At 71.2% G+C, this 97,198-nt stretch carries 86 protein-coding genes and 2 pseudogenes; 33 read left to right on the top strand and 55 right to left on the bottom strand.

The annotated features are described in order from the left end of the window. Nucleotides 1-709: 709 nt before the first annotated feature. A complete protein-coding gene (locus ACIGXX_RS39240) occupies nucleotides 710-2,062 on the top strand; it encodes a hypothetical protein (RefSeq protein WP_399983215.1) in 1,353 nt (450 codons plus the stop codon). Nucleotides 2,063-2,119: 57 nt separating this feature from the next. Here the strand turns inward: ACIGXX_RS39240 and ACIGXX_RS39235 are convergent, their stop codons facing one another. The 3 genes and pseudogenes from ACIGXX_RS39235 to ACIGXX_RS39225 all read right to left on the bottom strand — a co-directional run bounded on the left by ACIGXX_RS39235 (nucleotide 2,120) and on the right by ACIGXX_RS39225 (nucleotide 4,714). After that, a complete protein-coding gene (locus ACIGXX_RS39235) occupies nucleotides 2,120-2,578 on the bottom strand; it encodes a hypothetical protein (RefSeq protein WP_361466684.1) in 459 nt (152 codons plus the stop codon). A gap of 260 nt (nucleotides 2,579-2,838) precedes the next feature. Beyond that, a pseudogene (locus ACIGXX_RS39230) lies at nucleotides 2,839-3,176 on the bottom strand (transposase family protein); the annotation flags it as partial. A 572-nt stretch (nucleotides 3,177-3,748) separates the two neighbouring features. Further along, nucleotides 3,749-4,714, bottom strand: coding sequence for a pirin family protein (locus ACIGXX_RS39225; protein WP_383821444.1), 966 nt, complete (start codon nucleotides 4,712-4,714; stop codon nucleotides 3,749-3,751). Nucleotides 4,715-4,852: 138 nt separating this feature from the next. Here ACIGXX_RS39225 and ACIGXX_RS39220 point away from each other — a divergent pair, with 138 nt between their 5' ends. After that, on the top strand, nucleotides 4,853-5,200 hold the full coding sequence (locus tag ACIGXX_RS39220) for a tetratricopeptide repeat protein (protein ID WP_351164204.1): 348 nt from the start codon (nucleotides 4,853-4,855) through the stop codon (nucleotides 5,198-5,200). A 52-nt stretch (nucleotides 5,201-5,252) separates the two neighbouring features. On the opposite strand, the gene crcB (ACIGXX_RS39215) is transcribed toward ACIGXX_RS39220, so the two are convergent. The 3 genes from crcB (ACIGXX_RS39215) to ACIGXX_RS39205 form a co-directional block, all read right to left on the bottom strand. Further along, entirely contained in the window at nucleotides 5,253-5,627 is a 375-nt protein-coding gene (crcB, locus tag ACIGXX_RS39215; RefSeq protein ID WP_351164203.1) for a fluoride efflux transporter CrcB, read from the bottom strand. Further along, a complete protein-coding gene (gene crcB / locus ACIGXX_RS39210) occupies nucleotides 5,624-6,097 on the bottom strand; it encodes a fluoride efflux transporter CrcB (RefSeq protein ID WP_366464389.1) in 474 nt (157 codons plus the stop codon). Before crcB (ACIGXX_RS39210) ends, crcB (ACIGXX_RS39215) begins: the two co-directional genes overlap by 4 nt. A gap of 76 nt (nucleotides 6,098-6,173) precedes the next feature. Then, nucleotides 6,174-6,539: a metalloregulator ArsR/SmtB family transcription factor gene (locus tag ACIGXX_RS39205; RefSeq protein ID WP_351164200.1), complete on the bottom strand. Its 366-nt coding sequence runs from the start codon at nucleotides 6,537-6,539 to the stop codon at nucleotides 6,174-6,176. 95 nt (nucleotides 6,540-6,634) lie between these two features. On the opposite strand from ACIGXX_RS39205, the gene ACIGXX_RS39200 reads away from it, so the two are divergent. Next, nucleotides 6,635-8,629: a heavy metal translocating P-type ATPase gene (locus ACIGXX_RS39200; RefSeq protein ID WP_399983208.1), complete on the top strand. Its 1,995-nt coding sequence runs from the start codon at nucleotides 6,635-6,637 to the stop codon at nucleotides 8,627-8,629. Between the two features lie 65 nt (nucleotides 8,630-8,694). On the opposite strand, the gene ACIGXX_RS39195 is transcribed toward ACIGXX_RS39200, so the two are convergent. Further along, nucleotides 8,695-10,119, bottom strand: coding sequence for a dihydrolipoyl dehydrogenase family protein (locus ACIGXX_RS39195; protein ID WP_399983205.1), 1,425 nt, complete (start codon nucleotides 10,117-10,119; stop codon nucleotides 8,695-8,697). Between the two features lie 150 nt (nucleotides 10,120-10,269). On the opposite strand from ACIGXX_RS39195, the gene trxA reads away from it, so the two are divergent. After that, nucleotides 10,270-10,659 carry a thioredoxin gene (gene trxA / locus ACIGXX_RS39190; protein ID WP_351164195.1) on the top strand — a complete coding sequence of 130 codons (390 nt, stop codon included), beginning with the start codon at nucleotides 10,270-10,272 and terminating at the stop codon, nucleotides 10,657-10,659. 48 nt (nucleotides 10,660-10,707) lie between these two features. Here trxA and ACIGXX_RS39185 read toward each other — a convergent pair whose 3' ends face one another. Then, nucleotides 10,708-11,748 (bottom strand): LacI family DNA-binding transcriptional regulator, encoded by a 1,041-nt coding sequence (locus ACIGXX_RS39185; RefSeq protein ID WP_399983200.1) that lies wholly within the window; start codon nucleotides 11,746-11,748, stop codon nucleotides 10,708-10,710. Between the two features lie 182 nt (nucleotides 11,749-11,930). Between ACIGXX_RS39185 and ACIGXX_RS39180 the strand changes: the two genes are divergently transcribed. Further along, nucleotides 11,931-13,334 (top strand): amidase, encoded by a 1,404-nt coding sequence (locus ACIGXX_RS39180; protein WP_366464385.1) that lies wholly within the window; start codon nucleotides 11,931-11,933, stop codon nucleotides 13,332-13,334. Here ACIGXX_RS39180 and ACIGXX_RS39175 read toward each other — a convergent pair. Further along, nucleotides 13,331-14,404 carry a glycosyl hydrolase family 18 protein gene (locus tag ACIGXX_RS39175; protein WP_351164191.1) on the bottom strand — a complete coding sequence of 358 codons (1,074 nt, stop codon included), beginning with the start codon at nucleotides 14,402-14,404 and terminating at the stop codon, nucleotides 13,331-13,333. The two genes, ACIGXX_RS39180 and ACIGXX_RS39175, sit on opposite strands and share 4 nt — an antisense overlap. A 72-nt stretch (nucleotides 14,405-14,476) precedes the next feature. Here ACIGXX_RS39175 and ACIGXX_RS39170 point away from each other — a divergent pair, with 72 nt between their 5' ends. Then, nucleotides 14,477-14,935 carry a type II toxin-antitoxin system PemK/MazF family toxin gene (locus ACIGXX_RS39170; RefSeq protein ID WP_399983195.1) on the top strand — a complete coding sequence of 153 codons (459 nt, stop codon included), beginning with the start codon at nucleotides 14,477-14,479 and terminating at the stop codon, nucleotides 14,933-14,935. Here ACIGXX_RS39170 and ACIGXX_RS39165 read toward each other — a convergent pair. Next, nucleotides 14,920-15,819, bottom strand: coding sequence for a TIGR02452 family protein (locus tag ACIGXX_RS39165; RefSeq protein WP_366464382.1), 900 nt, complete (start codon nucleotides 15,817-15,819; stop codon nucleotides 14,920-14,922). The genes ACIGXX_RS39170 and ACIGXX_RS39165 overlap by 16 nt on opposite strands. Nucleotides 15,820-16,074: 255 nt before the next feature. Between ACIGXX_RS39165 and egtA the strand changes: the two genes are divergently transcribed. From egtA to egtD, 4 genes are read left to right on the top strand one after another with little or no spacing between them, the layout of a single operon-like run. After that, the gene (egtA, locus tag ACIGXX_RS39160) at nucleotides 16,075-17,406 is read left to right on the top strand and encodes an ergothioneine biosynthesis glutamate--cysteine ligase EgtA (RefSeq protein WP_399983191.1); all 1,332 of its coding nucleotides are present in this window, start codon (nucleotides 16,075-16,077) and stop codon (nucleotides 17,404-17,406) included. After that, nucleotides 17,403-18,740 carry an ergothioneine biosynthesis protein EgtB gene (gene egtB, locus ACIGXX_RS39155; protein WP_366464381.1) on the top strand — a complete coding sequence of 446 codons (1,338 nt, stop codon included), beginning with the start codon at nucleotides 17,403-17,405 and terminating at the stop codon, nucleotides 18,738-18,740. The genes egtA and egtB overlap by 4 nt, the downstream gene beginning before the upstream one ends. Next, nucleotides 18,740-19,495: an ergothioneine biosynthesis protein EgtC gene (gene egtC, locus ACIGXX_RS39150; protein WP_351164186.1), complete on the top strand. Its 756-nt coding sequence runs from the start codon at nucleotides 18,740-18,742 to the stop codon at nucleotides 19,493-19,495. The genes egtB and egtC overlap by 1 nt, the downstream gene beginning before the upstream one ends. Next, complete coding sequence (gene egtD / locus ACIGXX_RS39145; protein ID WP_399983186.1) at nucleotides 19,492-20,454, top strand: L-histidine N(alpha)-methyltransferase; 963 nt, start codon at nucleotides 19,492-19,494, stop codon at nucleotides 20,452-20,454. The genes egtC and egtD overlap by 4 nt, the downstream gene beginning before the upstream one ends. Nucleotides 20,455-20,504: 50 nt before the next feature. Here the strand turns inward: egtD and ACIGXX_RS39140 are convergent, their stop codons facing one another. Then, on the bottom strand, nucleotides 20,505-21,785 hold the full coding sequence (locus ACIGXX_RS39140; protein WP_399983183.1) for an extracellular solute-binding protein: 1,281 nt from the start codon (nucleotides 21,783-21,785) through the stop codon (nucleotides 20,505-20,507). A 150-nt stretch (nucleotides 21,786-21,935) separates the two neighbouring features. Further along, nucleotides 21,936-22,739: pseudogene (locus ACIGXX_RS39135) on the bottom strand (glycoside hydrolase family 16 protein); the annotation flags it as partial. Nucleotides 22,740-23,089: 350 nt separating this feature from the next. On the opposite strand from ACIGXX_RS39135, the gene ACIGXX_RS39130 reads away from it, so the two are divergent. Both ACIGXX_RS39130 and ACIGXX_RS39125 read left to right on the top strand, forming a co-directional pair. Continuing rightward, nucleotides 23,090-23,875 carry a GntR family transcriptional regulator gene (locus ACIGXX_RS39130; RefSeq protein WP_399983241.1) on the top strand — a complete coding sequence of 262 codons (786 nt, stop codon included), beginning with the start codon at nucleotides 23,090-23,092 and terminating at the stop codon, nucleotides 23,873-23,875. Between the two features lie 49 nt (nucleotides 23,876-23,924). Continuing rightward, nucleotides 23,925-24,146, top strand: coding sequence for a dodecin (locus ACIGXX_RS39125; protein WP_361831529.1), 222 nt, complete (start codon nucleotides 23,925-23,927; stop codon nucleotides 24,144-24,146). Nucleotides 24,147-24,163: 17 nt separating this feature from the next. Here ACIGXX_RS39125 and ACIGXX_RS39120 read toward each other — a convergent pair whose 3' ends face one another. From ACIGXX_RS39120 to ACIGXX_RS39105, 4 genes are read right to left on the bottom strand one after another with little or no spacing between them, the layout of a single operon-like run. Beyond that, nucleotides 24,164-24,652, bottom strand: a complete 489-nt coding sequence (locus ACIGXX_RS39120; RefSeq protein WP_399983178.1) for a hypothetical protein — start codon at nucleotides 24,650-24,652, stop codon at nucleotides 24,164-24,166. A gap of 36 nt (nucleotides 24,653-24,688) precedes the next feature. Then, nucleotides 24,689-26,158 carry a helix-turn-helix domain-containing protein gene (locus tag ACIGXX_RS39115; RefSeq protein ID WP_399983175.1) on the bottom strand — a complete coding sequence of 490 codons (1,470 nt, stop codon included), beginning with the start codon at nucleotides 26,156-26,158 and terminating at the stop codon, nucleotides 24,689-24,691. Beyond that, nucleotides 26,155-26,952, bottom strand: coding sequence for an SAM-dependent methyltransferase (locus ACIGXX_RS39110; RefSeq protein WP_351164182.1), 798 nt, complete (start codon nucleotides 26,950-26,952; stop codon nucleotides 26,155-26,157). The genes ACIGXX_RS39115 and ACIGXX_RS39110 overlap by 4 nt, the downstream gene beginning before the upstream one ends. Continuing rightward, nucleotides 26,949-27,794, bottom strand: coding sequence for a helix-turn-helix domain-containing protein (locus ACIGXX_RS39105; RefSeq protein WP_399983171.1), 846 nt, complete (start codon nucleotides 27,792-27,794; stop codon nucleotides 26,949-26,951). The genes ACIGXX_RS39110 and ACIGXX_RS39105 overlap by 4 nt, the downstream gene beginning before the upstream one ends. Between ACIGXX_RS39105 and ACIGXX_RS39100 the strand changes: the two genes are divergently transcribed. The 4 genes from ACIGXX_RS39100 to ACIGXX_RS39085 all read left to right on the top strand — a co-directional run bounded on the left by ACIGXX_RS39100 (nucleotide 27,759) and on the right by ACIGXX_RS39085 (nucleotide 32,989). Then, nucleotides 27,759-28,400, top strand: coding sequence for a winged helix-turn-helix transcriptional regulator (locus tag ACIGXX_RS39100; protein WP_399983168.1), 642 nt, complete (start codon nucleotides 27,759-27,761; stop codon nucleotides 28,398-28,400). The two genes, ACIGXX_RS39105 and ACIGXX_RS39100, sit on opposite strands and share 36 nt — an antisense overlap. Before the next feature lie 115 nt (nucleotides 28,401-28,515). Further along, complete coding sequence (locus ACIGXX_RS39095; RefSeq protein WP_361473571.1) at nucleotides 28,516-29,517, top strand: LLM class flavin-dependent oxidoreductase; 1,002 nt, start codon at nucleotides 28,516-28,518, stop codon at nucleotides 29,515-29,517. 39 nt (nucleotides 29,518-29,556) lie between these two features. Next, complete coding sequence (locus tag ACIGXX_RS39090; RefSeq protein WP_361473574.1) at nucleotides 29,557-31,902, top strand: excinuclease ABC subunit UvrA; 2,346 nt, start codon at nucleotides 29,557-29,559, stop codon at nucleotides 31,900-31,902. 214 nt (nucleotides 31,903-32,116) lie between these two features. Then, entirely contained in the window at nucleotides 32,117-32,989 is an 873-nt protein-coding gene (locus ACIGXX_RS39085; protein ID WP_351164174.1) for a glycoside hydrolase family 16 protein, read from the top strand. Between the two features lie 29 nt (nucleotides 32,990-33,018). Here ACIGXX_RS39085 and ACIGXX_RS39080 read toward each other — a convergent pair whose 3' ends face one another. The 3 genes from ACIGXX_RS39080 to ACIGXX_RS39070 form a co-directional block, all read right to left on the bottom strand. Next, nucleotides 33,019-34,551: an FGGY-family carbohydrate kinase gene (locus ACIGXX_RS39080; RefSeq protein ID WP_399983162.1), complete on the bottom strand. Its 1,533-nt coding sequence runs from the start codon at nucleotides 34,549-34,551 to the stop codon at nucleotides 33,019-33,021. A 2-nt stretch (nucleotides 34,552-34,553) separates the two neighbouring features. Then, complete coding sequence (locus ACIGXX_RS39075) at nucleotides 34,554-35,348, bottom strand: SDR family oxidoreductase (protein WP_351164170.1); 795 nt, start codon at nucleotides 35,346-35,348, stop codon at nucleotides 34,554-34,556. Nucleotides 35,349-35,480: 132 nt separating this feature from the next. Continuing rightward, a complete protein-coding gene (locus ACIGXX_RS39070; RefSeq protein WP_361473584.1) occupies nucleotides 35,481-36,383 on the bottom strand; it encodes a helix-turn-helix domain-containing protein in 903 nt (300 codons plus the stop codon). A 113-nt stretch (nucleotides 36,384-36,496) separates the two neighbouring features. Between ACIGXX_RS39070 and ACIGXX_RS39065 the strand changes: the two genes are divergently transcribed. Continuing rightward, on the top strand, nucleotides 36,497-36,928 hold the full coding sequence (locus ACIGXX_RS39065; protein ID WP_351164169.1) for a Rid family hydrolase: 432 nt from the start codon (nucleotides 36,497-36,499) through the stop codon (nucleotides 36,926-36,928). 48 nt (nucleotides 36,929-36,976) lie between these two features. Here the strand turns inward: ACIGXX_RS39065 and ACIGXX_RS39060 are convergent, their stop codons facing one another. Both ACIGXX_RS39060 and ACIGXX_RS39055 read right to left on the bottom strand, forming a co-directional pair. After that, entirely contained in the window at nucleotides 36,977-37,393 is a 417-nt protein-coding gene (locus tag ACIGXX_RS39060) for an SRPBCC family protein (RefSeq protein ID WP_399983153.1), read from the bottom strand. A gap of 93 nt (nucleotides 37,394-37,486) precedes the next feature. Beyond that, nucleotides 37,487-38,497, bottom strand: a complete 1,011-nt coding sequence (locus tag ACIGXX_RS39055; RefSeq protein ID WP_399983150.1) for an aldo/keto reductase — start codon at nucleotides 38,495-38,497, stop codon at nucleotides 37,487-37,489. Nucleotides 38,498-38,637: 140 nt separating this feature from the next. Here ACIGXX_RS39055 and ACIGXX_RS39050 point away from each other — a divergent pair, with 140 nt between their 5' ends. After that, complete coding sequence (locus tag ACIGXX_RS39050; RefSeq protein WP_399983147.1) at nucleotides 38,638-39,549, top strand: LysR substrate-binding domain-containing protein; 912 nt, start codon at nucleotides 38,638-38,640, stop codon at nucleotides 39,547-39,549. Nucleotides 39,550-39,557: 8 nt separating this feature from the next. Here ACIGXX_RS39050 and ACIGXX_RS39045 read toward each other — a convergent pair whose 3' ends face one another. The 4 genes from ACIGXX_RS39045 to ACIGXX_RS39030 all read right to left on the bottom strand — a co-directional run bounded on the left by ACIGXX_RS39045 (nucleotide 39,558) and on the right by ACIGXX_RS39030 (nucleotide 44,546). After that, entirely contained in the window at nucleotides 39,558-41,069 is a 1,512-nt protein-coding gene (locus ACIGXX_RS39045) for an acyl-CoA synthetase (RefSeq protein ID WP_399983144.1), read from the bottom strand. Between the two features lie 88 nt (nucleotides 41,070-41,157). Beyond that, nucleotides 41,158-41,904 (bottom strand): succinate dehydrogenase/fumarate reductase iron-sulfur subunit, encoded by a 747-nt coding sequence (locus ACIGXX_RS39040; protein ID WP_351164163.1) that lies wholly within the window; start codon nucleotides 41,902-41,904, stop codon nucleotides 41,158-41,160. Further along, nucleotides 41,901-43,874, bottom strand: coding sequence for a fumarate reductase/succinate dehydrogenase flavoprotein subunit (locus tag ACIGXX_RS39035; RefSeq protein WP_351164162.1), 1,974 nt, complete (start codon nucleotides 43,872-43,874; stop codon nucleotides 41,901-41,903). Before ACIGXX_RS39035 ends, ACIGXX_RS39040 begins: the two co-directional genes overlap by 4 nt. Then, on the bottom strand, nucleotides 43,875-44,546 hold the full coding sequence (locus ACIGXX_RS39030) for a succinate dehydrogenase (protein ID WP_351164466.1): 672 nt from the start codon (nucleotides 44,544-44,546) through the stop codon (nucleotides 43,875-43,877). A gap of 135 nt (nucleotides 44,547-44,681) precedes the next feature. Between ACIGXX_RS39030 and ACIGXX_RS39025 the strand changes: the two genes are divergently transcribed. Next, nucleotides 44,682-45,560 (top strand): LysR substrate-binding domain-containing protein, encoded by an 879-nt coding sequence (locus tag ACIGXX_RS39025; protein WP_351164161.1) that lies wholly within the window; start codon nucleotides 44,682-44,684, stop codon nucleotides 45,558-45,560. A gap of 147 nt (nucleotides 45,561-45,707) precedes the next feature. On the opposite strand, the gene ACIGXX_RS39020 is transcribed toward ACIGXX_RS39025, so the two are convergent. The 4 genes from ACIGXX_RS39020 to ACIGXX_RS39005 all read right to left on the bottom strand — a co-directional run bounded on the left by ACIGXX_RS39020 (nucleotide 45,708) and on the right by ACIGXX_RS39005 (nucleotide 50,725). After that, nucleotides 45,708-46,466, bottom strand: a complete 759-nt coding sequence (locus ACIGXX_RS39020) for a VOC family protein (RefSeq protein WP_361473597.1) — start codon at nucleotides 46,464-46,466, stop codon at nucleotides 45,708-45,710. A gap of 9 nt (nucleotides 46,467-46,475) precedes the next feature. Next, nucleotides 46,476-48,611 carry an EAL domain-containing protein gene (locus ACIGXX_RS39015; protein WP_351164159.1) on the bottom strand — a complete coding sequence of 712 codons (2,136 nt, stop codon included), beginning with the start codon at nucleotides 48,609-48,611 and terminating at the stop codon, nucleotides 46,476-46,478. Beyond that, a complete protein-coding gene (locus ACIGXX_RS39010; RefSeq protein ID WP_351164157.1) occupies nucleotides 48,608-49,420 on the bottom strand; it encodes an SAM-dependent methyltransferase in 813 nt (270 codons plus the stop codon). The genes ACIGXX_RS39015 and ACIGXX_RS39010 overlap by 4 nt, the downstream gene beginning before the upstream one ends. 306 nt (nucleotides 49,421-49,726) lie before the next feature. Beyond that, nucleotides 49,727-50,725 carry an SCO0930 family lipoprotein gene (locus tag ACIGXX_RS39005; RefSeq protein WP_361473603.1) on the bottom strand — a complete coding sequence of 333 codons (999 nt, stop codon included), beginning with the start codon at nucleotides 50,723-50,725 and terminating at the stop codon, nucleotides 49,727-49,729. Nucleotides 50,726-51,388: 663 nt separating this feature from the next. Here ACIGXX_RS39005 and ACIGXX_RS39000 point away from each other — a divergent pair. Continuing rightward, entirely contained in the window at nucleotides 51,389-51,517 is a 129-nt protein-coding gene (locus tag ACIGXX_RS39000; protein ID WP_351164155.1) for a hypothetical protein, read from the top strand. Nucleotides 51,518-51,531: 14 nt separating this feature from the next. Next, nucleotides 51,532-52,296, top strand: a complete 765-nt coding sequence (locus ACIGXX_RS38995) for a hypothetical protein (RefSeq protein ID WP_351164154.1) — start codon at nucleotides 51,532-51,534, stop codon at nucleotides 52,294-52,296. Nucleotides 52,297-52,350: 54 nt separating this feature from the next. On the opposite strand, the gene ACIGXX_RS38990 is transcribed toward ACIGXX_RS38995, so the two are convergent. Continuing rightward, nucleotides 52,351-52,992 (bottom strand): HAD family hydrolase, encoded by a 642-nt coding sequence (locus ACIGXX_RS38990; protein WP_399983133.1) that lies wholly within the window; start codon nucleotides 52,990-52,992, stop codon nucleotides 52,351-52,353. 104 nt (nucleotides 52,993-53,096) lie between these two features. Continuing rightward, nucleotides 53,097-53,810, bottom strand: coding sequence for an SDR family oxidoreductase (locus ACIGXX_RS38985; RefSeq protein ID WP_361474606.1), 714 nt, complete (start codon nucleotides 53,808-53,810; stop codon nucleotides 53,097-53,099). A 160-nt stretch (nucleotides 53,811-53,970) separates the two neighbouring features. Between ACIGXX_RS38985 and ACIGXX_RS38980 the strand changes: the two genes are divergently transcribed. Continuing rightward, the gene (locus ACIGXX_RS38980; RefSeq protein ID WP_351164150.1) at nucleotides 53,971-54,300 is read left to right on the top strand and encodes a helix-turn-helix domain-containing protein; all 330 of its coding nucleotides are present in this window, start codon (nucleotides 53,971-53,973) and stop codon (nucleotides 54,298-54,300) included. Between the two features lie 275 nt (nucleotides 54,301-54,575). Beyond that, entirely contained in the window at nucleotides 54,576-54,794 is a 219-nt protein-coding gene (locus ACIGXX_RS38975; RefSeq protein ID WP_351164149.1) for a hypothetical protein, read from the top strand. Nucleotides 54,795-54,831: 37 nt separating this feature from the next. On the opposite strand, the gene ACIGXX_RS38970 is transcribed toward ACIGXX_RS38975, so the two are convergent. Both ACIGXX_RS38970 and ACIGXX_RS38965 read right to left on the bottom strand, forming a co-directional pair. Then, a complete protein-coding gene (locus tag ACIGXX_RS38970; protein ID WP_366465213.1) occupies nucleotides 54,832-55,497 on the bottom strand; it encodes a response regulator transcription factor in 666 nt (221 codons plus the stop codon). After that, the gene (locus ACIGXX_RS38965) at nucleotides 55,494-56,618 is read right to left on the bottom strand and encodes a sensor histidine kinase (protein WP_383821503.1); all 1,125 of its coding nucleotides are present in this window, start codon (nucleotides 56,616-56,618) and stop codon (nucleotides 55,494-55,496) included. Before ACIGXX_RS38965 ends, ACIGXX_RS38970 begins: the two co-directional genes overlap by 4 nt. 271 nt (nucleotides 56,619-56,889) lie before the next feature. Here ACIGXX_RS38965 and ACIGXX_RS38960 point away from each other — a divergent pair, with 271 nt between their 5' ends. Further along, nucleotides 56,890-57,261 carry a DUF6223 family protein gene (locus ACIGXX_RS38960; RefSeq protein WP_351164144.1) on the top strand — a complete coding sequence of 124 codons (372 nt, stop codon included), beginning with the start codon at nucleotides 56,890-56,892 and terminating at the stop codon, nucleotides 57,259-57,261. A gap of 255 nt (nucleotides 57,262-57,516) precedes the next feature. Then, nucleotides 57,517-58,071, top strand: a complete 555-nt coding sequence (locus ACIGXX_RS38955) for a hypothetical protein (protein ID WP_399983125.1) — start codon at nucleotides 57,517-57,519, stop codon at nucleotides 58,069-58,071. Between the two features lie 286 nt (nucleotides 58,072-58,357). On the opposite strand, the gene ACIGXX_RS38950 is transcribed toward ACIGXX_RS38955, so the two are convergent. Next, entirely contained in the window at nucleotides 58,358-58,861 is a 504-nt protein-coding gene (locus ACIGXX_RS38950) for a hypothetical protein (protein WP_351164141.1), read from the bottom strand. A gap of 350 nt (nucleotides 58,862-59,211) precedes the next feature. On the opposite strand from ACIGXX_RS38950, the gene ACIGXX_RS38945 reads away from it, so the two are divergent. After that, the gene (locus ACIGXX_RS38945; protein ID WP_351164140.1) at nucleotides 59,212-59,868 is read left to right on the top strand and encodes a class F sortase; all 657 of its coding nucleotides are present in this window, start codon (nucleotides 59,212-59,214) and stop codon (nucleotides 59,866-59,868) included. Nucleotides 59,869-59,936: 68 nt separating this feature from the next. Here the strand turns inward: ACIGXX_RS38945 and ACIGXX_RS38940 are convergent, their stop codons facing one another. Further along, nucleotides 59,937-60,782, bottom strand: a complete 846-nt coding sequence (locus tag ACIGXX_RS38940; protein ID WP_351164139.1) for a polysaccharide deacetylase family protein — start codon at nucleotides 60,780-60,782, stop codon at nucleotides 59,937-59,939. 93 nt (nucleotides 60,783-60,875) lie between these two features. Beyond that, entirely contained in the window at nucleotides 60,876-64,178 is a 3,303-nt protein-coding gene (gene lysX, locus ACIGXX_RS38935; protein WP_399983119.1) for a bifunctional lysylphosphatidylglycerol synthetase/lysine--tRNA ligase LysX, read from the bottom strand. A 147-nt stretch (nucleotides 64,179-64,325) separates the two neighbouring features. On the opposite strand from lysX, the gene ACIGXX_RS38930 reads away from it, so the two are divergent. Both ACIGXX_RS38930 and ACIGXX_RS38925 read left to right on the top strand, forming a co-directional pair. Then, the gene (locus ACIGXX_RS38930) at nucleotides 64,326-64,787 is read left to right on the top strand and encodes a universal stress protein (RefSeq protein WP_351164136.1); all 462 of its coding nucleotides are present in this window, start codon (nucleotides 64,326-64,328) and stop codon (nucleotides 64,785-64,787) included. 123 nt (nucleotides 64,788-64,910) lie between these two features. Then, nucleotides 64,911-66,335 (top strand): amino acid permease, encoded by a 1,425-nt coding sequence (locus ACIGXX_RS38925; protein WP_351164134.1) that lies wholly within the window; start codon nucleotides 64,911-64,913, stop codon nucleotides 66,333-66,335. Between the two features lie 20 nt (nucleotides 66,336-66,355). Here the strand turns inward: ACIGXX_RS38925 and ACIGXX_RS38920 are convergent, their stop codons facing one another. The 4 genes from ACIGXX_RS38920 to ACIGXX_RS38905 form a co-directional block, all read right to left on the bottom strand. Next, complete coding sequence (locus ACIGXX_RS38920; RefSeq protein WP_399983114.1) at nucleotides 66,356-67,987, bottom strand: extracellular solute-binding protein; 1,632 nt, start codon at nucleotides 67,985-67,987, stop codon at nucleotides 66,356-66,358. Nucleotides 67,988-68,079: 92 nt separating this feature from the next. Beyond that, nucleotides 68,080-69,003, bottom strand: coding sequence for a carbohydrate ABC transporter permease (locus ACIGXX_RS38915; protein ID WP_351164132.1), 924 nt, complete (start codon nucleotides 69,001-69,003; stop codon nucleotides 68,080-68,082). Then, a complete protein-coding gene (locus tag ACIGXX_RS38910) occupies nucleotides 69,000-70,001 on the bottom strand; it encodes an ABC transporter permease subunit (RefSeq protein WP_351164131.1) in 1,002 nt (333 codons plus the stop codon). The genes ACIGXX_RS38915 and ACIGXX_RS38910 overlap by 4 nt, the downstream gene beginning before the upstream one ends. 152 nt (nucleotides 70,002-70,153) lie before the next feature. After that, the gene (locus tag ACIGXX_RS38905; protein WP_399983109.1) at nucleotides 70,154-71,284 is read right to left on the bottom strand and encodes an ROK family protein; all 1,131 of its coding nucleotides are present in this window, start codon (nucleotides 71,282-71,284) and stop codon (nucleotides 70,154-70,156) included. Between the two features lie 95 nt (nucleotides 71,285-71,379). Between ACIGXX_RS38905 and ACIGXX_RS38900 the strand changes: the two genes are divergently transcribed. Continuing rightward, the gene (locus ACIGXX_RS38900; RefSeq protein ID WP_399983106.1) at nucleotides 71,380-74,331 is read left to right on the top strand and encodes a glycoside hydrolase domain-containing protein; all 2,952 of its coding nucleotides are present in this window, start codon (nucleotides 71,380-71,382) and stop codon (nucleotides 74,329-74,331) included. A 750-nt stretch (nucleotides 74,332-75,081) separates the two neighbouring features. On the opposite strand, the gene ACIGXX_RS38895 is transcribed toward ACIGXX_RS38900, so the two are convergent. From ACIGXX_RS38895 to ACIGXX_RS38885, 3 genes are all read right to left on the bottom strand, one after another. After that, nucleotides 75,082-76,014 carry an RNA polymerase sigma-70 factor gene (locus ACIGXX_RS38895; RefSeq protein WP_361473378.1) on the bottom strand — a complete coding sequence of 311 codons (933 nt, stop codon included), beginning with the start codon at nucleotides 76,012-76,014 and terminating at the stop codon, nucleotides 75,082-75,084. Continuing rightward, on the bottom strand, nucleotides 76,011-76,151 hold the full coding sequence (locus ACIGXX_RS38890) for a hypothetical protein (RefSeq protein WP_399983102.1): 141 nt from the start codon (nucleotides 76,149-76,151) through the stop codon (nucleotides 76,011-76,013). The genes ACIGXX_RS38895 and ACIGXX_RS38890 overlap by 4 nt, the downstream gene beginning before the upstream one ends. Nucleotides 76,152-76,277: 126 nt before the next feature. Further along, nucleotides 76,278-77,522 (bottom strand): CapA family protein, encoded by a 1,245-nt coding sequence (locus ACIGXX_RS38885; protein WP_399983099.1) that lies wholly within the window; start codon nucleotides 77,520-77,522, stop codon nucleotides 76,278-76,280. Between the two features lie 289 nt (nucleotides 77,523-77,811). Between ACIGXX_RS38885 and ACIGXX_RS38880 the strand changes: the two genes are divergently transcribed. Further along, on the top strand, nucleotides 77,812-78,327 hold the full coding sequence (locus tag ACIGXX_RS38880; protein ID WP_351164122.1) for a hypothetical protein: 516 nt from the start codon (nucleotides 77,812-77,814) through the stop codon (nucleotides 78,325-78,327). A gap of 124 nt (nucleotides 78,328-78,451) precedes the next feature. Next, complete coding sequence (locus ACIGXX_RS38875) at nucleotides 78,452-79,120, top strand: hypothetical protein (RefSeq protein WP_399983095.1); 669 nt, start codon at nucleotides 78,452-78,454, stop codon at nucleotides 79,118-79,120. Nucleotides 79,121-79,170: 50 nt separating this feature from the next. On the opposite strand, the gene ACIGXX_RS38870 is transcribed toward ACIGXX_RS38875, so the two are convergent. Genes ACIGXX_RS38870 through ACIGXX_RS38860 form a run of 3 tightly spaced genes read right to left on the bottom strand, consistent with a single transcriptional unit; the run spans nucleotide 79,171 to nucleotide 83,401 of the window. Beyond that, on the bottom strand, nucleotides 79,171-80,031 hold the full coding sequence (locus tag ACIGXX_RS38870) for a DNA-formamidopyrimidine glycosylase family protein (RefSeq protein WP_351164119.1): 861 nt from the start codon (nucleotides 80,029-80,031) through the stop codon (nucleotides 79,171-79,173). A 4-nt stretch (nucleotides 80,032-80,035) separates the two neighbouring features. Further along, nucleotides 80,036-82,186 carry a SpoIIE family protein phosphatase gene (locus ACIGXX_RS38865; protein ID WP_383821533.1) on the bottom strand — a complete coding sequence of 717 codons (2,151 nt, stop codon included), beginning with the start codon at nucleotides 82,184-82,186 and terminating at the stop codon, nucleotides 80,036-80,038. A 42-nt stretch (nucleotides 82,187-82,228) separates the two neighbouring features. Continuing rightward, a complete protein-coding gene (locus ACIGXX_RS38860) occupies nucleotides 82,229-83,401 on the bottom strand; it encodes a DUF6777 domain-containing protein (protein WP_399983091.1) in 1,173 nt (390 codons plus the stop codon). Nucleotides 83,402-83,510: 109 nt separating this feature from the next. On the opposite strand from ACIGXX_RS38860, the gene ACIGXX_RS38855 reads away from it, so the two are divergent. Beyond that, nucleotides 83,511-84,929 (top strand): lipase maturation factor family protein, encoded by a 1,419-nt coding sequence (locus ACIGXX_RS38855; protein ID WP_399983237.1) that lies wholly within the window; start codon nucleotides 83,511-83,513, stop codon nucleotides 84,927-84,929. Here ACIGXX_RS38855 and ACIGXX_RS38850 read toward each other — a convergent pair. From ACIGXX_RS38850 to ACIGXX_RS38815, 8 genes are read right to left on the bottom strand one after another with little or no spacing between them, the layout of a single operon-like run. Next, nucleotides 84,913-85,791, bottom strand: a complete 879-nt coding sequence (locus tag ACIGXX_RS38850) for an amidohydrolase family protein (protein ID WP_399983088.1) — start codon at nucleotides 85,789-85,791, stop codon at nucleotides 84,913-84,915. The two genes, ACIGXX_RS38855 and ACIGXX_RS38850, sit on opposite strands and share 17 nt — an antisense overlap. Further along, nucleotides 85,776-86,090 carry an L-rhamnose mutarotase gene (locus ACIGXX_RS38845; protein WP_351164115.1) on the bottom strand — a complete coding sequence of 105 codons (315 nt, stop codon included), beginning with the start codon at nucleotides 86,088-86,090 and terminating at the stop codon, nucleotides 85,776-85,778. Before ACIGXX_RS38845 ends, ACIGXX_RS38850 begins: the two co-directional genes overlap by 16 nt. Beyond that, on the bottom strand, nucleotides 86,087-87,124 hold the full coding sequence (locus ACIGXX_RS38840) for an aldo/keto reductase (RefSeq protein ID WP_399983084.1): 1,038 nt from the start codon (nucleotides 87,122-87,124) through the stop codon (nucleotides 86,087-86,089). The genes ACIGXX_RS38845 and ACIGXX_RS38840 overlap by 4 nt, the downstream gene beginning before the upstream one ends. 5 nt (nucleotides 87,125-87,129) lie before the next feature. Next, complete coding sequence (locus ACIGXX_RS38835; protein ID WP_399983081.1) at nucleotides 87,130-87,894, bottom strand: SDR family NAD(P)-dependent oxidoreductase; 765 nt, start codon at nucleotides 87,892-87,894, stop codon at nucleotides 87,130-87,132. Further along, nucleotides 87,891-89,231, bottom strand: a complete 1,341-nt coding sequence (locus ACIGXX_RS38830; RefSeq protein WP_383821548.1) for an L-fuconate dehydratase — start codon at nucleotides 89,229-89,231, stop codon at nucleotides 87,891-87,893. The genes ACIGXX_RS38835 and ACIGXX_RS38830 overlap by 4 nt, the downstream gene beginning before the upstream one ends. A gap of 49 nt (nucleotides 89,232-89,280) precedes the next feature. Continuing rightward, nucleotides 89,281-90,321, bottom strand: coding sequence for an ABC transporter permease (locus ACIGXX_RS38825; protein WP_351164110.1), 1,041 nt, complete (start codon nucleotides 90,319-90,321; stop codon nucleotides 89,281-89,283). Further along, nucleotides 90,314-91,957 carry a sugar ABC transporter ATP-binding protein gene (locus ACIGXX_RS38820; RefSeq protein ID WP_361473350.1) on the bottom strand — a complete coding sequence of 548 codons (1,644 nt, stop codon included), beginning with the start codon at nucleotides 91,955-91,957 and terminating at the stop codon, nucleotides 90,314-90,316. The genes ACIGXX_RS38825 and ACIGXX_RS38820 overlap by 8 nt, the downstream gene beginning before the upstream one ends. Nucleotides 91,958-91,965: 8 nt before the next feature. Then, the gene (locus ACIGXX_RS38815; RefSeq protein WP_399983076.1) at nucleotides 91,966-93,051 is read right to left on the bottom strand and encodes a sugar ABC transporter substrate-binding protein; all 1,086 of its coding nucleotides are present in this window, start codon (nucleotides 93,049-93,051) and stop codon (nucleotides 91,966-91,968) included. A gap of 234 nt (nucleotides 93,052-93,285) precedes the next feature. Between ACIGXX_RS38815 and ACIGXX_RS38810 the strand changes: the two genes are divergently transcribed. Continuing rightward, nucleotides 93,286-93,987 carry a FadR/GntR family transcriptional regulator gene (locus tag ACIGXX_RS38810; RefSeq protein ID WP_351164106.1) on the top strand — a complete coding sequence of 234 codons (702 nt, stop codon included), beginning with the start codon at nucleotides 93,286-93,288 and terminating at the stop codon, nucleotides 93,985-93,987. A 152-nt stretch (nucleotides 93,988-94,139) separates the two neighbouring features. On the opposite strand, the gene ACIGXX_RS38805 is transcribed toward ACIGXX_RS38810, so the two are convergent. Further along, on the bottom strand, nucleotides 94,140-97,163 hold the full coding sequence (locus tag ACIGXX_RS38805; RefSeq protein ID WP_399983072.1) for an alpha-mannosidase: 3,024 nt from the start codon (nucleotides 97,161-97,163) through the stop codon (nucleotides 94,140-94,142). Nucleotides 97,164-97,198: the final 35 nt, after the last annotated feature.

Below are 97,198 nucleotides of genomic sequence, written 5' to 3'. Positions count from 1 at the left end.
CCTCTGCCTCGCCAGACGCCGAGCAGACGTCCTCTTCGCCATGCTCCGCGACGGCACCTTCTATCAACCACCAACCCCGACTACCCCTTGACCAAAGTCATAGGGGCACCCCCCAGGGCTCCATTACCTCCGCCCATCACCGAACCATTAATAAGCCATCAGCTCGAACGCCTAACCCGATCACTCAGGGTGCCGCCGCCGAACGACGGACAACAGCGCCGAACGAACTCCGAATGCTGCTCCCAGGCAGACCGCCGGACTGGTCATGGACTCGACCAACGAACCCGCCGACCGGGCCAGTCCAGCAGTCACCGTCGCAGAGGGCCACTTACGCCCCGCCAGCAGCCTCCAGAGCGCCCTGTTCAGGCGGCCGGGCCGTCGACGTGTTCTTGGAGTGCTCTCGTTGCTGGGCAGCTGGAGTCTGCGGCTACCGGCTGCCGCTGGGCGAGAGCGGGCAACAGCGATCAGGCAGCCCGCGTGCGGGAAATCCCGGACGCCCGGCTCATAGATCGGCGCTTGCCCGGGTCGCACACCGCGGCCGGCGTTCTTCGCCATCTTTTGATTTGGATCACGCCAATCTGTACGTCTTGCCCCCCTCTGCAATTGAGTCGCCTGTTAAACGTGGTGCTCCCGTGCCCCACTAGGAGGGTGCGGCGGAGCATCGAGGGGGAAAGTGCAGAGAACTCGAATATCGCGTCTACGCGTTTCCATGGTGCTGCTTCCGGCGGTGCTGGCTGCATTGGTCGTGCCGCTCGGTAGCGCCCAGGCAGATGAGGCCGCCTCAGAGATCATCACCACCAGCGGGCCCATCGGGGCCAAGACTCCGGATCTCGCTGAGCTGAGGAAGCCCGGAGCCTGGGACAGGTACCTCAAGAAAGCCGCGGCTGCCGAGGCGCAGCCCATGGTGCCGCACGAAACGGTCGGGCCCGCGCGCTCTGGCGCACCCCGGTCGCCCGAGGAATCGGCGGTGCCCCCTGCGCGGCAGGACCCTGTATCCGCGCCACAGGTATCGCTGCCTGAGCCCTCTCACACCATGTCTAAGGTTGAGTGTCTCGAAGGTCTGGGGAGCAAGGAGTTCTTCATCAAGAGCCGCTTTGCCGTGTGCTCAGGACGCGAGTTCACCAACACGTGGTTCACGAACCGGGAACCGCTGGGGGTGAGCCATTTCACGGTACTGGCCATCGGGACCATTGCGAAGAACAGTCGCACCATGACCGTCACCTACCACTTCGTCGGCTTCAATGCTACGGGGCGGCAGAATGCGGCTGGTCTGGGTATCACGACGAGGGCGAAGATCGCGCAGAGCTGGCCGAGCACCGCGAAGTACAAGCTCGGCGGAACTGCCTTGCCCCTGAAGAAGACGTGGTCACAGCTCGTTGCTCTGGGCAGCTTCAAGCACACGGTTTACGCGGCCGCCGATCAGGGATCCAGCGGGTCCACGGACACCATATTTGCCGCCTACCAGCCCAACATCAAGTTGTCGCCCCCGCCAGGCTGGACCATCGGCCTGCCCAGCGACAGCGACATCTTCATGCTGCCGCCCCGCTGGGACAAGGCCACCTACCTGCCGAACAGAGCAAAGGGAGCAGCGGTCTTCAGCATGGTGACAGCGCTGAAGCTGAGCACAAAGCCGAGTGCTCCGGAGTGGGATGTGGCCAAGCACATCAAGCTGGCCTACACCAACCCGGGCGCGACTAAGCCCCCCTACAGCGGTAAGGAGCTCCCCGGAAATAGCGCAAATGCGCCGCTGACACGCCTACACAAAGATGCAACTCGCAGGAAAGAGAATCGCAACAGAGCAATCTACAACTGCAAGAAGTATTACGGGGCGGACTACACCGAGGGCGGCAGGAAAGAGTGCGATGAATTCCCCATGGCCACGGCGTACGAAGGTGCAGCCATGTCCAAGTATGATCCTCGGGCGCACCCGAAGAACTTCAGCGCAAAGCCCGTGGATGAGAAGGCGAACGGAGCAGCCGGAAATCTTTCCGCACAGTACTACGACAAGAACAGGATCCTGGACGGTCCGGATGACGGGTTCCTGGTGAAGATCACGTCCTGACGCGGCTATGAAGCCAGGGGTGAAGCTAGGCTACCCCCACCCCTGGCTTTCCGTATTTCAACTGTGCGGCCAGAACTGCAGGACGTAACGCTCCACCCCTTCCGGGACTCCGAGGCGCGCCGCCGCCTCCACCTCTCCGCGTCCACTGCAAAACGCCCTGATCTGCCACGTTTCGGAGCCATCTGACAACGTGATCGGTTCTGGCATCGGACCGCTGGCAACGCCTCGGGCTTCGAGTTTTCCCGACATGCAAGCAATCTTCGCGAGGGCAGTCTCCTCCCAGTCGCCAACCGGCTCCAACGGCTCTGAGTCCCACACTTCGATGACCAGCGTGGCGGTGTGCGTGTGGCCACCGCTGGTGAAATCGAGGCGGCCCGGACGCGACGTCAGGAAGGGACCACGCTCCCACCCTTCGGGAAACCCCACGGGAACTTGCCCGTCATCGAAATCTTGGAGGGCGAACCCGTAGAAGTCCACTTCCACCGGCGCCTCTTCGCGACTGAGCAGCTCAGGCATGCGTGAACCTCCGTGGCCCCTAGATGTCGCTCTCAACCTACCGGGCGACGCTGCCGGGAGATCGCTTGCGAGGAGCCGCTCCGTACCGTGCGACGATGCCGGCCGAAGAAGCACACGACGTATCTGCCCTCCGGACGGCGGACAACGGCGCGAGCTCCCGCCTCACCGCGGCAGCATCCTGAGGGACCCCACTTGCCGACCCTCCGCCCGTACAGGGATGCACTGTTGCTGATCTGCGGGTCCGCCCGCCGGGGTGCCGGACCGTCGCCCTTTCGGCGCCAGTCGCGGAGGATCTTCCCAGGTCTTCATTCGGGCGAAGACGTGCTCGACGCGTGCCCGAACTCGATTGTGTGTCCTGTTGTGCTCTCGTTTCCAGTCGGGCAACTCCCTGCCCGGGGCGCGACGGTAGGGCGTAAGGAGCCCGGTGCCGGGATAGCCACCGTCGGGCCATGGCCAGAGTCGTCCCGACAGCAGCCCTCGCTCTGGACTCCGCCCATGCCTTGCAGTCGATTCGGTTGCCGGACAGAGATGCTCCGACCACGACCACCGGACGGGTATCGGCGTCGATGACGAGATGGTGGTTGGTCGAGTACCGGTGAGCCGATCGATATAGTCCTCGACCTTCGACACGGGCGTCTTTGCGCACCAACTCTCAGTCACCGCACCCCTCTCAGAGAGCCGTCCCCTCTCAGCAGAGTAGCGCGCCTGTCTGACAACGCCGGGCGAACTGCATGGCGAAGGAGCCTCCCTGGCTTGGGAGGGGCCTCTCTGCCGTCCGCAGCACAGCCGCCAGCGGGATCCACAGGCCCACTCGACAAGGTCCCGATAGCCACTCGCCGTGGTAGGGAAGCGCTCAGCAGCCAGAGCTTGCCCCAGCATCGACACCACTGCCGCCACATGGACGTCACGATGCGAGTCGACCCCGAGCACCACCGGCGGGGGCAACTAGGTGCGTCCAACCTGCAAGCCAACAGACATGACGGCCTATCAGGAAGGTCAGCATTGAGTCAGCATTAGGTCTGCCAAGCTCTGCCACAGAAGGTCAAACCCTGGACGGCGAAACCCCTCTGCAGCACCCTGATCCAGGGGCTGCACAACATCGTGATCCCCTAGTCGCCACCCTGAGCCAATATCCGCTCGAATCTCGAGCCGGGCAGACATTCGCCCAGCTCAGCGCACACGGCCCCGCGGTTTCAGCGGTCCCGTCGGCAGCTCCGGGGCGGGCAGCGGATCTCCGTCATACCCCTTCACCTCACCGAACCGGGCCCCGGTCATCCAGTCCGAACGGGCCTGTGCGATATCCTCGTTGGACCGCCCGATGAAGTTCCACCACATGATCAGTTCCTCGTCGAACGGCTCGCCGCCCAGCAGCATCAGGTCCGCATCCGACTGGGCGTGCAGGGGCAGTTCGGTGCGGCCGCAGCCGAGGTAGAGCATCGAACCCGGCAGGACGGGGACGCCGTCGACCCGGGTCTCGCCGGACATGCACAGGACCGCGTACTCGAAGTCGGGGTCCAGGGGCAGGCGTACGTCCGCGTCGCGGGTCAGGGCGAGGTCGGCGCCGACGATCGGGGTGTAGGTCGTGCCGGGGGACGTGGTGCCGTCGACCGTGCCCAGGATCAGGGTCGCCGACAGGCCGGGGGCCGTGACCAGGGGCAGCTCCGGGTGGTGCTCGAAGCGCGGGTCGGTGTTGCGGTGGGCGTCGGGCAGTGCCACCCACAGCTGGGCGCCGTGCAGGAGGCGGGCGTGTTTCCTGGGGCTCTCCTCGGAGTGCGAGATCGCCTTGCCCGAGGTCATCAGGCCCAGTTCGCGGGGGCGGATCGTCTGGAGGCTGCCGGTGGAGTCGCGGTGCAGGACCTCGCCCTCGTGCAGCCAGCTGACCGTCTGCAGGCCCATGTGCGGGTGGGGGCCCACCTGCATGCCGGGCTCGTCGGCGATGTCGTCCGGGCCGTAGTGGTCCACGAAGCACCAGGCGCCGACCATGCGGCGGCCCAGGTTGGGCAGCAGGCGGCGGACCTCCGTGGATTCACCGAGCTTGACCTTGCGGGGGCTGAGGAGTTCCCGGACCGGTTCGGCTACGACGAACCCGCGCCCGCCGCACTGGGACGGAACCGCCTCACGATCAAGATTGCTCATGCCGGACAACCTAGACCCGTGGAGCACCGGACGTCAGGCTCGCGCTCCGGTCATTCCGGAGGAACCGCCGTCCCGGAGGAACCACTCTGTGGAATTTTCAACCACCTGGGGCGGTTGGAGGGCTCGAAGGAGGCAACAGTGGACACGATGTACTACGACCACGGAACCGCGGCGGAGCGCTGGGAGCGCGCGCGGCAGTTCTTCGACGCCAAGGAGTACGCCACGGCGGCGCGCATCCTCGGCACCCTGGCCGACGAGGTGCCGGAGCAGGTCGCCCCGCGTCTGCTCCTTGCCCGCGCCTACTACCACTCGGCGCAACTGCGGCGCGCGGAGACCGAGTTGCGCACGGTCGTCGAGCTCGACCCCGTCGAGCAGTACGCCCGGCTGCTCCTCGGCCGCACGCTCGAACGCCAGGGACGCGACGCGGACGCGGCCCCGCACCTGCGAATGGCCGCGGCCCTCTCCGGGGATTTCGCGGAGGCCTGAGCCCGGCAGCGCCCGGGGGGGGTGAGGCGGATGGTCCGGCACGCCCGGGCCGTCACGCCCACAGCGCCTCAGCGAGCGCGACACCCACGTAGACCGCACCGAGCGCCGCGACCACGCTGCTCACGACGTTGACGGCCGCGTAGAACCGGGCTCCGTCCTCGGAGAGCCGCAGCGTGTCGTACGAGAAGGTCGAGTATGTCGTCAGGGCGCCGCACAGGCCCGTGCCCAGGAACAGCTGGGTGTGGGAGGAGGCGGCGCCCGCGACGGTCGCGCCGGTGAGCACGCCGAGGATCAGGCTGCCCGCCACGTTGACCACGAACGTTCCCCACGGAAAGGCCGTGCCGTGCCTGGCCTGCACGGCGCGGTCGGTGAGGAACCGCAGGGGGGCGCCGATCATCGCGCCCGCCACCACGCAGAGCCAGTTCATCGGCCCACCCCTGGGCCCGCCCCGCGGCCCGCCCCGGCCAGGCCCGCGAGGCGGCGCGTCGCCCACGCGGCGCTCCACACCGCCGCGAGGGCGGCGAGCAGCGTCAACGCGAGGTAGGCCAGGCCCGTGCGGGCGTGGCCGCCCTCCACCAGGCGTTCGATGTCGACCGCGTAGGTGGAGAAGGTGGTGAAGCCGCCGAGCACGCCGGTGCCGAAGAAGGGCCGCAGCAGGCGGTGCGGCGACGCGCGCACCTCGGTGAGGACCACCATGAGGACGCCCATGAGCGCGCAGCCGACGACGTTCACCAGCAGCGTCGTCGCGGGGAAGGCGCCGGGGGCGGTGGGCCAGATCAGGGACGCGCCGTAGCGGGCCGACGCGCCGATCGCACCGCCGACGGCCACGACCGCCACCACGGGCCACACGCCGTACTCCCTCACCTGTGCGGAATCGACAGCCCCTCCCGGGATCACGGGACCAAGGGGCCACGGGATCACGGGATCACGGGATCACGGGATCACGGGAAGACCGTCGAAGATCGCTCTCAGGCTAGCTGCCCGAGGGTGTGTCCCGCAGACCGAGGCGCAGGTGCTCGACGTGGAAGAGCGCCTGGTCGAGGAGTTCGGCGACGTGGTGGTCGTAGAGGGCGTAGATGACGGAGCGGCCGTGCCGTTCGCCGGTGATCAGGCCGAGATTGCGCAGCAGCCGCAACTGGTGGGAGCAGGCCGACTGCTCCATGCCGACCGCCTCGGCCAGGTCCCCGGCCGCGCAGGGGCCCTCCTGCAGACGGGCGAGGATCAGCAGCCGTGAGGGCGTCGCCAGGGCCTGGAGGGTGGCGGCGACGTCGGCGGCCCCCACGCTGTCCAGGCGTTCCCGCGTGGTGGTGGTGCTCTTGTCGTCGACTCCGTGGCCCATGGAGTCATCCTATCGATGACACATGAAAAGCTGTTCATTCGTTCCTGTACGGTGAGGGCGTTGCCGTTCCCCAGCCCGTGAAGGGTTCCTTCGCCATGCCCACTGCCCTGCTCCCCCGCTCCGACCAGGGGCCTTCCGCCGGTCCGACCGCGGCTCCGCGCCGTCGGACCCGCGTCCTCGCCCTCGCCGAGGCCCGCTGGGCGGCGGCAGCGACGGCGGCGTTCCTGATCGCGCTGCCGCTCCAGTTGACGGGGGCCGTCGCGTGGACGTGGGGCGCGCTGTACGCCGTCGCGTACGTCGCCGGGGGCTGGGAGCCCGCCCTTGCCGGGCTGCGGGCGCTGCGCGAGAAGACCCTGGACGTGGACCTGCTGATGATCGTCGCGGCCCTCGGGGCGGCCTCGATCGGGCAGGTGATGGACGGGGCGCTGCTCATCGTCATCTTCGCCACGTCCGGCGCGCTGGAGGCCATCGCCACCGCGCGCACCGCGGACTCGGTGCGCAGCCTGCTCGACCTCGCGCCCACCACGGCCACGCGGCTGACCGACGGAGGCGGTGAAGAGACGGTCGACACGGCCGAGTTGAAGGTCGGCGACGTCGTCCTCGTACGCCCCGGTGAGCGGGTCGGCGCGGACGGCGAGGTGCTCGACGGCGCCGGCGACGTCGATCAGGCGACGATCACCGGGGAGCCGCTGCCGGTCGCCAAGGAGCCCGGGGACGAGGTGTTCGCGGGGACCCTGAACAGGGCGGGCGCGCTGCGGGTGCGGGTCGGCCGCGACGCGTCGGACTCGGTGATCGCGCGGATCGTGGCGATGGTCGAGGAGGCGTCGGAGACCAAGGCGCCCACGCAGCTGTTCATCGAGAAGGTCGAGCAGCGCTACTCGCTGGGCATGGTCGTGGCCACGCTCGCCGTGTTCACCGTGCCGCTGGCCTTCGGCGACGACCTGACCGGGGCCCTGCTGCGGGCCATGACCTTCATGATCGTGGCGTCGCCGTGCGCGGTGGTGCTCGCCACCATGCCGCCGCTGCTCTCGGCGATCGCGAACGCGGGCCGGCACGGCGTCCTGGTCAAGTCCGCCGTCGTGATGGAGCGGTTGGGGCAGGTCGACGCGGTCGCCCTGGACAAGACGGGCACGCTGACCGAGGGAACTCCCCGGGTGACCGCTGTCCACGCGCTCCCCGGCAGCGGCCTCACGGAGGACACTCTCCTCGCGCTCGCGGCGGCGGCGGAACACCGCAGCGAACACCCCCTGGCCCGCGCCGTGGTGGGCGCTGCGCGCGCTCGCGGCCTGGACCTTCCGGCGGTGACGGACTTCGCGTCCGCGCCCGGCGTCGGAGTGAGCGCCACGGTGGAGGGCGCCACCGTCGAGGTCGGCGCACCGGCGCGGCTGCTCGGCACCGGAGAGATCGGCGCGGCCCAGGACGCGGCGAGCACCATCAACACCCTCGACCGGGCACGGCAGTTGGGCGAGGACGGCCAGACCGCCGTCCTCGTCCTGCGCGACGGAACCCCCGTGGGCGTGCTCGGCATCGCCGACCGCCTGCGCCCGGACGCGGCGGCCACCGTCACCGCCCTCACGTCCCTGACCGGCACGGCCCCGATGCTGCTCACCGGCGACAACGCGCAGGCAGCCGCCCGGCTCGCGGCGGAGGTCGGCATCGATGATGTACGGGCCGGACTGCTCCCGCAGGACAAGGTCGCGGCGGTGCGCGCTGCGGAGGGTGCGGGACGCAAGGTCCTCGTCATCGGGGACGGCGTCAACGACGCGCCCGCGCTCGCCGCCGCGCACACCGGCATCGCGATGGGCCGGGCCGGCTCCGACCTCGCCCTGGAGACCGCGGACGCCGTCATCGTGCGGGACGAACTCGCCACCGTGCCCAAGGTGATCGCCCTGTCCCGGCGGGCCCGCGGGCTCGTGGTGCAGAACCTGGTGATCGCCGGCGCGTTCATCGCCGTCCTGGTCACCTGGGACCTGGTCGGCACCCTGCCCCTCCCCCTCGGCGTACTCGGCCATGAGGGCTCGACCGTGATCGTGGGGCTCAACGGGCTGCGGCTGCTGCGGGACGCGGCGTGGCGGGACGCGGGCGACTGAGCGGGGGCCCGTCGCCGCAGTGTGTGCGACGGGCCCCCGACCAGGCGGCACGGATGCCGCGTCGGCTATCCGCGGTAGGTCTCCAGCAACCGCAGCCACACCTCGCTGACCGTCGGATACGCCGGAACCGCATGCCACAGCCGGTCGATCGGCACCTCTCCCGCGATCGCCACCGTCGCCGAGTGGATGAGTTCGCCGACGCCGGGGCCCACGAAGGTCACGCCGAGCAGGACCTCGCGGTCGAGGTCGACGATCATGCGGGCGCGGCCTTCGTAGCCGTCCGCGTAGAGCCCGGCGCCCGCCACGCCCGCCATGTCGTAGTCCACGGCCCGCACGCGGTGGCCCGCGGCTTCCGCCTCCGCGAGGGTGAGGCCCGCCGATGCCGCCTCGGGGTCGGTGAAGACCACCTGGGGTACGGCGGCGCGGTCGGCGGTGGCCGAGTGCGCGCCCCAGGGGTCGGTCTCCAGGAGCGGGACGCCCTGGGCCCGGGCGGTGATCGCGGCGCCGGCGACACGGGCCTGGTACTTGCCCTGGTGGGTGAGGAGCGCACGGTGGTTGGCGTCGCCCACCGCGTACAGCCAGCTGCTGCCCTGCACCCGCAGGCTCTCGTCGACCGGCATCCAGGAGCCGGGGTCCATGCCGATCGTCTCCAGGCCGAGGTCGTCGGTGCGCGGGGCGCGGCCCGTGGCGAAGAGGATCTCGTCGGCCTCGATCGAGCCTCCGTCGCCGAGGGTCGCGGTGATCGTGCCGTTGTCCCTGCGCACGGCCGTGACGGAGACGCCGGTGCGGACCTCCGCGCCCGCCTCCGTCAGCGCCTTGGCGACCAGCTCCCCGGCGAACGGCTCCATGCGGGGCAGCAGCCCTTCGCCGCGCACCAGCATCGTGACCCGCGAGCCCAGCGCCTGCCAGGCGGTGGCCATCTCCACGGCGACGACGCCGCCGCCGACCACCGCGAGGCGGCCGGGCACCCTATCGGCGCTGGTGGCCTCGCGGCTCGTCCACGGCTTGATGTCGGCGAGGCCCGGCAGGTCGGGCAGCGCGGCGCGGGTGCCGGTGCACACCGCCACCGCGTGGCGGGCGGTGAGGGTCTGCTCGCTCCCGTCGGAGCCCGTGACGGTCACCTGGCGGGTGCCCGCGATGCGGCCGTGGCCGCGGAAGAGCTCCACGCCGATCGACTCCAGCCAGCCGACCTGGCCGTCGTCCTTCCAGTGCGAGGTGTAGTCGTCACGGTGCGCGAGCACGGCTGCCGCGTCCAGGGGGCCCTGCACCGACTGGCGCAGTCCCGGCACCTTGCGGGCGTCCGCGCGGGCGATGACCGGGCGCAGCAGCGCCTTGCTCGGCATGCACGCCCAGTAGGAGCATTCGCCCCCGACGAGTTCGCTCTCCACGATCGCCACGCTCAGGCCGCCCGCGCGGGCCCGGTCCGCGACGTTCTCCCCCACGGGACCCGCACCCAGGACCACTACGTCGTATGTCTTCGAATCCGTCATGGAAGCCAGTGTGGTCGCAGGTGTGCGACGTGGCCACATGGGTACGCGCGCGGAACGAGCACGGGTGAGCGCGAGGAATACGTCCGACGCCCGGGCCGTTGTGCACAGCGGCTTCGACCGACAGCAGTAACAGCAGGAAGAGGGAACACCATGAGCAGCACGACCGTGGAGCTCACCAAGGAAAACTTCGACCAGACGGTCACGGACAACGAATTCGTCCTGATCGACTTCTGGGCGGAGTGGTGCGGTCCGTGCAAGTCGTTCGCGCCCGTCTACGACAAGGTCGCCGAGGCCAATCCCGACATGATCTTCGGCAAGGTGGACACGGAGGCGCAGCCTGAGCTCGCTCAGGCCTTCGGCATCCAGTCGATCCCGACGCTGATGATCGTCCGCGACCAGGTGGCCGTGTTCGCACAGCCCGGCGCGCTGCCGCAGGAGGCCCTGGAGGACGTCATCGGCCAGGCCAGGAAGCTGGACATGGACGAGGTCCGCAAGTCCGTCGCCGAGGAGCAGGCCAAGGCGGAGGCGCAGGAGCAGTAGGAAGCCCCTCGAACGGACTCTTGCAGCGAACGGCCTCGAACAACAGGGTCAGCTGGACTCGCGGTGCACCGCCGTCGCACCGAGCACGTCGTGCACCTCGGGCTCCATGCCCGGGTCGCGCACGACCCGGTCGACAAGCTGTGCGAGCTTCTGCCCTGACGGCAGCTCGATGCGGACCGTGCTGAGCCGCGGCCGCAGGAGCCTGCCGAGCATCAAGTCGTCGGCGCCGATCATCGCCGTCTCCTCGGGGACGGCGATGCCTTCGTCCTGCAGCGCCCGCATCAGGAGCATCGCGTACTCGTCGTTGTACGTGAACACCCCGTCGATGCCCAGCGTGCGCCAGCGGGCCGCGAGCCGGGCCGCCGACTCCTCGTCGTAGGCCAGCGGCAGCTCGCTCATGGCGGTGTCCGTGCCGTGCCGGGCGAGGGCGGCGCGGACGCCTTCGGCGCGCGGGCGCGCGAAGGGTTCGAGGCCCGGTTCCTCGGGGATCACGACGCCGATGTGCCGGCTGCCGCGCGCCAGGAGGTGGGTGGCGGCGCACTGGCCCACCAGGCGCTGGTCCATGAGCAGGGCGTGGGCGCCCTCGGCCCGCTGCGGGCCGATCGTGAAGACCGCCTTGGCGCCCGAGCGCTTCAGGACGCTCACACCGCGCGCGCCGAGCCCCGAGGCGTCGGGGGCCAGGACCGCGACCGGGCGCAGCTCGGCCCAGGCGCGGGCCGCCTCCTCGCCGGTCAGACCGAGGCTGCCGTACTGCACGACGGTGTAGTCGAACCGGCTCAGCGCCCACTGCAGCTCGTTGAAGAACTCGCTGAAGAGCGGGCCCGCCGGGATCTGCGGCGTGGGCATCAGGACGACGCGGGTGTGCCCGGCGCGCAGGCTGCGGGCCGCGGCGTGCGGGACGTACCCCAGCTCCTTGGCGGCCTCGTGGACGCGGCGGCGGGTGGGCTCGCTGATGCGGACGGCGCTCGTGTTGTTCAGGACGTACGAGACGGTCGCGCGCGAGACCCCCGCCAGACGCGCCACGTCGGCGCTGGTCGGCACGGAGTACTGCGCGGGCTGCTGTGCGGTCTTGTTCGGTATCTGCACCATGACGGGGCTCATCTTTCCAGACGGCGCGGGGGCGCTCCCAGGCGGGCGTCGGGGCGCCACCGGCCTGTTCCGGAGCGCTCTCGGCGTGCCGTGCGCGGCACGAACTGCCCTGCCCTCGTACCGCGTTCCCGGCGCGCCCGTTAACGTGCGTGCACCTGCCCGTCGATCAAAGGTGCCCCCACATGACTGCCGACCGTGCCGACGGACTCGCGCGCACCGCCCGCGCGCTGGCCGCGGGAGAAGTGTCCTCGCGTGCGCTGACGGAGCGGACGCTGGCACGGATCGAGGCCTCGCAGCCCGTGCTCAACGCCTTCAAGCTGGTGCGGGCCGAGGCCGCGCTCGCCGAAGCGGACGCCGCCGACCGGGAGTTGGCCTCCGGCCAGACGGGGCGGCCGCTGCTCGGCGTGCCGCTCGCCGTGAAGGACGACACCGACATAGCGGGTGAACCGACCGCTTTCGGCTGCCGGGGCGACTTCCCGCCGAAGGAGGAGGACGCCGAGTCCGTGCGCCGGCTGCGGGCGGCCGGAGCGGTGATCGTCGGCAAGACCAACACCTGCGAGCTGGGCCAGTGGCCCTTCACGGAGGGGCCCGGCTTCGGGGACACCCGCAACCCCTGGCACCCGGCGTACACCCCCGGTGGCTCGTCGGGCGGCTCCGCGGCCGCGGTCGCCGCCGGGCTGGTGCCCGCGGCGCTCGGCTCGGACGGCGCGGGCTCGGTGCGCATCCCCGCGGCCTGGACCCATCTCGTCGGGATCAAGCCGCAGCGCGGCCGCATCTCCACCTGGCCCTGGCCCGAGTCCTTCAACGGCATCACGGTCAACGGCCCGCTCGCCAGGACCGTCGCCGACGCGGCCCTGCTGCTGGACGCGGCGAGCGGCAACCACGGCGGTGACCTGCACAAACCGCCCGCCATCAGGGCCGCGGAGGCGGCCACCCGCGAACCGGGGCGGCTGCGCGTCGCCCTCTCCCTGCGCATGCCGTTCACCGCGACCCCCAAGCGCCTGCACCCCGTGGTGCGCCGCAAGGTCATCGTCCTGGCGGACCGGCTCGCCGCGCTCGGCCACGACGTCGTGGAGGACGACCCGCGCTACGGCCAGATCGGCCTCGACTTCGTGCCGCGCGCCACGGCCGGCATCACCGAGTGGGCCCGCGAGCTCCCCGATCCGCACCTGCTCGACCGGCGGACCAAGGAAGCGGCCCGCCTGGGCCGCCTGCTCGGCGGCGCCCCGCTGCGCCTGGCCCGCCGCGCCGAGGCCGCCCTGCACCGCCGGGTCGGCGCGATCTTCTCGACGTACGACGTGGTCCTCACGCCCACCACCGCCACTCCCCCGCCCCGGATCGGCACCATGGCCGCCCTCAGCGGCTGGCGCACCGACCAGGCCATGATCGCCGCCTGCCCCTACGCGTGGACGTGGAACGTCCTGGGCTGGCCCGGCGTCAACGTGCCCGCGGGCCGGGTGGGCGACGGTCTGCCGGTCGGCGCCCAGCTGCTCGGACCGGCGGGCAGCGAGCCGCTGCTGATCTCCCTCGCCGCGCAACTGGAGGCGGACCAGCGCTGGTACGAACAGTGGCCGGCCGCGGCCTAGCCCGCCGCCAGCGTCCGCCACAGCGCCGGGTCCTCGAAGCCGATGGCCCACAGGACGGTGTGGCGCACGCCGTACTTGCGCAGGACCGGCAGATGCGCCGCCGTGCCGCGCGCGTCCTGGTACCAGACCGTGCGGCGCTCGCCGCCTTCGCTGTACGTGAAGTGCGGCGTCTTCGACTCGGGGTCGATGCGGTAGGGCGCGCCGACCCGGCGGCGCAGCGCCTCCGCCTCCTTCCACGTGACGTGCTTGGCGCGGGCCTTGCTGCCGACCGCCCAGTCCCAGCCGTAGCCGGGCAGCCCCATCTCCAGCTTCCCGGCCGGGACTTCGGCGGTGGCGTTGCGCAGGATCTCCTCGTACCAGGCGGGGGACGACAGGGGGCCCGGCGGCCCCATGGACCAGTGCTGGTCGTAGGCCATGATGCGCAACCGGTCGGCGGCGGCGCCCAGTCGGCGGTAGTCCCAGACGCGCCCGCTGATCCGCGTCTTCGGCGACACCGTGATCACGCACTGCTTGCGCAGCGCGTGCAGCCGCGCGCACAGGTCGGTGACCATCGTCGCGTAGCCCGCCCCCACCTTCTTGTAGGCGGCGTCGCCGGTGGGCGCGATGGACTCGTAGTCCAGGTCGATGCCGTCGTACGAGCGGCTGCGGACGATCCGCAGGAGCGCGTCGACGTGCTGCGCGCGGCGGGCCTTGTCGGTGACGACGGCCGCGAGCGCTCCGGGCCGCATGCGCTCCATGACGGTCGGCACGACCTTGATGCCCGCCTTGTGCAGCCCGTCGATGACGCGCCGCGATCCGGCGCCGGTGTGGCCCGCCACCGTGGTGGCCGTCTTCGCCTCGTACCAGAAGGGGCTGACGGTGTGCAGCTGGTCCGCGTGGCGCAGGGCGTCCTGGTACGCGGCTTCCTGGTCCCAGTAGGGAAGCCACCCCGAGACGGTGCGCGGCGGCGGTGCGAACCGGTCGGTGGGCTGCGGGAGCGTGGGCTGCGGGAGCGTGGGGGCAAGTGCCGTGCCGCAGAGGGCGAGGACCGCGGTGAGCCGGGCCCGGCTGAGGTGTCGTCGTGGCGCCATGGACCCGAGCCTGCGGGCCATCGGGCGGACCCGCCCTGCGGGTTGGGCCAGAGGGGTTCTACGGTGGCCCGCGTGACAGCCAACACCGATGACCCGCAGATGTCCGCACACCCGGGCCGCACGGGCCGCACCGCGACCACCGAGGCCGAGCCGCGCGAGGTCGGCCAGGTGCAGACGACGTACGCCCCCGCGCACGACGGCGATCCCGACCCCGGCGAGATCGTCTGGACGTGGGTTCCCTACGAGGAGAACGACGGGCGCGGCAAGGACCGTCCCGTCCTGGTCGTGGCCCGCGAGGCGCGCGGCACGCTGCTCGCCGTGCAGTTGTCCAGCAAGCAGCACGCGAGCGATTCGGACTGGGTGCCGATCGGCAGCGGGCCGTGGGACCGTGAGGGCCGTGAGTCCTGGGTCGGCATCGACCGGGTGCTGCGGGTGCACGACGCGGGCATGCGCCGCGAGGCGTGCGCCCTTGACCGGATGCGGTTCAATCTTGTCGTCCGGCGGCTCCAGGAGCGCTACGGCTGGCGGTAGTTTCCCGAGGCGGCCCGAGCCGCCCCCTTGAACCCCGCGCCGAACGCCTTCTCGAAGGCGGCCCGTGTCACCGCGCCGCGCGTGCGGTCGAGCACCCCGAAGACGATGTGCTCGAAGTACCCGCGGAACCGGCCGCCTTCGTCGAGCAGCGTCCGGAAGGCGTCGGCCACCTGCGCGGGGTCGTTCTGGAAGACCCCGCAGCCCCACGCGCCCAGTACCAGCCGCCGGTAGCCATGGGTGGCAGCGGTCTCCAGGACCCGCTCCGCGCGCCCGGCCAGGGCGGCCGGCAGCTCCCCGGCGCGCTCGGGGGTCTGGCGCAGGACGACGCCCGCGTTCGGCGCCGCCGAGGTCAGGAAGCCGACCGGGTACGGCGCGTCGAGGAGCCGGCCCCGGTCGTCGCGGAAGACCGGCACGGCCGGGGAGTGGATCACGCGGTCGCTGTAGAAGGGGTCGCGGTCGGCGCGGTGGTGGTCGTAGAACTCCCTCGCCTGCCGCACGCACGTGTACAGCGCAGAGGCCCGGCACAGCGCCTCTTCCTGGGCCTGGGCCCCGTTCAGATAGCCGCCGCCGGGATTGCGCGCGGAGGAGAAGTTCAGGGCGGCCACCGGGCCGCTGTCCTCCGCGCTCTCCGTGGCCTCCGCACCCGTCAGGCGGTGCGCGGCCTCCAAGCTGCTCTCCCCGGTCACCTCGACTACCGTGGAGGTCAGCTCGGGCGGCGTCACGGGAGTCACGTCCAGGGCCGCAGGTCCGAACATCCGCGTGCCGGAGCGCGCGGCGTCCACCGCATCCGCGATCCACACCTCGCGGCCACCAGGAGCGGCGTACCACCCCGCCGCCACGATCTCCTCGGTCTGCTGCGCGATGCCCCGCAGCCGCGCGCTCATCCTCGCTCCCCCGACCCGAACCCTGACCTGTCCCCCGACTCACACATGAACGCATCGTGAGCTCCGCGCATCGCCCGCCGCAACAGAATTACCCGGCACGGGTTGGCCCCAAGGGCACTCTTGTGCGAACGGCCGACAAGGTCTTGGGTGGTACGAGCGCTGCCGACCCAGATCAGCTCAACCCATCCCACATCGAGTTGACCGGGTGGTCCGAAACCGCTGGACCAGGCAGAACTTGAACAGGAGGACCCCTGCATGCCCGAGGGTGACTGTACGACGTACCGCGCGAAGTACGGCACCGCGGTATCCGAGTCCGAGGCGGAGGCGCTGGTCACCGGCATCTGCTTCAAGACAGGACCGCCGCGTATCACCGGTGTCGAACTCGAATGGCTGATCCATGAGCCGCACCGGCTCCACCTGCCCGTGTCCCCCGCCCGCCTCGAAGCGGCCTACGCCGCACTGCGGGCCCTGCCCCTGCACTCCCTGATCACCGTCGAACCAGGCGGCCAGCTGGAGCTCAGCTCGCTCCCCGCCGCCTCGCTCATGGAGTGCGTATCCGCCGTATCGGCCGATCTCTCCCTCGTACGTGATCGACTCGCCGCCCTGGACCTGACGCTCACCGGCCTGGGTGCCGATCCCTGGCGCCCGCCGTCCCGCATCCTGCACCGGCCGCGCTATGACGCGATGGAGCGCTATCTCGACCGCGCGGGCCCCGCCGGCCGCCGCATGATGTGCTCCACGGCCTCCGTGCAGATCTGCCTGGACGCCGGGCACGAGGAGCCGGGCCCGCTCGGCTACGGCCGGCGCTGGCGGCTCGCGCATCTGCTGGGCCCCGTACTGGTCGCCGCGTTCGCCAACTCACCGGTCCAGGACGGGCGTTCCACCGGCTGGCGCTCCACGCGGCAGGCGGTGTGGGCGTCGATCGATCCGGGCACGTCCGGCGCGCCTTCGCTGGACGCCGAGCCGCGGACGGCCTGGGCGCGGCACGCCCTCGACGCACCGGTGATGTTCATCAGAGCCGGGGCCGACGAGGAAGCGCCCTGGACCGTGCCGGAAGGGCTGACCTTCCGCACCTGGGCGCGCTCGGGCGGGCCGCGCCCGCCGACCCGCGACGACCTCGACTACCACCTGACCACGCTCTTCCCGCCCGTACGCCCGCGCGGCCATCTGGAGCTGCGGATGGTCGACGCCCAGCCCGGCGAGCACGGCTGGATCGTGCCGCTGGCCGTGACGAGCGCGCTGTTCGACGACCCGCAGGCGGCCGAGACCGCCTACCGCGCCCTGAAGCCGCTGGCCGAGCGCGCCTGCCCGCCCGGCGCACCCGCGGCGCCGCGCAGCCCGCTGTGGCTGGACGCGGCGCGGCACGGGCTCGCCGACCCGGAGCTGCGCGAGGCCGCGGCCGCCTGCTTCGCGGCGGCCGCCGAGGCGCTGCCCCGGACGGGCGCGAGCACCGAGGTCCAAGAAGCCGTCGCCGCCTACGCCGAGCGGTATGTCGCGCGGGGCCGCTGCCCGGCGGACGACCTGCTCGACGGGCACCGGGACGGCCACCCCTACGACCACGAGCACGAGAAGGGCATCCTGCGATGACTCCGACGACCGGAACCGTCAGCGACCCCGATGCGCTTCGGCGGCGCGCCCTGGCGGCGCTCCTCACCGCCCGGGACCGCACCTCGCTCCTCACCACGTGCGTCGAAGAGCCCGAACTGACCGCACAGCACTCGCCGTTGATGTCGCCGCTGGTCTGGGACCTGGCGCACATCGGCAACCAGGAAGAGATGTGGCTGCTGCGCGCGGTGGCGGGACGTGACGCCATGCGTCCCGAGATCGACGGCCTGTACGACGCCTTCGAGCACCCCCGCTCCGAGCGGCCGAGCCTGCCGCTGCTCGCGCCCGCCGAGGCCCGCCGGTACGCGGCCGAGGTGCGGGGGCGCGCCCTGGACGTACTGGAGAGCACGCCCTTCCGCGGATCACCGCTGACCGACGCGGGCTTCGCCTTTGGCATGATCGCGCAGCACGAACAGCAGCACGACGAGACGATGCTGATCACCCATCAGCTGCGCTCGGGCCCCACGGCGCTCACGGCCCCGGACCCCGCGCCCGCACCGCCGTTCAAGGGCCCTGCCGAAGTCCTCGTACCGGGCGGCCCGTTCACGATGGGCACGTCCACCGAGCCGTGGGCACTGGACAACGAACGTCCCGCGCACCACCGGCTGGTCCCGCCCTTCTACATCGACACGACGCCGGTGACCAACGCCGAATACCAGCGCTTCATCGCCGACGGCGGCTATGCCCGGCAGCAGTGGTGGACCCCGGCGGGCTGGGACATGGTCCGCGGCAACAACCTCTCGGCGCCGCTGTTCTGGCGCCAGGAGGGCGGCCGGTGGCTGCGCCGCCACTTCGGGACCGTCGAGGCCGTGCCGCCCGACGAGCCGGTGCTGCACGTCAGTTGGTACGAGGCGGACGCGTACGCCCGCTGGGCGGGCCGTCGGCTGCCCAGCGAGGAGGAGTGGGAGAAGGCCGCCCGGCACGACCCGGCCACCGACCGCTCGATGCGCTACCCGTGGGGCGACGCGGACCCCACGCCCGAGCGCGCGAACCTGGGCCAGCGGCATCTGCGCCCGGCTCCGGCCGGCAGCTATCCGGCCGGTGAGTCCCCGCTCGGCGTACGCCAGTTGATCGGCGACGTGTGGGAGTGGACGTCGAGCGACTTCCTGCCCTACCCGGGATTCGCCGCCTTCCCCTACCGCGAGTACTCGGACGTCTTCTTCGGCGGCGACTACAAGGTGCTGCGCGGCGGGGCGTTCTCCGTGGACGAGGTGGCGTGCCGTGGCACGTTCCGCAACTGGGACCACCCGGTGCGGCGGCAGATCTTCTCCGGGTTCCGCACCGCGCGCGACGCAGATCCGACGGAGACCGTCTGATGTGCCGTCATCTGGCCTTCCTGGGCCCCGAAGAGCCGCTGGGCAAGCTCCTGGTGGACCCCGCGCACAGCCTGTTCCGGCAGTCCTGGGCGCCGCGGCAGCAGCGCTACGGCACGGTCAACGCCGATGGATTCGGGGTGGGCTGGTACGCCGAAGGCGATCCGGTGCCCGCGCGCTACCGCCGCTCCGGGCCGATCTGGGGCGACCGGTCCTTCGCGGATCTGGCCCGGGTCGTCCGGTCCGGGGCCCTGCTCGCCGCGGTGCGCGACGCGACCGAGGCGGGCGCGGACGGGGAAGCGGCGGCGGCGCCGTTCTCCGCCGGGACCTGGCTGTTCAGCCACAACGGCGCGGTCACCGGCTGGCCGCACTCGCTGGCCCCGGTGTCCCGGCTGCTGCCGTCCGCCGACCTCCTGTCCATGGAGGCGCGGTGCGACTCCGCCCTCGTGTGGGCGCTCGTCCTGCACCGCCTGCGCAGCGGCGACGACGAGGGCCAGGCCCTCGCGGACACCGTGACCGAGGTCGCGGAGGCGGCCCCCGGATCGCGCCTCAACCTCCTGCTCACCAACGGCGAGACGATCGCCGCGACCGCCTGGGGGGACACCCTCTGGTATCTCACCGAACCGGGCCGCCGCACCGTCGTGGCCTCCGAGCCCTACGACGACGATCCGCACTGGCGCCAGGTGCCCGACCGCACGCTGCTCGCCGCCAGCCGAACCGATGTCCTGCTGACCCCGCTCAAGGAGCCCACCGCGTGAGCCCGTTCCAGCTGACCCGCACCCTGCCCCTGGACGCCACCGACGCCGCCCTGCGCGCCGACGTCCTGCACGGCCTCACCCACACGCCCAAGACGCTGCCGCCCAAGTGGTTCTACGACGCGCGGGGCAGCGCGCTCTTCGACGAGATCACCACGCTCCCCGAGTACTACCCCACGCGCGCCGAGCGCGAGATCCTGCAGACGCGCGCCACGGAGATCGCCGGCGTGACGGGCGCGCGCACACTGATCGAGCTGGGCTCGGGCTCCTCGGAGAAGACCCGCCACCTGATCGACGCGCTCGATGACCTGCACACGTACGTCCCCGTGGACGTGAGCGAGAGCGCGCTCACCGGCGCCGCCAACGCCCTGATCGCCTCGCGCCCCGCCCTGAACGTGCACGCCCTGATCGCCGACTTCACCCGCGGCCTCGCCCTGCCGGGCACCCCGGGCCCGCGCCTGGTCGCCTTCCTGGGCGGCACGATCGGCAATCTGCTGCCCGCCGAGCGCACCGCGTTCCTCACGTCGGTGCGCACCCTGCTCTCCCCCGGTGACGCGCTGCTGCTCGGCACGGACCTGGTGAAGGAGGAGGCCGTACTCGTCTCGGCGTACGACGACGGGTCGGGCGTCACGGCCTCCTTCAACAAGAACGTCCTGACCGTGATCAACCGCGAGCTGGGCGCGGACTTCGACCCCGACGCGTTCTCGCACGTGGCCGTCTGGGACCGCGAGCACGAGTGGATCGAGATGCGCCTGCGCTCCCGCGCCGCCCAGACGGTGAAGATCCCGGCCCTTGACCTGGCGGTCGACTTCGACCGCCACGAGGAGATGCGCACCGAGATCTCGGCGAAGTTCCGGGAGGAGGGGGTGCGGTCCGAACTGGCCGCGGCGGACCTGAAGCTGACCCACTGGTGGACGGACGAGAGGGCACGCTTCGCGCTGTCGCTGAGCGTGGCGCGCTAGGGGCTCCCGGCGCCCGGCGGGCCCTCTCCGGCCCGCCGGGCGCCCCCGCCTCACGACCCGCTGACGTCCAGCTCCCGGGTGATCCGGCGCGAGGCCGCCTTCGCCTCCGTCGTCGGGTCGCTCCCGGCCAGCACCTTGGACATGTACGCCTTGATGGGGTTGTCCGCCTCCACCGCCGCCCACTTCGGCGAGGCCGGGGTCGCCCGGCCCCGTGCGGCGCCCGCGGCCATCGCGGCGACCCCCTCCTCGCCCGAGACGGCGGAGGCCAGCGTCGTCTTGTTGGGCACGTAGTTCATGGTCCTGGCCAGGTCCTTCTGCCACTTCTTGCCCGCGAGGGCCTCGATCACGGCGACCGCGCCCCTGCGGTCGTCCGTCTTCCCGCGCACGACGAGGTCGGACCCGCCGGTGAAGACCGCCCCCGGTTTCGCCGCCGTCTTGCCCGGGATGGGGAAGTAGCCGAGCTTCCCCTTCAGTTCGGGGTTCTTCTCCTCGATGGCCCGCGCCGTGCCCGGCACGGCGACGATCTGCGCCACGTTTCCCTCGGCGAAAACGCCGGCCTGCGGCGGGTGCTCCTCGTCCGCGTCCCGGGGGCCCTGGCCCAGTGCCTGCAGCTGCCGGTAGAACTCCATGCCCCGCAGCGCCGCGGGCGTGTGCAGGCTGCCCTCCCACACGCCTCGTGACCCCTTGGCCTCCGTGGCCAGTTCGCCGCCCTCGTCCCAGATGAAGCCGGCCAGGGTGTACCAGTCCTGGCCCGCCAGGTAGATCCCCTGGTCTCCGCCGGAGTTGAGCTTCTTGGTGTCGGCGATCCACTGCGCGCGCGTCTTCGGGGGCTCCTCGATCCCGGCCCGCGCGAAGAGGTCCTTGTTGTAGATGACGACGCGGTTGGCCGCGTACCAAGGGATGCCGTACTGGCTGCCGTTGTACCGGCCCGGCTCGGCCAGGCCGGGCAGCCACTGCTTCATGCCGAGGTCGCGCGCGGACTCCAGGGTGAGGTCGTAGAGCCCTCCCTCGTCGACGTACTGGGCGACCTGGGTGTTGCCGACCTCGATGACGTCGGGCCCGTCCTCGGCCTTGAGCGCGGCCTTGACCTTGTCGCCGACGCCGGTCCACTCCTGGAGGCGTATCCGGAGGTCGATGTCGCCGTGGCGCTCCTCGAAGTCCGTGGTGAACCTCTTGATGAACTCCGCCGACGCACTGCCCCGCATGAGCCACACGGTGACGGTCCGCTTCTCCTCTTCCCCGCCCGGCAGGACGCCGCATCCGGGGAGCAGCACGGTGGCGGCAAGGACGAGGGACAGGGCGACGCGGCGGTGCGGTTTCACGTGGGTCACTTTCTTCCTGCGGACAGGGGAAGGTCGGCCCGACGTGGGGGTGAGCTGGTGGCTCGAACGGGTACGGCTGGATTTTGGTCTGTACCAATGGGTCGGTCAAGGGGGAACGGCACCGGGATCGCAGATTCCGGTGCCGTTCCCGGGGTCGGATCAGCTGCCGGGGACGGTGTCCTCGAACGCCGTACCCGCACTGCGGTAGGAGCTGACCTGCGCCTTCACCTGCTCCGGGGTGAGGACCTGGTCCTTGACGTGCAGGACGTAGTCGACCTGCTGGTCGTAGGCGCGCGGGGCGGTGCCCGACTGGCCCGCCAGGTCGATGAGCCACTGGTTGAAGTTGATGGACATGGGACGCTCCGGCAGGTACTTGGCGTCGTGCGTGCCGAACAGCCGCCCGTCGACGTAGTACTTGATGGTGCTGTCGTCGATGGTGAACACCACGTCGTGCCAGCCCGCGTAGCTCTGCCGCACCTCGGTGTGCTGGTTGACGGCCTCCCACGGCTCGGGGTTGAACGTCTCCCAGGACGTGGTGTAGAGGATGTTGGCCGGCTCGCCCCAGCCTCCGTTGGGCAGGTACTCGAAGTCGTACTCGGAGTAGTCGTCCGCCATCGGGGCCTTGAGGTCGTTGATGGCGAAGAAGGCCTGCACGAGGTGGTCCCCGTCGGGGCCGGACCTGGGCGCGTCGGCGTACTTCACGCGGGCCGCGTAGGTGCCGTTCCTGAACTTGACCGCCTTGGTGAGGATCTCGGTCTGCTCGGTCGAGGCGCCCGTGCCCGCGGTCGACGTCTCCAGGTTCATGACGGAGTTGCCGTCGGCGGCGGAGAAGGTGACGTTCTCGGGCACCCAGGACGCTCCGGGGACGCCGGGGCCGCCCGCGTTGGAGCGGATGTTCCAGCCGTGCGCGGAGATCTTCGGGTCGCCGTGCCCGGTGTAGTCGAAGTCGTCGAAGAGCGCGGGGGCGGCGACGGCCGCCGCGCCACCGGCGTCGGGCGCGGCGGACGCGGGCAGTGCGGCAGGACCGGCGAGGCCGAGCCCTGCCGCCGCCGCGACCGCGACGGCCGTACGGACCCGGAGTCTCACGCTGGAGCGGTGTCGGTTCATCGACCTGATTCCTTTCGGAATGCCGGGAGCGCTCACCGCTCCCGGCGTGGGGGGAGGTGCGGTACAACGACACACCGTGGCCTTACCAATTGGTAAGCTGACCACTCGCGAGGACTGAAGGTGGCATAGACCACTGGGGGCGTCAAGTCCCCTTGCGCGAAAGGGCGTTGCGCGGCGTGGACGGCTCGGGAAGGGCGGCGGCATCGATGGACCAGCGGGGCACATCCGGCGGCGTACTCAAGCGCGAGCGGGTGCGCGAGGTCCTGCTCGATCTGATCGAGGCCCGCCGCCCCGGCGATGCGATCCCCTCGGAGCGCACGCTCTGCACCGAACTGGGTGTCTCCCGGCCGACGTTGCGCGCCGCCGTCGACACGCTGGTCGCCTCGGGTCTGCTGGTGCGCGAGCACGGCCGCGGCATGTTCGTGGCCCGCGCCAAGGTGACGCAGGAGCTGGCGCCTGGCAGCCGCCCGCTGACCGCACCACGGGCCGCCGGCGACTGGACGAGCCGCGTCCTCGACTTCAGCACGGTCCGGGCCGGGGCGCGGGTCGGCCGCAAGCTGCGCATCTCGCCCGCCGCCGAGCTCGTGTACGCGGTGCGGCTGCGCCTGGTCGACGGCGAGCCCATCGCCCTGGAGCATCTGCACGTCCCGGCCGCTCTCGCCCCGGGGCTCACCCCCGCGCAGGTGGAGTCCGGCTTCTACGCCCACCTCCGCGCGGCCCGCCGCATCCGCCCCGCGCACGCCGCGCAGTCCATCGAGCCCACGGTCCTGACGGAGGACGAGGCGGCGCTGCTCGGCGTGCCCGTACTCTCCCCCGCGCTGCTCTTCGACCGTATCACCACGGACAGCGAGGACCGCCCGGTGGAGTACGTGCGCTCCCTCTACCGAGGCGACCGCTACCGCATCGTCTCGCGGCTCGAACTGGACGGTGCCGAAGAGCACCCCGCGCCCACCGCCTCGCGCACCGCGGCGTGGTGGGGCACGGTGGAGTGACCTCACCCCACGGCGGTGAGGTCACCACACGGCGGAGAGGAACATCCTGATGTCCGACCACACCTACCGGGTCACCGAGATCGTCGGCACCTCGCACGAGGGCGTCGACCAGGCCATCCGCAACGGCATCGCCCGCGCCTCGCAGACGCTGCGCTCGCTGGACTGGTTCGAGGTCACCCAGGTGCGCGGCCACATCGAGAACGGCGAGATCGAGCACTACCAGGTGGGCCTGAAGGTCGGTTTCCGCCTGGACGACGGCGACAGCGCCTGACCCTCACCGCCGAGCGGTCACGTCCGCCCCTCGCGCTCCTGCGCGTCCTTCAGCGCGGCGGACGTGCTCGCCCATCGCGCCCGTACGACCGTGAAACCCGCCCGCTCGGCCTCGTCGCACACCAGCTCGTCGTCGTCCACCAGCATCCGGACCTCGCGTGACCCGGAGATCTTCTTCAGGATCTCCAGCTTGGTGCGGCGGGCGGGGCGCCGGTCGTCGTTGCGGCGCATCCAGATCCGCCCCTCGGGAAGCCCCTGCGCCGCGAGCCACGCCACGGTGTCCCTGCGGCACCGCTCCGGCCTGCCTGTGAGGTAGACGACCTCGCACGCCCGCGTGCTCTCCAGGGCGAGCGCCACGCCCTGCTCCAGCGGCGGGTCGTCCGGTGCCGCCGCGAAGAAGGCGGCCCAGTCGCGCGGCTTGCGCTCCAGGAAGCCCTGGCGGTGCCCGGTGTCCGCGAGGGTGCCGTCCAGGTCGAATACGGCCAGAGGCCTGCTGTCGTCCGTCACGCGCCCAGCGTAGGCAATCCCCGCGGGCCCCCGGAGCTAGGCCCGCGCCCCTCGGTAGGTCCTGCCCCCACGACGCGGCAGAGCGGCCGGCCCGTCCCCCGGAGGCGCGATCGTCTCGGCGGCCAGATGCAGCTCGGCCCTCACAGTCGCGGACGACAGGTCCAGCCCCAGGAGCCGGCCGCACTTGTCCAGCCAGGCGGTGAGGGTGGTCCGGTGCAGTCCCAGCTCGGCGGCGGCGGGAGCGGTCCGGCCGCGCTGCCCGAGCCAGCACCGCAGTGCGGTGCGCAGCCGCGCGTCCAGCGGTTCGAGCAGGGCGGACGCCCAGCGGTCGGCCTGCCCGGGGCCGATCAGCTCAGGGGGCAGCGGCGCGGCGGGAAGGCGTACGTACGTGGTGGCGGGCTCGGGCGGTGCCGGGGCGCGCAGGGCCAGCAGCAGCTGCGCCTGCACGGTGGGGTCGTCGAGGTCGGCCGCGAGCAGGGCGCCGATGCCGCGCAGCCGTGAGCGGACCGTGCCCTCGGACACCCCGAGGGCCGGCACCGCGGCCTGGGCCGAGCCCGACCGCAGCCAGGCCTCCAGGGTCCGGCGCCGCTCACGGTCCAAGGGCTGAAGGACGGCCGCGGACCAGGCGGCGAGCCGGTCCGCGGGCAGGACACGCAGCAGCCCGTGCGCCCCGAGGCCGGCCGCGGGGATGAGGCAGCCGACGGCGGCGCTGTTGCGCGCGGTCCCGGCCTCGGCCCACGCGGTGGGAACCATGTCCAGGGGCGCGGGGTCGGCCGCCCCGCCGGTCAGCCGGTACCGCTCGGCGATCCGGGCCAGGAGCGGGAGCGCCGGGCTGTGGCTCTCCTGGGCGCCGTGCAGGGCGACGACCACCAGTTCCGGCCCGTCCAGGCCGACGAGCATCCGGGTGTCGCCGAAGGACACCCCGGACTGCGCCGCTCGCCACAGGGCCTGGTGTGCGGTGTGGGCGGTGCTCCCGGCCAGCCGGTACACCGTGGCGTGCGTGACGTGGGCGGCGGCGCCGGTGCCGAGCACGTCGACGGCCAGGCGGTGCCGGCCGTGCAGCAGGAGGTGCAGCGCGGCGGCGTGCAGCCGCTGCTCGGCGCCGCGCGTCTCCTCGGCCTGCCGGGCCCGCACCAGCAGCAGGTCGGCGGTGATCTGCGCGATCAGGGCGGCCCGGGGTGCGGGCGTCGCTCTGCCGGGGCCGATGACCAAGGCGGCATCGGCCACCTGCTGGACGGTGAGGTGCGGGTGGGCCTTGGGGTGCGCCGCGGCGCGCACGGCCGCGGGCCCGGCGCTGTGCGGGTGGCAGTGGACGGCGCCTGCCACCGGGTGCACCACGGCGGCCCAGCCGTCGGCCAGGGCGGCGGCCTCGGCGATCAGCATGTCGCCGGAGCGGCCCGCCGCACGCGTGAGCCGTCGCGCCGCTTCGTACGGCGTGTCCTCGACGGGTGAGGCGGGCGCGGGCCCCGCGCGGTGCTGCGCGCGGCCCGCCCTGCTCGTCGTCACGGAATGCGCGCGACGGCGCCCCAGCCCGCCCGCTCGGTGGTCCGGTCCGTGGTGGGGTCGGGCCGCCAGTTGGGCCAGGAGACGAAGCCGGGTTCGACCAGTTCGAGGCCGTCGAAGAAGGCGACGGTGACCTCCGGCTCGCGGAAGATGTAGGGAATCGCCCCGGAGTTGTTGTACTCCTCCTGCACCTTGCGGTGTTCCTCGTCCGATGCGGTGGAGTGGCTCAGGGCCAGATAGCTGCCCGAGGGAAGTCTCTCCACCAGGCGGCGCACGAGCGACAGGGCGTCGTCCCAGTCCACGATGTGGCCGAGCACGTCATTGATCACCAGGGCGACGGGCCGGGTCAGGTCCAGGGTCTCGGTCGCACCCCGCAGGACCGTGTCCGTGTCGCGCATGTCCGCAAGCACATAGGCGGTGGCGCCCTCAGGGGTACTGGTGCGCATCGCGTGCACGTGCAGCAGGACGAGCGGGTCGTGGTCCACATAGACCACGCGGGATTCGGGGGCGATGCGCTGGGCGACCTCGTGGGTGTTGTTGGCGGTCGGTAATCCGGCGCCCAGGTCGAGGAACTGGCGGATGCCGGCGTCCCGTGCGAGATAGCTGACCGTGCGCCGCAGGAAGTCCCGTGACTCACGGGCGAATTGCTCGATCATCGGGTACTTGTCGCGATAGGCGTCCCCGGCCTGCTGGTCGGCGGGGAAGTTGTCCTTGCCGCCCAGCCAGTAGTTCCAGACCCGCGCGCTGTGGGCGACGGTCGTGTCTATCTCCGGGGGCAGCTTCGTCGGTTCGGTCACACCAGTTCCTCTTTCGATTTGTGGGGGTGGGACGCGGCGGTGCAGGAGTAGTCGAGGAGCATGAGGTAGGCCGTCACGGTCTCGTGCGCGTCCCAGACGTCGGCCGTGCCGGGCAGGCCTCCCTCGCGGACCACGTGGTCGGAGATCTCCGGTACTTCGACCCGGTAGACGGTGAGCGGCGGATTGCCGGTCATGGCGTGCACCGGCCCGTCCAGCGGGTGGATCTGCAAGGTCACCTCGGGTCGCTCGGCGGCGGCCCGGAGCGACTTCCGCTGCCCGGCCATGATCTCCGCGTCCCCTACGCGCGTGTGCAGGGAAGCGGCCGACATCAGGGCCCAAAGACGCGTCTGCTGGGCGCGCAACCGGTCTTGACGCTCCATCAGGAACTCGGTGCGCCGGTCCTTGTCCGCAGGGGACAGGTCCGGGCGCAGGACGTCGTCGACGGCACGGGCGTAGGCCGGGGTGCGCAGCAGGGCGGGGACGAGCGAGGGGTGCCAGGTCCGGACGATGCTGGCCGCGGACTCCACGCTCATCAGGTCCAGCTCCCAGGCGTCCATGACGGCGCGCCACGGATGCCACCACCCGGGGCGGTTGGCGGCCGCCAGCTTCCCGAGGAATTCCCCGGTCTCCGCCGGGCCCGCCCCGTACAGCGCAAGGAGCGTGGAGACCTGACCCGCGTCCAGGGACGTCTGGGCCTGCTCGATGCGGCGGACGGTCGCCGGGTGGGCGCCGAGAGCTTCGGCCGCCTGCTGGAAACTGAGCCCCGCCGACTCGCGCAGGGTCTTCAGCCGGGTGGCCAGAACGAGATGCGCGACGGTCCGGCCGGATCGTTCGCGAGCCACAAACACCCCCCTGCGCCCGCAGTTACCGCACTTACCGCAACTTGTGGATCGTGCACACTCTGTACCTTGCAATCGTTGCGCGCAACCCTTTGTATGGCCTCATTCCCCAGGGCGAGAGAAGCGGACCGAACCAGGCGAAGGGATGATCAACTATCCGTGAGAACACGTAAGTTGAAATCAAAAACAGAAAGAACTCCCGGTCTTCCGCCGAGCGACGAGCGATACCTTCAGCGAATCCATGACTTCTTCCGATTGTTGAACGGCGAATGGCATTGGGACGTCCTCGTGGCCCTCAATGACGGACCGCTGAAGTACACGGAACTGCTGAATACGGTTCGCGCGCAGACCCCCGTCAGCAACTGGCCCGGAACCGCCCACCATTACCTCGAGGAGGCCATGCTGAGCCGGACCCTGCAGCGCCTCACGCAGGGAGAGCTCGTCGAGCGCGAGCGGGCGATGGGCTACCCGTACGCCACGACGTACCGTCTCGCCCAGCCGGCCCGGGAGCTCCTGACGGTCATGGCGCCCGCCGCCGAGTGGACGGAAGCACACTCCGCCCTTGTGGTCCGGGTCCAGGGGATGCGGCAGAGAGTGCCCGAGGAGTAGCGGGCCCCATCCTTCACGGCGATCGAAATCACTTTGCCCGCTTCCCGCACCTGACGGATCATGGAGACCACGGAGGAGATCAGAACGCGATCCCCGCCCGGCGAAGGGATCTCGTGTGGAAGCGACCCGGTTCTCCGTCCTCGACCGTTCCCGCACCCGCGAGGGGCACGACGGCGCCGAGGCCCTGCGCGACACCGTGCGCCTGGCCAAGGAGCTCGAAGACCTCGGCTACCACCGTTTCTGGGTGTCCGAGCACCACGCGGTGCCGGGTGTCGCGGGCTCCGCGCCGACCGTCCTCGCCTCCGCCGTCGCCGCCGCGACGCGCACCATCCGGGTCGGCACCGGCGGCGTGATGCTGCCGAACCACCAACCCCTCGTCGTCGCCGAGCAGTTCGGGGTGCTCGAAGCCCTCTTCCCCGGGCGCATCGACATGGGCCTCGGCCGGTCGGTGGGCTTCACCGACGGGGTGCGCAAGGCGCTGGGCCGGGACAAGCACGACGCCGACGACTTCGCGGCGCAGCTCACCGAGCTCCTGGGCTGGTTCCGCGGCACATCGGACACCGGGGCGCACGCCCGCCCCGCCGAGGGTCTGCGCGTCCCGCCGTTCGTCCTGGCCATCGGCGAGGGCGCCACCATCGCGGCCCGGGCCGGGCTCCCGATGGTCATCGGCGACATCAAGAGCCGCGAGAAGATGCTCCGCGGCATCGAGCACTACCGCACCTCCTTCCGGCCCTCGGAGTGGTCCAGCGAGCCGTACGTCGTCGTCTCGGGCACCGTCGCCGTCGCCGGGACGCCCGAGGAGGCCCGCCGCCTGCTGATCCCGGAGGCCTGGTCGATGGCGTACTCGCGCACCCACGGCACGTTCCCGCCCCTGCCCCCGGCCGAGCGCATCGAGTCGCCGCAGATGCGGATGACCGAGAAGGAGCGCGGTTTCTACGAATCCGGGCTCCTCGGCCAGATCCACGGCACGGAGGACCAGGTGGCCGACGAGATCGAGACACTGATCAAGGAGACCGGGGCGCAAGAAGTGCTGGTCACGACCAGTACGTACGACCGCGAGGGCCTCCTCGACTCCTTCCGGCGGCTGGCTCGGGTCGCGGGTCTGGCCGCCACCTAGAATCGTGGGGTTTGCCCCCGAGCCGCGTACGGAGTCCCCATGCACAGCCCCCACGATCCGTTCGTACGTGTCCGGGGTGCCCGCGAGCACAATCTGCGGGACGTCGACGTGGACGTCCCGCGCGACGTCCTGGCGGTCTTCACCGGTGTCTCCGGCTCGGGGAAGTCCTCGCTCGCCTTCGGGACGATCTACGCGGAGGCCCAGCGGCGCTACTTCGAGTCCGTCGCACCGTACGCCAGACGCCTGATCCACCAGGTGGGGGCGCCGAAGGTCGGAGAGATCACCGGCCTGCCCCCCGCGGTCTCGCTCCAGCAGCGGCGCTCGGCACCCACGTCCCGCTCCTCGGTGGGCACGGTCACCAACCTCTCGAACTCGCTGCGCATGCTCTTCTCGCGCGCCGGCACCTACCCCGAGGGTGCCGAGCGGCTCGATTCGGACTCCTTCTCGCCGAACACGGCCGCCGGGGCCTGCCCGGAGTGCCACGGCCTGGGCCGCGTGCACCGCACGACCGAGGACCTGCTCGTCCCCGACCCGTCCCTCTCCATCCGGGAGGGCGCGATCGCCGCCTGGCCCGGCGCCTGGCAGGGCAAGAACCTCCGGGACGTGCTCGACGCCCTCGGGCATGACGTCGACCGCCCGTGGCGCGAGCTGCCGCGGGCGGACCGGGACTGGATCCTGTTCACGGACGAGCAGCCGGTGGTGACGGTGCACCCGGTGCGGGACGCGGGCCGCATCCAACGCCCGTACCAGGGCACGTACATGAGCGCCCGGCGCTATGTGATGAAGACGTTCTCGGACTCCAAGAGCCAGACGCTGCGCGCCAAGGCCGAGCGCTTCCTGGCAAGTGCCGACTGCCCGGCGTGCGGCGGCAGCAGGCTGCGCCCGGAGGCGATGGCGGTCACGTTCGCGGGCCGTACGATCGCCGATCTCGCCGCGCTGCCCCTCTCGGAGCTGGCCAAGTCCCTGGAGGGCGAAGGGGGTTCGGAAGCGGCCCGCGTCCTGTCCGACGATCTCCTCGCCCGCATCGCCACCATCACCGAACTGGGCCTGGGCTATCTGAGCCCGGACCGCGCCACGCCCACCCTCTCCGCGGGCGAGCTCCAACGACTGCGCCTGGCCACCCAGTTGCGCTCCGGTCTCTTCGGCGTGGTGTACGTCCTGGACGAGCCGTCGGCCGGTCTGCACCCGGCGGACACCGAGTCCCTGCTCACCGTCCTCGACCGGCTCAAGGCCGCGGGCAACTCGGTCTTCGTCGTGGAGCACCATCTCGACGTCATGCGCCATGCGGACTGGCTCGTCGACGTGGGCCCGGACGCCGGTGAGCACGGCGGGCAGGTCCTGCACAGCGGCCCGGTGGCGGACCTGGAGAGCGTGCCGCGGTCCGCCACGGCCCGCTTCCTCTTCGACCGCGAGCCCGCTCCGGAGCGCCGGGTGCGCACCCCGCGCGGCTGGCTGAAGGTCGGCCCCGTGAGCCGGCACAACCTGCGCGACGTGACGGCCGAGTTCCCGCTCGGCGCCTTCACCGCCGTCACCGGCGTCTCCGGTTCGGGCAAGTCCACGCTCATCGGCGAGGTCACCGAGGACCTGGACGGCGTGGGACGTCTGGTGTGCGTCGACCAGAAGCCGATCGGCCGCACACCGCGCTCCAATCTGGCCACCTACACCGGCCTCTTCGATGTCGTGCGCAAGGCCTTCGCGGCCACGGACGCGGCACGGACACGGGGTTTCGGCGTGGGGCGCTTCTCGTTCAACGTCGCGGGCGGGCGGTGCGAGACCTGTCAGGGCGAGGGGTTCGTGAGCGTGGAGCTGCTCTTCCTGCCCAGCACGTACGCGCCGTGCCCCGACTGCGGGGGCGCGCGCTACAACCCCGGGACCCTCGAAGTGACGTACCACGGACGGAACATCGCGGAGGTGCTCGACCTGACGGTGGAGTCGGCAGCGGAGTTCTTCGCGGACACCCCGGCCGTCGCCCGCAGCCTGCGGACCCTCCTCGACGTGGGGCTGGGCTATCTGCGCCTCGGCCAGCCGGCGACGGAGCTCTCGGGCGGCGAGGCCCAGCGCATCAAGCTGGCCAGCGAGTTGCAGCGGGTGCGGCGCGGCCACACGCTCTACCTCCTGGACGAACCGACGACCGGACTGCACCCGGCCGACGTCGAGGTCCTGATGCGGCAGCTGCACGGCCTGGTCGACGCGGGCCACTCGGTGGTGGTCGTCGAGCACGACATGGCGGTGGTGGCGGGCGCGGACTGGGTGATCGACCTGGGTCCCGGCGGCGGCGACGAGGGCGGTCGCGTGGTCGCATCGGGGCCGCCCGCCGCGGTGGCGGGTGCCGAGGGGAGCCGGACGGCGCCGTATCTGGCGCGGGCGACGGGTGGGGACCGGTGAGGCAGGCACACACCCGGTGAGGTCGTGAACACCGGGCGAGGTTGGTACACACCAACTCCTTGACGGGGCTCGCGAGTCTGCCTTAAATCAAGTACTGAACAAAGCGGTGGGGTTGATCGCTCGCCGCGTTCAGTTCTCGATGTCCGGTTGTCATGCGCATGGCTTGGGAGTTCGCACCCCCCACTCTCTCGCCACCCCCACGTGAAGCGATGTGATGACAGTGCACACCTCTTGGCGCCGCCGTGCGGCGCTCTCCACGGCCGCCCTGGCCTGCTGCGCCTCGGCCCTGGCCGGGCTGCCCTCCGGAGCGTCCGCGGCCCCCTCCCCCACCCGGCCCGCCGCGGCGGCCGCCACCTTCACCGACGACTTCAACGGCGCCGCGGGCTCCGCGGTCGACGGCGGCAAGTGGCAGATCGAGACCGGCGACAACGTCAACAACCACGAGCGGCAGTACTACACCTCGGGCAACAAGAACGCCGCCCTGGACGGCCAGGGCAACCTGGTCATCACCGCCCGCAAGGAGAACCCGGGCAACTACCAGTGCTGGTACGGCCGTTGCGAGTACACATCGGCCCGCCTGAACACCTCGGGCAAGTTCACGCAGACGTACGGCCACGTCGAGGCCCGGATGAAGGTGCCGCGCGGGCAGGGCATGTGGCCCGCGTTCTGGATGCTCGGCGCCGACATCGGCACCGTGGGCTGGCCCCAGAGCGGTGAGATCGACGTGATGGAGAACGTCGGCTTCGAGCCCGGCACGGTCCACGGCACCCTGCACGGCCCCGGCTACTCGGGCTCGGGCGGCATCGGCGCGGGCTACACCCTGCCCGGCGGCGAGGCGTTCGCGGACAAGTTCCACACCTTCGCGGTGGACTGGTCACCGAACAAGGTCACCTGGTCCGTGGACGGCAACGTCTACCAGACCCGCACCCCGGCCGACCTAGGCGGCAAGCAGTGGGTCTTCGACAAGCCCTTCTTCCTGATCCTCAACCTCGCGGTCGGCGGCTACTGGCCCGGCGACCCGGACGGCAGCACGGCCTTCCCGCAACAGCTCGTCGTCGACTACGTCCGCGTGAGCACCAACAACTAGCGTGATCTCCAACAGCCGACCAGTACACGCTAGTTGAGCCGCGCCAGCTGGTGCGCGGCCTCGCGGGTCGCCGGATACAGGTCCAGGTAGATCCCGTACAGCCGGTCGTAGACGGTCGAGGTGGTGTCATCGGGGGCCACCACCTCGACCGTCGGATTCCAGTGCGCGATGTCGGCCGGCTCGGCGAGCCCGGCGCCCACCGCCGCGAGGAACGCGTCGCCGTACGCCGCTCCGATGGTGTGGCGCGGCAGATGCTGCTCGCGCCTGGTCACGTCGGAGACGATCCGGGTCCACAGCGCACGCGCGCCGCCGCCGACCGCGACCAGGCGCTCGGCGGTGGCACCCGCATCGGCCATGGCGGCGAGATTGTGCCGGACGCCGTACGCGGTGGCCTCCAGGGCGGCCCGGTAGAGATGTCCGCGGCCGTGCCGCAGCGTGAGCCCGTGGACCAGTCCCCGGGCGTCGGGGTCGAAGAGCGGGGTGCGCTCCCCCGCGAAGTACGGCAGCATCAGCAGCCCCTCGGCGCCGGGCGGCAACGCCCCTGCCTCCGCCGTCAGTTGCTCGTACGAAGCGCCCGTGAGGTCACGCAGCCACCCGGTGACGGCGCCCGACGTGGCCATCCCGGCGGCCAGGCAGTACGTGCCGGGGAACGCCCCCGCCGTGCCCCACAGATGCGGGCTGGTCAGCGGCTGCGGCACGATGCCGACCAGGAACATCGTCGTGCCGTACATGAGCATGAGGTCGCCCGGCGCGGCCACGCCGACACCGGCCGCCTCCGCCCAGGCGTCGACCGTGCCCGCGACGACAGGAGTGCCCGCGGGGATGCCGGTGCGGGCCTCGGCCTGCGGCGTCACGGCGCCGACGACGTCGGAGGGCCAGACCAGCTCGGGCCACTGGAGGCCCGGAGCGACCTCCTCGCAGCGGTCCGCCATCCAGGTCCGGGCGGCCAGGTCGTAGAGCGGGGTGCACTGGCTCGCCGAGTGGTGGTCGAGGACGTACCGGCCGGTGAGGCGGTGCACGAGGTACGAACTGGCCATGTACCAGCGGCGGGTGATGCCATAGGCCGCCGGTTCGTGGCGGCGCAGCCACGCGAGCTTGGGGCCGATCGCCTGACTGGTCAGGGGTGAGCCGCAGCGGCTGATGATCTCCTCGGGGCCGTAGCGCTCGTTCTGCTCGGCGATCTCGGCACCGGCCCGGGTGTCCACGCCGTACAGGATGGCCGGACGCACCGGCGCGCCCTTCTCGTCGACGGGGAGCAGACAGGGGCCGATGCCGCTGACGCCGACCGCGGCGAGCGTCTCGCCCGCGGGCAGTTCGGCCAGCAACTCCCGGGCCAGATCCCGGAATTCGGCCCACCACACGCCGTCCGCGTCGTGCTCGAACCAGCCGGGGTGCGGCGTGGACGTCACGTGCTCGCGCTGCGCCCGGGCGACGAGCGTGCCGTCGGGGCGGACCAGGACGCCCTTGGAGGAGGACGTCCCGATGTCGACGCCGAGCAGCAGTCCGGTGCGGGGCGCGGTGGCGGAGGTCGTGGCCGCGGAGGGGACGGTCGCGGAGGCCATGGCTACGGGAGGATCGAGTCCACGTAGCCGCCGTCGACGCGGATCGCGCCGCCGGTCGTGGCGGAGGCCAGCGGGGAGCTGAGGTAGACGACCATGTGCGCGATCTCCTGCGGCTCGATGAGCCGCTGGATCAGGGACTGCGGGCGGTGCTTGATCATGAACTCCCGCTGCGCCTCGTCCCAGGGCAGCGCGGAGTCGACCAGCTCGTACACGAAGTCCTCCACGCCGCCGGTGTGCGTGGGGCCCGCGATCACGGAGTTGACGGTCACGCCCGACCCGGCGGCCTCCTTGGCGAAGCCTCGGGAGACCGCGAGGAGCGCCGTCTTCGACATGCCGTAGTGGATCATCTCGGCGGGGACGACGACCGCGGAGTCGCTGGCGATGTTCTGGATGCGCCCCCAGGCGCGGTCCTTCATCCCGGGCAGGTAGTGGCGGATCATGCGGACGGCGGTCAGGACGTTCACCTCGAAGTAGCGGCGCCATTCGTCGTCGCTGATGTCGAGGGCCGGCTCCGCGCCGAAGATGCCGAGGTTGTTGATGAGGATGTCCACCTGGGGGACGGCCGCGAAGACCTGGGCGGCGCCTTCGTCGGTGGAGATGTCACCGGGGGCCCGGAGGAATTCGGCTGCGCCGTGCTCCCCCTTCAGCCGGTCGACGGCCTTGTCGACGGAGGCCGCGGTCCGTCCGTTGACGGCCACCCGGGCACCGGCCTTGGCCAGGCCGACCGCGATGGCTGCCCCGATTCCCTGGGTCGATCCGGTGACGAGGGCGGTCTTGCCGGAGAGATCTACGAGCATGGTGCGTTCCTCCTGCTGCGGTGCGACTGGACGGGTCCGGTGCGTGGACCCCGCCTTGCCCCCGATGCCCAGTAGATCATTCCGGCGGGCTCGGCGGGCCTTTTTGAGGGCTTGCTGCGGGCTTTGTGCGGGTCAACCATGCTGCTTTCTGTAGGCGCTCGGGGTCACTCCCACCTCTCTTCGGAAGATCGTCCGGAAATTCGCGGCCGAACCGAATCCCACCTCTCCCGCGATTCTCTCGACGGACCAGTCGGAGGCCTCAAGGAGTCGGCGCGCGCCGAGAATCCGCTGGAGGGCGACCCACTGCATGGGCGGCATTCCCGTCTCGCGCACGAAACGCCGGATCAGCGTTCTGCGCGAAAGCAGGCTGCGGTCGGCCAGTTGCTGCACGGTGATCGAGGCGCCCAGGTTCTCGCTCACCCATTCCCGCGTCGCCCGCAGGCTGTCGCGACGAGGGGTGGGGACGTCCGCGTACTGCGGCTCGCTCGCGCCACGGACAGAAGAGAAGACGACGTCCTTCGCCACTCCGTCCGCGACCGTGGTGCCGAAATCGCTCTGGACCACATGAAGACACGCGTCAATGGCCGCGCCCCCGCCCGCTGACGTCAAAATCGCCCCGTCCTCGACGAACAGCCGATTCTCGATGACGTCGACGCGCGGGTACGCCAGGCGGAGTTCGTCGGTATGGCGCCAGTGCGTCGTGGCCGACTTGCCGTTCAGAATGCCGCCGGCCGCGAGCGCGAACACCCCCGTACAGACGCCTACGACACGCGCGCCCCGGTCGACCGCGATCCGCAGCGCTCTGAGGTATTTCTCCGGGACCGGCAGATGCGGGGCTTCGTAACCCGGGACCACGACGATATCGGCGTGCTCCACGTCGGCGAGCGACGACGATCCGTCGCCGGCATCCCCGCACACCCGGACGCGATATCCCAGATGCCGCCCAAAAACATGTTCAGGGATGCTGACGTCCAGCGCGTAGAAGCGCGGCATCGCCAGGACCGCGACAACCGTCCCGCCCTCCGTGGATCGCAAGTGCGCCCCCTCATACCTTCGCGTACCCGTCGCCCGGACCTGGCACGATCCTTGCCTCACGTGGCACAGCCGAGCCTGTTCCACCCCGGAACCGGCCTCATATCGTCGACACCATGAGCAGCACACAGCAAGTCGAGAACTTCGGGGTCCCGTGGGAAGAGACGTACGGGTACGTGCAGGCGGTCAGACGCGGCGACACCATCTACCTCTCCGGCCAAGTGGCCCACAGCGGGACGGAAGTTGTCGCCCCCGCTCCCGTCAATGATGCAGGACTGGTCACGGACTTCTCCCGCATGGGCGATCAGCTGCGCCAGTGCTACGCCAACGCGGCGCAGCTGCTCCGGCGCTTCGGCGCGTCGCTGGACGACGTCGTCGAAGAAGTCATCTACGCACTCGACGTCGACGCGGCCGACGCCGCGGCGGGACCGGTGCGCAAGGAGGCCTACGGCCGGCCGGACCCGCAGGTGGCGAGCACCATGGTCGGAACCCCGCGGCTGGCCTTCCCGGAACTCCTGGTCGAGGTCAAGTTCACCGCCCGGGTCTGACGGGCCCCGGGCCGGGCCCCGGACGAACGGTCCCGGGGCCCTTGGCTCTCAAGCGGAAAGGGTCTGCTTCAGGGCGGCGAGACCGTCGCTGAAGATGCCGTGGAACAGGGCGACGACCTCCTCGTCACCGACACCCACCGGTGTGAAGGCGCCGGACCACTCCACGCGGGACGCGTCCTGTCCTGGCACCTCGTGCACCGTGAGGGTGGCCACGTAGTCGGTGGCGGGGAACGGCGCCTGGAGGATGGAGTAGCTGTACGTGCGCGCCTTCTCGTCGAAGGTCAGCAGGCGCTCGATGATGACGCCCCCGTCCTCGCTCTTGAGGGTGCGCACGCGACCGCCCTCGCTGGATTCGCTGGAGGGGATGAACGGAAGCCAGTCGGGCAGCGAGTCGAAGCCGCCGATGAGCTGCCAGACGCGGTCGGCCGGTACGGGGATCTCGATGGACGCGGAGGTGGAAGCCACGGGTTCTCCTTGAAGGGTTCCTTGAGGGGCGTACGAGGTGTGCGGGGGTGTGCGGCGGGACGTACGGGCTTGCGAGTCAAGGCAGTTCGCCGGTCAGGCGGTGGGCACCGGTGCGTCCGCCGCGATCAGCTTCTCCTGGCGCAGGTCCGTCCAGAAAGCGGCCGGGACCTGCTCGCCGAGCGCGGCGACGTCCTCGGCGATGCGGCTCGGCCTGGTGGCGCCGGGGATGGCCGCCACCGTCGCCGGGTGCGCGAGGGAGAACTGCAGGGCGACGGCCTTGATGCCGACGCCGTGCCGCTCGGCGAGCGCCTTGATGCGCTCGACCTTGGCGATGATGTCCGCGGGCGCCTTCTGGTACTCGAAGTGCTGACCGCCCGCGAGGATGCCCGAGCTGTAGGGGCCGCCCACGACGATGTCGACGCCCTGGGCCTCGGCGGCCGGCAGCAGTCGCTGCAGGGCGCGGTCGTGGTCGAGGAGGGTGTAGCGGCCCGCGAGGAGGAAGGCGTCGGGCTTCGGCTCGTCCAGGTCGAGGGTGAGCTCGAGCGGCTCCACGCGGTTGACGCCCAGGCCCCAGCCCTTGATGACACCCTCGTCGCGCAGCCGGTCCAGGGTGCGGAAAGCGCCCGTACGGGCCTGCTCATAGGCGGCCAGCCATTCGTCGCCGTAGAAGTCCTGCGCGACATCATGCACCCACACGACGTCGAGCCGGTCCGTCCGCAGCCGCTTCAGGCTGTCCTCGACGGAGCGCAGGGTGGCGTCGGCCGTGTAGTCGTTGACCATCTTGTTCGGGCGGCCGTGCTCGAAGAGGCCGCCCTTCTCGCCGAGGTCGCGCGCGGCGGGGTCCTCGACCTCGTCCAGGATGACGCGGCCGACCTTCGTGCTCAGGACGTAGTCGTCGCGGGGGTGGCCCGACAGGACGTCGCCGAGGCGGATCTCGGAGAGGCCCGCGCCGTAGAAGGGTGCGGTGTCGAAGTAGCGGATGCCCTGGTCCCAGGCGGCCTCGACGGTGGCCGCGGCCTCCTCGTCGGGGATGGCCCGGAACATGTTGCCGAGCGGGGCGGTGCCGAAGCCGAGCGCTCCGGGGAGGAGGGAGGTGATGCTCATGAGGGGTCCTCGCGGTGGTGGATTTCCGATGGTTCCCTGGGGTTCGGGTGATCCGTCGGCCTTGCGAGTTCGAGGTTAGGATCGATGCTTGAGACTGTCCAAGACTCGCTTGGACACACTTGAGTCCTCCGAGGTCTTACATGCTTGACCTGCGACAACTCCGCTATTTCGTGGCCGTCGCCGAGACGGAACACGTCGGCCGGGCGGCGGAAGCGCTGCACATCTCCCAGTCGCCGCTCAGCCGCCAGATCGCCCAGCTGGAGAAACAGCTCGGCCTCGCCCTGTTCGAGCGCAGCCAGCAGCGCATCCGCCTCACCCCCGACGGCAAGGTCTTCCTGAGCGAGGCCCGCGCCCTGCTGCGGCACGCGGACCGCCTGGAGAACCTCGGCCGCAGGCTCGGCCGCGGCGAGGAGGGCGGGCTGTGCATCGGATACGTGGGCGACGCCATGCACACCGGCGTCCTGCCGGGCGCGCTGCGCACCCTTCAGGAGGAGCGCCCCGGCATCCATGTCGCCCTCTACAGCCTCTCCACGGCCGAGCAGTTCGAGGGCCTGCGCCAGCGCAGCCTCGACATCGCCCTCGTCCAGGATCCGCCGCCGCAAGGCGACCCGGACCTCCTGGCCGCACCCTTGCTCGAAGACCCGCTGCTGCTCGCACTGCCCGCCTCCCATCCGCTGGCCGCGCAGGCGGAGTTGACGCCGGGCGACCTGGACGGCCAGGCGTGGATCGCGGTGGAGAACTCCCAGGACCCGGCCTGGCGCGACGCCTTCCTCGCCTCGTGCGTGGCCTCCGGCTTCACCCCGGACATCCGTCTGGACGCCGCCGAGCCGCTCACCGCGCTCGGCCTCGTCGCCTCCGGCCTCGGTCTCGCGCTCATCCAGCGGAGCATGGTGCGCGGCACGACGGACGGTGTCGCCGTACGCGAACTGCCCTGGCACAAGGCGTCCGTTCACCTGTGGGCGGCCTGGCACGCCGTCGATCTGCGGCCGGTGGTGGCGTCCTTCCGCGAGACGGTCCTGGCGAGCGGCGAGATCGACGGCGCCACCGACTGACTCCGCGCTCAGTTCCAGTACGACCTGCGCAGCGAGGACTTGGCCAGCTTCCCGGTCGGCGTGCGGGGCAGCGAGTCCGCGAAGTCCACGGAGCGGGGCGCCTTGTAGTGGGCGAGCCTCTCCCGTACGAACGCGACCAGCTCACGCTCCAGTTCGGGCCCCGCCGTCACCCCGTCGGCCGGCTGCACCACCGCCTTGACCGCCTCGCCCATCTCCGCGTCCGGCACCCCGATGACCGCGACGTCCGCGACCGCCGGATGCAGCACGAGACAGTCCTCGGCCTCCTGCGGATAGACGTTCACCCCACCCGAGATGATCATGAATGCCTTGCGGTCGGTGAGGAAGAGATAGCCGTCCTCGTCGACGTGGCCGATGTCCCCCGTGGTGGTCCAGTTGGGGTGCTCGGGGTGCTGGGCCTCGCGGGTGCGGACGTCGTCGTTGTGGTAGCGGAAGGAGAGTTCCTCGCGCTCGAAGTAGACGGTGCCGGTCTCGCCGGTCGGCAGCAGTTTGCCCGCGTCGTCGCAGATCCGCAGCTCGCCGAGGAGCCCGTCCTTGCCGACCGAGCCGGGCTTGCGCAGCCACTCCTCGGGCGAGATGAACGTGATGCCGTTGCCCTCGGTCGAGGAGTAGTACTCGTACAGGACCGGCCCCCACCACTCCAGCATCCGCTGCTTGACCTCGACGGGGCAGGGCGCGGCCGCGTGGATGGCGGTCTTCATCGACGACAGGTCGTAGCGCTCGCGCACCTCGGCGGGCAGCTTCAGCATCCGTACGAACATGGTCGGCACCCACTGGCTGTGCGTGACGCGGTGCCGCTCGACGGCCGCGAGGGCGCCTTCCGCGTCGAAGGCGTCCATGAGCACGACGGTGCCGCCGAGCGCCGTGACGACGCCGCAGAAGCGCAGGGGCGCTGCGTGGTAGATCGGGGCGGGCGAGAGATAGACGGTGTCCTCGCCGAAGCCGTACATGGCCTGGAAGATCAGGACGTAGGTGCTCGGCTCGTCACGCACGTCGCCCTCGGGCAGCGCGGGCTTGATGCCCTTGGGTCGGCCCGTGGTGCCGGAGGAGTACAGCATGTCGGTGCCGCGCGGCTGGTGGGCGGGCGGCTGCGCGGACGCGGCCGCCAGGGCCTTCTCGTACGTTCCGTCGTCGAGCCCGAGCAGGATCGGCGGGCCACCCGCCGACTCCACGACGGCCGCTCCCAGTTCGGCGAGTGATCCGGAGACGATCAGCGCCTTGGCCCCGCAGTCGCGGACGATGTACGCGGCCTCGTCCGTCGAGAGGTGGTGGTTGACGGCGGTGAGATACAGGCCCGAGCGCAGCGCCGCCCAGTAGACCTCCAGGGCGCGCGGATCGTTGTCGCTGAGCAGGGCGAAGTGGTCGCCCCTGCGCAGGCCTGCGGCCCGCAGATGATCCGCGAGCCGCAGGGAGCGTTCTTCGAGTTGTCCGTAGGTGAGGGTCCGTGTGCCGTCGGCGGTGACGACGGCCGTCCTGGCGGGGTCGTACGCTCCCGGATGCATGCGCAGACGCTACGCGCCCCGCAGGGGCGCGGGGAACTGCGCGACCAGCCACAACGGACCCGCAGATCCCAACGGCCCCACGCAGTACCTAGCGGCTGACCTTCCGCGTGGCCCGCAACCACTCCTTGTTCATCGCAGAGATGGAAGGCAAGGGGATCCCCTTGGGACAGGCAGAGGCGCAGGCGCCAGTAAGCGTGCAGCCGCCGAAGCCCTCCTCGTCCATCTGCGCCACCATGTCGAGCACACGCGTCTCGCGCTCGGGAGCGCCCTGTGGCAGCACGCCCAGGTGGTTGACCTTCGCCGAGGTGAACAGCATCGCCGAGCCGTTGGGGCAGGCGGCGACGCATGCCCCGCAGCCGATGCACTCCGCGTGCTCGAACGCGAAGTCCGCGTCCGGCTTGGGCACGGGGGCCGCGTGGGCTTCGGGTGCGGCGCCGGTCGGGGCGCTGATGTAGCCGCCGGACTGGATGATCCGGTCGAAGGAGGAGCGGTCCACGACCAGGTCCTTGACGACCGGGAAGGCGGAGGCGCGCCACGGTTCGACGTCGATCGTGTCGCCGTCCTTGAAGGACCGCATGTGCAGCTGACAGGTGGTGGTGCGCTCGGGGCCGTGCGCGTCGCCGTTGATGACGAGCGAGCACGCGCCGCAGATGCCCTCGCGGCAGTCGTGGTCGAAGGCGACCGGGTCGTCGCCCTTGACGATGAGTTCTTCGTTGAGGGTGTCCAGCATCTCCAGGAAGGACATGTCGGAGGAGATGCCGTCCACCTCGTAGGTGGACATGGCGCCGTCGGCGTCGGCGTTCTGCTGGCGCCAGACGCGCAGGGTGAGCTTCATGCGTAGCTCCGCTGAGTGGGGTGGACGTACTCGAAGACGAGGTCTTCCTTGTGAAGGGTGGGAGCCTCACCCGTGGCCGTGAACTCCCAGGCGGCGGCGTACGAGAACTCCTCGTCCACGCGGGCCGCCTCGCCGTCCGGCGTCTGCGACTCCTCGCGGAAGTGGCCGCCGCAGGACTCGGCGCGGTGCAGGGCGTCGAGGCACATCAGCTCGGCGAGCTCCAGATAGTCGACGATGCGGTTCGCCTTCTCCAGGGACTGGTTGAACTCCTCGCCGGTGCCGGGCACTTTGAGCCGGCGCCAGAACTCCTCGCGGATCTGCGGGATGCGCTCAAGGGCCTTGCGAAGACCCGTCTCCGTTCGGGCCATGCCGCAGAACTCCCACATGAGCTCGCCGAGTTCGCGGTGGAAGGAGTCGGGGGTGCGGTCGCCGTCGACGGCGAGCAGCCGGGTGACACGGTCCGTGGTCTCGTCCAACACCTCGCGTACGACGGGGTGTTCGTCGGAGATCTCGTCGTGGTGCGGGTTGCGGGCGAGGTAGTCGTTGATCGTGGACGGCAGGACGAAGTAGCCGTCGGCGAGGCCCTGCATGAGGGCCGAGGCGCCGAGCCGGTTCGCGCCGTGGTCGGAGAAGTTGGCCTCGCCGACCGCGAAGAGGCCGGGGACGGTGGTCTGCAGGTCGTAGTCGACCCACAGTCCGCCCATCGTGTAGTGCACGGCGGGGTAGATCCGCATCGGCGTCTTGTACGGGTCCTCGTCGGTGATCCGCGCGTACATGTCGAAGAGGTTGCCGTACTTGGCCTCGACCGCCTTCTTGCCCATGCGCTGGATGGCGTCGGCGAAGTCGAGGTAGACGCCCTGGCCGCCGGGACCCACTCCCCTGCCCTCGTCGCAGACGTTCTTCGCCGCGCGCGAGGCGATGTCGCGGGGCACGAGGTTGCCGAAGGAGGGGTAGATACGCTCCAGGTAGTAGTCGCGCTCATCCTCGGGGATCTTGTTGGCCGGGCGGTCGTCGCCCTTGGCCTTGGGGACCCAGATGCGGCCGTCGTTGCGCAGCGACTCGCTCATCAGCGTCAGCTTGGACTGGTGGTCGCCGGTGCGCGGGATGCACGTCGGGTGGATCTGCGTGAAGCAGGGGTTGGCGAAGTAGGCGCCGCGCCGGTGGGCCCGCCAGATGGCCGTGGCGTTGGAGTTCATGGCGTTGGTCGACAGGTAGAAGACGTTGCCGTAGCCGCCGGACGCGAGGACGACCGCGTCGGCGAAGTACGTCTCGATCTTGCCGGTGATCAGGTCGCGGGCGACGATGCCGCGGGCGCGCCCGTCCACCACGATGACGTCGAGCATCTCCGTGCGCGGGTGCATCTCGACGTTCCCGGCCGCGATCTGCCGCGAAAGGGCCTGGTAGGCGCCGAGCAGGAGCTGCTGCCCCGTCTGGCCGCGCGCGTAGAACGTCCGGGAGACCTGTACGCCACCGAAGGAGCGGGTGTCGAGGAGCCCTCCGTACTCGCGCGCGAACGGAACGCCCTGCGCGACGCACTGGTCGATGATCTCCACCGAGATCTGCGCGAGGCGGTGCACGTTGGACTCGCGGGCGCGGAAGTCGCCGCCCTTGACGGTGTCGTAGAACAGGCGGTGGACGGAGTCGCCGTCGTTGCGGTAGTTCTTCGCGGCGTTGATGCCGCCCTGCGCGGCGATGGAGTGGGCGCGGCGCGGCGAGTCCTGGTAGCAGAACTGCACGACGTGGTAGCCCTGTTCGGCGAGCGTGGCGCCCGCGGAGCCGCCCGCGAGGCCGGTGCCGACGACGATCACGGTGTGCTTGCGGCGGTTGGCGGGGTTGACCAGCTTGGCCTCGAAGCGGCGGGTGTCCCAGCGCTCGGCGACCGGTCCTGCCGGGGCCTTGGTGTCGACGACCGGCTCCCCGGTCGCGTACTCGGCGTACTCACGAGAGGAGTGCTCACGGGAGGAATTCATCTAGCTCACCACTCCGGTCATGACGGCGACAGGTACGACCACGAAGCCCGCCGTCAGGACCAGCGCGAGGCCATTGGCGATGATCTTGAGGGCGCGGTCGCGGGTCGCCTTGCCCGCGCCGAGGGTCTGCGCGGCGCTCCACAGCCCGTGGCGGACGTGGAAGCCGAGGGCCACGACGGCGACGATGTAGATGACGTTGCCGTACCACGTGGAGAACGTGTCGATGATGTTCTGGTACGGGTGCAGGTGTTCGTAGCCGCCCGGGTGCACGGTGCCGGTCGTCAGGTCCAGGATGTGCCAGACGATGAAGAGGGCGAGGATGATCCCGCCCCAGCGCATCGTGCGCGTCGCGAAGCTCTTGCCCGCCTTCTTGTTCACGTACTTGGTGGGGCGCGCCTTGATGTCGCGGCGGCTCAGTTGGAAGGCGGAGACGGCGTGCGCGACCACGGCGGCCACGAGCACGACGCGGATCAGCCAGAGCGTCCACTCGTAGTGCATGAAGGGCTCGCCGACCGTGCGCAGCCAGTGGGCGTAGTGGTTGAGCTCCGCGGGCCCGAAGAAGATCTTCAGGTTCCCGATCATGTGGGCGACCAGATAGAGCAGCATGATCAGGCCGCTCACGGCCATCACTGTCTTCTTGCCGACGGACGAGTCCCAGATCGTGCGCGTCATCGACGACCGTTTTCGGTCCGTCCGCGTTGCCAGAGCCATGGAACCGACGCTAAGGCCGAAAGTCCCGATCGGTCCAAGAGATGGATCAGCTCATCTCGATAGCGAATGGCTATCATCGGCCGTACCCTGCCCTGTATGCAGTTCCAACAGCTCCTCTACTTCGTCGCGGTGGCCGAGACCAGGCACTTCACCCGGGCCGCCGAGCAGGTGCACGTCTCGCAGCCCTCGCTCTCCCAGCAGGTCCGCGCCCTGGAGAAGGAGCTGGGCGCCGAGCTGTTCAGCAGGGCCCGCGGCAACATCGCGCTGACCGACGCGGGCGAGGCGCTGCTCCCGCTGGCCCGCAGAATCCTCGCGGACGCCGACACCGCGCGCATCGAGGTCCAGGAGCTGGCCCAGCTGCGCCGCGGCCGGATCCGCCTGGGGGCCACCCCCAGCGTCTGCACGGGCCTGCTGCCCGAGGTCCTTCGCGCCTTCCACGACCGGCACCCCGGCATCCAGCTCCTCCTGGAGGAGGGCGGCTCCCACGACCTCGTACGGGAACTGGCGCGCGGCGCCCTCGACCTGGCGATCGTCGTGCTGCCGCTGCCGTCGCCGTCCCCGGCGCTGACGACCGTCGAGCTGCTGCGCGAGGACCTGGTCGTGGTGTCGTCACCGGACGCGCGCAAGTTCGGCGGCAGGTCGGTGCGGGTCGCCGATCTCCAGCGCGAGCGCCTTGTGATGTTCCGGCACGGCTACGACCTGCGGGAGCTGACCGTCGCCGCCTGCCGGGCCGAGGGGTTCGAGCCGGAGTTCGCGGTCGAGGGCGGCGAGATGGACGCGGTGCTCGGCTTCGTGCGGGCGGGGCTCGGGGTGGCGGTCGTGCCGCGCATGGTGGCCGAGCGCGCGGGGAGCGGCCTGCGGATGACTCCGCTGGCCCGGCCGGCCCTGCACCGCACGATCGCGCTCGCCCACCGCAGCGATGTGGCTCCGCCACGGGCCGCGCGGGAACTGCAGCGGATGTTGTTGGAGCGGTGAGGGTTGTGTGTCACCGCGGGCCCGGTGGGGGCTGGCCGCGCAGTTCCCCGCGCCCCTACGGGCGCTCACCTTGCAGGCGCCGGGTTCCCAGCGCCCCGTAAGGGGCGCCGGGAGCTGCGCGCTCAGCACCCACCGGCCCGCAGGTGCCTAACGGGCGGAAGGCAGACCGCCCGTCTCGGGGTTCCTGATCGTCAGGCAGTACGTGCCGCCCGCCGGGTCCCGCATCACGATCCAGTGCGGGCCCCGCCACACGCTCTCGGCACCCTGCCCCTCGTGCCGGACGCGGTCCGCGTCCGGGTCGGAGCAGGAGAAGTCCAGGTGGGCCCCGGCGGGCCCGTCCGAGTCGAGGCGCTGGAGCAGGATCCGGACCGGCAGGTGCGGGGTCGGGTCGACGAGGTGGAACTCGGGGCGTGAACCCGGGCGGTCGGACCACCCCGTGAAAGCGGGCCAGAACCTCTTCTCCGCCTCCCACACCGCCGGCGGCACATCGAGGCACACCTGGTCCAGACGGCTCGTGGTCCCGTCGGGCGCGACGAGCGGCTCGGGGCGGACCCGCTCGCCCTGCCACTCCACCACGCAGAACAGCTGCCCGCCCGGGGAGCGCAGGACCTCAAGGCCCTCCTCCGCGTGGACCGGGGTCGCCCCGAGCGCGCGGGCCTCGCGCGCCTTGGCGGGTACGTCCGCCACGGAGAAGTCGAGGTGCGCGCCCCCGGGGCCGTCGACCGCCTGCGCCTTCAGGAAGGCGTCGGCGCCCTCCGGCAGGAGGGTCACGAACTGCGCCTCGTCGCCGCGGAACGCGGAGAGCCGTGTCCCGGTGACCGCCGTCCAGAAGGCGTGCGCCCGCGCGAACCGGTCCTTGGGCCGGTCCACGAAGGCGTACACCCACTGGATCTCTCCGGAGGACATCCGTGCTCCTCAGCTCGTCGCGTCGGCCAGCGCCAGTTCGTGCAGCTGGTCCGGCGGGCCGGGCCGTGCGTAGTACCAGCCCTGCGCCGTGTCGCAGCCCAACTCTCGCAGCTGGTCCGCCTGGGCGCCCGTCTCGACGCCCTCGACGGTGACCGCGAGGTCCAGGCTGTGGGCGAGCGCGACGATCCCCTCGACGATCTTCAGGTCGACGGGGTCGGCCGGGAAGTGCTGCATGCCCTGCGTGAAGGAGCGGTCGAGCTTGAGGATGCTCACCGGCAGGCGGCGCAGGTTGGCGAGGTTCGAGTAGCCGGTGCCGAAGTCGTCGAGCGCGATGTCCACGCCCATCTCGGCGAGCCGCCGCAGCGGCTTGAGCAGGTCGTCGTCGGCGCCGATCAGCGCGGACTCGGTCACCTCCAGGCACAGGGCGCCCGGTTCGAGCCCGGCACGCTCCAGGATCTCCACCGTGTCCGAGACCAGGCCGGGGTGGGTCAGCTGCATGGGCGAGAGGTTCACGTTCACGCGCAGCGGCCCGGCGTCCTTGTGCCGTGCCTCCCAGGTGCGGGCCTGGCGGACCGATTCCTCCAGGACCCAGCGGCCGAGCGGCACGATCAGACCGGTGTGCTCGGCGAGCGGGATGAAGCGGTCCGGGCCGATGACGCCGTGCTGCGGATGCAGCCAGCGCACCAGCGCCTCGGCGCCGCGCACGCTGCCGTCGCCGAGGTGCACGAGGGGCTGGTACTCGATGAAGAACTCGCCGCGCTCCAGGGCCGCGGGCAGCGCGGTGGTCAGCCCGTGCCGGGTGATGGCGCGGGCGTCGGCCTCGGGGTCGGCGAGCTCGAAGCGGTTGCCGCCCGCGGACTTCGCGCGGTACATCGTGATGTCCGCGCTGCGCAGCACCTCCGCCGCGCCGCGCTCCCCGGCCGGGCCCTCGACGATGCCGATGCTGCCGCGCACGGTCAGCTCGCGGCCCTCCACGCGGATGGGCGTGGACAGCGCGTGCATGATGCGCCCGGCGAGGTCGTCGACCTCGACCTCGGTGTGCCGGCCCGTGGTCAGCGCCACGAACTCGTCGCCGCCGAGCCTGGCGACCATCTCGCCGGGCGCGGTGGCGCAGGACTGGAGCCGGTCGGCGACCTCGACGAGGAGCCGGTCGCCCGCCGCGTGCCCGAGGCTGTCGTTGACGGTCTTGAAGCCGTCCAGGTCGAGATAGCAGAGCCCGAACCGTGCGCCGTCGCCCGCCGCGAGGGCCTTCTCCAGGCGCTCGAAGAACAGGGTGCGGTTCGGCAGGCCGGTGAGCGCGTCGTGCGTGGCCTCGTAGCGCAGGCGCAGATTGAGCAGCCGGCGCTCGGTGGTGTCCTCCATCAACGCCAGCTGGTACTGCGGGACTCCGTCGGCGTCACGCAGCAGCGAGACGGTCAGGTTGGTCCACAGGACGGTGCCGTCGGGCCGGTAGAAGGCCTTCTCCACGCGGTAGTGCTCGCGCTCCCCGCGCACCAGCTCTTCGTAGAGCTTCCATACGTGGGGCGAGTCGTCGGGGTGGGTCCACTCCGCGACGTTGCGTCCGCGCACCTGGTTCTCCAGGCCGCCGAACATGCGCACCAGCGCGTCGTTCACCTCCAGGACCGTGCCCGTGAGGTCGGCTATGCCGATGCCGATCGCCGCGCCGTGGAAGACGGCACGGAAGCGTGCCTCGCTCGCGTGCAGGGCTTCGGCCACGGCACTGCGGGCGTCCAGGGCGGCGCGGGATATCGCCTCCTGCTCGGCGAGGGTCCGCTCCCTGAGGGCGGCCGCGAAGCCGGCGGCCAGGGCGTGCTGCAGGCGCGCGGACCGGGCCCGCAACTCCTCCTGGGGGCCGTCGTCACCGCAGTACAGGACGAGATAGGCGTCCACGCAGTCGAGCGTGCGGCTCAGTGCCTCGGGGTCGGTGCAGTGCGTGCCCACGAGCGCGGCGCCGATCGCCTGGCCCTCGGCCGCCTCGAAGATCCGCTCGTGCAGCGCGGCACGCAACCTCCGCGCCAACGGCACCAGTTGCTGCTCGAACTCGGGACGGGTAAGCGATGTCGCCGTCACCGGGAAGATGGCGCGGCTCCAGATGGTGGCGAACCTGCGCACTCTGCCCTCGGGCCCGTCCGGTTCCCCGCTCATGCCCTGCGCCCCACGCCGGCGAGCCCGGAGAAGGCGTACGGATCCTCCTCCTCGGGCGCGGTGTCGGGCCGCCAGCGCGGCATCGGCACGAGGCCGGGTTCCACCATGTCGTATCCCTCGAAGAACCGCGCGATCTCTTCGCGCGAGCGCATGATCAGTGGATTGCGGATGTCCTTGTAGACGCCGACCGTCTGGCCGGCCTGCTCGGCGGGGATCGGCATCCCTTCGTACGCGGCGTGCGTGAGGACGATCATGCTGCCGGGCGCGAGTGCGTCCCGCAGCTCGGCGACCGCTGTGTAGGGATCGTACGCGTCCTCCACGAAATGCAGGACGGCGACGAGGAGAAGGGCGACCGGCCGGTCGAGGTCGAGGAGTCCGTTGACCTCCGAACTGCCCAGAATGTCCAGCGGTTTGCGCAGATCCGCGGCGAGGACCGTCGCTTTCTCGTCACCGTCGAGCACGGCCCGGCTGTGCGCGACGGCCACCGCGTCGTGGTCGACGTACACCACGCGGGCCTCGGGGTGCGCCTGCCGCGCGACCTCGTGGACGTTGCCGAACGTGGGAATGCCCGAACCGATGTCGAGGAACTGCGTGATGCCCTCGGCCACGGCGAAACGCACTGCTCGGCGCATGAAGGCACGATTCGCCTGCATGATCTTGGGCAGCCCCGGCATGAACTCCATGGCCCGGCGGGCTGCGTCCCGGTCGACCTCGAAGTTGTGCGAACCGCCCAGGTAATAGTCGTAGATGCGGGACACGCTGGGCATCGTGATGTCGATGCCCTGCGGTGCCCAGGCGGGACGCTCCATCAGGACTCCAAGACGTAGGCGAGGCGAGCCGGTGTTCGAAGTGAGGCTACTGATCGTCCGCCAAGGGAGCGAGTCAAAACGGAAATTGGTCGTCCGTTCTCGGTCACTGCCTGTGGCAAGTGCCGAATATCAACCCAAAGAACCGGTCCGTTCCTTCCCCGGGGAGGGGAAAAGAACGGACCGGTAGACCGTACGCGAGGTAGTTCTGACAGGACCCCCTTCTTGGCCGGACTTCCTCTTCTGAACTCGTGCTTCGGCAAGGCTCCTTCTGTACGCCTATTTCCCGTACGTCTGCTTCCCGTACGTCTACTTCGGTGCGCCGACGGCCTTTCCGTCCGGGCCGGCCGCGAACCAAGTGCCGCCCACTCCCTGACCGTTGGTGTCGCCGGGCTTCTTGTCGCCGGAGAACGTGTACATCGGCCAGCAGTCGATCGTCTGCTGCCGCTGCCCGTCGGGGCGGTCGAAGACGACGAAGCCCTTCTTCAGGATTCCCTTGGTGTCGTTCTTCTCGACGGGCGGAACCACCGGCCACTTCTCCAGGCAGGCGCCGGTGCAGGCGGACTTCATCGGCCAGGCGGAGTCCTTCGTGAAGCGGTAGACGGTCATGCCGTTCTTGTCGACGACGATCTCCCCGAGCTTGGGGTCCTTGCGGGTGGAGAGTCCTGCCGGGTCGACGGGGGCCGTCTCGGCGGGGGGCTCGGCCTCCTCGGCGGCGGGCGCGGCCTTCTTGCCGTCGGGGGCCGCCGCGTACCAAGTGCCGCCCACACCCTGACCCTTGGCGTCACCGGCCTTGGTGTCCTTGGCGTACCGGTACATCGGCCAGCCGTCGATGGTCAGCTGCTTGCTGCCGTCGGTCCGGGTGACCTCGCCGAGCAGGGACTTGTCCACTCCGGGCGGGGCGGCCGCTCCCTCGGGGGACGCGACGGGCCAGGTCGTGGCACAGGCGCCGTCACAGTTCGACTTGGGGGGCTCGGCGGTGTCCTTGTCGAAGCGGTAGAGCGTGCGGCCCTCGCTGTCGGTGACGACCTTGCCGAGCTTCTTGCTGTCCCAGACGGCGAGTTGACCGGCGGCCTTCGCCTTCCCCGCGCCCTCCTTCGCGTCGCCGGTGTCGGCGCCGTATCCGTCGCTCCCCGCCCCGTACCCGTCTCCCTTGGCCGGGGCCTGGTTGCCGACGTTCTGTCCGTTCGGCGACTGGTCCCCCTTCTCCTGACCGCACGCCGTCGTCAGCGCCAGCATGGCCGCAGCTGTCGCCACGAGCGAGGCGCTCCGCCAGGCCCGGAAGGAACTCCCTGATGGATGCCGCATTTCTAACTCCCGCTGTCGCTTGGGTGTCGCGCCGCTGAGTGCGTCACGCATGGCCCTAGGTACGGGTGGGAACAGCTGATGCGTTCAACCCGCGTTCAAGATTCTTTTGTTCGTCAATCCCGCGCCCGGCGTCTCCTCCCTTCGGGTATGAGGAGGGTGGCGGCAGCGTGGCAGGGCGACGCGCTGCCGATGATCCTTGTCGTGCATGGATCCTCTAGGGCCTCATCCGGCCTGGTCACACGCTTAACCGCGCTGATGGTGCTGGCCTGGCTGTTCGGTTCACCGGCGGCCTCCGCGGTCTCGGCCACCGCCCCCTTCGACAGTTGCGCCTACGCCTCGATCGGTGACGCTCCCGGCGGCGACGCGGTGGCGGTCGCGGGCGACGGAGTGACCTGCAGGGCGGGCCCCACACACCGCCCCAAGCCTCCTCCGCCTCCTCCGCCACCACCGCCCGCTCCGGCCCCACCGCCGCGTCCGGAGCCGCCGGCACCGGCGCCGGAGCCCCCTCCCCCGCCGCCCCCGCTCGCGCGCCCGGCCCCGGCCAAGCCCGCGCCGCCTCCGCCACCCCCGCCGCCACCACCCCCGAGCGCGACCCCGAGCCCGGAGCCGAAACCGAAACCGACCCCCACGCCTGCCCCCGCCCCCAAGATCTCGCCGAAGCCGGTGAGTTACCCCAAGTACCGCATCACTCCACGCAAACCGCCGCCCCGCAGCGGCCCGTCCCTGGTCTCGCTCACCCTGCTCGTCACCGCACCCGCGGTGCTCGCCGTCGCCGCCCTGCGGCCTCGCTGACCGTCGGAGGTCCCATGTCGGAATGGCTTGTTCTCACCCTCGCGATGGCCGCCGCGTGCGGCGTCGTCCTCGTCGTCACCGTTCTGCGGCACCGCAGGACGAGCCCGGACTACGACGCCTCGGAGACTCCTGACGTCATCGAGTACATGACGATGATGATCGGCGTGGTGTACGCCATCGTCCTCGGCCTGGCCATCGCCGGCGTCTGGGAGGCGCGCAGCGTCGCCCAGGACCATGTGCACGCCGAGGCCCAGGCGTTGCACGAGGTGTCCGAGCGGGCGCGGGTCTATCCGGCCGACGTCCGCGACCGCATCCGCACGGACGTGCACGCCTATGTCAGCCATGTCGTCACCACCGAGTGGGACTCCATGGCCGACCACGGTGAACTCACCGACCGCGGTGCCGAGCTCCTCACCCGCGTACGCCACGACGTCACCGACTACCAGCCCAAGTCCGACTTCGAGGCCCAGGCCTACCAGCCGCTCGTCGACGCGGTCGCGGCCGCGTCCGACGCGCGCAACCAGCGCGGCGACAGTGCCGGGGCCACCATGCCCGGCGTCGTCTGGTTCGGTCTGATCACCGGCGGTCTGGTCACCGTCGGCATGATCTTCGCCCTGCAGATCCGCCGCACGCCGCGCGAACTCATCCTCGCGGGGCTGTTCTCGGCCTTGATCGCCTTCTTGCTCTTCCTCATCTGGGACTTCGACGCCCCCTACAGCCGCGGCGTCGCGGCCACCCCGGAGCCGTTCCGCGCGCTCTTCGACAACCTCGGAAAATGAGGGAAGGGCGGCTCCACCGGCCTCAAAGGCACGGTGGAGCCGCCCTGCTGACACTCATTCAGCGATGATCGAGGCGACCTGGGTGAGGGAGTCGATCCGCCAGTCCGCGGCCTCGACCACGGCCGGGTCGTCGGCCCACCAGTGCCCCCAGGGCCCGCGCCGGATGTGCGCCGTGCGCAGCCCGGCCGCTTTCGCCGGGTAGATGTCGTTCGCGGGATGGTCGCCGACGTACAGCGTCTGCTCCGGCGCGCTCTGCGCCGCCTCGACCACCCGGGCGAAGAACGACGGATCCGGCTTCGCCACACCCCACTCGCCCGAGGTGGCCACGAGATCGGCGGGCAGATCCAGGCCGCGCAGCAGCTCGCCCACCCGATGCGTCTGGTTCCCCGCGATGACGACGCGCAGCCCCTGTTTGCGCAGCCCGCCGAGGGCGGGACGCACATCGGGGTAGAGGTCGGTCTCGGCCAGGTGCTCACCGCGCCCCGCGACCTCCCGGGCACTGTAGGCGGCGGCGACGTCTATGTCCGGGCTCAGCAGCCGCAGCGCTTCGGCATTGTCGCGGCCCCGCGTGACGACACCTCCCACGAGCGCGGAGACGGTGTGACGGGGCACGCCGAGCCAGTCGGCCCAGGACGCCCAGTAGCGGTCATCTTTGGTGAGGGTCTCCCCCACGTCGAACACGACGGTCTCAATCATCGGGCCCAGCCTATGGCGCCACCGGGCCCGACCGGCCGTGCGAGCCCGCGACCCGCAGGGAGTTCACATGTACGCCACGGTGATCGGCCTGGTCGGCGGGCCCCTCACAGGGAGCGGGCGGCGCCGCCGTCGATGCGGATGGATTCGCCGTTGACGTACGCGGCGTCGTCCGCGACCAGGAAGCGGGCGAGCTTTCCGATCTCCCGGGTGGTGGCGTAGCGGCCCGCGGGAATCCTGGCGAGGAAGTCGGGGTCCTCGGGCCAGCTGTCGACATAGCCGGGCATGAGGCTGTTCATGCGGATGCCCTTGGCCGCGTACTGGTCGGCGTACAGCTTGGTGAAGCTGGTCAGGGCCGAGCGCAGGGCGGAGTTGACCGGGATGATCCCCATCGGCTCGAAGGCCGTGTACGAGGAGAGGTTGACGAAGGCGCCCTTGCCCGCCGCCTCCATGTGCGGGGTGACGAGCCGGGCCATGCGCACGACGCTCAGGAGCAGCATGTCCAGGCCGTCGTGCCAGTCCTGGTCGGTGACCGCGAGCAGTGCGTCGTTCCTGGCGTGGCCTGCGCCGTTGACGACGGCGTCGATCCGGCCGTAGCTCCCGAGGGTGGTGTCCACCAGGCGGGCCAGGTCGTCGGGGGCGGTGAGGGAGCCCACCGTGGCGATGGCGCCGAGCTCGCGGGCGAAGTCCCCGATCGCGGGGTCGATGTCGAGGAGCGAGAGGCGATAGCCCGCTTCGGCGAGTTCGGTGGCGATACCCCGGCCTATGCCGGAACCGGCGGCGGTGACGATGGCTGTGGGGGCGGCGGGGGCGGTGCTCACGGCGGTTCTCCAGGTGCGGGAAGAGGGGCGCAGGTCCGTACGTCGGTACGTCAGTACTCGATACGTCAGTACGTCGGTACGACATTCAACGTACAGTAGGCCGATGAAACGGACAAGTGGGGCAATCGCCCTAGTACGAGATACGCCGTACAGTCGAAGCATGGCGACGTACCACCCGCACCGTGACCAGCTGCTCGTCGAGGACGTCCTGGCCGCGCTCGGCCACCCCGTCCGGCTCGGCATCCTGCGCGAGCTGGCCGCGTCCGACGGCGAGCGCACCTGCGGCAGCCTGCCCATGGAGGTCACCAAGGCGACCGCCACCTTCCACTGGCGCGTGCTGCGCGAATCGGGGATCACCCGGGAACACAAGGTGGGCCGCTACAAGGCCGTGGCCCTGCGCCGCGCCGACCTCGACGCCCGCTTCCCCGGCCTCCTCGACGCGGTACTCGCCGCCACGGCCCCCACACTCACGGACGCGACGGCCGATTGACGGGCGGTGCGGCCCCGTTGGGCCACCAGTCGGCGGTGGTTCGTCCGCCAGGCGATTCCGGGACGGGCTCGGCGCCCGACTGAGGGACGAGGCGAGGGAGTTGCCCGGGCCGGGCCGCCCGGCTGTGCGCAGGCCGGTGGGGTGCCCGCGCCGTCAGGCGGGCGCGTCTGGGAGGGGTATCGGCGCGGCGGTTACCCCGGCTCCCGGACACCGGCTTCGCACACGGGTCCGTAAACCGTGCTGCGCCGCGGCCCCGCGCGGCGCACTCTGGTGGCATGACCTGGCAGACACCCATCATCGTTCACCCGCCCGCTCCCGACGGCGGACGGCGGATCACCGTGCGCGGCCAGCCCGTCGGCGTCGCGCACGACGACCGCGACCTGGTGGAATTCCTCCGCCGCGCGGGCCTCGGCGACGCCGACATGTCCCTGGACGACCCGCACCTCGTGGAGTGGCGCGGCAGCGGGGCGCACGTGTGGGCGACGGGTTCCTGACCCGCCAGGGCGCACCCGGGGCCGCGGGCGGCCGGTCTCAGCGGCCGGGCGGGGCCACAAGGCCGGATTCGTAGGCGAAGACCACGAGTTGGGCGCGGTCGCGGGCATGGAGCTTGGCCATGGCGCGGTTGATGTGGGTCTTCGCGGTCATCGGGCTGATCACCATGCGGTCCGCGATCTGGTCGTTGGACAGCCCGTGCGCGACCAGTACGACGGCCTCGCGCTCGCGATGGGTGAGCCCTTTCAGCTCCGTGTCGCCCCGGACGGTGTGAGGCGGCTGGGCGACGTACCGGTCGATCAGCTTGCGGGTGATCGACGGTGCGAGCAGGGCGTCGCCCCGCGCCGCGACGCGGACGGCGTGCAGCAGGTCCTCCGGCACGATGTCCTTGACGAGGAACCCCGCTGCGCCGGCGCGCAGCGCGTCGAAGACGTACTCGTCGAAGCCGTAGTTGGTCAGGATGACGACGTGCACCCCGGCCAGGGCCGGGTCCGCGGCGATGAGCCGGGTCGCCTCGATGCCGTCGACGACCGGCATCTGGATGTCGACGAGGGCGATGTCGGGCAGGTGCAGCCGGGCGAGGGCCAGGCCCTCCTGACCGTCGGCGGCCTCGGCCACCACCTCGATGTCGTCCTCGATGTCCAGGAGCGCGCGGAAGCCGCTGCGCAGGAGCGGCTGGTCGTCGACCAGCAGGACGCGGATCACGACACCCGGTCCACGGGGAGTTCGGCGTGGACGCTGAAGCCGCCCTCGACGCGCGGTTCCGCGCGCAGGCTGCCGCCGAGGGCACTCACCCGTTCGCGCATCCCCAGCAGCCCGACGCCGGGCACCGGGGCGGCCTCCCGGGTGGCTCTGCCGTCGTCGTCGATCCGTATGCCCAGGGCGTGAGGGAGGTAGTCGATCCGCACCGACGCCGTGGCGGCCGACGCGTGCCTGGCGATGTTGGTGAGCGACTCCTGAACGATCCGGTAGGCGGTCCTGGCCACCGCGGTCGGCACGTCGTGCCGCTCCCCCTCGATCGTCAGGGCCGCGTCCAGGCCGTTGCCGCGCGCCCGTTCCACCAGTTCCGGTACGTCGTCGAGCCCTCGCGGCGGGGCCTTGCCGTCGTCACGCAGCGCCTCCAGGGTCGCCCGCAGCTCCCGGGTCGCCTCACGGCCCGCGTCCCGGATCGCGAGGAGGGCTTCCGGCACCTCCTCGCCGCGCTTGCGGGCCACGTGGACGGCCGCTTCCGACTGCACCTTGATGACCGAGATCTGGTGGGTGAGCGAGTCGTGCAGCTCCCGCGCGATGTGGAGCCGCTCCTCGTCGGCACGGCGCCGCGCGGTCTCCTCCCGGGTGCGCTCGGCCTCGTCCGCCCGCCGCTCGGCCTGCCGCAGCGCTTCGCCCGCTGCCCCGGCCGCGACCAGCCAGGCCACCTCCAGGGCGCCGCGGGCCTGCGCGAACGCCGCGCCCACGTCGTGCAGCGAGACCAGGGCCGCGAGCGGGAGAGCGGCCAGCATGGTCACGCTCGCCGCCACCGTGACGATGCGGTGCCCCGCCCGCATCGCGGCGTACACCGCGAACAGATACGCGACGGCGGGCACGTCGAAACCGGCCGCCTGGTATCCCACCGCGCACAGCCCGGTGACGACCAGGACGGGAACCGGAGCCCGGCGGCCCGCGGCCAGCGCCAGGCCACCGGCCGCCAGCAGCACCTGGCCGAGCACGTCGAGATCCGCGCCGCCCTGATGTGCGGACCGCCCGGCGATCAACAGCACCGCCGCCACGCAGACCGCGACCACCCGGTCTCTGACCTCGGCCCGCACGCCCCACCGTCCTGAACCCATGGGCGCACCTTAGCCAGAGGCCGGCGCGGGGGAGTCCGGCCCACGGATGACCAACCGCCTACCGCGCACGCGGTACTTCGGCGCCTCCTGCGGCATCCGCGGCAGCAGGACGCCCCGTCTGCGGCAGCACGAAGTGTCCGCGCCTGCTGGACGACCGGCACGGGAGCCGGCGGCCATGCTCGGTCCGCAGCCACACATCGACGCCATCCACACATCGACGCCATCCGCACATCCACGCGTCGGAAACGAGAGCACGGAAGAGGAGCAGGACATGAGCGCATCAGCAGCCCTGATGATGGCCGCCGCCGGGGATCTCGGCACCGGCAACGGACGGGCCGGGGCCGTCCTCGCCGCGGTGGTGGCGCTGGCCGGCGTGGCCGTCGGCGGCCTTGCCCTCGCCCGTTCCGCCGGTCGCATCAGCATCGGAGACGGACGGAGGTGGGCCATGGCGGCCATGGCGGCCATGGCGATGGGACTGATCGGCGTGGCCCTCGGAGGCCTGCATCTGGCCACCACGACCGGCGGCTTCGGCACCGGCAACGGGCGGGCCGGGGCCATCGTCGCCATAGTGGTGGGACTGGGCGGCACGGCCCTCGGCGGACTGGCGCTTGCGCGCTGCGGCCGCACCGCATCGACGGGCTGACCGCCCGCTACCGGGTCCCGGTCGTCGGACCCACGGCCCGCACCTCCCCCGCTACACGCCCCACCGCTGAATCCCCGTCATCACCCCGGCGACACCCCGCCCCGTTCCCCTGTCCGGCCCACATCGTTGCCCCGTTCGCGCGACTGCGATCGCGGGCGCGCGAGTCCCTGCCTAGCGTTTCCGGCATCGAGGTGCATATCAGGTGAAAGCGGAAGAAGGTCCGCGGCTGCTCCTCGGAGACCCGGAGGAATGATCATGCGCGCGATACGCGTCGCCTCGGCCACTCTGCTCGCCGCCACCGCCCTGACCCTCACCGCCTCCACCGCTTCCGCGGCCGTCGCGGACGACAACGACACGAACAACAACATCACCTCGTTCGGCTTCCGCGTCACCCCGTCCACGATCGCCGCGGGCGGCCAGGTCCAGCTCAGCGTGGACGGCTGCGAAGGCGACACCAAGGTGACCTCCGGCGTCTTCGACGACGCCCACATCCCCAAAGGTCAGCAATCCGTCTCCGCGATGGTCTTCCCCGACGCCAAACCCGGCGCGATGTACGAGGTGACCTTCGACTGCAAGGGCGAGACGGGGACCACGGACCTCACCATCGCCACGGGCCGCCCGACCTCACACCCCACCCACCACACCTCGCACCCGACCGCCCCCGTCCACCGAGGCGTGAAGGCCGGTGTCGGCGGCAGCCTCGGCGGACTCGACCTGCACGAGATCGCCCTGGGCGGCGCCCTCATCGTGGGCACGCTCGGCACCGCGTACTACTGGACGCGCCGCCGCACCGGCGACGGCAAGTCCTGACCCACCCGCGCACGGCGCCGCACACCGCCGCCCGGTCGCCCGCTGAGCTCAGCGGGCGACCGGGCGGCGGTGTGCGGGTGGGCACGGACCGCCCCGTGACCGGCACCGGCGCGGAAGGGGGACGCGCCGGTCGGGCAGGAGGCGGAACGGTGCACACCCGACGTACGAGCACCCGCCGTACGAGCGCCCGCATAGGAGTGCCGGCCTACGCGTGGCCGACGTGCCGGTGCCCGACGTGCGAGTGACGGGCCTGCCGGTGACGAGCCTGCCGGTATCGGGAGCGCGGTCAGATGCCGCGCCCCGCGTTCTCCGAGCGGCGGCGCATCCAGAACACCCCGCCACCGACCACGGCGGCCGCCACCAGCACCCCGCCGATCGCCATGTCGGTGCTGGTCGCACCGGTGTTGCTGCTGCCGCCCAGACCGCCGCGGACACCACCGTGGATGACGGTGAACGCGTTGGGCTTGGTGAGGGGCGCGCTCGTGCCGCAGTGGACGGTGATGCTGTGCGCCCCCGGGCTGGCGTGATGGTGGATCGTGGGGTTCGCGCTCGCCGTACCGGCGCCCATGGACTTCAGGTTGGTGTCGGGGAACGCGTCCGACGTGATCTTGCTGCCGTGGGCCGAGCAGGCCGAGCCGTCGACCGTGACCGTCAGCTGCCCCCCTCGGGGAATCACGCTCGGCATGGCGACGATGTTGGACGGATCGGCCCAGGCCGATGCCGTCGGGGCGGCGAGGCCGACGACGGCACCCGCGGTGACTGCGACCGCGAGGGCACGAGTGGTGCGCATACGAGAAGTACGCATGTGAATCCTCCGCGGAAGACGCCCCGGGGTAACCGTCCCCGGTCGATCGGCGAGAGCGCCTCCCAAACAGACCCTCAGATGCCCTGCACAGACCCGCATTTCGGCGATCGGCCGTCCTGGTGAGGCGACACGCCGAAGCGCGGACGTACAAGCCGATATTGCCGCAGGTCACGGACCGTCAGAAATTTCCTGCCGTCCTCGACTCGGATGGCGCATGCCCGGTATGGGCGCCACCCGTTCGCTCCCGCTCTGTCGCCCGCCGCGTGCGCCGCGTTTAGCGTTCTTGTACGCGCAACGGACGCGGTTCGAATGCCGCGTTGAGAGGGGATCTGAGAATGCCTTCGTCCCAACCGGCCGATGAGGAGGAACAGCAGAAGAAGCGCGCGCCGTGGGGCGCGATGGCGCTTGTTCTGCTGACCGGCCTCGCGCTGATCCGGAATGGCTCAGGGGAATTCGATGTGGGTCCGCCCCAGCCGGCGTCGGCCGCCGCCGCGGACCAGGCGCCCGACGAGGCGGGGCAGGGCGTCGCGCCGCTGACGTACTCCCCCGCCCAGCGCGTGGGGATCAAGGGCATCCGGGTGGACGCGCCGGTCATGCCCGTCGGGCTCGACGCGGAGGGCTGGGTGGACGCGCCGCCGGCGCAGGACCCGAACCTCGCCGGCTGGTTCACCGGAGCCGTCTCGCCGGGCCAGAAGGGCACGTCCGTGATCGTCGGCCATGTGGACAACGAGCAGGGGCCCGCCGTCTTCTACGGCCTGGGCTCGCTGAAGAAGGGAAACAAGGTCGAGGTCCTGCGCAGGGACCGGCAGACCGCGGTCTTCGAGATCTACGGCATTGAAGTGTTCGAGAAGGACAATTTCCCGGGAAGCCGCGTCTACAGCGACAAGGGCGCTGCGGAACTCCGCGTCATCACCTGCGGCGGCGGATTCTCCAAGCAGGCCGGATACGACGGGAACGTCGTCGTTTTCGCCCGCCTGGTGGACGTGCGCTGACGACGAAGACGTCGGCGGAACACGGCACCGGGCGGGCGAAATACCCTCCCTGCATTCCGGCTACATCGCTAGATTCCGAAGCGGCTCGGCACGGTGATGCGGTAACCCGAGTCGATGAGCTCGGGCAGATATGTCCGCAGGGCTTCCACGCTCTGGGTGCGGTCGCCGCCCGCGTCGTGCGAGAGCACGACGACTCCGGGTGCCGCGCCGGCCCGTACCCGCCGGATGATCGTGCGGGTGCCCGGCTCGGTCCAGTCCAGGGTGTCCACGGTCCAGGCGAGCGGCTCCATGCCCAGGTCGGCGCCCAGCTGGAAGGCGTTGCGGTTCCAGGCCCCGTAGGGGGCGCGGAACCAGGCGGGAGGTTCGCCCACGGCCTCCTCGACCACCTCGCAGGTGCGCTCGATCTCCTCGCGCATCGCGCTCCGGCTCATCTTCGGAAGCAGCGGGTGCGTCCAGGTGTGATTGCCGATCACATGCCCGTCGTCGACCATCTCGCGCAGCAGGTCCTTGTTGTCGACGGCCATCTCGCCGCAGACGAAGAACATCGCACGCACGTCGTACCGGCGCAGGGTGCGCAGGATGCCCGGCGTGTAGCGGGGGTCGGGTCCGTCGTCGAAGGTCAGCACCATGCTGCGGCCCTGTCCGTCCATGCGCAGGATCGGCGCCTTGCGGACGCGCGGCACGACGCGCGCGGCACGCGGCGGGCCGTTGCCCGCCATGGGCTGCAGGCGGTACGCGGAGGGCTTGAGGGCGCGTGCGGCGGGCGGGCCACCGGCCGCGGCGCCGCTGGGGGCCGTGGGACCTGGCGTGCTCGGCCGCTCCGTACCCGCGCAGCCGGCGGTCGCGGCCAGACCGAAGACAGCGGCGCCGCGCAGGAGTGCGCGACGCCCTGGAGTCATCTGATCCTTTTTCATGACTAATCAGTCACATGGCGGAAGGCCGACGCGGACCACCAACACCACGGCGGGCCGCGAAAGCACCCGATGGGACCAGCAGGAGCGAGGGGGTCAGCGGCGGCGCACCAGCGGGAAGGGCAGCGTCTCCCGGATCGTCAGGCCGGTGAGGAACATGACGAGCCGGTCGACGCCGATGCCGAGCCCGCCGGTGGGCGGCATCGCGTACTCCAGGGCGTCGAGGAAGTCCTCGTCCAGTTCCATGGCCTCCGGGTCTCCCCCGGCGGCGAGCAGCGACTGCGCGGTGAGGCGGCGGCGCTGCTCGACGGGGTCGGTCAACTCCGAGTAGGCGGTGCCCAGTTCGGTGCCGAAGGCGACCAGGTCCCAGCGTTCGGCGAGGCGCGGGTCGGTGCGGTGCTGGCGGGTCAGCGGGGAGACGTCGGTCGGGAAGTCCTTGTAGAAGGTGGGCAGCGTCGTCTTCTCCTCGACGAGGCGCTCGTACATCTCCAGTACGACGTCACCGCGGCCGTCGTCCGCCTGGTACGGGACGTGGGCGCGGTCGCAGAGGCGGTGCAGCCCCGGCAGCGGGGTGTCCGCGTCGACCTCTTCGCCCAGCGCCTCGGAGATCGCGCCGTAGACCGTCTTGACCGGCCAGGGCCCGGAGATGTCGTGCTCGGTGAGCCGCCCGTCCTCGTCGGCCTTGCGGGCGACGGGTGCGCCGAAGGCGGCGGTGGCGGCGCCCTGGATGAGTTCGCGGGTGAGGTCGAGCATCACGTCGTAGTCGGCGAACGCCTGGTAGGCCTCCAGCATCGTGAACTCGGGGTTGTGTTTGTAGCTCACCCCTTCGTTGCGGAAGGTGCGGCCCATCTCGAAGACCTTCTCCATGCCGCCGACGCAGAGCCGCTTCAGATACAGCTCGGGCGCGATGCGCAGATACAGGTCGAGGTCGTAGGCGTTGATGTGGGTGGTGAAGGGGCGGGCGTTGGCGCCGCCGTGGATCTGCTGGAGCATCGGGGTCTCGACCTCGAGATAGCCGCGGTCCAACAGGCCCTGGCGCAGTGCCTGTACGGCGGTGGAGCGGGCCCGGACGACGTCGCGGGCGCCGGGGCTCACGACCAGGTCGAGGTAGCGGCGCCGGACCTTGGCCTCGGGGTCGGCCAGACCGCGGTGCTTGTCGGGCAGCGGGCGCAGGCACTTGCCGGTGAGCTGCCAGCCGGTGACGAAGACGGTGAGTTCGCCCTTGTCGCTGGCGCCGACCGTGCCGGTGGCGGTGATGTGGTCGCCGATGTCGGTGCCGGAGGTGAAGCGGCCCAGGACGCCCGGCCCCGACCGGTCACGGGTCAGGGCGAGTTGACGGTCGCCGGACCAGTCGCGCAGGACGGCGAAGACGACCCCGCCGAAGTCGCGTACGAGCATGACGCGGCCCGCGACCGTGACCTGCTCGCCCGTCAGGGCGGGCGTCACGTCGGCGAGGGTGTGGGTGCGCGGCGCCGGGCCCACGGGGTAGGGATCGACGCCGTCGGCGCGCAGCCGGTCGAGCTTGCGGTGGCGGATGCGGACCTGGTCGGGCAGCGCGGCCAGCGGGTCGGCGTCCGCGGCGCCCTCTTGTCCCGCGAGGCCGAGGGCGGAGATCGGCGGGAGGCCCGCCGTGCTCGTGGGCTTGGTGACGCCCCTGGGCTTGTGGCCCTTGCCCCAGAGCGTGCGCAGCGAGGGCACGGAGACGAAGCCCTCCGCGATGCCCGAGGCGAGGCTGATGCGGGCGAGGGCTCCGGCGTCGCCGTAACAGATGAAGCGGGGGTACCACTCGGGGTGGTACTTGGCGTTGGAGCGGTAGAGCGCTTCGAGCTGCCACCACTTGGAGAAGAAGAGCAGCAGCTTGCGCCACAGCCGCAGGACGGGTCCGGCGCCGATGCGGGCGCCCTCCTCGAAGACCGAGCGGAACACGGCGAAGTTCAGGGAGATGCGGCGCACCCCGGACTTGCCCGCGCCCGCGCAGAGTTCGGCGACCATGAACTCCATCACGCCGTTGGGCGCGGTCGCCCGGTCGCGGCGCATCAGGTCGAGCGAGATGCCGTCCTTGCCCCAGGGGACGAGCGAGAGCAGGGCGATGAGCCGGCCGTCGGCGTCCAGGGCCTCCACGAGCAGGCAGTCGCCGTCCTCGGGGTCGCCGAGCCGGTCGAGCGCCATGGAGAAGCCGCGCTCGGTCTCGGTGTCCCGCCAGGCGTCCGCCTTGTCGATGATCTCCTCCATCTCCTCGTCGGTGAGGGTGGAGTGGCGGCGGATGCGGGTGGTGGCGCCGGTGCGGCGGACGCGGTTCACCGCCTGCCGCGTGACGCGCATGTCGCGGCCGTCCAGGTCGAAGTCCGCGACGTGCAGGATCGCCTCGTCGCCGAGCTGGAGGGCGCCGAGCCCGGAGCGTGCGTACGCGGTGGCGCCCTCCTCGGAGGCGCCCATCACCGCGGGCGCCCAGGCGTACTGCCGGGCCACGTCCAGCCAGGCGCCGATCGCGTGCGGCCAGGCCTCGCGGTCGCCGACGGGGTCGCCGCTGGCCAGGCAGACGCCCGCCTCGACGCGGTAGGTGACGGCGGCCTTGCCGCTGGGCGAGAAGACGACGGCCTTGTCGCGCCGGGTGGCGAAGTAGCCGAGCGAGTCCTGGGCTCCGTAGGTGCCAAGGAGCGCACGGATGCGGGGTTCCTCGTCGCCGTGCAGGGCGGCTTCCATGCGCTGGGAGCGGAAGAGCGCCGCGGCGGCGTTCAGGAGGGCGAGGGCGCCGAAGAGGCCGAGCCAGAAGTGCAGGGCGCGCGGGGGCCTGCCGTCGAAGTAGTCGTGGCCGGTGAAGAGCCCGCCGCAGACCCGGTTCGCCGCCCACGGCAGGGCCTCGCCGCGCGGCAACGTACCCGGGAAGAGCGCGACGAGCCCCCAGCCGACCAGGATCGCCACGGCGAGGCCCGCGACGAGCACGAGGACGGCCCGCCGGACGGCGCCCCTGCGGGAGTCCGCGGAGAACTCCCTGCGGGCCAGGACCAGCAGGACGAAGGCGATGCCGCAGACGATGAGCGAGGGCAGCGAGTCCGCCCAGTAGCCGAGGGCGATGCCGAGCACGTCGAAGGCGAGGAGGAGGCCCAGGTAGACGATGACGAGCCACCAGGCGACCTTCTTGCGGGCCGCCGTCGCCGCCGCGAGGAGGAAGAGGAAGACGGCGTACGCGAGGTTGGGGCTCACCGGGACCGTGAGGAGGTCCAGGACGCGGACCACCGGGCGCAGGAGGTGGCGCAGCGGGCCGATGACCGCGAGGATCGCGCAGAAGAGGCCCAGGGTGCCGAAGAAGGTGGCGAAGCCTTCCGGCACGTGTCTCAGGAAGCGGTCTCTCGCACCCCGCTGCGGCGCTGGCCCCTGGCTCTGCACGCTGGTGCTCATGGACCGACCCTAGGAAGGCCTCGGCCTGCCCGCTCGTCGAGGCCTGGTCCCGCCTCGGATCTCGGCGCCCGGCGGCCGGGCCTCGTGCCCCTCACGGAACGCCTGCCCTCGACGAGGGCTGCCGACCGCCTCCGATAGCCTCTCGGCGTGACTGAAGACCACTCCCACCAGTTCGAACGCGGTACCGACGGGCCGAAGGTGATCGTCGTCGGTGTCGACGGTTCGGACTCCTCGCTCCGGGCCGCGGCATATGCCGGGGGTCTGGCGCGGCGGCAGCACGCGCTGCTCGCCGTCGTCTACGTCCAGCCGGTGATGGCCGCGGGCGCCGCCCTCGGCGCCCCGGTGGCCGAGACGACCGACGAGATCGCGGAGGGGCTGATCACCGAGATCAGGGAGGCGGCCGAGCGGGTGAAGGACATATTCGACGTGCGCTGGGAGTTCCACACCTTCCGCGGCGACCCCTTCAGCGGTCTGGTCACCGCCGCGGACGACCTCAAGGCCGACGCCGTGGTCGTCGGCGCCTCCGAGCAGGCGGGCCACCGTATCGTCGGCTCGGTCGCGGTACGCCTGGTCAAGGCGGGCCGCTGGCCCGTCACCGTGGTGCCGTAACCCGCACCCGCCAGAGTGCTGAACCCTCACCGGTGCGAGGGGTGTGGCGTCTTCCGTCATGCGCATGCCTGCGCCATCATGATCCGCCATCAGCCGACTGCCGTCTGCGAAAAGGTGGAGCTCATGGCGGGACTCCGGATGGGACAGGGCGTCATGCGCCGCAAGCCCATCGAAAGCATCGATGAGACCGAAGGCGCGGAGGGCGGCGGACTCGCCCGCTCGCTCGGCCTCTGGCAGCTCACCGCGATCGGCGTCGGCGGCATCATCGGCGCCGGTATCTTCACCCTCGCCGGGACGGTGGCCAACGGCACGGCCGGGCCCGCCGTCCTCATCTCCTTCCTCATCGCCGGTGTCGCGAGCGCCGCCGCGGCCTTCTCGTACGCCGAGTTCGCGGGCCTGATCCCGAAGGCCGGATCGGCGTACACGTACGGCTATGTCGTGCTCGGCGAACTCACCGGCTGGTTCATCGGCTGGGACCTGCTGCTCGAGTACACGGCGATCGTGGCGGTGGTCGCGATCGGCATCTCGGGCTACTTCAACTTCCTCCTCAACGACATGGGCGCCCAGCTGCCCACCTGGATGCTGGGGGCGCCCGGCACCGGGGACGGCCACAAGGTCGACCTGTTCGCCGCCGTGCTCTGCCTGCTCATCGCCTATCTGCTGACCCTGGGCATCAAGAACGCGGCGCGCTTCGAGATGATCGTGGTCGTGCTGAAGGTCATCGTCGTGCTCGTGGTGATCGCGGTCGGGTTCTTCCACATCAACACCGGCAACTACGAGCCGTTCTTCCCCTTCGGCGTCAGCGGGGCGTTCACGGGCGCGGCCACGGTCTTCTTCGCCGTGTTCGGTTACGACGCCATGAGCACGGCGGCCGAGGAGTCCAAGGACGCGCAGCGCCACATGCCGAAGGCGATCCTCTACTCGCTGGCGATCTCGATGGTCCTGTACGTCCTGGCCTGCCTGGTCCTGACGGGCATGCAGAACTACAAGGACATCGACCCGGAGAGCGGATTCTCCACCGCGTTCAAGTCGGTGGGACTCGGCGGTCTCGCCGACGTCATCGCGGTCGGCGCGATCATCGGCATCCTCACCGTGATGTTCACCTTCATGCTCGGCGTCACCCGCGTGTGGTTCAGCATGTCGCGCGACGGGCTGCTGCCGAAGTGGTTCGCCAAGACCCACCCGACCCGGCACGTGCCGACGCGCGTGACGTGGATCGTCGGGTTCGCGTCGGCCGCCATCGCCGGGTTCCTGCCGATCGGCGAGGCGGCCGAACTGACCAACATCGGAATCCTGTTGGCGTTCATCGTGGTCTGCATCGCAGTGATCGTGCTGCGCTACAAGCAGCCCGATCTGCCGCGCACGTTCCGCTGCCCCGGGATGCCGGTCGTCCCCGCCATCGGGGTCGTCTTCTCCATCTGGCTGATCACGTTCCTCCAGTGGCAGACGTGGGTGCGGTTCGCGGTGTGGTTCGCGGTCGGCCTGGTCATCTACTTCGCGTACTCGTACCGGAAGTCGGAGCTGGCCAAGGCCGACCGCGCGCCGTAGCGGGGCGGGTCAGGAGCTCGTCAGGAGCTCTGCTCGATGGACTTCTGGTACTCCCGCGCCATCTGCTCCAAGCCCTTGTCCCGCCACTGGGCCCAGAACGGCTTCCACTCGCTCAGCTTCTTGCGGCCGCCCACGATGTCGTTGACGAGGTCCTTGGCCTCGGTGGACATGCGGCCGTAGTGCTGGGTGTACGCGTCCGAGTAGTGGCCGACCGCCGGGTTCTGCACGGCGGTCTCGATGAGCTTCTGCTCGGCGGCGTAGACGTCCTTGACGTCCCGGGCGCGTTCGGAGCCCGGGAAGGTCGACGCGACGAGGGCGAAGGGCGAGGTGGTGGCCGTGGTCAGGCCGCTGAAGAGGCCTTCGACCTGCTTCTTGCCCGTCGTCGAGCGCTCCGGGAAGCCGTTCTTGTCGTAGCTGAAGTCCGCACCCTCCGTGCCGAATTCGAGGAACTCGCGCTCTTTGGTGCCGAACGGCGCCGCCAGGTAGTCGAGCACGCCGAGCAGCATGCGCACGCGCTTCTCGTCGCCCTTCTTGACGGCCGTGTAGCCGATCGTGCCGAGGTGGTAGTGGTGCTTGGGCTTGTTGCCGCCGGCGCCGAACGGGATCAGGATCTCGGTGGCGAGGCCGGGGTCCTGGACGCGGATGTCCTTGCGCGCGTTGAACGGGTTGGCGAAGACGACCGCGCCGATCGAACCCTGGGCCAGCTTGGTGTTCGCGTCGGCCATGTTGGGGTTGCCGGGGTAGAAGACCCCGGCCTTCTTCAGCTTGAGGACGAAGTTCAGCGCTTCGGTGTACTCGTCGGTCTCCTGCCACCAGGTGAGCGAACCGTCCTTGTTCCGGCGCCACTTGTTGGGTGCGCCGAAACACTGGCTCAGCACGCCGGCCGCGTTGACGTAGATCGGCTCCAGGGCCCAGACCTTGCCGCCCGTGACCTCCTTGCACTTGGCGAGGAACTCCTCGGGGCTGCTCGCCGAGAGGCCCTCCGCCTTCTCCCACACCTTCGGGTTTCCGCCGTAGACCTGGCCCACGGCCGGATACGGGCTGGGAGCGCCCCAGATCTTTCCGTTGACGACCGCCGTCTTCCAGTGCGCGGGGGTCATCGCGGCGAGGTTCGGATAGTCCTTCACCGCGTCGCCCGACACGTACTCGGTGATGTCGGCGCACTTGGCTTCCAGGAGTTCGGCGATGTGCTGGATGCCCTGGTTCGGCGGTATCCACATCAGGTCGGGCAGGTCGCCGCCCGCGACGACGGCGGAGAACTTCTCCTCGTAGCCGGGGTCGGTGCCCAAGATCGCCTCCAGCTCGACACCGAGCTCCTTGTTCACCTTCTTCCAGTGCGCGTTGGAGCCCGCCGGGGCCGGCGGCTGCGTCCAGATCTCGGTCAGCATCGTGATCTTCGATCCGTCGCCCGGGGGCTTGGGGACGCTGCGCACCAGCTTCTCGGGATACGAGAGGAACCCGGCCGAGAGGCCCTTCGCGTTCGGCGGCAGGTCGGGCTTGACCTTGCCGAAGGGAACGTACGAAGGCAGCTTCACCTTCGACGATGCCGCCTCGCCCGTCTTCTTCGCGCCCGAGCCGCAGCCCGTCAGGGAGGTGGCGGCCGCGCCCGCCGCGACGGCCGTGGAGAGGCTGAGGAAGGTGCGTCGGGACATGCCTGTCATGGGAATCTCCGCGAAAGGTGTCAGGGGGCAGGGGTGTCGGGGGAAGGGAGTGGCAGGAGAAGGGGGTGTGAGGGGACGGACGTTCAGCCCTTGATGGCGCCGGTGAGCACGCCCTTGGTGAAGTACTTCTGCAGGAACGGGAAGAGCAGCAGGATCGGGATGAGCGCGATCATGACGACGGCCATGGAGATCGACTGCTGGGGCGGCATGTGGCTGACGCCGAGCTGGTCGCCCGAGATGGACTTGCCCTGCACCACATAGGTCCGCAGGACCAGCTGGATGGGCCACTTGCCCGAGTCGTTCAGATAGAGCATCGCGTTGAAGAAGGCGTTCCAGTACGTCACGGCGTAGAAGAGGCCGACGACGGCGACGACGCCTTTGGAGAGCGGGAGCACGATGCGGGTCAGGATGCGCCAGTCGCCCGCGCCGTCGATCCGCGCCGCCTGGTACAGCTCCTCGGGGATGTTCATGAAGAACGCCCGCAGGACGACGAGATTGAAGGCGTTGATCATGACGGGCAGGATCAGCGACCAGTAGGAGTCCAGGAGTCCGAGCTCCTTGACCACCACGTACATCGGCACCATGCCCGGCACGAAGAGCAGCGTGAAGAGCACCGCCAGGAGGATCGGCTTGCTGCCGGGGACGCCGCGCTTGCTGAGGCCGTAGGCGAGCGCGATCGTCGTCAGGAGCGAGAGGGCGGTGCCGACGAGGGTGATCAGGACGCTGACGACGACGGCGCGGGAGACGATGCCGCCGGAGAGGATCGTGCGGTACGCCTCCAGGGTCGGGTCCGTGGGGAAGAGGACGAAGCCGCCCGCCTCGGTGATCTCCTCGCGGGAGGCCAGGCTCGTGGAGAGGACCGTGAGGAACGGCAGGATCATCACGGCGCAGATGACGGTGATGACGACGGCCTTGGCGGTCGAACCGATCTTCGACGGGGGCTCTTCCCAGGCGGGCCGCTCCTCGCGGGTCCGCGGGGTGCGCAAGGGGAATCCGAAGCTGCTCATTTGCTGTACACCCCGTGCTCTCCGAAGGCGTGGGCGACCTTGTTGGCGCCGTAGATCATCAAGGCTCCGATGACGCCCTTGACCAGGCCCGCGGCGGCGCCGACGCCCCAGTCGCCGTAGACGACGCCGTGGTAGTAGATGTACGTGTCGAGGACTTCCGAGGCGCGGGCGCCGACCGCATCGCGCTGGAGCAGGAACTGCTCGAAGCCGACGGACAGCACGTCGCCGAGGCGCAGCACGAGCAGCATGATCGTGACGCCGCGTACGGCGGGCAGGGTGACGTGCCACATGCGTCGCCAGCGTCCCGCTCCGTCCACGGCCGCCGACTCGTACAGGCTCTGGTCGACGCTCGCGAGCGCCGCCAGGTAAATGATCATTCCCCAGCCGATGTCCTTCCAGATCACCTGGCCGGTGATGAGGAGGGAGAAGGTGTCGGGGTCGGTCATCACGTCCAGGGCGGACATGCCGTGATCGCGCAGATAGTTGCTGAACAGGCCCGCGCCGCCGAGTACTTGCTGGAACAGCGCGACGACCAGGACCCAGGAGATGAAGTGCGGCAGATAGACGACGCTCTGCACGAACTTCTTGATGCGCGGGCTGACCAGGCTGTTGATGAGCAGGGCCAGGGCCAGCGGCGCCGGGAAGAAGAAGATCAGCTGCAGCGCGGCGAACGCCAGGGTGTTGCGGACCGCCTCCCAGAACGCCGGGTCGGCGAAGAGCTCCTGGAAGTTGGCCAGGCCCACCAGGGGGCTGTCCTTGAAGCCGATGAAGGGCTGGTAGTCCTGGAAGGCGATGACGTTGCCGAGCATCGGCACGTAGAAGAAGAACAGGAAGAACAGCAGGCCGGGGGCCATGAGGGCGAGCATCACCCAGTTGTTGCGCAGTCGGACCAGGAGCGGGGCGCGGCGGTGGCGCGGCGGGCCCGGGGACTTCGGATCCGATCCGGGTGGTGGCGGCGACGCGGCGCGTGGCCTGCGTTGCGTTGCTGGGGATGTCACACGTACTCCCTGGCCTGGCGGCACGACGGAACAGAAAAGTGGCAGCCGACAGCCGGGACGGCCGTCGAGAGCCGGCCAATTAAGAAGCCAACTTGCCGAAAGAGAGCCACATCATCGAAGCGTGGCTCCCGCCCGTCAACCACCTTCGGGTCCTAGAGAGTTGGACTTTTCTGCGCGGCGTGATCGATGTGTTCCAGTGCGAGGCGAGCTGCCCCGATTGCGGTGGATTCCTCGCCGAGTAGGGAGGTTTGGACCGTCGGCCGGTAGGGGCAGAGCGCGCCGAGCCGCTCCGCGAACGGCTCGCTGAGCAGGGCGCCCGCACGGGAGATGCCGCCGCCGAGCACCACGGACTGCGGGTCGAGTACGGCGACGTGGCGGGCCAGGCTGTCCGCGAGCGCCTCGGCGAAGGCGCGCAGGGTGTACTTGGCGCCGCCGTCCCCCGCTGCGGCGGCGGTCACCACCGCGCGTGCGGCGTTCTCGCGGGTGGGCCTGTCCGCGCCCTGGTGTCCCGCGAACCAGTCGAGGAGCCGCTGGTAGCACCGCTCCCAGCCGTCTCCGGCGACCATCTCCCCCGCCGCGCCGCGGTGTCCGCGGTACAGCTCGCCGCGGAGCCACAGGCCGATGCCGAGCCGGTTGCCGACGTACAGGTACACGCAGTCGCCGGTGCCCACCGACACTCCCCCGGTGCACTCGGCGAGGGTCGCGAGCTGGATGTCGTTGCCTACGACGACGGGTCCATGGACCGGGTCGGCGAGTTCGCGGGTGAGGTCGAGGCCGGTCCACTGGGGCAGTGAGTCGCTCTCCACCACCCGGCCGGCGGCGTCCACCATGCCGCTGGTGCCGACGCCGGTCGCCAGCGGGTGCACGTTCGCCGCGGCGGGCTTGCCCAGGCAGCCCGCGATCGCCTCGCGGACAGCGTCCAGGCGCCGGTCGGCGGGGAGTTCGGGCGTGACGGCGACACGCTGGGTGGCCACGGTGCGGCCGAGCAGGTCGGCGGCGTGCACCAGGATCTTGTGCGCGCCGATGTCCACGCCCAGGACGTGCGCGGCCTCGGCCCGGAAGCGGAACCTGCGGGCGGGCCTGCCCACGCTCCCGCTGCCCGGCGTCAGCTCCACCAGGCGGCCCTCGCGCAGGAGCTGGGCCGTGAGGTCCTGTGCCGTGGGCCTCGACACACCGATGAGGGTGGCCAGTTCGGGCACGGTGATCTCGTCACGCTCGCGCAGCACGCGCAGGGCCGCGGCCGCGTTCAGGCGGCGCAGCAGCGACGGGTCCCCACTCTTCACGGCGTCCCCCTTGACAGCGCGATCGGTTGATCTCCAGGGTGACCCGGAGCGATTGAGAAACTTACCTAATAAATAGCGCCCTTGGGGGAGCACAGATGGGTGAGACTGGTCATCCGGAGCTGGCATGCGGAATCGGCTCCTGGGACAGCGACGTCTACGGCAACCACCGCCTTCTCGTACGCGCCGACACCACCGACTGCACGGCCCCGGCCGTCGCGGCCGAACTGCCCTGGCGCCGCCAGGATATGGGCACCGGCGTGGTGGACGTGATCGTCGTCGGACCGTCCGGGGAGCGCGTGCGCAACACCGTGGCCGTGGAGGTGACGGACGAGACGGGGCGCATCGCCTTCGAACCGGCGGACGGTCCCGGCACCTACGCCGTGCACTATCTCCCGTACGCGCACACGGGCAAGCCCTACTACCCGCAGGCCGCCTACCGGCCTGCGACACAGACGGCCGACCCCGGCTGGGTGCACCGCTGCGGCCTGCACGACGCCGACGGCTGGGAGAAGCTGCCGCGCGCCGAGGCCTTCGGCTACGAGGCGGCGAGCGCGGTCGACTCCTTCGCGCCGCTCGGCTTCGCGGCCACGGCGGACGAGCGCGCGCGACTCCAACAGGCCTACGCGGAGGAGCAATTCCTCCTCTTCGGCGAAGACCGCGCCCATCCGCTCGGCCGCTACCGACGGCTGCCCGCGCGCTGGGCGCTGGCCACTCCCTTCGCACCGCTCGACGTCACGGCGGACCGCGGTGAGTTCTACGCGGTGCAGGTCGGCGTGTACGCGTTCCAGGGGCTGACGGACGTGGTCGGCGAGATCCGGGGGCTGCCCTTCGCCGTACGGTGCCTCAGCACGGGCGGCATCGACGCGCGCGGCCGGGCCTTCGAGCGGCGCGTGACAGTCGACGGGGGCCGGGCGGGGGCCCTGTGGTTCGGTGCCCAGATCCCCGAGGACGCTCAACCCGGCCTGTACGAGGGGGAGATCGCCGTCCGTGCGCCCGGCGCCCCGGAGCGAGTGCTGCCGCTGCGCCTCACCGTCGGCCCGGACCTCGTCGCCGACGGAGGCGCCGGTGAGCCGTGGCGGCTGTCGCGGCTCGGATGGCTGGACTCGGCGCTCGCGCAGGACGACGAGCCGGTGGCCCCCTTCACCCCGGTCGAGGCGGCGGCGGACGAGGCGAGAGGGCAGCGCCTGACCATCCTCGGCCGCACGGTCGAGCTCGGCCCGCAGGGGCTCCCCCGGCGGCTCGTCTCCACCTTCACACCGACCGTCACGCGCGCCGACGGACCGCCGCGTGACCTGCTCGCCGCGCCCGTCACGCTGGACATCGGCCGCCCCCTGGAGCATGGGCCGCTCAGCCTGGACCGGCTCGGCCCGGCGCGGGTGGGCTGGTCGGCGCGGGGTGCCGGACGGGACGTACTCCTGCGCACCGAGGGCGAGTTGGAGGCCGACGGCTTCCTCGTGGTGCGCGCCACGGTCGAGGCCACCGCCGACACCGAGCTCGACGTGACGCTGGACGTGCCGGTCCGCGAGGAGGTCGCGCGGTACGCGATGGGGCTCGGCCTGACGGGCCGCGCGTGCCCGGCGGCGTACGACTGGAGCTGGGACACGCCCACCCGCAACCAGGACGCGTTCTGGCTCGGCGACCCGGCGGCGGGGCTCCAGCTCAGCCTGCGCGACGAGCACTACGCGCGGCCGCTCAACACCAACTACTACCGGGAGAAGCCCCTGCGCACACCGCACTCCTGGGCGGGCGACGGGGCGGGCGGGGTGCGGCTGCGCACCGGCGAGGGGGTGCGCACCCTCTCCGCCTTCAGCGGGCCGCTCGCGCTGCGCGCCGGCGAGAGCCGGTGCTTCGAGTTCCGGCTGCTCCTGACGCCGTTCAAGCCGCTCGAACCGGCGCGGCAGCTGTCCGAGCGGTACTTCCACGCGTACGCCTCTCCCCCGGAGATCGCCGAGTACGGCGCGAACGTCGCCAATCTGCACCATGCGACGCCGCCCAATCCGTACATCAACGACCCGCTCCTGGGCGCGGACGCCCTGCGCTCCTACACCGAGGAGGCGCACCGGCTCGGGATTCAGGTCAAGGTGTACGACACGGTGCGCGAACTGACGCGGCACACACCGGAGTTGCCGGTTCTCGCGTCGCTGGGCGACGAGATCTTCGCGCCGGGGCCCGGGGGCGGGCACGCGTGGCTGCGGGAGCATCTGGGCGGGGACTACGTGCCCGGGTGGGTGGCGCCCGACGTGGGGGACGTCGCGGTGGTCACGTCCGGCGACTCGCGGTGGCACAACTCCTATGTGAGCGGGATCGAACGGCTGCGGCGGGTCGTCGGGATCGACGGTCTCTATCTGGACGACGTGGCGTACGACCGCACGACCATGAAGCGCGTCCGCAAGGTCCTGTCCGCTACCGGCGGGACGCCCCCGCTGATCGACCTGCACTCCTGCAACCAGTTCCGCGAACCGGACGGTTTCGCGTCGAGCGCCAACCTGTACGCGGAGCTGCTGCCGTACGTGGACCGACTGTGGCTGGGGGAGCTCTTCGACTACGAGGGCACGGACGAAGGCTCGGACACGGGCGGGGCCCTGGGCGCTGATCCCGCGTACTGGCTCGTCGAGATCTCGGGCATCCCCTTCGGCCTGATGGGCGAGATGCTGGAGGGCGGCGGGAATCCCTGGCGCGGGCTCGTCTTCGGGATGACGGCACGGGCCCCCATGACGGACGTACGCCCCCTGTGGCGGGCCTTCGACCAACTCCGCCTGCCGGAGGCGGAGATGACGGGTTGGTGGGCCGCAGGAGCCACCACCACGCCTCCGGTACGAACGGGACGGGACGACGTCCTGGCCACCACCTGGGAGGGCCCAGGAGGGACCGTGACGGCACTCGCCTCCTGGGCCGGGAACCCGGTGGACGTGACCCTGTCCACCCCTTCGGGCCACACGGCCGCGTACGCCCCCGCGATCGAGGGCTTCCAGCCGGAACGGAGGTTCGCCCCGGGCGAGGCGATACGGGTGGAACCGGGACGGGGCTGGCTGCTGCGCCTCACCTGAAGCCGGGCGGCCCCGGCCGGGCCCCCGGGGAGAGCAACCACGCTCACGGCCCCCCTCCCGGCGGCCCGGCCGGGCTTCGGCCGCCCTGTCCACCGAGGATGTCCGGCACCACCACGCCGACACCCCTGCCGCCCCACCCACGGCCGCGACGCCACCCGGGTGACCCCTACCCGGCCCCAGAGGCGGCGACCACGCCCGCTGCCACCTCACCCACGGCCGGTCCGGGGGGCGGCACGCCTCGGCCGACCTGTCCACCGCCACCGAGGAATGTCCGGCACCGCCACGCGACGCCCCCTGCCGCCCCACCCACGGCCGCGACGCCACCCGAGTGACCCCCGCCCGACCCCAGAAACGGCGACCACGCCCGCTGCCACCTCACCCCCGGCCGGTCCGGGGGGGGCGGCGCGCCTCGGCCGACCTGTCCGTCGAGGGCCCGGCTGACCGCCGCCCGGTCGGGGCCCGGAGGGAGCGACCGCACTGCTGTCGCCTCTGCCGACCGGCCGGGGCCGACGCCCCCGGCCGATCCGCCCGTCGAGGATGTCCAGCTCCACCGCGCCGACAGCCCACCGTCGCCGCCACGGACGACGCCCACCCGGCCGACCGCCGCGCGGCCCCACAGGCGGCGGCCACGCTCACCGTCACCTCTCCCCGTCGGTCCGGTGGGGGCGGCGCGGCTCGGTCGATCTGTCGGCCGAGGTCCCGGTCGCCCCTTGCCCGGCCGGGCCTCGGGGCAGGCAACCGGGCTCGCGGTCAGCTCTCCCCGTCGGGGCGGGGGCGGCGGGCGATTGCGTCGCGCTTGAGGGCCCAGGCGTCCGCCACCGGGCCCATGTGGGCGAGCTTGTCGGGGTTGAGGACCGAGCGGATCGCCTGGATGCGGCCGTCGAGGATGTCGAGCACCATCGTGCTGACGACCTTGCCGTTCTCGTCGCGCAGTACGGCACCCGGCTGGCCGTTGATCCGGCGGCGCTCCACCACGACGCCGACCTGGGCGAACTGCGGGACGAGCGCGGCGAACACGCGGGCCACGTTCGCGGCGCCGACGATGCGCCTGGCGAACTGCGGGGCCTTGCCGCCGCTGTCGCCCACCATGGCGACATCGGCGGCGAGGAGCTCCTGCAGCCCGTCCACGTCCCCCTCCCGGAAGGCGTCGAAGAACCGCTCGGCCAGTTCGTCGCGCACCTTCCGGTCGGCCTCGAACCGGGGCCTGCCCGCGTCCATGTGACGCCGCGCCCGCACGGCGAGCTGGCGGCACGCCGCCTCCGAGCGCTCCACGGACGACGCGATCTCCGGGAAGCCGAAACCGAACACCTCCCGCAGCACGAAGACCGCGCGCTCCAGCGGGGTCAGCCGCTCAAGCAGCACCAGCGCCGCCATCGAGAGCGAATCGGCCAGCTCCGCCGAGCGCTCCGGGTCCTCGTAGGGGTCGGTCAGGAGCGGCTCGGGGAACCACGGCCCGACGTACGCCTCCCGCCGCACGCGGGCCGAGCGCAGTACGTCGATCGAGACCCGGGTGACCACGGCCGACAGGAAGGCCCTGGCCGACCGCGGCTCCGCCGGGGAGGCCTCCCAGCGCAGCCAGCTCTCCTGCACCGCGTCCTCCGCCTCGCTCACGCTGCCGAGGATCCGGTAGGCGATCGCGAACAGCAGCGGCCGCAGCTCCTCGAACTCCTCGGTCCGGTTCACCCGAGCCCCTCCCGGAAGCCCGGCCCGGCGCCCAGGCGCTCCAGCAGCCGCAGCCGCAGCCGCGTCCAGGTCACGCGCTGGGGCTTCAGGCGCCGTCCCAGGGCAGCCCCGGCCCCGCCGGCCACGAACACCCGCATGCCCATCACCCTCCTGATGTCCCGAACCGCCTCTCACATCAGAGACGAGGCGGCCCCGGACACCTGTGACATGCGGACGGATCCCCACTACTGGACCCCACTACCGGCCCCCACTACCGGCCCCCGCTACTGGCCCATCACCAGACCGGTCTTCCCCGCTCCCCGGCTCAGGACGATCCGGCGGATCCGGTCGCGGATGTCGGCGACGTCCGCGCCGCGGCCCAGCGCCGCGTTCAGGTTGGTCACGCGCCCCGTGCGCGTGTTGAACCACTGGGGGATGAACTCGGCCTTCTTGACCTCCCAGCGTCCGCCGGGAGCCGCGGGCGGGGCGAACGTGAAGCGGCCGAGGGTGCCCTGGTTGCCGCGGGGGTCGTTCTCGCCGGCGTGGTTGATCATGTCGCCGGCGATCTGGTCGCCCATGCCGTAGACGACCCAGGTCTTGTTGACCTTCTCGTACGCCTGGGGGACGTGCGCGTGGGTGCCCACGATCAGGTCGATGTCGGGGCGGCCCTGCGTGCGGGACGCGGTGAGCTGCTTGCCGAGGCTCAGCTGGCGGCGGTCCGGGGCGTCCTGCCACTCCGTGCCCCAGTGGGCGGAGACCACGACCACGTCCGCGCCCGCCTTCCGCGCGGCGCGCGCGTCCGCGATGATCCGGCCGCGCTCCATGAGGTTGACCGTCCAGGGCCTGCCCTTGGGCTGGGGGTATCCGTTGGTGCCGTACGTGTACGCCAGCTGCGCCACCTTCGCGCCGCCCGCCCGCAGCCAGGCGGGCGACCTGCCCTCGGCGGCCGTGCGCCCCGAACCCGCGTGCTTGACGCCTGCCTTGTCCAGCGCGCCGAGCGTCCGGCGCACCCCCGCGGCGCCGTCGTCGAGGGTGTGGTTGGAGGCCGTGGAGCAGGAGTCGTAGCCGGTGACCTTCAGGGCGCGGGCGATCTGGGGCGGGGACTTGAAGCTGGGGTAGCCGGTGTAGTCGCCGTTCTCGCCGTAGACCGTCTCCATGTGACAGATCGCCAGATCGGCCTTGGACACGACGGGTCTGATCCCCTTGAACATCGGCACGAAGTCGTAGCCGTCGCCGCCCGCGTCGGTGTTGGCCCGCTGGATGATCGAGGAGTGCGGGAGCACGTCCCCGGAGGCGACGAGCGTGAAGGCCCGCTGTGCGTGCTGGCCGCCGCCGGCCGCGGAGGGAGCGGGGGGCGGAACGTCCCGATTGCCGTGTCGTGTACCGTCCGGTTGTCTTTCGCTCTGCTGCTTCGGTCTCCGCTCCTGTACGGACTCCGTATTCGCCGTACAGGCGGCACTCGTGGCGAGAGTGGATCCGATCATTACGGCCGCCAGAACGGCTTTGCCCTGTGGTGTGCGCTGCGTCATCGACCAGGCTCCGTGAATGGGGGAAATTCGGCGAAACGAATCCACATTCGGACACAAGGTCGAGTCAAGCAGCAATGCCGTCATAGTCCCTGAAACAGACTTAAATCATCCGGCCATGTGACACGAAGAACACACCGCCTCCGACCTGCGACGAAACCGAGGGCTGAGTCAAGGCTCCGTAAAGCGCCTTGCTCAGAGCCCCCTTCGGGTAATCGGCTGTCCTCATCCGTGTTCCGGATTGGGGGCCAGAGGCCGGCGACGCGCACGGATCGGAGGAAGGCGAGACGGGATGCTGCACGAGAGCCGAGGAAACACGGAGGGCCCGCGCGGCGGCGAACTGGCCGTGCCCATGGCGTGGTTGTACGCCGAGTACATCGCGGACGAATTACTGCGTACCGGTGATTTGATGCCGCCGACATCTTTCGAATACCGCGCGGGGCGTGATGCTCTGGCCCTGACTATTTTCCTCTCCGACACGGAAAACGAACTGTCGGGCATCCGCGTGGTCTCCCAGTTGGAGACCTGGCTGTCCCTGACGGCCTACGACCAGCCGTGGCAGGACTGGGTCGGCGAGCGGATGGCCGCGCTCACGGCGGACGCGCTCATCTCCAGTGAGCCCGCGCCCGACCTGGAGCTGGCCGACCTGGCGTGGCGCTGGCTGGAGGAGACGGAGCTGCTCGCACCCGATCTGGACGCGGTGCCCGGCGGCGGATCGCCGGGCGGGGAGGACGACGGGCCCAAGGTCTGGACGGCGGCCTGGCGCCTGGGGCTGCCCCTGGGGCACCTGGCGATCCATCTGTTCTGACCGTTCTCACTGTTCTGACGCCTCGTGCGAGTGTTCTCGTCCCGCGTCTTGAGTGATTCGGCGGTCCGCTGCGTACGGGAGGGCAGAAAGCACCCCCTGCCCGACTCGTCACGCAAGGAACGCCATGAGGTCCCTGGAGCGGCATCGCGACGCCGGCGCCTATGCGCTCGGCGTCCTCGACGCGGCGGACACCTTCCGCTTCGACGACCACCTCATGGACTGCCTCACGTGCCGCGACCTGGTGGCGGAACTCGGCCCGGCAGCCGAGCAGTTGGCCGCCTACGACCGCGTCACCCCGCCGCACGTCGAACCGCTGACCGCGCCCGACCCCGGCCTCGCCGACCGGCTGCTCGCCGAGGCGACACGGCTGCGCAGGGCCGGGCGCAGGCGGTGGCTGTGCGCGGTCGCGGCGAGCGTCGTACTGGCGCTCGCCGCCCCCGCGACGGCGGTTCTGCGGGCCGACGGGCCCGGCCCGGAGCAGATCACCGCCCGCGACGGCCGCACCGGCGTCTCGGCGACCGTGACCGCGCGGGGCCGCGACTGGGGCACGGACATCGGGCTGCGCGTCCGCGATCCGCACGGCGGCGCCCGCGTCTGCGAGCTCGTCGCGGTCGCCACCGACGGCTCCGAGCAGACGGTCACGACGTGGAAGGTGCCCGTCGCCGGGTCGGCGGGCGAGACCTCGGCCGGTCTGTCGACCCGGGGCGGGGCGGCCCTGCGCCGCGAGGACATCGCCCGCTACGAGGTGCGCACGACGGACGGACAGCGCCTGCTGACCTTGCGGCGCCCCTGAACTCCCGCTCATAGCAAGCTACTTCAGCAGCCGACCACTTCGGCGGCCGGCTACTTCAGCAGCCGCGACATCCGCCGGTCCGCCAGCGGCTTCCCGCCCGTCTGGCACGTGGGGCAGTACTGGAGCGAGGAGTCGCTGAAGGAGACCTCGCGGATGGTGTCGCCGCACACGGGGCACGGCTCGCCGGTGCGGCCGTGGACGCGCAGGCCGCTCTTCTTCTCCGCCTTGAGGCGGCCCGCCGCGACTCCGCGCGAGCGCTCCACCGCCTCGGTCAGCGTGGTCCGCAACGCCACATGCAGCCCATGGACTTCCTCCTTCGTGAGGCTCGACGTGAGCTTGAACGGGGACATGCGGGCCACGTGCAGGATCTCGTCGCTGTAGGCGTTCCCGACGCCCGCGATCAGGGTCTGGTCCCGCAACGCGCCCTTGATCTGGCGGCGTTCGCCCGCCAGGAGCCCGGCGAAGCGCTCCTCGTCGAAGTCCGGGGCCAGCGGGTCGGGGCCGAGGCGGGCGATGCCCGGGATGCCCGACGGGTCCTCGGTCACGTACACCGCGAGGCGCTTTTGCGTGCCTGCCTCCGTCAGGTCGAAGCCCTCCCCCGTCTCCAGCGCGACGCGCAGGGCGAGAGGGCCCTTGCCGGGGCGTGGCGGGCCGTCGGGGAGGCGGTCCTTCCAGTGCAGCCAGCCCGCGCGGGCGAGGTGGGTGACCAGGTGCAGGCCGTCCGCGTCCAGGTCGAGGAACTTGCCGTGGCGTGCCACGGCCGTGACGGTGCGCCCTTCGAGGGCGGTGAGCGGCGGGTCGTACGTCTTGAGGACGCTGATCGCCACGGGCAGCACCCGCACGATGTCGTGGCCGACGAGGTGGTCGGTGAGGAAGGCGCGCAGCGCCTCGACCTCGGGAAGTTCCGGCATCCGCTCACTCCTGACCCTGTTGGGGCGGCGGCGCCGTCCGCGCGCCCTGATCCTGTCGCGGCGCCTGCGGCGCGCTCCGGCCGCCCTGGCCCCGGCTTTCCCGCGCGGGCACGACGAACTCGCACCACACGCACTTGCCGCCGCCCCGCGACTCGACGCCCCACACGTCCGCGAGCATGTCCACCAGGAGCAACCCCCGTCCCGACACCCCCGATTCCCCGGCCTCCCTGCGGCGCGGCAGCGCGCTGGAGGAGTCCTCGACCTCGACGCGCAGACGCCGGTCGCCGCCGCTGATGACCCGCAGGGTGACGATCGCCGCGCCGTCGGTGTGCATCAGGGCGTTGGTGATCACCTCGTCCGCCACCAGTTCGATCTCGTCCGCGCGCTCGCGGGCGCCCCAGGCGCGCACCGCGGCCCGGATCATGTGCCGGGCCTCGGCCAGCGCCTCCGGATCGCCGGGGCCGACATGCTGCTGGAGACGTCCGCCGGACCGGGGCGTGTCGACGAGGCGGCGGCGCAGCAGCAGCAGCGCCGCGTCGTCCTCGCCGCCCCGCTCGTCCACGATCCCGCAGAGCCGGTCGGCGAGCTGCTGGAGGTCGCGCGGGCCCGAGCAGGCGAGCTCGCCCAGGGCCCGCAGACCGTCGTCCAGGTCGGCGCCCGGCTCCTCGATGAGGCCGTCGGTGAAGAGCAACAGGGTCTGGCCCGCGTCGAGTTCGAAGGTGGTGACCGGGTATTCGAGACGGCCGAACTCGGCCGAGAGGCCCAGCGGCAGACCGCCCTCGACCGGCACCCGGCGGCAGCTTCCGTCCATCCGCTGCACGAGCGGGTCGATGTGGCCGGCCCGCACCAGCTGGACCACGCCCGTCGACAAGTCGGCCTCCGCGTACAGGCAGGTGGCGAAGCGCTCGGTGTCCAGCTCGTGCAGGAAGCCCGATGCGCGGGCCATGACGGTGGCGGGCGTGTGGCCCTCGGCGGCGTAGGCGCGCAGCACGATGCGCAACTGGCCCATGACGGCCGCCGCGTGCGTGTCATGGCCCTGTACGTCGCCGATGACCGCCCCGACCCGGCCGCCGGGCAGCGGGATCACGTCGTACCAGTCGCCGCCGATGTCCCGGCCGAGCGCCGCCGAGCGGTAGCGCACCGCGACGTCGGCGCCGGGTACGCCCGGGATGGTGCGCGGCAGCATCGCCTGCTGGAGGCCCTGCGCGAGGTCCTTCTCCTGCTCGTAGAACATGGCGCGCTGCAGGCTCTGCGCGATGCCGCTGCTCAGCGCGACCAGGACGTTGCGCTCCTCCTCGGTGAAGCCGGTCTTGTCCTGGTAGAGCAGGCCGAGCACGCCGATCGGCTTGGCCTGCGCGATCAGCGGCAGATACGCGGCCGACGAGATGCCCAGCTTGTCTATGTGCGGCCACAGGTCCGGGTAGGAGGCGGCGAACTCCGCCTCCGTCTCGATGAAGCGCGGCGAGAGCGTGCGCACGGCGTCGCTCATCGGATACCGCTCGTCGACCCGCGTGAACTTGGTGCCGGGCACGAAGCTGCCCTCGGGCCCCTCCGCGACCAGGCGGATCCGTCCGGCCTCGACCAGGGCCATGACCAGGTTCGACGCGCCCAGGTGGGCCAGGCCGTGGGTGTCCTTGAGCACGTCGATGACGTCCCGGACGGTACGGGCGTGCGCGAGGGCGGCCGTGGTGCCCTGCACGATGCTCGTGCGGCGGCGCCGGTCCTCCTCCTCGTCGGCGCGCTGGTGGCGGGCCGTGCTGTCGCCCAGTTCCTGCGTGGCGTCGCGGACGACGCCGACGATGCGCCGCGGACGGCTCGTCCCGTCCCGGAGGATGTACCCCTGGGTGTGGGTCCAGCGCAGGCCGCCCGCGCGCAGCCGTACGCGGAAGTAGACGCCGTAGGTCTGGCTGCCGTCCTTCAGGGCGTGCGAGACGAGGGCGTCCAGGCGGTGCGACTCGACCGCGGAGACCCGGCTGGCCAGACTCTCGGGGCGGCCGTCGTACTCGTCGGCCCGCATGTCGAAGACGTCCAGTGCCGCGGCATCGAGATGCAGCAGGCCGCTCTCGAGGTCCCAGTCGAAGCAGCCTGTGCGGTTGAACGCCAGGATCGACCGTGGATCCGCTGGCCAGTCGTCCGGCAGTGACGTGGGCGTCATGACACTTCATGATTCTTCGCTGTCGGGACCGAGCGCGCACGCTCAGCTCTGGAAAGTGCCGGGATCGCTGGTCAGCGGGGAGTCGCTCAGGAACGGGTCGTCCGGGGCGCTCTCCGGGCCGGTCTCGTCACCGGGGTCCTCCTGGGGCGGGGGCTGCGCCGTGTCGTCCTCGGGCGTGCTCGGCTCGGTCGGGGGCGAGGCGGGCGCGCTCGACGTGGGGGTGGGCGTGGGGCAGCCCGGCGGGAGCTCGGACGGGGTGCCGGTGGGCGGCTCCGTGCCCGTGGCGGGTGCGGGTGTCGGGCAGTCCGTGGAGGTGGTGCCGGACTCGCTGGGGGTGCCGCTTTCCTCGTCCGATTCGCTCGGACTGGGCGTCGTCGGCGTCGGGGTCGGCGTGGGTGTGGGTGTGGGTGTGGGGGGTGGTGGGGGCACCACGCGGTCCTTGTCGCCGTCGTGGTCGCCCGTCTTCCGCTCGATCCACGTGTTGTCGACGATGTTCACGATGGTGATGTTCACGATGATCTTCGGGGCCGGGGTGACCACCACGACCTGCGCCGGGCGGTAGCCGGACCACGGCTTGCCCTGGTGGCTGGGGGTGCCCTTGAGCGCGACCGGCGGCTTCAGCGGGTTCCCGCAGGCGCACCGCACACGCGGCAGTCCCCGGTTGTCGACGAGGACGGCGGTGCCCGTCTGGAGCACGGACTGGAAACTGGTGGCCCGGTCGTCGCGGTAGCCGTGGTTGGTGACACGCGTGTCGGCCCGCAGCACGACCGGCGTCAGGCCGCGCAGGAAGCCCGGGATGTCCGCCTGGGAGATGCCCGACGCCTGGGCGAAGGCGCGGCCCTTGCCCTGGTCGGCGGTGAGGAAGCGGACCTGGGCGTCGACGTCGCAGCTGCCCAGGGAGTGCGTGCCGCCGTACAGGCCCGGCGTGCCGCCCGACAGGGAGCGCGTGCCCTGGGCCGTGGGCGAGGAGGTTCCGGTCGGCGACGGCTGCGGCGAACGGGTGACGGGAGAGGGCTTCGCCGTGGATGTCGCGGTGGAGTCGGTGAAGGGATCGGGGCCCTGGGCACCGGCCGGCTGCATGAACAGCTCGGGCCCGCTGTCGGCGGAGTTCTTCTCGCCCCCGCCGGAGCATCCCGCGACGGCGAGGGCCGCGGATATCGCGAAGACCGTCGCACAGGTCCTGGTGGACCTGTGCCGCCTGGTGGGCACACGCACCGTGCTCTCCCGCCTGTTATCGGACGCTTTGCCACCATTCTCCGGGCCAGGCGGAGCCGGTGCGCAAGCCGACAGGGGAGCCGGGCCGATGTGGGCGCAAGATGGCCTTGTGGAGTGGTTCACCGCAGATCAGTACTGGATCGGCCGCCTCGTCTTCCAGCGGGCGCTCGCCGCGGTCTACCTCGTCGCGTTCCTGGGCGCGGCGCTGCAGTTCCGGGCGCTGATCGGGGAGCGCGGCATGCTGCCCGTGCCGCGCTACGTCGAGCGCGTGCCGTTCCGCCGGGCGCCGAGCATCTTCCAGCTCCACTACTCGGACCGCTTCTTCGCCGTCGTCGCGTGGACGGGCTGCGGCTGCGCCCTCGCGCTGCTCGCGGGCGCCGACGGCCTCCTCCCCCTGTGGGGCGGCATGCTGCTGTGGCTCGTGCCGTGGGCCCTCTACCTGTCGATCGTGAACGTGGGGCAGACCTGGTACGGCTTCGGCTGGGAGTCGCTGCTCCTGGAGGTCGGCTTCCTCGCCGTCTTCCTCGGCAACGACGAGACGGCGCCGCCGGTGCTCGTGCTCTTCCTGCTGCGCTGGGTGCTGTTCCGCGTCGAGTTCGGAGCAGGGCTCATCAAGATGCGCGGCGACGCGTGCTGGCGCAAGCTCACCTGCCTGTACTTCCACCACGAGACACAGCCGATGCCCGGCCCGCTGAGCTGGTTCTTCCACCACCTGCCGAGGCCGCTGCACCGGGTGGAGGTCGCGGCGAACCACTTCACCCAACTCGTCGTGCCCGTCCTGCTGTTCACGCCCCAGCCGATCGCGACGGCCGCGGCCTGCCTGATGATCGCCACCCAGCTGTGGCTGGTCCTTTCGGGCAACTTCTCCTGGCTGAACTGGGTGACGATCGTGCTCGCCGCGTCCGTCCTGGACTTCGGGGGCGCGGGAGCGCCGTCGCATCCCCCCGCTCCCCCGATCTGGTACGAGGTGGTGGTCATCGCGGTGGCCGCCCTGCTCCTGGGGCTGAGCTACCGGCCCGCGCGCAATCTGTTCTCGCGGCGCCAGATCATGAACTACTCCTTCGACCCGCTCCATCTCGTCAACGCGTACGGCGCGTTCGGCAGCGTCAGCCGCGTCCGCCAGGAGGTCGTCATCGAGGGCACGGCGGATACGACACCCCGCCAGGAATCGGAGTGGCGGGAGTACGAGTTCAAGGGCAAGCCGGGCGATGTGCGCCGCTGGCCCCGGCAGTTCGCCCCGTACCATCTGCGGCTCGACTGGATGATGTGGTTCGCCGCGCTCTCCCCCGCGTACGCGAGGTCGTGGTTCGGGCCGCTGGTGGAGCGGCTCCTGGACGGCGACCGGGACACGCTGCGGCTGCTGCGCCACGTCCCCTTCCCGCGGGACGCGCCTCCCGCGTACATCCGCGCCCGGCTGTACCGCTACCGCTACACGACCTGGCGCGAGCTGCGCGCGACGGGCGCCTGCTGGGAGCGGACGTACGTGCGGGAGTTCCTGCCGCCGACGCGGATCAGCTCCCCTCGCTGAGCCGGAGGCCGTAGACGCGGGTCGCCGTCCCGGCGAAGAGGGCGGCGCTCTCGCCGTCGCTCAGCGATCCGGTCAACTGCCGTGCCACGTCCAGGACTTCTCCGTACGGCGCGACGAGGGTGCACACGGGCCAGTCCGAGCCGAACATCAGCCGGTCGGGGCCGAAGGCCTCCAGGACGGTGTCCGCGTAGGGGCGCAGGTCGTCGACCGTCCAGGTCTTCGGGTCGGCCTCTGTCACCAGACCGGAGAGCTTGCAGACGGTGTTGGGCAGCCCCGCGAGCATGCGCACGGCCGTCGCCCAGGGTTCGATGGCGCCCGACGCGACGGGCGGTTTGCCCACGTGGTCGAGCACGAAGGTGAGTTCGGGGTGGTCCTGGGCGGCCTTGACGCAGGCCGGGAGCTGGTGGGGCAGGACGACGAGGTCGTAGGCAAGGCCCGCCGCGCCGACCGCGGCCAGGCCGCGGCGCACGTCGGGCCGCAGCAGCCACTGCGGGTCGGGCTCGCCCTGGACCTGGTGCCGGATGCCCACGAGGTGCTGTCCGCCGGGCAGTTGGCGCAGCCGCGCGAGTGCGTCGGCGGCATCGGGGCGGGTGAGATCGGTCCATCCGACGACGCCCGCCACGAGATCGCTGTCCGCCGCAAGGGCGAGGAACTCGGGGGTTTCCTCCGCGACGGTCACCGTCTGGACGAGCACCGTCGCGGTGACACCGGCGGCGCGGGCCTCGGGCAGCAGGTCGGTCAGGGAGAAGTCCCGGCGGATCGGCGCGAGCGCCTCGCCGGTGATCCACTCCTGATCGCGTACGGAGAGGTCCCACACATGGTGGTGGGAGTCGACGACATGTGGTGTCACGGCAGCTCCCATACGACGGGCAGTCCCGCATCCGCGCCCTCGGACGAGTAGTCGTGGACGACGTCCAGGAGCTCGGCCATGCGTGCCTGCCAGGCGATGTTCACCGGCAGCTTGTCCAGCTCGGCGAGCATACGAGCGTAGTCCTCGCACTCCAGGACATGGAAGAGGTCGGTGCCACTGCGCCAGATCGTCCAGGAGGTGGCACCCGCCGCGCGGATGGCGGCGACGAGCTCGGCGGGCACCTCGCGGTGCGCGGCGTCGTACTCGGTGACGCGGTCGGCACGGACCTTGGTGTGCAGGGCGATTCTCACGCGGGGTCCTCTCCGGGGACGAGGTGGCGCTCTCTGGGGACGGGGTGGCGCTCTTCGGGCACGGGAACGTGCGCGGGCAGCAGCCCTTCGGCGTGGACTTCCTTCCAGAAGTCTGCGGGCACGGCGGACGCGAACTGAGCTGCCGCGTCCCGGACTTCGTGCGGCGAACGGGCGCCGACCAGGACGGTGGCCACCGCCGGGTGGGCCAGGGGGAAGGCCAGGGCCGCCGCGCGCAGAGTGGTGCCGTGCCGTTCCGCCGTCGCCTTCAGGTGGCGGGCGCGGTCCAGGAGGGTTCGGGGTGCGGTCGTGTAGTCGTAGGTCGCGCCGGGCCGGGGGTCGGCGAGCAGGCCCGAGTTGAAGACACCGCCGATGACCACCGCCTTGCCGCGCTCCTGGGCCGCCGGGAGCAGTTCGGTCAGGGCGCTCTGGTCCAGGAGTGTGTAGCGGCCCGCGCACAGCACGGCGTCGACGTCCGTGTCACGGACGAAGCGGGTGAGCATCGCCGTCTGGTTCATGCCCGCGCCGATCGCGCCGACGACGCCTTCGGAGCGCAGCCGCTCCAGGGCCGGATATCCCTCGCGGAAGGCCTGTTCCGCGTGGTCGTCCGGGTCGTGCAGGTAGACGATGTCGACGCGGTCAAGGCCCAGGCGGGTCAGGCTGGCCTCCAGGGAGCGGCGGATGCCGTCCGCGCTGAAGTCCCAGACCCGGCGGTGCGTGGCGGGCACGGCGAAGCCGTGGGCGAGGTCGTCGCCCTCCGGCTCGACGACCGCTTCGAGCAGGCGGCCCGCCTTGGTCGAGAGCGTGTACGTCTCCCGGGGGCGGGCCCGCAGCGCCTCGCCCACCCTGCGTTCGGACAGGCCGATGCCGTAGTGCGGTGCCGTGTCGAAGTAGCGGATGCCCGCGTCCCATGCGGCGTCGATCGCCGCGGCGGCCTCCTCGTCGCCGATCGGTGTGTAGAGGTTGCCGAGGCCGGCGGCGCCGAGGGACAGCTCGGTCACCTCGACGCCGCCGGGTCCGATGGCGCGCCGGTCCACGCCGCTCACTGGCCCGCCGGTCGAAGCCGCAGGCCCTGCATCCCGCCGTCGACGGCGAGGGCGGTGCCGGTGGTGGCGCCGGAGAGCGGGCTCGCCAAGTAGGCGACGGCGCCCGCGACTTCGTCCGCCGACACCAGGCGGCCGGTGGGCTGGCGGGCCGCGAGCGCGGCGCGTTCGGCCGCCGGGTCGGGCGCGGCGTCCAGGAGACGGCCGACCCACGGGGTGTCCACGGTGCCGGGGTTGACGCAGTTGACGCGCACCCCCTCGCGTACGTGGTCCGCGGCCATGGCGAGCGTCAGGGAGAGCACCGCGCCCTTGGACGCGGAGTACAGGGCGCGCTGCGGCAGGCCCGCGGTCGCGGCGATCGAGCAGGTGTTGACGATGGCCGCCCGGGTGGAGACGCGCAGGTGCGGCAGGGCGGCGCGGGTGGTGCGCACGATGCCGAGGACGTTCACGTCGAGCACCTTGTGCCACTGGTCGTCGTCGTTGTCCTCGACGGTGCCCTGCGCGCCGATCCCCGCGTTGTTGATCAGTACGTCGAGCCCGCCGAGGTCGTCCACGGCGGCGGCGACGGCTTCGCGCACCGAGGCGTCGTCCGACACGTCGGCGCGGTAGCCGGTGAGCGGCTTCTCGACGGTGGTCGGGTCCAGGTCGAGCACGGCGACCCGGGCGCCGCGCGCGGCGAGCAGTTCGGCGGTGGCCCGTCCGATGCCGGAGGCTCCGCCGGTGACCAGGGCCCTCAAGCCCTCGAAGTCCATGGCGTCGGTCATGCGGCTGCTCCTTTGCCCTGAGCGAGGTCGGCGGCCCAGAAGGCGCCGTCCGGATAGGTGAATTCGGCGAGCGACTCGGCCCGCATGGTGGCCGAGAAGCCCGGTGCGGTGGGCGCCAGGTAGTGGCCGTCGCGCAGCACCACCGGGTCGATGAAGTGGCCGTGGAGGTGGTCGACGTACTCGATGACGCGGTTCTCGGTGGTCCCGGACAGCGCCACGTAGTCGAACATCGACAGATGCTGGACGAGTTCGCACAGGCCCACGCCGCCGGCGTGCGGGCAGACGGGGATGCCGAACTTGGCGGCGAGCAGCAGGATCGCGAGGTTCTCGTTGACGCCGCCGACGCGGGCCGCGTCGATCTGCAGCACGTCGATGGCGCCGGCCTGGAGGAGCTGCTTGAAGACGATGCGGTTCTGCACGTGCTCGCCGGTGGCGACCTTGACCGGGGCGACCGCCTTGCGGATCGCGGCGTGGCCGAGGACGTCGTCGGGGCTGGTGGGCTCCTCGACCCAGTACGGGTCGAACTCCGCGAGCGCCCGGGTCCATTCCACGGCTTCGCCGACGTTCCACCGCTGGTTGGCGTCGATCGCCATGCGGATGTCGGGCCCGATGGCCTCGCGGGCGGTGCGGCAGCGGCGTACGTCGTCCGCCAGGTCCGCGCCGACCTTCAGCTTGATCTGGGTGAAGCCGTCCGCCACGGCCTGGCGGGCGAGGCGGGTGAGCTTCTCGTCGCTGTAGCCGAGCCAGCCCGGCGACGTCGTGTAGCCGGGGTAGCCGCGCTCGCGCAGCAGGCCTTCACGCTCGGCGGCTCCGTGTCTGCCCGACTGAAGGATGTCCAGGGCCTCTTGCGGGGTGAGGGCATCGGCGATGTAGCGGAAGTCGATCTGGGAGACCAGCCACTGGGGCTCGGCGTCCGCAAGGAACCGCCACAGCGGTTTGCGGGCGCGCTTGGCCGCCAGATCCCACAGGGCGTTGACGACGGCGCCGATGGCCATGTGCATCACGCCCTTCTCGGGGCCGAGCCAGCGCAGTTGGCTGTCCCCGATCAGGTCGCGGTTCAACGTCCCGGGATCGGCGCAGAGTTCCTCCACCGACCGGCCGAGCACGTGGTGGCGCAGCGACTCGATCGCGGCGACCTGGACGTCGTTGCCGCGCCCGATGGTGAAGGTGAAGCCGTGCCCCTCCAGGCCGTCGTCCGCGTCGGTGCGCAGGACCACGTAGGCGGCGGAGTAGTCGGGGTCCGGGTTCATCGCGTCGGACCCGTCCAGCTCCCGTGAGGTCGGGAACCGTACGTCGTAGGTGTCGACCGCGGTGATGCGGGCGGAGGTCGGGGACACAGGAGGCCTTTCCGGAAAGGGGCAAAGAGGCGGGGAACCCGGAGCGGGGTCAGTCCTGTGCGCGGCCGGTGGTGACGCGCGCGATCATCAGGGCGACCAGGATGATTCCGCCGTAGATGGCCTGGATCCAGAAGGACGGCACCTGGGCGAGAGTGAGCAGGTTCTGTACGACGCCGAGCAGGAGTACGCCGGTGAGGGCGCCGAACATGGTGCCCTTGCCGCCGTCGAGACTGATGCCGCCGATGACCGCCGCCGCGAACACGGTGAAGATCATGTTCTGGCCCTGGTTGGCGTTGATCGCGCCGACGTAGCCGGTCTGCATGAGTCCGCCGACGGCGGCGAGACACCCGGCGACGACGAACACGCCGAGCATCACGCGCTCGACGCGGATGCCGGCGGCGCGTGCCGCGTCGGCGTTGCCGCCGATCGCGTACAGGGCGCGCCCCACGCGGTGGTACTTGAGGACGAAGCCCGCGACGCCGAAGGAGACGGCGGCCAGCCACACCGAGAGCGGGATGGTCAGGAACGTCGACGTGGCGAGGGTGTAGAAGGCGTCGGGCATGCCGAAGAGCGTCTTGCCCTCGGTCGCGCCGACGAGCAGCCCGCGCAGCACGATCAGCATGGCGAGCGTGACGATGAACGCGTTGAGCTTGAGCTTCACCACGAGGATGCCGTTGAAGGCGCCGATGACCGCGCCGACGGCGACGATCGCGAGCAGGGCCACCACGGCGGGCAGCTCGGTGCCGAATCCGGCCTGTGCGGCGGGCAGCACGAGCAGCGCGCCGACGGCGGGCGCGATGCCGACGACCGATTCGAGGGACAGGTCGAACTTGCCGGTGATGAGGACGAGGGACTCGGCGAGCACCACCATCGCCAGGGCCGCGGAGGCGCCGAGGATGGAGATGAGGTTGCGCTCGGTGAGGAACGAGTCGTTCACCAGGGCGCCGAGGAGGATGAGCAGCAGGAGTGCTGGGACCAGGGCGAGTTCCCGTGCCCGGCGCAGGACAATGCTCTTCGCCGAGCGACTTTCGGCGGGGCGGGGCGCTGTGGAGGCATCGGCCGTCGCGACCGGGGTTTTGAGGTCAGCCATGGTGGTCTCCTTGAGTGTCGGCCGCGGGCCTGTGGGGGCTTGTCGCGCGGTTCCCCGCGCCCCTGGCGGGGCCCGTGTGGCCGTCACCTTCGATGCTCCCCGCGCCCCTGTCGGGGCCCACCCCTTCGATCGACGCGATCAGGTCGTGGTCGGTGAAGCCCGCCTCGTGTTCGGCGACGACCCGGCCGTGGAAGAGGACCAGGACGCGGTCGCAGCGCCGCAGGTCGTCCAGTTCGTCGGAGACGACGAGGACGGCGGTGCCGTCCTCGCGGGCGTTGTCCATCCGGGCGAGCAGTGACTCCTTGGACTTCACGTCCACGCCCGCGGTGGGGTTGATGAGGACGAGGAGCCGCGGGTCGGAGGCGAGGGCACGGGCCATGACGACCTTCTGGGCGTTGCCGCCGGAGAGGTCGGACACGGGCTGGTCGGGCCCCTCCGCGTGGATGTCGAGGCGGTCGATCAGCTCCTCGGCGAAGCCGCGCTTGCGTTCGGTGCGGACGAAGCCGTACTTCCCGAGCCGGTCGAGCACGGTCATGGTGGCGTTGTCGCCGATCGACATGCCGAAGACCAGGCCCTGGTCGTGCCGGTCGCGCGGGACGCAGCCGACGCCGGCCCGCAGCGCGGCGGTCACATCGCCGAACGGCAGCCGCTCGCCGTCGAGGTGGGCACTGCCGCCGGTCGGCGTGTGCAGTCCCGCGATGGTCTCGGCGAGGTTGATCTTGCCGCTGCCGCTGGATCCGGCGAGGCCGACGACCTCGCCCTTGCGGACGGTGAGGTCGACGTCCGCGTACGACTCGCTGGTGAGGCCCGTGACGTGGAGCATCACCGGGGCGTCGGCGGGCACTTCGGTCCGGGCGACGGACTCCTCGGCGGCCTCCTTCTCCCGCAGCGCCTCGCCCGCCATCGCCTCGACCAGGGCGGCGCGCGGCAGTTCGGCCACGGGCGCGGTGGTGATCCAGCGTGCGTCGCGCAGCACGGTGACGGTCTGGCAGACCTCGTACACCTCTTGGAGGTGGTGCGAGATGAAGAGGAAGGTGACGCCGGACTCCTGGAGCGCCCGCATGCGGGTGAAGAGCCGCTCGATCTCACGGTTGTCGAGCTGCGCGGTGGGCTCGTCCAGGACGATGAACCGCGCGCCGAAGCTCAACGCCCGTGCGATCTCCACCATTTGGCGGTCCTCGACCTTGAGGTCGGCGGTGCGCGCGTCCGGGTCGACGTGCACGTCCCAGGTGTCGAGCACCTCGGCGGCCTGGGTGCGCAGCTTGCGCCAGCTGATGAAGCCGCCGCGGCCTTCTGGCTGCCGGTTGATGAAGAGGTTCTCGGCGACGGTGAGGTCGGGCACCACCGTGGGCTTCTGGTAGACGCAGGCCACCTTGCGGCGCCAGGCGTCGCGGTCGGTGAGCGGTGGCGCGGGCTCGCCGTCGAAGAGGACGGTTCCCGCGTCCGGGGCCTGAAGGCCGGTGAGGATGGTGACGAGGGTGGACTTGCCCGCGCCGTTGCGGCCGACGAGGGCGTGGGACTCACCGGGCACGACGGTCAGCTGTCCGTCCTGCAGCGCGACGGTGGGTCCGTACCGCTTGGCTATGCCGGTCGCTTCGACGAGCGCCGTCGGCCCCGGAGCCGGGGACTTGGTCATCGGCGTACTCATTTGACCGTGTTGCCCCACAGCTTGGAGTCGTCCACGTTCTGCTTGGTGACCAGCGGGGCGGGCAGCTGGTCCTCGAGGGTGCCGCTGGGCAGCTTCACGATGGTCGAGTCGTGGTCGGTCGGGCCCGGCTTGAACTTCTTCCCGTTCATCGCGGCCTTGATGTAGTACATCCCGTACTTGGCGTACGCGTCGGCGGGCTGCGAGACGGTGGCGTCGATCTGGCCCTTGCGGATGGCGTCGAACTCCTGCGGGATGCCGTCGTTCGAGATGACGGTGATGTGCCCCTTCTCGCCCGCCTTCTTCAGCATCCCCTTCGACTTCAGGGTCTGCAGGGTGGGCGCGAGATAGACGCCGCCCGCCTGCAGGTAGATGCCCTTGATGTCGGGGTTGGAGTTGAGCAGCGTGTCCAGCTTCGAGGCCGCCGTGTCGGACTCCCACTTGGCGGGGATCTCCAGGACCTTGAGCTTGGGGAACTTCTTCTTCACGCAGGTGCGGAACGCCTCGGAGCGCTCACGGCCGTTGACGGAGGCGAGGTCTCCCATGATCTGGACGACCTTGCCGGTCTTGACCTGCTTGCCGAGGTAGTCACAGGCCTTCTCGCCGTACGCGACGTTGTTGGCCCGCACCACCATCGCGACCTTGCCCTTCTCGGGGGCGACGTCGACGGCGACCACGGGCACGCCCTTGCGCTCGGCCTGGTCGAGACCGGCGGATATGGCGGCGCTGTCGAGGGGCGCGACGACGAGCCCCTTCACACCCTGGTTGAGCTGGTTGTTGATGTCGGTGATCTGCTGCGAGGGATCGCTGTTGGAGTTGACGGTCTTGAGCGCGTCGACGTCCTCGGACTTCGCCATCTTCGGCACGTAGTCGTTGTACGACTGCCAGAACGGCGAGGTCAGCAGGGGCAGGATCACCCCGACCTTGCCCTCTCCGCCGCCTTCGCCGCCCGCGGGCGCCGCGCTGTCCTTCGTACTGCCGCATGCCGTGAGCACGAGGGACGCGCAGGCCGCCACGGCGGCGATCCGCGCCGTCCGCGAAATCCCCGTCCTGCTGGACCTGTTGCGCACTGTTCTGCCGGCCATCTGACGGCTCCTCATCGAGCGTGGAATCAAGCGTGAATCAAGCGTGGATCGAGCGTGATCGGACGAATTCCTAGCGAGTCCTGGCGAGTCCTAGCGACTGATGGGCGAATATTTATCAGACCACTTGGCGCTCACAACACCCCTTGGCGCCAAATTTCCCGGGTTTTGAGCCGTAGTGGTCCGACCACATCTCTGGTTAGACTGCGGCGCACTCGGCTAGTGGAGGAGCGTTACGTGGACCAGACGGCCCCGCAGAAGGGCACCGTGACGCAACGGGCCATCGAGCAGGTCAAGGCGATGATCGGCGAGGGACGGCTCGAACCGGGCGAACGCCTGCCGACGGAACGGGACTTGGCCACCCAGCTGGGCATCTCGCGCAGCTCCATGCGGGAGGCGATTCGCGCGCTGACGGTGATGGGGGTCCTGGAGGCCCGGCACGGCTCGGGCATCTACGTCACGCAGCTGGAGGCCGGGGACCTCCTGGAGACCTTCGGCGTCGTGGCCGACCTGTCACGCGGCCCGCGGCTCGTGGAGCTCCTGGAGGTGCGCCGGGTCCTCGAGTCCACGGCGACGGCACTGGCGGCGGCACGCATCTCGGCGGATCAACTGGCCGACGTGGAGAAGCACTTGGAGGCGATGAACGCCACGGAGGACCCGGAGGAGATCCTCTCCCACGACCTGGCGTTCCACCGCACGATCGCCCTCGCGGCGGGCAACGACACGATGGCGGCGATCCTGGAGGGCCTGTCGTCGCGCACGTTCCGCGCCCGGGTGTGGCGCGGCTACCAGGAAGAGGGCGCCTTCGAACGAACGCGCCGCGAGCACGCCCGCATCCACCGGGCCCTGGTGGCCCGCGACCCGGAGGCGGCGAGGGCCGCGGCGGCGGCGCACGTGGGAGAGGTGGAGGAGTGGCTGCGCACGCAGCTGGACGGCTAGGGCAGGCCGGCGCGGTCTCCTCCCGCGCACGATGACGGCCTCCCGCCAGTGTGCCCGCCGAGGGCTGCCGGGGCCGGGGCACCCACGTAAGCATCGTGAAGACGCCGGACGGGCTGGTGCATCAGCCCGTCCGGCGTGCGCTCAGCGAGCCGTCACGCCCGCGTCAGCCGCAGCGTCACCAGCTCGAACGGGCGCAGCGCCAGCGCGACGCCGTCGCCCGAGCGCTCGGGCGCCTCGGCATCGGTGAGGGGCCGCTCCAGCAGGTCCGTCACGTCGACGGAGCCGACCGGGAAGCCCGCGGTCAGTGTCGCCTTCGCCCGGCCGCCGCGCGACTCGTGGAAGCGCACGACCACGTCACCGCTGCCGTCGTCGGCGAGCTTGACCGCCGTGACGACGACGGCGTCGTTGTCGACCGTCACCAGCGGGGCCACCTCGGCACCGCCCGCGACCTGCCGCTCGGGAAGGTTGATCCGGTAGCCCTCCCGCACCGCGTCGCCGATCCCGGCCCCCGGGACCAACGCGTGCCGGAAGCGGTGGACGCCCTGGTCCGTCTCGGGGTCGGGGAAGCGCGGGGCGCGCAGGAGTGAGGCGCGCACCGTCGTGGTCGTACCGGCGTCCGACGCACGCACCGCGCGCGTCACGTCATGGCCGTACGTCGAGTCGTTGACCAGGGCGACGCCCCAGCCCGGCTCCTCCATGTGCACGAAGCGGTGGTTGCACGCCTCGAACTTGGCCGCCTCCCAGCTCGTGTTGGTGTGCGTGGCCCGGTAGAAGTGGCCGAACTGCGTCTCCGAGGCGTACCGCTCCGCGTGGATGTCCAGCGGGAACGCCAGCTTCAGGAACTTCTCCGTCTCGTGCCAGTCGACCTCCGTGTCGATGTCCAGGCGCGGGGAGCCGGGCGCCAGGGACAGCACCTGCGTGAGCCGCGAGTCGCCGAAGCTGCGTACGACACGCACCGACGCACCGTCCTCGCCCGGCTCAAGTCCATCCACCTCCGTGAGGTCCGTGACCGTGTTGCGGTAGAACTCGTCGACGTCCCACGCGTCCCACATGTTCGGGAAGTCGGCGTGGATCTGCGGCAGGTTCGCCGCCTGGCCGGGGGCGACGGTCTCCCGGTCGGCCACGATGTCGTACGCCGAGACGACGAGACCGCGTGCGTCGATCTCGACCCGCAGCAGGCCGTTGTCGAGGACGTAGCCCCCGTCGGCACGCGAGGCGATCGCCGACTGGCCGTCGATGGCGGCGGGGCGCGCGCCGCCCGCCGGGACGCCGTCGCGGGTGTGCGGCGTGGAGTTGAAGACGAGGGTGCCCGCGCCGCCGTCCCCCGCCAGTGCGCGCTGGGCCGCGTCGATGATGCCGTTCAGCTCGTCGGCGACCTTCGCGTACGTCGCGCGCGCCTCCCGGTGCACCCAGGCGATGGACGAGCCGGGCAGGATGTCGTGGAACTGGTGGAGCAGGACCGTCTTCCAGATGCGGTCCAACTCCTCGTAGGGGTACGAGAATTCCTCCACGCGCACTGCGGCCGTGGCCGCCCACAGCTCCGCCTCACGAAGCAGATGCTCGCTGCGGCGGTTGCCCTGCTTGGTGCCCGCCTGGCTGGTGAGGGTGGCGCGGTGCAGCTCCAGGTACAACTCGCCCACCCAGACGGGGGCGTTGGGGTACTCCGCCTCGGCCTTCTCGAAGAAGGCCGCAGGGGTCTCCCACTTGACGGTCGCCGAGCCCTCCAGGTCACGGAGGCGTCCCGCCTTCGCGATCATCTCGCGGGTGGTGCCGCCGCCTCCGTCGCCCCAGCCGGTGGGGGCGAGGGAGTGCCGGGCCACTCCCTTGTCCTTGAAGTTCTTCGCCGCGTGGGCGATCTCGCTGCCCTTCATCGAGCAGTTGTAGGTGTCGACGGGTGGGAAGTGGGTGAAGATGCGGGTGCCGTCGATGCCTTCCCAGTTGAAGGTGTGGTGCGGGAAGCGGTTGGTCTGCGACCAGGAGATCTTCTGCGTGAGCAGCCACTTGGACCCGGCCGCCTTGATGATCTGCGGAAGCCCCGCCGCGAAACCGAAGGTGTCGGGCAGCCACGCCTCGTCGTTCTCGATGCCGAACTCGTCGAGGAAGAACCGCTTGCCGTGCACGAACTGACGGGCCATCGCCTCCGAACCCGGCATGTTCGTGTCCGACTCGACCCACATGCCGCCCGCGGGCACGAACCGCCCGTCGGCGACCGCCTTCTTGACCTTCGCCCACACCTCGGGTCGGTGCTCCTTGACCCACGCCCACTGCTGCGCCTGCGACATGGCGAAGACGAAGTCCGGCTCGTCCTCGATCAGCGCGGTCATGTTGGACGTCGTACGCGCGACCTTGCGCACCGTCTCGCGCAGCGGCCACAGCCACGCGGAGTCGATGTGCGCGTGGCCGACGGCGCTGATGCGGTGGGCCGAGGGCTCGGCGGGGGTACTGAGGACGCCTTCGAGTTCGGCGCGGGCCGCGGGCGCCGAGCCGTTCACGTCCTGGAGGTCGACGGCGTCCAGGGCGCGGCCGATGGCGCGCACGACGGCGTAGCGCCGCCCGGAGTCCTCGGGAAGCTCCTGCATGAGCTCGCCGAGGACTTCGAGATCGATGACCAGCTGCCACACGGTCTCGTCGAAGACGGCGAGGTCCATGCGGGCCAGCTTGTACTGGGGCTCGCTGCCTGCCGTCTCCTTGTCGCCGAGCTGGGTGGGCAGGAAGGGGTGGTAGTCGAGGATGACCGGGTTGGACGCGGCCTCGATGTGCAGGTGGACGTTCTCACCGCCGGTCGCCGGGGCGGCGATCCGCACCCACTGGTTGCGGGGGTTGAGGCCCTTCACCGGGGTGCCGTCGGGGCGGTAGACCAGGCCCTCGCACTGGAAGCCGGGCATGTTCTCGTCGAAGCCGAGGTCGAGGACGGCCTCGACGGTCTTCCCCGCCCACTCCGTGGGGACGGTGCCGGTCACCTGGAACCAGCTGGTGGCCCAGGGGGCGCCCCAGGCGGCCCCGACCTTCGTCGGCTCGGGGTGCGCCGCGAGCCCCTCCGCGACGGGCACGGGTTCACCCGGGGCGGTCCAGACGGCGACGTCGAGGGGGACGGACTCGGGGTAGACGGCGGGTCGGATGCGCTCGTCGAGGACGCGCTTGAGGCGGGCTTCTATGAGGGTGCGGTCGTCGTGCATGTTCTCTCCGAGGGTTGGTGCGGGTGGGCTGTACC

The sequence above is a fragment of the Streptomyces sp. NPDC055243 genome (assembly GCF_044544025.1).
Lineage (GTDB): Bacteria > Actinomycetota > Actinomycetes > Streptomycetales > Streptomycetaceae > Streptomyces.
This window is presented reverse-complemented; position numbering and strand designations above follow the sequence as displayed.

Bases quoted from the DNA above. Each gene is read 5' to 3' on its own strand.
- ACIGXX_RS38990 (WP_399983133.1), bottom strand. From the start codon at position 52,992: ATGATTGAGACCGTCGTGTTCGACGTGGGGGAGACCCTCACCAAAGAT.
- ACIGXX_RS38835 (WP_399983081.1), bottom strand. From the start codon at position 87,894: ATGACCGACGCCATGGACTTCGAGGGCTTGAGGGCCCTGGTCACCGGC.
- ACIGXX_RS39205 (WP_351164200.1), bottom strand. From the start codon at position 6,539: ATGGGCCACGGAGTCGACGACAAGAGCACCACCACCACGCGGGAACGC.
- trxA (WP_351164195.1), top strand. From the start codon at position 10,270: ATGAGCAGCACGACCGTGGAGCTCACCAAGGAAAACTTCGACCAGACG.
- ACIGXX_RS39195 (WP_399983205.1), bottom strand. From the start codon at position 10,119: ATGACGGATTCGAAGACATACGACGTAGTGGTCCTGGGTGCGGGTCCC.
- ACIGXX_RS39100 (WP_399983168.1), top strand. From the start codon at position 27,759: ATGCGCGACGGTCCGGCCGGATCGTTCGCGAGCCACAAACACCCCCCT.
- ACIGXX_RS38980 (WP_351164150.1), top strand. From the start codon at position 53,971: ATGGCGACGTACCACCCGCACCGTGACCAGCTGCTCGTCGAGGACGTC.
- ACIGXX_RS39130 (WP_399983241.1), top strand. From the start codon at position 23,090: ATGGACCAGCGGGGCACATCCGGCGGCGTACTCAAGCGCGAGCGGGTG.
- ACIGXX_RS39085 (WP_351164174.1), top strand. From the start codon at position 32,117: ATGACAGTGCACACCTCTTGGCGCCGCCGTGCGGCGCTCTCCACGGCC.
- ACIGXX_RS38865 (WP_383821533.1), bottom strand. From the start codon at position 82,186: ATGACGCCCACGTCACTGCCGGACGACTGGCCAGCGGATCCACGGTCG.
- ACIGXX_RS39125 (WP_361831529.1), top strand. From the start codon at position 23,925: ATGTCCGACCACACCTACCGGGTCACCGAGATCGTCGGCACCTCGCAC.
- crcB (WP_351164203.1), bottom strand. From the start codon at position 5,627: ATGAACTGGCTCTGCGTGGTGGCGGGCGCGATGATCGGCGCCCCCCTG.
- ACIGXX_RS38900 (WP_399983106.1), top strand. From the start codon at position 71,380: ATGGGTGAGACTGGTCATCCGGAGCTGGCATGCGGAATCGGCTCCTGG.
- ACIGXX_RS39165 (WP_366464382.1), bottom strand. From the start codon at position 15,819: ATGAGCGCGCGGCTGCGGGGCATCGCGCAGCAGACCGAGGAGATCGTG.
- ACIGXX_RS38890 (WP_399983102.1), bottom strand. From the start codon at position 76,151: ATGCGGGTGTTCGTGGCCGGCGGGGCCGGGGCTGCCCTGGGACGGCGC.
- ACIGXX_RS38850 (WP_399983088.1), bottom strand. From the start codon at position 85,791: ATGGGAGCTGCCGTGACACCACATGTCGTCGACTCCCACCACCATGTG.
- ACIGXX_RS38945 (WP_351164140.1), top strand. From the start codon at position 59,212: ATGCCTTCGTCCCAACCGGCCGATGAGGAGGAACAGCAGAAGAAGCGC.
- ACIGXX_RS38925 (WP_351164134.1), top strand. From the start codon at position 64,911: ATGGCGGGACTCCGGATGGGACAGGGCGTCATGCGCCGCAAGCCCATC.
- ACIGXX_RS39005 (WP_361473603.1), bottom strand. From the start codon at position 50,725: ATGCGGCATCCATCAGGGAGTTCCTTCCGGGCCTGGCGGAGCGCCTCG.
- ACIGXX_RS39075 (WP_351164170.1), bottom strand. From the start codon at position 35,348: ATGCTCGTAGATCTCTCCGGCAAGACCGCCCTCGTCACCGGATCGACC.
- ACIGXX_RS39045 (WP_399983144.1), bottom strand. From the start codon at position 41,069: ATGCATCCGGGAGCGTACGACCCCGCCAGGACGGCCGTCGTCACCGCC.
- ACIGXX_RS38815 (WP_399983076.1), bottom strand. From the start codon at position 93,051: ATGGCCGGCAGAACAGTGCGCAACAGGTCCAGCAGGACGGGGATTTCG.
- ACIGXX_RS39010 (WP_351164157.1), bottom strand. From the start codon at position 49,420: ATGGAGCGTCCCGCCTGGGCACCGCAGGGCATCGACATCACGATGCCC.
- ACIGXX_RS38870 (WP_351164119.1), bottom strand. From the start codon at position 80,031: ATGCCGGAACTTCCCGAGGTCGAGGCGCTGCGCGCCTTCCTCACCGAC.
- ACIGXX_RS39225 (WP_383821444.1), bottom strand. From the start codon at position 4,714: ATGAGCAATCTTGATCGTGAGGCGGTTCCGTCCCAGTGCGGCGGGCGC.
- ACIGXX_RS39025 (WP_351164161.1), top strand. From the start codon at position 44,682: ATGCAGTTCCAACAGCTCCTCTACTTCGTCGCGGTGGCCGAGACCAGG.
- ACIGXX_RS39185 (WP_399983200.1), bottom strand. From the start codon at position 11,748: ATGGTGCAGATACCGAACAAGACCGCACAGCAGCCCGCGCAGTACTCC.
- ACIGXX_RS38885 (WP_399983099.1), bottom strand. From the start codon at position 77,522: ATGACGCAGCGCACACCACAGGGCAAAGCCGTTCTGGCGGCCGTAATG.
- ACIGXX_RS39235 (WP_361466684.1), bottom strand. From the start codon at position 2,578: ATGCCTGAGCTGCTCAGTCGCGAAGAGGCGCCGGTGGAAGTGGACTTC.
- ACIGXX_RS39065 (WP_351164169.1), top strand. From the start codon at position 36,497: ATGAGCAGCACACAGCAAGTCGAGAACTTCGGGGTCCCGTGGGAAGAG.
- ACIGXX_RS39055 (WP_399983150.1), bottom strand. From the start codon at position 38,497: ATGAGCATCACCTCCCTCCTCCCCGGAGCGCTCGGCTTCGGCACCGCC.
- ACIGXX_RS39015 (WP_351164159.1), bottom strand. From the start codon at position 48,611: ATGAGCGGGGAACCGGACGGGCCCGAGGGCAGAGTGCGCAGGTTCGCC.
- lysX (WP_399983119.1), bottom strand. From the start codon at position 64,178: ATGAGCACCAGCGTGCAGAGCCAGGGGCCAGCGCCGCAGCGGGGTGCG.
- ACIGXX_RS38880 (WP_351164122.1), top strand. From the start codon at position 77,812: ATGCTGCACGAGAGCCGAGGAAACACGGAGGGCCCGCGCGGCGGCGAA.
- ACIGXX_RS38950 (WP_351164141.1), bottom strand. From the start codon at position 58,861: ATGCGCACCACTCGTGCCCTCGCGGTCGCAGTCACCGCGGGTGCCGTC.
- ACIGXX_RS39090 (WP_361473574.1), top strand. From the start codon at position 29,557: ATGCACAGCCCCCACGATCCGTTCGTACGTGTCCGGGGTGCCCGCGAG.
- ACIGXX_RS39180 (WP_366464385.1), top strand. From the start codon at position 11,931: ATGACTGCCGACCGTGCCGACGGACTCGCGCGCACCGCCCGCGCGCTG.
- ACIGXX_RS38915 (WP_351164132.1), bottom strand. From the start codon at position 69,003: ATGAGCAGCTTCGGATTCCCCTTGCGCACCCCGCGGACCCGCGAGGAG.
- ACIGXX_RS38955 (WP_399983125.1), top strand. From the start codon at position 57,517: ATGCGCGCGATACGCGTCGCCTCGGCCACTCTGCTCGCCGCCACCGCC.
- ACIGXX_RS38940 (WP_351164139.1), bottom strand. From the start codon at position 60,782: ATGAAAAAGGATCAGATGACTCCAGGGCGTCGCGCACTCCTGCGCGGC.
- egtB (WP_366464381.1), top strand. From the start codon at position 17,403: ATGACTCCGACGACCGGAACCGTCAGCGACCCCGATGCGCTTCGGCGG.
- ACIGXX_RS38805 (WP_399983072.1), bottom strand. From the start codon at position 97,163: ATGCACGACGACCGCACCCTCATAGAAGCCCGCCTCAAGCGCGTCCTC.
- ACIGXX_RS39050 (WP_399983147.1), top strand. From the start codon at position 38,638: ATGCTTGACCTGCGACAACTCCGCTATTTCGTGGCCGTCGCCGAGACG.
- ACIGXX_RS39240 (WP_399983215.1), top strand. From the start codon at position 710: ATGGTGCTGCTTCCGGCGGTGCTGGCTGCATTGGTCGTGCCGCTCGGT.
- ACIGXX_RS39080 (WP_399983162.1), bottom strand. From the start codon at position 34,551: ATGGCCTCCGCGACCGTCCCCTCCGCGGCCACGACCTCCGCCACCGCG.
- ACIGXX_RS38920 (WP_399983114.1), bottom strand. From the start codon at position 67,987: ATGTCCCGACGCACCTTCCTCAGCCTCTCCACGGCCGTCGCGGCGGGC.
- ACIGXX_RS38965 (WP_383821503.1), bottom strand. From the start codon at position 56,618: ATGGGTTCAGGACGGTGGGGCGTGCGGGCCGAGGTCAGAGACCGGGTG.
- ACIGXX_RS39040 (WP_351164163.1), bottom strand. From the start codon at position 41,904: ATGAAGCTCACCCTGCGCGTCTGGCGCCAGCAGAACGCCGACGCCGAC.
- ACIGXX_RS38995 (WP_351164154.1), top strand. From the start codon at position 51,532: ATGTCGGAATGGCTTGTTCTCACCCTCGCGATGGCCGCCGCGTGCGGC.
- ACIGXX_RS39030 (WP_351164466.1), bottom strand. From the start codon at position 44,546: ATGACGCGCACGATCTGGGACTCGTCCGTCGGCAAGAAGACAGTGATG.
- ACIGXX_RS38820 (WP_361473350.1), bottom strand. From the start codon at position 91,957: ATGACCAAGTCCCCGGCTCCGGGGCCGACGGCGCTCGTCGAAGCGACC.
- ACIGXX_RS38875 (WP_399983095.1), top strand. From the start codon at position 78,452: ATGAGGTCCCTGGAGCGGCATCGCGACGCCGGCGCCTATGCGCTCGGC.
- egtC (WP_351164186.1), top strand. From the start codon at position 18,740: ATGTGCCGTCATCTGGCCTTCCTGGGCCCCGAAGAGCCGCTGGGCAAG.
- ACIGXX_RS38975 (WP_351164149.1), top strand. From the start codon at position 54,576: ATGACCTGGCAGACACCCATCATCGTTCACCCGCCCGCTCCCGACGGC.
- ACIGXX_RS39175 (WP_351164191.1), bottom strand. From the start codon at position 14,404: ATGGCGCCACGACGACACCTCAGCCGGGCCCGGCTCACCGCGGTCCTC.
- ACIGXX_RS38960 (WP_351164144.1), top strand. From the start codon at position 56,890: ATGAGCGCATCAGCAGCCCTGATGATGGCCGCCGCCGGGGATCTCGGC.
- ACIGXX_RS38825 (WP_351164110.1), bottom strand. From the start codon at position 90,321: ATGGCTGACCTCAAAACCCCGGTCGCGACGGCCGATGCCTCCACAGCG.
- ACIGXX_RS39020 (WP_361473597.1), bottom strand. From the start codon at position 46,466: ATGTCCTCCGGAGAGATCCAGTGGGTGTACGCCTTCGTGGACCGGCCC.
- ACIGXX_RS39200 (WP_399983208.1), top strand. From the start codon at position 6,635: ATGCCCACTGCCCTGCTCCCCCGCTCCGACCAGGGGCCTTCCGCCGGT.
- egtA (WP_399983191.1), top strand. From the start codon at position 16,075: ATGCCCGAGGGTGACTGTACGACGTACCGCGCGAAGTACGGCACCGCG.
- ACIGXX_RS39035 (WP_351164162.1), bottom strand. From the start codon at position 43,874: ATGAATTCCTCCCGTGAGCACTCCTCTCGTGAGTACGCCGAGTACGCG.